Source organism: Planomonospora sp. ID67723, from assembly GCF_015711605.1.
Taxonomy (GTDB): Bacteria; Actinomycetota; Actinomycetes; order Streptosporangiales; family Streptosporangiaceae; genus Planomonospora_A.
In genome coordinates this window covers 1,639,131-1,751,787 of record NZ_JABTEZ010000001.1, presented here as the reverse complement: position 1 = coordinate 1,751,787, position 112,657 = coordinate 1,639,131, and the positions used below count along the sequence as shown (strand labels likewise).

The window sequence follows — 112,657 nt, the reverse complement described above, 5'->3', positions numbered from 1 at the left end:
CTCCAGGAAACCGGTCGCCAGGGCCACCGTCGAGAGCGCCGCCAGCTGGCCGAGCGCGATGGCGAAGCGCACCGGTGCCTGGGCCAGGATGAAGACCGTCCTGTTCAGAGGCGTCGTGCCCAGCATGCGCAGCGTCCCCTTCTGCCGCAGGGAGATCAGCGGGGTCGCCGTACCGAAGAAGGCCAGGGACATGAAGGCCATCAGCAGGACCGCTGGGATGCCCGCCCGCATCGGGTCGAAGTCGCCGGCGCCGTCGGCCGGGTTGAGCGTTCCCATGAAGAGGAACAGGGCCATGAAGATGAGCGGGAAGACCAGGACGAAGAAGAAGTTCTTGGGATCCCTGACGAGCTCGCGGGCGTTGGCCTTGGCCAGCTCGGCGAACGCTCCGGACTCCCGGACACGGGCCGGAGGGCTGGTGAGGGACGTCATCTGCCCGCTCCGTTCCGCTCGGCGGAGGTGCTCTCGTGGTGCTCGGCGGCCAGCCTGAGGAAGACGTCCTCCAACTGGCCGGTGCGGACCTCGATGTGCCGGGCGGCGAGGCCCGCCACCGTACGGACGACCTCGTCGGTGTCGTCGGTGGTGACCGTCACCCTCCGCCCCTCCACCGAGACGCCCGTCACGCAGTCCAGGGACTCGACCGCGGTGAGGTCGGCCTCGGTCTCGAAGGACACCTCGTGGGCGACGCCGAGCCGGTGGACCAGCTCGCGGGGCGTGCCCAGGCAGACCAGCCGGCCGCCCACGACGATGCCCACCCGGTCGCAGAGCTCGGTGGCCTCCGTCATGTCGTGCGTGGTGAGGACCACCGTGGTCCCGTCGGCGCGTTCGGCTCTGATCAGCTCCCAGAGCTGCTGGCGGGCCTGGGGGTCCAGGCCGGCGGCGGGCTCGTCGAGGACGAGCACCCGGGGGTTGGCGATGACCGCGACCCCGAGGAGGAGCCGGCGGCGCTGGCCCCCGGACAGCGCCTTGGCCTTGACCCGGGCCTGCTCCTCCAGGCCGATCCGCCGGATCGTGTCGGCGACGCCGCGGGGCTCGACGTGCAGGGAGGCCCACAGCCGCAGCGTCTCCTCGACCGTAAGAGTGGGGAAGAGCGACGCCTCCTGCGGCTGCACGCTCACGCGCCGGACGAATTCCGCACGGTCGCGCAGGGGGTCGAGGCCGAGGACCTCGATGCCGCCCTCCGTCGGCTCGCGGAGGCCGACGAGGCACTCCACCGTCGTGGTCTTGCCCGCTCCGTTGGGTCCGAGCAGTCCGAAGACCTCTCCCGGAGCGACGGCCAGGCTGAGGCCGTTGACGGCGCGATGTCCGCCGTAGACCTTCACCAGACCGCTGATCTCTATCGCGGGTTTCCGGTCGGGACTCGCGGGCGACTCCGTGCGCTCGGCACGTTTCCCGCTGTCGAGCATTACCATGCCGTTCTCTCTCACTGCCGTGACCTGCTCTTCGATCTATGGCTGTGAGATTAGGAACGATGGATTTCGTCGCGGTTTTCTCGGTGTTTTCTCGGTGCCTTCGCGGTCAGGCCCCGGCGTCCGCCGGCTCCACCAGGGTGGCGTAGACGATCACGTTGTCGTCGTACTCGTTCTCGTCCCAGTCGAACTTCCCGCCGCAGGTGATCAGCCGCAGGCCGTCCTCCAGGTAGACCCTGTCGGCGGGGAACCTGTCCTTGGCGACCTGCTCGATCGCGTCCACCCGGTACTGGGCGACCTTGCCGTCGCTGCGCACGACCTTGATGGCCTGACCCGCCCGCATCTCCTTGAGCCTGTAGAAGACGGCCGGGTCGGTCTTGGTGTCGACGTGCCCGAGGATGACGGCGGAGCCCGGGTCGCCGGGGACCGCGGTGTCCTTCACCCAGCCCGCGACGTCCGGTTTCTCGTACGGCGGCAGCTCGATCTCCCCGTCGGTGACGCCGAGCTTCATCAGCGGCGCCTTGATGCCCAGCGACGGGATGTCGATGCGGCTGGGCACGACCTTCGCCTGGGCGGGCGGAGCGTCCTCGCCGCCGTTGCTGATGGCGACCATGACGGCGCCGGTGATGATTCCGGCCACGACGACCCGTGACCAGCGGGACTCGGCCATCGGAGGTTACGGGCGGCGCCGCCGTACGACCGCGAGACCCACGCCGCCCGCGAGGGCCGCCGCCAGCAGCGCGCCGGTGACCCCCAGGGGCATGCCCGAGTCGCCGGGGCCGCCGGCCGCGGTGCCGCCGCCGCCGGTGCCCGGGCCCCGGGTGCTGATGGGGGTGCGGGTGGTGGTCGGCCGGGCGGTGGGCGTGCTGTCGGGCAGGATCCGCAGGGCGGCCGTGCCGGTGTCGTTGGTCCCCTCGCACCTGGCGTTGATGTCGTACACGCCGACCTCGGCGTCGTCGGCGACCGTCGCCTGGCCCCGGACCCACGGCCGGGGCGTGGGCGTGGCGGTTCCGGAGGGCGCCGGAGTGGGGGTCACCAGGATGGGGTCGAGCGTGACCGCGGTGTCGAAGACCTCAGAGGAGGCGATGCCCCGGTGCTGGGGACCGCCCTGCGGGATCGGGCAGTTGGCCAGCACCCAGACCTTCCCGCCCGCCCTCACGCTGGCGGGCTGCAGCTGGACCTCGATGTCGGCACGTCCGGCTCCCGTCTGGGACACGGTGGGCGAGGGCGTGCCCGTGGGGCTGCCCGAGGCCTCGGCCGTACATCCGGTCGTCACGACCAGGGCGGTGACCCCGAGGGCCCCGAGAACCGCGACACGCTTGACCCTTGGCACCGTCGCACTCCACTTCGCGCTCCGGCCGACGACCCTCGCCCGGCCGGACTTCCCACCTGTCCCCATTAAACATGGGCAAACCCGTAAGAGTCGATCATCAGCCGCAATGATCTAGACCAAGTGGGGCGTAGTGTCAGAGTGCCAGGATTCCGCTCTCTACGGGAGTGAATCCGGCGGCACTCCCGAATCGGACAGGCCCGAATCCGCGGAAAGGCATCGCCGGATCAGACGACGCCCTGCCAGCGAGGGCCGACCCCGCGGAGCCGTACCGTGCGCTCGTCGCTCTCGCCCCGGTCGATGAAGACCTCCAGCCGGTCCTCGGCGAGCCCTTCCACCAGGCCCTCGCCCCACTCGACGAGCGTCACCGACTCCTCCAGCGAGGCGTCCAGGTCCAGGTCGTCGACCTCGAGGTTCCCGCCGAGCCGGTAGGCGTCCACGTGCACCAGGGGCGGGCCGTCCGCCAGCGAGGGGTGCACCCGGGCGATCACGAAGGTCGGCGAGGTGATCGGCCCGCGCACCTTGAGCCCCTCGGCGATCCCCTGGACCAGGGTCGTCTTGCCGGCGCCCAGCGGGCCGGAGAGCACCGCCAGATCCCCCGGGCGCAGCAGCGCGGCCAGCTCCGCGCCCAGTTCCCGCATCTCCTCGGCGGTCGCGACGACTCTCACCATTCACCTGCTCCCGTGGCGGCCCTCACCGGCCGCCTTCCGTTCCCGTTTCGGCCGCGGCCCGCTTCAGCAGGTCGCGCAGCGCGTCGTTCACCGCGGCCGGCCGCTCCAGGTGGACCAGGTGCGAGCTGTCGGGCACCTCGGTGAACCATGCGCGCGGCAGCGCGGCCGCGATGGCCTTGCTGTGCTCGACGGGCGTCAGCCAGTCCTTGTCGCCGACCACGATGGAGGTCGGCACGTCGTCCAGGACGTTCAGCGCGGTCAGCTTGTCGTGCGACATCAGCGCCGGGTAGAAGTCCGCGATCACCTCGAAGGGGGTGGAGCGGATCATCGACTCGACGAAGTCCACCACTGTGGGGCTGACGTTCTTGGAGTCGCCGAAGCCGAGGTTGCGCAGGACCAGGAAGGCGATGTCGCTGGCCGCGTGGCGGCCCCGGTCGACCAGCTCTCCCCGGCGGCCGAGCAGGGACACCGCGCCCGGCGTGACCTTGTGCACCGCCTTGGACAGCAGCGCCGGCAGGCCGAGGGAGACCTCCGCCAGCCTACCGGCGGAGGTGCCGATGAGTGCCACGCCCTTGATCCGGTCGCCGAAGAGCTCGGGGTGCCGGTCGGCGAGCGCCATGATGGTCATGCCGCCCATGGAGTGCCCGACCAGCACGCACGGACCGGGCACCAGCTCCCGGAGCACCTCGAACAGGTCGTCGCCGAGCCGGTCGATCGTGGAGTCGTCGGCCGAGCAGCGCTGGGAGAGACCGTGGCAGCGCTGGTCCCACAGCACCAGGCGGTGGTCGTCGCGCAGGTCGCGCCGCTGGTAGTGCCAGGAGTCGAGGGTGAGCGTGTAGCCGTGGCAGAACACCACGGTCAGCGGCGCCTCCTCGGGACCGTCCACCTCGGCGTGCAGGGACACGCCGTCGGAGGTGGTGATCGTGACCTGGCGCCCGCGCAGCTCTCCCAGCGGCTCGCTCGCCTCCGGGTCGGGACGCAGCCGGATCCGGCCCACGGCGTACCGCTTGGCGAAGGCTGCCGCCGCCACACCGGCGGACGCCGCGCCGACGACCGCGCTCGCGACGCCGACCCTGCGTCGTGTCTTAGTCATTCAGACCCCCTTCACCGGTAAACGCGTGGCACGCGCGAACCGATCCCGGTCACGATCTCATGTGTGATCGTGCCAAGGGAATCCGCCCATTCCTGCGCGGTCGGCTCCCCTTGTGAGCCGTCACCGAACAGAATCACCTCGTCCCCCTCGGCCAGCGGGTCGTCTCCCACGTCGATCACGAACTGGTCCATGCAGACCCGCCCGGCGATCCGCCGCCGCCGGCCGCCCGCCAGCACCTCCGCCCGGTTGGTGGCGTGCCGCGGGATGCCGTCCGCATACCCGAGCGGGACTAGACCAAGCTTTGTTTCGCGATCTGTAACATACAGGTGCCCATAGGACACACCAGAACCTTCCGGAACCCGCTTGACCAGGGCGATCCGCGCCGACAGCGTCATCGCCGGGCGCAGTCCGAAGTCTCCCAGCTCGGGGATGGGGCTCAGCCCGTAGGCCGCGATGCCCGGCCGGACCATGTCGTAGCGGGCCTTCGGAAGGGTCAGGTTCGCCGCCGAGTTGGCGATGTGGCGGATCACGTGGGACCCGCCCGCGCCCGCCTTCTCCGCCACCGCCAGCGCCTCGTCGAACGCGCCGAGCTGGGCGTCGATCGAAGGGTGCCCGGGGATGTCGGCGCAGGCGAAGTGCGACCAGAGACCGGCGATCTCGATCGTCCCCTCCGCCCGCCTGGCCAGCGCCCGGTCCACCAGCCCGGGCCAGTCCGCGAGCGGCGAGCCGCCGCGTCCGCTGCCGGTGTCGGCCTTCAGGTGCACCCGTGCCGTCCGCCCGGTACGGCCCGCCGCCTCGGCGATCGCGTCCACCAGCCACGGGGCGGCGGCCGACAGCTCCACGTCCTGCTCGACGGCCTCCTCCAGCGGCTCGCCCGGCGGGATGATCCACGACAGGAGCGGCGCGGTGACGCCGGCGGCCCGCAGTGCGAGGGCCTCCCGGATGTAGGCGGTGCCGAGCCGCTCGGCGCCGCCCTCCAGGCAGGCCCGCCCGCCGGCGACGAGCCCGTGCCCGTAGGCGTCGGCCTTGACCGCGACCATTGTGAGAGCCCCGGGAGCATGGCTCCGCAGCAGCGCGACGTTCTCCCGGATCGCCGAGAGGTCCACCCGCGCCTCGGCAGGAGTCATCGGGAAGCTCATCTTTCCAGTTTGGCAGCTCCGTCCCGTTGCCGAAGCCGATTCGCGACCGACCTCACAGGCGCCGGATGATCGCCGGGAGCGCCTCGGCGACGTCTCCCGCGGCCAGCGGGCCCGTCCGCCCGGCGAGCCCGTGCAGGTACGCGGCGCAGGAGGCGGCGTCGTAGCAGTCGAGCCCGGCCGCGAGCATCGTGCCCGCGAGCCCGGCCAGCACGTCGCCGGTGCCTCCGGTGGCCAGCCAGGGACTGCCGGCGGGGTTGGCCCTGACCGGCCTGCCCTCCTCGGCGACCAGCGTGGTCGACCCCTTCAGCAGCACGGTCGCGCCCAGTTCCGCGGCCGCCCGCCGTACGTGCTCCAGCCGCCGGGCCTCGATCCGCGCCCGGTCCACGCCCAGCAGCCGGGACAGCTCGCCGGCGTGCGGGGTGAGGAGCACGGGGGCTCCGGTACGGCGGCGCAGCAGCGACCTGTCGGCCGCCAGCAGTGTCAGGCCGTCGGCGTCCACCAGCACGGGGACGTCGCTCGCCAGGACCGAGCGGGCCACGTCGTGCGCCCAGGCGTCGGTGCCCAGGCCGGGGCCCAGCACCCATGCCTGCACCCGGCCCGCCTCCTCGATCCCCTTCCCCGGGCCGGTGCCCGCGGGACCCCGGCCCGCCGAGCCCGCGCCCCCGGCCTGCCCCGCCGGGTTCGTTCCTGCGGTCTCCTCCGCCGGGGCCAGCTCGGTGATCACCGCCTCCGGCCAGCGGGCGCGCACCTGGGCCGCCGGCTCGGCGGCTCCCGCGTAGCGCACCATGCCCGCCCCGGCCCGGATCGCGCCCGCCACGGCCAGCACCGCCGCGCCGGTGTACCGGCGGCTCCCGGCGGCGATCCCGACGACGCCCCGGCGGTACTTGTCGGAGCGGGCGTCGGGCCTGGGCAGCAGCGACGCGACGTCCTGCCCGGTCAGCCCGGCCACGTCGGGATCCGGCAGGTACGGCCCCAGCCCGATGTCGACGAGCTCCACGCGGCCCGCGTGCCCGGCGCCCGGATCGACCAGCAGCCCGGTCTTGAGCGCCCCGAACGTGACGGTGAGGTCCGCCCGGACGGCCTCCCCGTCGACCCGCCCGCTGCTCGCGTCCACTCCGCTCGGCACGTCCACCGCGACGACCGCGCCGGGCGCCTCCCGCGTGATCCCCGCCAGCGTCGCGTACGGCTCCCGCAGCGCCCCGGCCCCGCCGATCCCGACCAGCCCGTCCACGACCAGGTCGGCGGCGGCGATCACCGCTCGGGCCGCACCGACCCCGGCGGTTCCCGGAGCGGGAGCGGCCGTGGTCCCGGCGGAGGGCGCGCCCGTCCCGGGCTGGCCGTCCCCGGAGGCGCCGCCGCGGGCGTCCACGACCCGGCCGCCCGCCCGGCGAAGGGCCGCCAGCCCGGCTCCGTGGACCCGCGACCCGGCGAGAACCGCGTGCACCCGGGCTCCCCGGGCCGCCAGCCTCGCCCCGGCGTAGAGGGCGTCGCCGCCGTTGTCGCCGCTGCCGACCAGGAGTGCGACGCGGGAGCCGTACACCCCGCCGGCCGTACCGGCGAGCGTCCCGGCGCAGGCCGTCGCGAGCCCGGCGGCGGCCCGCTGCATGAGTGTGCCCTCGGGCAGCGTCGCCATCAGCGCCGCCTCGGCCGCCCTGATCTGGTCGGAGGTGTACGCGATCCGCATCCCACCGAATCTAGCCCTCGGCGATCACGTAGGCGACGGCGACGCCCCCGTCATGGGTCAGCGAGACGTGCCACCGGGTCACCCCCAGCGCCGCGGCGACCTCGGCGACCTTGCCCGTCACCCGCAGCTCGGGACGGCCGTGCTCGGCGGTCACCACCTCGGCCTCCGCGTGGAGCAGCCCGGGCGGGGCCCCGAGCGCCTTGGCGACGGCCTCCTTGGCCGCGAACCGCGCGGCCAGCGACTCCGTCCGCAGCTCCCGCTCCCCCTCGGTGAACAGCCGGGCCCGCAGCGCGGGCGTGCGGGCCAGCGTCGCCTCGAACCTGGCCACGTCGACCACGTCCACGCCGATTCCCACGATCATCCGCCCAGGGTAGTGGGAGACGCCGCCGGGCGGCCGGTTCGTTCACCGGAACGCGTCCGCCTGTCCGGCGGCCCACTGCGCGAAGGTCCGCGGAGGCCGTCCGGTGATTTCGTGAACGCCGGGGCGGACGGTGGCCTCGTCGATCGTCCCGTCCCGGTAGAAGCCGAAGAACGCCTCGACATAGGCGGCGGGCATGGTGGCGCTCATCTGCGCCCGCGCGTCCTCGTCCGAGAGGCCCTCGAACCGCAGATCGCGGCCGAGCACCTGGCCCAGGACACGCACCCGGTCGGCGGGCAGGAGCGGGTGCGGCCCGCTCAGCAGGTGAATGCGGCCCTCGTGTCCCGGAGCGAGCAGCGCCCGTACGGCCACGGCCGCGATGTCGTAGGGGTCGATGCTCGCGGTCGGCACGTCGCCGAAGGCGTCGCGCACGATGTCGCCCGCCCTCAGCTGCGCCGTCCAGCGCAGGGTGTTGGACATGAAGGCGCTGGGCCGCAGGAAGGTCCAGGCCAGACCGGACTCCCGGACGGCGGTCTCGGAGCGGATCATGTACTCGGAGACGGCGTTGTCGGTGTCGGTGGCCATGGCGGCCAGGCTCGACAGCAGCACGACGTGTTCCACGCCGGCACGCGTCATCTCCGCTGCGAGCCCCGGCATGTCCCGGTAGCCGGGGAGCAGGAACACCGCGCGCACGCCGGTCAGCGCCGCCTCCAGGGAGGCGGGCTCGTTGAGGTCGCCGGTGACCTGCTCCACCCCGGCGACGTCCTCCCCCTCGGTCCGGAGCAGCGCGCGGGCCGGCGCGCCCGCGCGCACCAGCGCCCGCAGCACCTCGCGGCCGACGTTGCCGGTGGCCCCGGTGACGAGAATCATCGCAGTGTCCTTCCGAAGTGCCCGGCGGCCGCGTCGACGGCGACCGTGACCTGGGGTTCCTGGTCGTAGAAGTCGAACTGGACGCCCTGGGTCCACAGGAAGTCCTTCGGCCCGCCCAGTCCCCGGTGGAAGCGGCGGGCACCCTCGGGAACGGCCGCGTCCTCGCTGTGGACGAGCAGCGTGGGCTGGGTGACGCGGGGCGCGTAGGCGATCGAGTCGAAGGTCAGCCAGTCCTTCCAGGCCATGACCGCGAACCGGTTGGGCCAGGCGGGGATGCCGCCGCGCCGGGGGTTGAGGTAGAAGTCGATCTCGTACGGCATGGCCGCGCGCCGGTCGGTGGCGCTGACCACCGGCACGTAGTCGACCTCGCCGGTCGCCTCGTACCTGGCCCGCGCCTTCTCACCTGCCTCGATCTTCTGTGCCACCGCCCGGTCGCCGCCGTAGGCGGCCCGGCAGATGGCGGCGTCGTGCAGCCAGGGCGCCACCAGCGCGAGCGCCTTGACCCGCGGGTCGTCCGCCGCGTTGGCGGACATGTACATCGCCGCCGCGCACACGCCGAGTGCGCCGATCCGGTCCGCGTCCACAGCCGGGTGGGAGGTGAGGAAGGTCACGGCGTGGTGGATGTCGCGGACCTTCCGCTCGGGCGCCTCCACGTCGCGGGGCTCGCCGCCGGACTCGCCGTATCCGGTGAAGTCGAACGACAGCGCCGCGAACCCGCGCCGGGCGAGCCGTTCGGCGTACCGGTCGGCCATCAGTTCCTTGACGCTGGTCCACGTGCCGGCCACGACGACGGCGGGCGCGGGCGCGTCGGTGCCGGGCAGGAAGAGGTTCCCCCTGAGGGTCACTCCGTCACTGGAGAAATCGATCTTTTCCATGGTCGTGTCCTTGGTCCGTCGTTCACAGAGGGGGCTGTCCCTCTGAGGTGGAGGCACTCGGCGCGGGGGGCTGTCCGTGCCCGCCTCACGCGTACTGGAGGTCGGCCCTGACGATCAGGCCGCCGGTGATGTCGAAGCTGTACGTGGCGCGGAAGCCGCCGGCACCGCCCGGCTGGAAGCGGACCAGGATGGTGGTGCCGCCCTGTCGCGGGGTCTGGTCCAGCACGGTGTACACGCCGCCGACGACCTCGTTCCGCGCCCACCGGCGGATCTCGGCGTGGCCGCGGATCTCCCGGCCGACGTCGACGACGACGGCGTCCGGGGAGAACGCGTCCACCAGGGCGTCCACGTCCTCGTCGGCCACCGCGTCGAAGTAGCGCTGCGCGGCGGGGTCCAGCGGCCCTCGCGGGGCCGTGGGCGACGGGGCCGGCCGGGCGGCGTCGGCGGTCACGGCCTGCCGCTGGTCGCCGGCTGCCAGCGTCACCCCGCCGCCGACGGCGAGGACGGCCACCGCACCTGCGGCGATCATGAACGTTCGGTGCCTCACCGGGCGCTTCCCGCGGCCGCGGCCATCAGGTTCCTGTTGCCGTCGGCCCAGGTCCAGGTCATGACCACGCCGGCGATCTTCCACCCGGCCGCCGTGCGGACCAGGTCGAAGCGGTAGGTGCCGCCCAGTGTCCACAGCGGCGAGCCGTACGGGTCGGCCAGCCGGTGCGTGGCCTGGAAGGAGGCCGTGCACACTGCCGTGTCGCCGTCGGTGGTTACCAGGTGGTTGCCGAGCAGGTGCTGGGTGGCGTCGAAGGCGCCCAGCACCTGCGACCAGGCGCCGACGATCTGGCCGGGGGTGAGCGTGACCGGCTCACCGCCGTCGAGGCTCGTGTAGTCGAGCATCACCTTCTCGGCGAAAACCGAGGCCAGCAGGTCCCACTCGCGCCGGTCGGTGTGCCAGACCAGACGTGTGCAGACATCAATGATCTCGAAACGGTCGTCAAGCGTCCCCACGGTGACTCCTTCGGTCGGTGCGTCGACAAGAAGGATCACCAGGGGGCGGACCGGCAACAAGGTAAATAAGATGCAGAGAATGTGCACGAAGCTGCACGTCTGCGGTGGTGGCGGGGGGTGGGAGTTGAACCTGACGAGCCTTGGGCTGACCGCAGATGAGGAGCGGGTGTACCGGTACTTCCTGCGAGCACCCCGCTCCGGCCTCGGCACCGCCGCCGCCGAGCTCGGCATCCACCACGTGCCCGCGATCGCCGAGAGGCTCAAGACGCTGGGGATCGTCGACGACGGCCTGACCGCGGTCCCTCCCGCGGTCGCGGTCGACCGGCTCATCCGGCGCCGCGTGGAGCAGACCTCACACGAGCTCAACCAGCTCAGCGCCGCCTGGGACATCGTGCGCGACCTGACGGAAGAGCAGCGCAGCGGCCGCCCCGTCGAACTCGTCGAGCGGATCGAGGGCGTGGAGAACGTGAACCGGCGGATCCGAGAGTTCTCCTCCGCCAAGGAGATCATGAACGTCAAGAGCGCGGCGCGGAGCATCCCGCGCGACGACGAGAAGCTGCTGCGCTTCCGCAGGCGGCTGGCGGCGGGACTGGTGAGCCGGACCCTGGTCCCCGAGAAGACACTGACCGACCCGGACTACCTGGCGTTCGCGCGGGAGGGGAACGCCTTGGGCGACCTGTGCCGCCTGAGCACCGAATGCACCAGGCAACTGCTCGTCATCAGCCGGTCGGTCGCGTTCGTGCAGCTGGATCCCGCGGACAGAACGGCGGGGGCCCTGCTGATCCGCCAGCCCGGCACGGTCGCCCTGCTCGTCGACATGTTCGAGGGCATGTGGGCCCGCGCCCGTGAGCTGGACGAACCGCTGCTCGCCCCCATCGAGAGGCGGGTGCTCCAGTCGCTCGCCCTGTACGACAAGGACGAGGTCGCGGCTCGCGCGCTGAACATCTCCCTGCGCAAGTTCCGGGCCCACGTGGCGGATCTGATGGATCGTCTCGGTGCCGGAAACCGGTTCCAGGCCGCCCTGCTCGCCAAGGAGCGGGGCTGGCTGTGACGCCGGGCCCCGCCCTCGGAACGGCGTCACAGCCCCTGCGGAGGACCGGTGCCGCCCTCCCCCTGGTCTCGGAACCCGTGCGGCCGACCGGTGGAGACGTCCGTGGCCCGGCTCCGGGAGGCGTTCGGGGTCGCCGCCCGTTCCCGACCCGTACGGCCCCGCGAGGCCGGAACCCCGGGCCCGATCCGTCGTGACCGTTCGGTCGACCCGTCCCGCCTCACCTCGGCCGTTCGGTCGATCCACCGCACGTCACACCAGTGGATCTTTTCAGGTGCGTCCTCGAACCGAGAAGCCCAAGGAGATCCATGCGCTCTGTGAAACTTGCGGTGATCGCTGCGACGGCGGCGCTGCCCCTGATCCTGGTTCCAGGCGCCCGCGCCGACGGCCGGACCGCCGCGGCCGGCGGCACCGCGCGCGCGACCGGGCCGGACACCATCGCCTGGGGTGTCTGCACCGACGCCGGGCGACCCGCGGCCCGGACCACCCGCCCGCAGTGCGGGAAGCTCACCGTGCCACTCGACTACGCCGACCCCTCCGGTCCGACCGTCGAGATCGCCCTCGTCCGCGTCCAGGCCACCGGTCCCGGCAGGCGGCTCGGTTCCCTGGTGTTCAACTTCGGCGGCCCCGGCGGCTCCGGCGTCGACGCCCTGCCCCAGCTCGCCGGGGACTACGCAGCCCTGGGCGCCCGCTACGACCTGGTCTCCTTCGACCCGCGCGGGGTGGAGCGCAGCTCCGGCGTCCGCTGCGGCACCTCCGCGACGATCGCCCGGCTCACCTCCCTGGACTTCCAGCCCGACGACGCGGCCGAACGCGCGCACATGCACCGGACCGTCGGAGAGTTCGCCGCCGCCTGCCGGAAGACCTCCGGAGCGGTCCTGCCGCACGTGGGCACCGTCGACGCCGCCGCCGACCTGGAACGCCTGCGCCGGGCGCTGGGCGAGGAGCGGCTGAACTACTTCGGCATCTCGTACGGCACGCATCTGGGCGCCGTCTACGCCAGCAGGTTCCCCGAGCGGGTGGGCCGGTTCGTGCTGGACGCCCCCCTGGACCCGCGCCTGTCGTTCCGGCGGCAGACCCTCGACCAGGCGGCCGGGTTCCAGCAGGCGTACGAGGCGTTCCTGAAGGACTGCGTCACGAAGAAGACCGGGGCGTGCGCGCTCGGCTCCGGCCGGACCGCGGCCGATCGCAAGGTCCGCGCCCTGGTGAACCGGCTGGACGCCGCGCCCATGAAGGTCGGCGACCGGAGGCTCACCGACGGGCTGGCGACCACCGGGATCATGGCGGCGCTCTACGCCGAGGAGGCCTGGCCGGTGCTGGAGCAGGCGCTGGACACGGCCGCCAGAGGAGACGGCCGGCTCCTGCTGGCCATGGCCGACGAGTACACCGGCCGCAAGCCCGACGGCTCCTACTCGACCCTCATGGGCGGCTTCTCCGCTGTGAGCTGCGCCGACACCTCCGAGCGGCCCACCCCGGCGCAGCTGGCCGGAATCGTGACCGCGGCCCACAAGGTCTCTCCGCTGTTCGGCGGCGCCCTGGAGGGGACCGTCTGCTCGGCATGGCCGGTCGCCGGCGACGACGAGGCCGCCAAGATCGACGCCACCGGCTCGGACCCGATCCTGGTGATCGCCACGACCGGGGACCCGGCCACGCCGTACAGGTGGGGAACGAGCCTGGCCCGGCAGCTGGGGACCGCCGTGCTGGTGACCTTCGAGGGCGGGGGCCACGGCGCCTACGGGGCCGACGCCTGTGTGACGAGGAGCGCCGACGCCTACCTGCTCGACGGGAAGGTCCCCGCGAAGGACACCGTCTGCCCCGGCTCGTGACGGGGCGCCCGTACCACCGGCCGGACACCGGCGCCGGTCGAGCGTGCCGGGCTTGATCACGGTGCTCATGGGCCCGCCGATCCCGCACGGGGCGCTGCGCCCGGAGAATCTCCGGACGGAATGACCCGCCCGCATCAGCCGGGTGCGGGTGGTTTCCGACGGCGGAATGCCTGCGGGACCGGGTGCCCCGGTCCATAGCTCTGATCTCATCGGCAATTCGGTATGTGGATATTCACCCCGAAACCCGATCTGATGGGTATGCCGTTCCCCTCGCACGGAGGAGCGGAACCCCCACCCTCAGCGGCACCGGCCAGATCGATCACGGCCTCGGAGAGCCCGCCGACCCCCCAGGGAGGACATCATGTCCGGCAGAGCGCTGGTACGGCTCGCGGCACGCACTGCGGTGACCGCGGTGACGGCGGGCTCGCTGGTCGCCCTCGGAGCCATGCCCGCATCGGCGGCCGGCGACAGGCCGCCGAAGACGACGAAGGGCCCGTGCCGCTACACCCAGACCCCGGACGAACCGGCCGCGCGCAAGGTCCCGCTGCCCCGGGATCCGCGCCGCACCCCCACCCGGCCGGTCTCCGTGGTCCTCGAAACCGACCACGGTGACATCGGGCTCACCCTCGACCCGGCCAAGGCGCCGTGCACGGTGCAGAGCTTCGTGCACCTGGTCCGGCACGGGTTCTACGACGCCACCTCCTGCCACCGGCTGACCGCCTACGACCGGCTGAAGGTGCTGCAGTGCGGCGACCCGAGCTTCACCGGCGAGGGCGGACCGGGCTACCGGTACAAGGACGAACTGCCCACCGATCTGCCGCCGTGGCCGGGCGACCCCACCGGGACGCGCAAGACGTACGCGCGTGGGGTGCTGGCCATGGCCAACGCCGGGCCGGACACCAACGGCAGCCAGTTCTTCCTGGTCTACGGCGACTCCGGGCTGTCACCCAACTACACGATCTTCGGGACGGTCGACGCCGCCGGGCTCGCCGCCCTGGACCGCATCGCCGCCGGCGGCATCCAGCCCACCCCGGAAGGTCCGACTCCCCCGGTCGACGGCAGGCCCGTCCTCCCCGCCGACATCAAGGACGCCCGGGTCTGCCCCTGAGCGCCCGTCGAACCGGCCCTCGTCCGCATCCCCGCCGCCGGTCCCGGTAACCGGCTCGGTTCCCTGGTCTTCACCTTCGGCGGGCCCGGCGGCTCCGGACCCGGAGCCGCCCCGCGGCGGGGAACGGGGACGGCGGCGTCAGAAGCCGCCGCGGTGCCAGGGTCCCCAGATGGCGAAGCTCACGCCCTGAGAAGACTGCACGTTGACGTAGAGGGTGTGACCGCCGGGGCCGAAGGTGGAGCCGGCGAACTCGGCTCCGGAGTCACCGGCGACGGGGACCAGACGGGAGAAGTCGAAGATCTCGCCGCGGCGGGTGAGCCCGCGCAGGTAGTTGTCGCCGCCGCCGTCCTCGCACAGCACCAGGGTGCCCCGGGGGCTGGTGGTGACGTTGTCGGGCAGGTCGAGGGTGACCGCGCCCGGCGACTCGTAGACCAGCTTCAGCCGGTTGCTCCACGACTCGTACGCCCACACCTGGCCGCGCCCCTTGCCGAACCCGCTGGGCGGGGTGTCGCCGGGAGCGGTCGCGCCGCCCTGGGTGGAGACGAAGTAGATCGTCCCGTGGTGGTGGATCGCCCCCTCCAGCCGGGAGAACAGCGCCGCACCCTTGGCCCGGCCCTGGTTCCCGACGGCCTGGATCGCGGTGTCGTTGCTCGGCGTCCCGGTGAAGGCGGGGTCCGGGTCGTCGATGTCCACCCAGGTGACCCGGTAGGAGGCCCCGGCGGGCTGGCCGAGCGAGAGGTTCTTGCCCGGCTCGCCCCGTACGGCGAGCATCTGGAGCCGGCCGCCGTCCAGGATCCTCCCCGCGCGCATCGGGTTCTTCGGCGGCAGGTAGCGGTAGAAGCCCGAGGCGAAGCCGAAGTTGTCCTCGGTCAGGTAGATCGCCCCGGTCAGCGGGTCGAAGGCGGCCGACTCGTGGGCGAAGCGGCCCGCGCTCCTGATCGGCCCGCTCGGCGTGCCGTCGAGGGGGACCTCGAAGATGTAGCCGTGCTTCTGGGTGAGCTTGGTGTTGTCCTGACCGGTGAAGTCGTTGCCGACGTCCGGCCCGTTGACGGTCTCCTCGCACGTCACCCACGCGCCCCACGGCATCGGCCCGCCCGAGCAGTTCATCTGGGTGCCGGTCAGGCTGGGCCCGGATCTGAGGACCCGGCCGTCGCGGGTGACCTGGAGCGTCGCCGTGCCGCCGCCCGCCGCCGGGTCGTAGGCTCTGGCCGGGTCGCCGAACGCGCCGACGGGACCGTTGACCTCGTGGTTGCGGACCAGGATCGCGGTGCCGCGCGGGCCCCGGAAGGCGGCCATGCCGTCGTGCCTGCCGGGAGTGGCCGTGCCGTCGGTGAACGCCTCTCCCGCCGGGTTGAACGAGCGGTACCGGAAGCCCTCCGGCAGATGCAGCCGGACCGTCCCGTCCCGCTCGTCGGGGACCGGGACCAGCGGCCCGTACCCGCCGCCGGGCCGGATCTCCCCGCTGCTCCCCGCCCGGGCCACTCCCGCGAACGGCCCTGCCACTCCCACCGCCGCGAGCGTTGCGGTCCCGGCGAGGAAACGACGACGATCCATGAAGCCACTCCTTGAATCAGTGATTCAGGTCACGGTAAACCTCCGTCATCGATGGTTCATATGGCATTTATCGCCAATCGCCCGTCGAGGGCGTCAACAGGAGGGACCCTCCCCGCACACCGTCCCAGCTCGTCATACGGCGTCCGGGCCACCGCGGGGGGCGGGGGCCGGGAAGCACCCCGGAAGGCGGCGGGGAGACACCGGGAATGCTCCGCCCTCGCTGGAACAAACCCGCGGGCAACCCGCACACGACCAATCAGTAGGCTTGCGGGCTGTGACTCCTCCGCTCCCCTCGGGGAGCGGCTTCTCGCCTCCCTCCAGGAGAGGTAGGCGACGGCCAAACCCTGACCGTTTCGGACCACGGAGAACATGACAGGGGAGCGATTCCCCTGCCGGGTGAACCCGGTATTCCCTTCGCGAGGAGAATGATGGCAGTCGGGTGGGACGCGGCGACGCCGTACGTGGAGCTGAGCCGGGAGCAGTGGAGCGAGCTGCGCAAGAACACTCCGCTCACTCTCACCGAGGACGAGCTGGAGGAGCTGCGCGGCGTCGACGACCCGATCGACCTGGCCGAGGTCACCGACGTCTACCTGCCGCTGACCCGCCTGCTCAACCTGCACTTCACCGGGGCCAGGCAGCGCAACGCCGCGGTCAGCACCTTCCTCGGCACCGGCGGGGAACCGGCGCCGTACATCCTGGGCATCGCCGGGAGCGTCGCGGTCGGCAAGTCCACCACGGCCCGCCTCCTGCACACCCTGCTGGCCCGCTGGCCCGAGCACCCCCGGGTGGAGCTGATCACCACCGACAGCTTCCTGTACCCGAACAAGGTCCTCGCCGAGCGGGACATCATGCACCGCAAGGGCTTCCCGGAGAGCTACGACCGGCGGGCCCTGGTCAGGTTCGTGGCCGACGTCAAGGCCGGGCTGCCCGAGGTGACCGCCCCGGTCTACAGCCACCTGGAGTACGACATCGTCCCCGGCGCCGCGCAGACCGTGAGCCGCCCCGACATCCTCATCGTCGAGGGCCTCAACGTCCTGCAGCCCGCCCCGCCCGCCGCGCTGGCCGTCAACGACTACTTCGACTTCTCGATCTACGTGGACGCCAAGGTCGAGCACGTCCGCGAGTGGTACGTGGACCGCTTCCACAAGCTCCGCCGTACCGCCTTCGAGGACCCCAAGTCCTACTTCCGGCACCTGGCCGAGATGTCCGACGAGGAGGCCACCGCCTTCGCCAAGGACGTCTGGCGCGACATCAACGAGCGCAACCTGCTGGAGAACATCGCTCCCACCCGGGGCCGCGCCGGTCTGGTCCTGCACAAGGGCGCCAACCACTCGATCAGGCGCGTACGGCTGCGCCGCATCTGAGCCGGGGAGCGGCCTCCTGCGTGAAGAGGTCCCTGGGCGAGGCGGGGGAACCGGTGGCCCGCCGCGGGTGAGCGGTCGGACCGGGGTCCGACCCCGGCTCGGGCCGGGGGGCTCCCCGAGGCCGGACTGGGGGGCCGGTCATCCCTATGGCCGAGGTGGCGGCCGCTTCCCGCCCGATATGGTCCCGGTCATGACTATCCTCGCCACCGAGGAGCTCAGCAGGAGCTTCCCCCGGGTGACGGCGCTCGACCGGCTCACCGTCACCGTCGGCCCGGGCGTGACCGGCCTGGTCGGCGCCAACGGTGCGGGCAAGTCCACGCTGATCAAGATCCTGCTGGGCCTGCTGCCGCCCTCCGCCGGGACCGCGCAGGTGCTCGGCATGGACGTTGCGGCCCAGGGCGCCGAGATCCGCCGGGTCGTGGGCTACATGCCCGAGCACGACTGCCTCCCACCCGACCTGTCCGCCACCGAGTTCACCGTGCACATGGCCAGGATGTCCGGCCTGCCGCGCACCGCCGCCCGCGAGCGCGCCGCCGACGTGCTGCGCCACGTGGGCCTGTACGAGGAGCGCTACCGCCCGATGGGCGGTTACTCCACCGGCATGAAGCAGCGGGTCAAGCTGGCCCAGGCCCTCGTCCACGACCCCCGGCTGGTCTTCCTGGACGAGCCCACCAACGGCCTCGACCCGCAGGGCCGAGACGAGATGCTGGCGCTGATCCGCCGGATCGGTGCCGAATTCGGGATCAGCGTGCTGGTCACCTCCCACCTCCTCGGCGAGCTGGAACGCATCTGCGACCACGTCATCGTGATCGACGGAGGCCGGCTCCTGCGCTCCTCGGCCATCGGCGAGTTCACCCAGACCACCCAGACGGTGACGGTCGAGGTCGAGGAGGGGCACGACCTGCTGGCCGCCCGCCTCATCGAGCTGGGCGAGACCGTCACCGCCGCCGGCCGGGCGCTCCTGCTGCAGGTGCGCTCCCCGGAGACCTACGACACGCTCCGCGACGCCGTCTGCGACCTCGACCTCTGCCTCGTCCGGGTCGAGCAGGGCCGCCAGCGCATCGAGGACGTCTTCAAGGAGCCCGCCGATGTCTGAGCGTCCTTCCCGCCCGAACACGCCGGCGGGCGGCCCTGCGGCTCCCGGCCACCCCGCAGCGCCGGGCGCCCCCGCCCAGGAGAACCACTCCTCGCCCGTGGGCGTCATCCACGACATCGGCTACCGCCACTACGGCGGGGGCCGCCTCGGCCGGAGCAGCGCGACCGCGGCACTGGCCGTGCACAGCCTGCGCGGCATCTTCGGGATCGGCCGTACGGCCCGCGCGAAGATCATCCCCTTCGCCCTCGGCGCGATCATGATGCTCCCGGCCGTGGTCTCCATCGCGATCATGGCTCTGGCCCAGCAGCGGGGAATGGCCTATCCCGGGTACGCGGCCGGCATGCAGCCCATTCTGGCGATCTTCCTCGCCTCGCAGTCGCCCTACGCCGTGGCGCCGGACCTGCGCTTCCGGGTGCTGCCGCTCTACCTGTCGCGGCCGGTGACGATCCGGGACTACGTGGGAGCCAAGCTCGCGGCGATGGCAGCCGCGATCCTCCTGCTGCTGGCCGTACCGCTGACCGTGCTGTTCGTCGGCGAGCTGCTCATCGACCTGCCGGGGGCGCCGCTCACCTCCGACTACCTGGCGAGCATGGCCGGGGCGGTCGGCTACGCGGTGCTGCTGGCCTCGCTGGGAGTGGCGATCGCCTCCCTCACACCCCGGCGCGGGCTGGGCGTGGCCTCGATCATCGCGCTCTACCTGCTCTGCTCGGGCGTCTCGACCGTCCTGGCCGCCACGATGGAGTCGGTCAACGACTACGCCGCCGCCGGCTGGGCCTGGCTGGTCAACCCGTTCTTCCTGGTGGACGCGGCCGTCCACGTGGGGATCTTCGGCACGGAGCCCGCGGCGCCCGGCGCCTACCCGGGCGGGATCGGCGTGGCGGCCGCGATCGTGGCCGTGCTGGGGCTGATCGCGCTCTCGGTGGCCGTCCTGATCATGCGCTACCGGAAGGCGGCCTCGCGATGAACCTCGAACTGGCCCAGGTCTCCCGCTGGTACGGGAACGTGGTGGCCGTCAACGACGTCACCATGACCGTCGGCCCCGGCGTCACCGGCCTGCTCGGCCCCAACGGCGCGGGCAAGTCCACGCTGCTGCACATGATGGCCGGGTTCCTCGCCCCCTCCGGGGGGACCGTCACCCTCGACGGCACCCGGATCTGGCACAACCACGAGATCTACCGCTCGATCGGCCTGGTCCCCGAGCGCGAGGCCGTCTACGGCTTCCTCACCGGCTGGCAGTTCGTGCTCTCCAGCGCGCGCCTGCACCGGTTGCCCGACCCCGACGACGCCGCCCGCAAGGCACTGGCCATGGTCGAGATGGAGAGCGCGGCCGACCGCAGGATCGAGACCTACTCCAAGGGCATGCGCCAGCGGGTGAAGGTCGCCGCGGCGCTGGTGCACGACCCGCAGGTGCTCCTGCTGGACGAGCCGTTCAACGGCATGGACCCGCGCCAGCGCATGCACCTGATGGACCTGATCCGGTCCATGGGCGCGGCGGGCAAGACGATCCTGTTCAGCTCGCACATCCTGGAGGAGGTCGAGCGCGTCGCCCAGCAGATCGAGGTCGTGGTCGCCGGGCGGCACGCCGCCTCCGGCGACTTCCGCGAGATCCGCCGCCGGATGACCGACCGGCCGCACCTGTTCCGGGTGCGCTCCAGCGACGACCGCCGGCTGGCCTCGGCCCTGATCGCCGACGCCTCCGCCGGGGCGGTCTCCCTCACCGAGGCGGGGCTGGAGGTGCGGGCGGTGGACTTCCGGCGCTTCACCTGGCTGCTGCCCCGCGTGGCCAGGGACGCCGGTGTGCGGGTCTGGCAGATCTCCCCTGCCGACGAAGACCTGGAGAGCGTCTTCTCCTACTTGATCAACAGGAGCCGCTGACCATGAACGGTGTCATCGCCGGAATCTCCTACCGGGCGTTGCTCGGTCGCCGCCGGATCTGGCTCCTCGCGCTGCTCCCGGTGGTCCTGCTCGGCCTGGCCGTGCTGCTGCGCGCCGTGGGCGCGGACGGCGAGCGGGCCACGGTCCAGCTTCTGCAGAACTTCGCCATCGGCGTCATGCTGCCGCTGCTGGGCCTGATCGCCGGGACCGGCGTGATCGCCCCCGAGATCGACGACGGAACGATCATTCACCTGCTGGCCAAGCCGATCTCCCGCCCGGTGATCGCGCAGACCAAGTTCCTCGTCGCCGCCTCGGTCGTCGCCGCCTTCGCCACCGTGCCGACCTTCCTCGCGGCCTACCTGCTGGTCGGCCTGGAGTCCGGCGTCGCCGCCGGCTTCGCGCTGGGCGCGCTCATCGGCGGCGTGGCGTACGCGGCGGTGTTCATGCTCCTGGGCGTGGTCACCCGGCACGCGGTCACCGTCGGCATCGCCTACGCGGTGATCTGGGAGGGGCTGGTCGGCAACCTGGTCCCCGGCGCGCGCCGGTTCTCCATCCAGCAGTGGGCCCAGACGGTCGCCGACCAGATCTCGTCCTCGGCCTTCCTGACGACCGGGATCGGGCTCGGCTTCGCCGCCACCGCGCTGGCGGTCGTGACCGTCGGCGGCGTCGTCTGGGCCGGGCAGCGCCTGCGGAGCTTCTCCCTCACCGGCGACGAGTGATCTCCCGCGGCCACCCGGGAGGAGCGGGAGCGCCTCTGGCCGGATCCCGGCCGATGGCCTACCGTTCAAGCGGTGAAGGGCCCTTACCAGGTCTACTTCGAACGCGCCCGGGTGCCGATCGTCGCCGTTGACGGGCTGGGCCGGATCAGGGAGAGCAATCCGGCCTTCCACGCGGCACTCGGCCGGAGCGCCGCCGAACTGCGCGGCCGCCCGGCCGAGGGGTTGCTCGCCCCCGGCGAGCGGGAGGCGCAGTGGCCTTACTGGCGCCTGCTCGCGACCGGGAGGCTGGACGCCTACCGCACGTGGATACGGCTGGTCCGCGGGGACGGGTCCGTCATCGTCGCCCGGGTGAGCGCCTCGGTCGAGCCCCGCCGCAACGGGCTGCCCTGGCGGGCGGTGGCCGTGCTGGACGAGGTCGCCCCCGAGGCCCCGGCGCTGGGCCGGCTGCAGAGCGAGGTGCTGCGTCTGGTGGCGGCCGGAGCGTCCAACCAGGAGATCGCCCGGCGGCTCTACATCACCCGCCAGGCCGTGGACTACCACCTGGCGCGCCTGCGCGCCAAGTTCGGCGCCGACAGCCGATCGGCCCTGGTGGGCCGGGCTTTCGTGCTCGGGGTGTTCGTCCACGGCATGTGGCCTCCGACGCTCTGCCCGGTCCGGCCCGACGACCGGGCCGGACCGGGCGGGTCCTACTCGACGCCGAGGAACTGAACGGCCGGGTCCGTCTGGGCGGCGGCGCCCCAGACCGCGTCGTACTGACCGGTGTCGTCGGCCAGGTAGTAGAGCAGCCAGGACGTGGTCACCCGCTGGGTGATCGACTGCTGTACGGCGCGGCTGATCGATCCGCTGTCACAGCCGAAGCCGCCGGAGTCGGTGAACCCGCAGTGGAAGCCCCCGGTGATCGTGCGCAGTTGCTTGGACGGGAGCTTGGCACCGTAGATGGGGATCTGGTGCCCGGACGGCCCGGCCACCGTGTCCTGGGACCCCGCGACGAGCTGCATCGGCACCCGCGTGGTGGCCGCGGCGGCCTTGGCCGACGGGTTGGTCTCGGCGGCGGCCAGGTTGGTGACCGCCCGCACGCTCGGATTGCGCGCGGCGGCGAGCACGCTGGCCCCGCCGCCCATGGAATGGCCGGACAGGGCGAGCCGGTCGGTGCGGACGTGGGCGTTGAAGCGGGAGCCGCCCGCGGTGTCCTGCTGGACCATCCAGGTGAGGGCCGCGTTGAGGTCGTCGGCGAAGGCGCCGTGGCTGGGGAAGAGGCCTCCCTGGGAGGCCGGCATGATCGTGATCATGCCCCAGGAGGCCCAGTGCCTGCCGAGCGAGGCGTACTTGCCGATGTTCTGGAAGAAGCCGTGGCCGAACGACACGACGGGGAACCGCCCGGCGGCGACGGCCCTGTTGCTCCCCTCCGACATGGCGGGATAGTAGACGCGGGCGGAGAACGACCGGCCGGACGCCGACACGCTCACGTCGGAGTACCCCACGGCGTGGGAGCCGGGGGCGGCGAGGTCCGCGGCGGTACGGGCGGGGGCGGCGTAGGCCGGGGCTGCGGTGAGCAGGAGCAGGGCCGCGAGCGTGACGCACAACCTGGGTAACCATGCGCGCATGACACTTCACCAGACTTTCGTGCGGGGGGATGTCACGCCGATTTTGGAAATGCCGGTTCCCTCACGGCAACAGACCCGTGCGCAAGATTAGGCGAATGCCAAAAAGCGGACCCGCACCGGGAAAACCGGAAAGCCCCGGTCCGGGTCCTCTCGGAACCGGAACCGGGGCCGACGGGTCAGACGCAGGCCGTACGGACGACGTCCGCCAGGCGGTCGGCCAGCCGCTGGGCCTGCTCCGCCGAGGCGGCCTCGACCATGACGCGGATCATCGGCTCGGTGCCGCTCGGCCGGATCAGCACCCGGCCGGTCTCGCCGAGCTCGCGCTCGGCCGCGGCGACGGCCTCGCCCAGCTCGGGCACCGATGCCTTCGCCCGGTCCACGCCCTTGACGTTGACCAGGACCTGCGGGAGCCGCGTCATCACCGAGGCCAGCTCCGCCAGCGGCCTGCCCTCGCGGACCACGGCCGACAGCAGGTGCAGCGAGGTGAGCAGGCCGTCCCCGGTGGTGGAGTGGTCGAGCATCAGGACGTGCCCGGACTGCTCGCCTCCGAGGTTGTAGCCGCTCTCCCGCATCGCCTCCAGGACGTAGCGGTCGCCGACGGCGGTCTCGATCACGTCGATCCCGGCGTTCCGCAGCGCCAGCTTGAAGCCCAGGTTGGACATGACCGTGGCGACCACGGTGTTCCCGGCGAGCTTCCCCTCGGCGTGCATGTCCATGGCCAGCACGGCCATGATCTGGTCGCCGTCGATCACCTCGCCGGTGTGCGCGACCGCCAGGCAGCGGTCGGCGTCCCCGTCGTAGGCGATCCCGACGTCCGCGCCGCGGGAGATCACGACCTGCTGGAGCTTGTCCAGGTGAGTGGAGCCGACCCCGGCGTTGATGTTCAGGCCGTCGGGGCGGGCCCCGATGGTCTCCACCTTCGCCCCGGCCCGCATCAGCGCCTCGGGCGCCACGATGTGGGCGGCGCCGTGCGCGCAGTCGACGACGACGTTGAGGCCGTCGAGCCGGCCGGACACGGTGGACAGCACGTGGGAGACGTAGCGGTCTGCCTCGCCGTACGCGTCGCGCACACGGCCGACCGCGCCGCCGACCGGCCGGTCCCACTTCTCGCCGAGCCGCTGCTCGATCTCGTTCTCCACCGCGTCGGGCAGCTTGTAGCCGTCCCGGTCGAGGAACTTGATCCCGTTGTCCGGTGCGGGGTTGTGGGAGGCGGAGAGCATCACGCCCATGTCGGCTCCGAGAGCCGTGGTCAGGTAGGCAACCGCCGGGGTGGGCAGCACGCCGAGCCGGAGAACGTCCATGCCGGACGACGCCAGGCCGGCGACCACCGCGGCCTCCAGGAACTCTCCTGAAGCCCGGGGGTCCCGGCCTACGACTGCGATCGGGCGGTTCGGCGAGGAGCCGGACCGCCCGATGCCGGCAGTGAACGCCCCGGCATCGCCGAGGACATGAGCCGCGGCCACGGACAGGTCCATGGCGAGCTCGGCCGTGAGGTCGCGACCAGCGACCCCACGTACCCCGTCGGTGCCGAAGAGGCGCCCCAACTTAACGCTTGCTGTACTGCGGGGCCTTACGGGCCTTCTTGAGGCCGTACTTCTTGCGCTCGGTGGCGCGGGCGTCACGGGTCAGGAAGCCGGCCTTCTTCAGCGGCGGGCGGTTGACCTCGACGTCCAGGACGGCCAGCGCGCGGGACAGGCCCATGCGCAGGGCACCGGCCTGGCCGGTGACGCCGCCGCCGTCGATGCGGGCGATGACGTCGAACTGGTCCTCGGCGCCGAGCGTCACGAAGGGCTCGTTGACGATCTGCTGGTGGACCTTGTTCGGGAAGTAGACGTCCAGCGGGCGGCCGTTGATCGTCCACTTGCCGGTGCCCGGCACGATGCGGACACGGGCGACGGCCTCCTTGCGGCGGCCGGTGCCGTACGAGTTGCCCAGGGTGATGGGCTTGCGGACGGCGGTCTCACCGCCGGCAGCGGACTCGCTGGTGTACTCGGAGGGGAACTCCTCCGCGTTGTATTCGTCCAGCTCGCCCTCGACGGGCGTCTCGACACCGGTGGGCTCAGCCACGGTTCTCCTCAAACTTTCCTACTCGGCGTCGGCCATCGGCCAACGCTGCTGGCGACAGCAGCTTGTGCGACTACTGGGCGATCTGGGTGATCTCGAAGGGCACCGGCTGCTGCGCCTGGTGCGGGTGCTCGGAACCGGAGTAGACCTTGAGCTTCTTGATCATCTTCCGGCCGAGGGCGTTCTTCGGCAGCATGCCCTTCACGGCCTTCTCGACGGCGCGGTCGGGACGCTTGTCCATGAGCTCGGCGTAGGTCACGGAGCGCAGACCGCCGGGGTAACCCGAGTGGCGGTAAGCCTTCTTCTGCTCGAGCTTGTTGCCGGTCAGCGCGATCTTGTCGGCGTTGATGACGATGACGAAGTCACCGGTGTCGACGTGGTTGGCGAAGATCGGCTTGTGCTTACCGCGAAGCAGCGTCGCGACGTGGCTGGCCAGCCGGCCGAGCACGATGTCGGTGGCGTCGATGACATACCACTGACGCTCGACTTCAGCAGGCTTGGGTGTGTACGTGCGCACGGTCGTATGCCTTCTTTGTTCGCGTCTTCGAGGCTGCCGGGAGCGGCAGCGACTGGGTCGGTAGGTGCGGGCACACGACAGCCCGGACCTCCCGTCTCCCAAGTCGAAGGAGATGACGCCGGACGCGCCGCGTATCGGTCTTGCGATGGAAGACCGATTCGCACACAACGAAGTAGCAGGATACAGGCTGCAAAGAGGGAGGGTCAAAAGACGCGGCCCTCACCTGTGCCCCGCGCCAGCTTACCGGTGGGCGGAGAGTGTCCGGTGAACGGGATGCGCGAACCGATGCGGGAGCCGGTGTGGGAGCCGATGCGGGAGCCGATGTGCGGGCTCAGGTATCCGGCACTCCATCGAACGGTTACATCTCGTTCTCCGCATTCCCTTCTTCAACTATCTCAACATCTCTATCTTTGATAGCGGTATGTGGCAGTCCCGTTACCTCCGGCTTACCCAGCGTGCCCGATTGCGCCGTATGGGGGCGTTAGCCTGCCTGATGACGGTACTGGTGGTCGGCTTCGTCCTCGGCAGGGGAAGCCGCGGCGAGGAGCTCCCCGACCGGGTCTACCTGAACGACGCCCCGGCGACGCCCTCGCCCTCCAGAGAGGTGCGGGCGGGCCGGGCCGTCGGCCAGCGGGCGCCGCTGGGCCGGGTCGCCCGGCGGACCCCGGCCCCCGAGACGCCGCAGGACCGGCTCACCCCGCGCGCCCCCAACAGCCCCCGGAACGCGATCGAGGGCTCCCCCGGGGACGAGGACTCCCGCTACGTCATCCGCGGCCAGCAGGGACCGGCCGGCGCACCCGCGCTGAGCCTGATGGAGAGAGAGGTCGTCCGGCTCACCAACGCCGCCCGCGAGCAGGCCGGATGCGCCCCGTTCAAGATCGACGTGCGGCTGGTCCGGTCAGCCCGGGTCCACTCGGCCGAGATGGCGTCGAGCGGTCTGTTCTCGCACGACTCCCCGGACGGCTCCTCTCCCTGGGACCGGATGGAGGGCGCCGGATACTTCGACGGCGGCGCCGAGAACATCGGCAGGGGCTCCACATCCGCGGAGGAGGCGGTGCGGAGCTGGATGGCCAGCAGCGGACACCGGCGCAACATCCTCAATTGCGCCCTGACCGCCACGGGCGTCGGGGTCGTGGACGGCAGCGGCGGGCCCTGGTGGACACAGGATTTCGGATATTCATGAGCGGATCCACCTCGATACGGAGCTAGTCTCAGCGCATGGGTTTTCCTGGGGATTCGCCGCGCCGCCCGCCGTACGGCCGGCCTGACGTGCCGCAGCCACCGTCCGCCCGGGGCGACGGGCAGGGCGAGAACTGGTTCGCCCCGCCGGCCCACGGCCAGGGCCCGCAGCCTTCGCCGCCCGGCCAGGGCCGGCAGACGCCGTCCCGCGACCAGGTCCCACCGTCGCCGTCCCACGGCCAGGTCCCACCGTCGCCGTCCCGCGACTCCGGCACGGAGCCGGCTCACGGCCCGGACACGGAGCCGAAGGCCGGATCCCGATCCGCCGGGCGGTCGCGGCGGGAGACGTGGAGCCCCTACGAGGAGGGCATGCGCTCCTTCCTTCCCACCTTCGTCGCGATCGGGGTGCTCGTGGTGCTGGTCGCCGCGGGCGTCGGCCTGGCCCTGTTCGTCGGCTCCGGGGACGCCTCCCCCGCCACGGCGGGCTCCCCGCCCCCCGCGGCGACGGCTCCCGTGCCCCCCGTGAAACCCGGCGGCGAGTTCGGATTCGCGGAGTCCCGGACCACCGACCCGCACGCCCTGACCGTCGGGGAGCTGTTCGGGAGCAGGAAGGTGCGGGCCGACGGCAAGACCTACCAGCTGACCACGCGCAGGGCCGACAAGAAGTGCAAGAACGCCGTGGTGGGCTCGGGGCTGCAGAAGACGCTCACCGCGGGCAAGTGCACCCAGCTCGTTCGCGCCAGCTTCCGGGACGCCTCCGGAAAGATCATCGGCACCGTGGGGGTGGCCAACCTGAAGACCTCCTCCGCGGCTGCCAAGGTCGTCAAGGCCGTCAGCGGGAAGAAGCTCGAGGAATACCTCAAGGTGCTGCCCGGCAAGGACTCTGCCACCAAGTTCCTCGGCAAGGGGGAGGCGTTCGCCGGCGGATGGCGGCACGGACACTACGCCGTTCTCGTCTGGTTCCAGTTCAAGGACGGCCACCTGCCGACCAAGAACGAGGCCAAGAAGCTCAACGCGGCCGCGTTCGGGGTCGCCGACGCCACCGTCACGCCCGCTCTGGAGTCCCGTTCGCTGACCGGTAAGCGCCCCTGACGAAATTTTTTCATGTATTTTTCGCCGGAAAACCGGCGGGCGATACGGCCAGGAACACCCATACCCGCGTGGCGATCTTCAGCGGTCGCTAGGCTTTCGGGTATGCGTGGCCAGGAATCCGGGTCCGAGTCCGAGCACGAAACCGACGGTTCGGCCGCACCGGCGACGCCGCCGCCGAGCTTCGGCCGACCTTCGCCGCACGTGCCACAGACCGACCCCGCGACCGACGAGCAGACCCACCTCCCTCCGGCGTGGCCGGAGCCGAGACCTCCACTGGCGGACCAGCCGTGGACGCTCCCCGGTGACGACGGGACGCCCTACGACTGGCTGGCCGCCCCCGAGCCCGGCGTCCTCGCTACGGGTTCGGACGTCCTCGAACCGCCCGGCGTCCTCCCCGCCGCGGGCTCGGACGTCCTCGAACCGCCCGGATCCGACGCTCCGACGCCCTTCGGCGGTCTCCCGCCGTCACCCGCTCCCGACATCCCGCCGCCAAGCGGCTCCCCGTCCGGCCCCGGCGTCCCGTCCTCCGGCGGATTCCCCGCCTCGACCGGCGCCGAGGCCACGCCGGAGGGCTCCCTGTCCCCCGCCCCCGGCGTCCCGCCCGCACCGGACGGATGGTCGTGGACGAGCCCCGTACCGGACGGCGGCCTCGCGGCGCCCGTCCCGTCGGACGACCCGCTGCCCGACTCCCCGGAGACGCCTTCGTGGCAGCCTCCCCCGGCCTTCACCGCCGCGGCCGCGGGCATGCACGTGTGGCCCTCACCCGCCTCGGGTGCCCCCGGCACGCCCCCGTGGCCCGCGGCCACGGGCGAACCGGTCGGGGAGACCGCCTGGCCGGACCTCGACGAGGGTCCCCGCCCCGGTGAGCCCGGCGACGTGCCCGTCTGGCCTCCGGACCTGCTCGCGGACGAGCCGGACGGCGACCAGGACACCGTCAGAGTCCGCGTCCCCTCGCCCGCCGCGCCGGATCACCGGGAGCCCTCCCCGGCGACGCCTCTCGGGTCCGATCCCGCCCCGTGGGCCGCCGAGTCCTCATCGGAGGCCGGACCGGCTCCGCAGCCGCCGGATGCGGCGCCGCAGACCGGCGACCCGGTGCGCGCCGAGCCGCCCGCTCCCGATACGGCCGTGCCGGGTGCGCCGTCCGACTCCGGCATGGCGACGCCCGGTGTCCCGCCGCTTCCCGGTACGGCGGCTCCCACGCCTCCTGCCGAGTCGCCGGTTCCCGGTACGGCGACGCCCGATGCGCCGTTCGGCTCCGGTCCGGCGGCTCCCGCACCTCCTGCCGAACCGCCGTCGGCGTTCCCCTTGGAGTCCGCCCCCTCCGTGCCCTCATCGGTGGCGGAGCCCGGCCTGCCCGCGCCGTCCCCCGACCGGGTGATGGCCGACCACCCGACCCCGCCGGGCGGCATCCCGGTGGTCTCCCCCTCAGCCCTGATCCCTCCCGCCGCGCCGGGCAACCCGCCATCCGTTCCGTTCCCGCCGGCCTCCCCCGGAGGGCACCAGCCCTTGCCGGTCCCCCCAGCCGTCGTCGACCGTCCGCCGGTCTCCTTCCCCTCCGCCTCCCCCGGCGGCCCACCGCCGGCCTCCGGGGCGGGGACCCCGGGCGGGGAGCGCGGGCCGTTCCAGCCGGCCTCGGCGCTCGGGCCCGAACCCGCCGCGCCGCCCTCCCGTCCGCCCGCGCCGCCTGCCCGGAGCCGGGGCCGGGGCCGGACCGTGCTGATCGCCGCGGCCGTGGCGATCGTGGTGGGCGGCATCGGCGCCGGGGCCTTCCTCGCCTACCCGTCGTTCGACGCCGGACCGGCGGCCGAGCAGACCACCACGGGCCCGGCCGCCGGCGGTGAGCCCGAGGTGAGCCCGTCGGACGAACCCGGCACCCCCGCTCCGGCCAACACCGCGCTGCTCGACTCCGAGCTGACCGACCCGGGCAGGATGACGGTGGCCGACGCCTTCAGCAAGAAGGTGACCATCGGCGGGACCCGGTTCACCCGGGTCAAGACCCACATCACCCAAGACTGCGACAAGGCGGCGGCGGGCGCGTTCGCCGCCGCGCTGCGCACCGGAGACTGCCGCCGCGTGCTGCGGGCCACCTACGTCGACAGCAAGAAGCGGTACGCCGTCACCACCGGCGTGGCCGTGCTGCCCACCCGCGAGTCGGCCGTCACGGCCGACCAGGCCAAGAACCTCGAGAAGAACCTGTGGTTCCGCGGTCTGCCGGGCACTCCGGGCACCGGGGCCGAGCGGGTGCACATCGCCGGCGGCTACGCGGCGGGACTGGTGTGGGGCCGCTACATCGTGTTCAGCTACGCGACCTTCGTCGACGGGCACACTCCGACCGCCAAGGAGAAGGGCCTCGGCAAGGTGAGCGGCGCGTTCCGCGACCAGACCGCCAAGGCCGTCGAGCGCCGCGTCACCCGCTGACGTCGTCTCCCTCGACGCCGCTGCCCTGGTTGACGTCGCCTTCCCCGACGTCACCGCCGCCGAGCGTGCGCACCCGGCGGGTCTCCGCGGCCCGCCGGGCAAGCTCCGCCGCCTCGGGATAGCGCACCTCCTCCAGGCAGAGCCCGTGCGCCGGTGCGACGTGCACCCCGGAGTCCCGTACGGCTCTGGCCAGCACCTGTCCCGGCCACTCCACCGGCAGGCGGCCCTCGCCCACGGCGAGCAGCGAGCCCACCAGCGCCCGCACCATCGAGTGGCAGAACGCGTCGGCGACCACGGTCGCGACGAGCAGGCCGTCCTCGCGAAGCCAGTCGAGCCGCTGCAACTCGCGGATGGTCGTCGCGCCCTCGCGCTTCTTGCAGAAGGCCGCGAAATCGTGCTCGCCGAGCAGACGGGTCGCGGCCGCGTTGAGCCTGTCGAGGTCGAGCGGGCGGGCGTACCAGACCACCTCTCGGCGGCGGAGCGGGTCCACGCCCCCCGGGGCGTCACAGACCCGGTAGGCGTATCGCCGGGACGTCGCCGAGAATCTCGCGTCAAAGCCCTCAGGAGCTACCGTAACGCGATAAATCCTGACATCTGAGTCGAGGATGCCCGCCAGCCTCCTGCGGAGGACAGAGAGCCGCTCAGCGACGTCGTCCAGCGGCCCCGCCTCCGGTGCGGAGGCCTCCTGCGGTGGCACCGCCGGGCGGGCGCCCCTCCTGCGGTGGCTCTCCAGCACCGCCAGCGCCTCGGGCTCCACGTCCACGTGGGCCACCTGCCCCCGCGCGTGCACCCCGGCGTCGGTGCGTCCGGCCACGGTCAGGGAGGGCGGCTCGGGAAGCCGCAGGACCTTCCCGAGCCCTTCCTCGATCTCGCCCTGCACCGTCCGCCTGCCGGGCTGCCTGGCCCAGCCGGAGAAGTCGGTGCCGTCGTAGGCGAGATCCAGGCGCAGCCGTACCACGATGTTCCTCCCGGAGAACGGGAACGGGCCCGGTGCCCCCGAAGGGGTGCCGGACCCGTTCACCTGGCCTGAGAGATCAGGCGTTGTCCTTCTTGTCCTCGGTCTCCTCCGCGGGAGCCTCGGTGGCCTCGGCGCTCTCCTCGGCCGGAGCCTCGGTGACCTCCTCGGTCGCCTCGTCGGCGACCTCGGCCGCGGCGGGGGTCGCAGCGGGGGTCGGAGCCTCGGCGGCCGGAGCCTGGGCGACGCGGACCTGGTTCAGCGGCTCGGACACCAGCTCGATGACGGCCATGGGGGCGGCGTCGCCCTTGCGGACGCCGACCTTGGTGATCCGGGTGTAGCCACCGGGGCGCTCGGCGAAGGTCGGAGCGATCTCGGTGAAGAGGTGGTGGACGACGCTCTTGTCACGGACGACCGTCAGCACCAGGCGACGGTTGTGCATGTCGCCCTTCTTCGCCTTGGTGATCAGCTTCTCCGCCAGCGGGCGCAGGCGCTTGGCCTTCGCCTCGGTGGTCTTGATCCGGCCGTGCTGGAAAAGCTGGGTGGCGAGGTTCGACAGGATCAGCTTCTCGTGGGCCGGGCTGCCGCCGAGACGGGCACCCTTGGTGGGCCTGGGCATTTCGTTCTCCTTGAGAGTTAACCCGCCCCGGCCGTATCAGGTACCGGGGTCAGGCCGGGGACCTTCCGGTCCCCGTGGGCACATCAGTACTGCTCGGTCTCGACGTACGCGCTGTCGTCGTCGTCGTAGCTGCCGGCCACCGCGGTCGGGTCGAACCCGGGCGGGGAGTCCTTGAGCGCGAGCGTCATCTCGTGCAGCTTCTGCTTGACCTCTTCGATGGACTTCGCACCGAAGTTGCGGATGTCCAGCAGGTCCTGCTCGCTGCGGGCGACGAGCTCACCCACGGTGTGGATGCCCTCGCGCTTGAGGCAGTTGTAGGAGCGGACGGTGAGGTTCAGCTCCTCGATCGGCAGCGCCAGGTCGGCGGCGAGAGCCGCGTCCGTCGGCGACGGGCCGATGTCGATGCCCTCGGCCTCGACGTTCAGCTCGCGGGCGAGACCGAACAGCTCGACCAGGGTCTTGCCGGCGGAGGCCACCGCGTCGCGGGGCTTCATCGACGGCTTGGTCTCGACGTCCAGGATCAGACGGTCGAAGTCGGTGCGCTGCTCGACACGGGTCGCCTCGACCTTGTAGGTGACCTTGAGCACCGGGGAGTAGATGGAGTCGATCGGGATCCGGCCGATCTCCTGGCCCGGCTGCTTGTTCTGCGCGGCGGAGACGTAACCGCGACCGCGCTCGACGGTCAGCTCCATCTCCAGTTTCGCCTTGCCGTTCAGCGTGGCGATGCGCAGCTCGGGGTTGTGCACCTCGACACCGGCCGGGGGCGCGATGTCGGCGGCGGTGACGTCACCGGGACCCTGCTTGCGCAGGTACATGACCACGGGCTCGTCGTGCTCGGAGGAGACGACCAGGTCCTTGAGGTTCAGGATGATGTCGGTGACATCCTCCTTGACACCCGGCACGGTCGAGAACTCGTGCAGCACGCCCTCGATGCGGATGCTGGTCACCGCCGCGCCCGGGATGGACGACAGCAGCGTGCGCCGCAGCGAGTTGCCGATGGTGTAACCGAAGCCCGGCTCCAGCGGCTCGATGATGAACCGGGAGCGGATGTCCCCGAGGTTCTCCTCGAGGAGGGTCGGGCGCTGAGCGATCAGCATGTGGGTTCTCCCCTTGACGTGCGGCGCCCGCTATTTGACGCCGCTCGATAACAACAGCATAGGTGCCGTACGGCTGAGCCGTACGGCACCCGCGAGAGCCGCTACTTGGAGTAGAGCTCGACGATCAGCTGCTCCTGGACCTGCGTGTCGATCTGCTGACGGACCGGCAGCTGGTGGACCAGGATGCGCATGGAGTCCGGAGCGACGCCCAGCCAGGCCGGGAACGTCTTGTCACCGGCGGTCGCGCGCGCCACCTCGTAGGGCAGCAGGTTGCGCGAACGCTCGCGGACCTCGACGATGTCGTGCTCGCGGACGCGGTACGACGGGATGTCGACCTTCTTGCCGTTCACCAGGATGTGGCCGTGACGGACCTGCTGGCGAGCGGCGTCGCGGGACTCGGCGAAACCGGCGCGGTAGACCACGTTGTCGAGACGGCTCTCCAGGATCTGGAGGAGGTTCTCGCCGGTCTTGCCGCCCTTGCGGTTGGCTTCCTCGTAGTAGTTGCGGAACTGCTTCTCGAGGACGCCGTAGATGCGGCGGGTCTTCTGCTTCTCACGAAGCTGGAGCTGGTACTCAGACTCCTTCGGACGGCCGCGGCCGTGCTCACCCGGCGGGTAAGGACGGATCTCGATGGGGCACTTCGCGGACTCGCACTTCTTGCCCTTGAGGAAAAGCTTGACCTTCTCCCGGCGGCAGAGCTTGCAGTCCGCACCCGTGTAACGAGCCATTTCTCTCTATCTCCTGGAGCTCAGACGCGGCGGCGCTTGGGCGGGCGGCAGCCGTTGTGCGGCACGGGGGTGACGTCCTGGATGGAGCCAACCTCGAGGCCGGTCGCCTGCAGCGAACGGATCGCGGTCTCACGGCCGGAGCCGGGTCCCTTGACGAAGACGTCGACCTTGCGCATGCCGTGCTCCATGGCACGGCGGGCGGCGTTCTCGGCGGCCATCTGCGCGGCGAACGGGGTGGACTTACGGGAGCCCTTGAACCCGACGTGGCCGGCGCTGGCCCAGGAGATCACGTTCCCGTTCGGGTCGGTGATCGAAACGATCGTGTTGTTGAACGTGCTCTTGATGTGGGCGTGCCCGTGAGCGACGTTCTTCTTTTCCTTGCGGCGCACCTTCTTCGGGGCACCCTGGCGGCTCTTAGGAGGCATTGTTTGCCTTCACTCCTGAGGTCTTCGGTCCTGCGGCTGCGCGGACTACTACTTCTTGCCGGGCTTCTTCTTGCCGGCCACGGTCTTCTTCTTGCCCTTGCGGGTGCGCGCGTTGGTCTGCGTACGCTGACCGTGCACGGGAAGGCCACGGCGGTGCCGGATGCCCTGGTAGCACTGAATCTCGATCTTGCGACGGATGTCGGCCTGGACCTCGCGGCGGAGGTCACCCTCGATCTTGAAGTTGGCCTCGATGTAGTCACGCAGCGGCACGAGCTCTTCGTCCGTGAGCTGGTGAACCCGGAGGTCGCCGCTGATGCCGGTGGCCTTCAGGGTCTCGAGCGCGCGAGTGCGACCGATTCCGAAAATGTAGGTGAGAGCGATCTCCAGCCGCTTGTCGCGGGGGAGGTCGACGCCAACCAGGCGAGCCATGGTCGGGCATTCTCCTTCTTTGTGGCGGAGGTCCTACGCTTCACTGCCCCTCCCCAATGCCCGGGGTGAGGGCCCCGGCCTCCGACCGGGGGTCTTCTGCGGGGTACGGCCTCCAGGGCCGCCTACGCAGATGTGAAACGCGATTACCGTTCAACCGGTCGGGTCCCGCCGCCTCCGCGCTGGTCGCGGACCGGCTTCGCCTCCCGGTGGCCTCACATGGAACGAGCCCGCCTCATGGAGCGGACTCTTGCAAGACCTTCTCTGTGACTAGCCCTGGCGCTGCTTGTGGCGCAGGTTGTCGCAGATCACCATGACGCGACCGTGCCGGCGGATCACCTTGCACTTGTCGCAGATCTTCTTGACGCTCGGCTTGACCTTCATAGTCCTTATTCGTCCCTCAGACGCTTACTTGTATCGGTAGACGATCCGCCCACGACTGAGGTCGTAGGGGCTCAGTTCCACAACGACCCGGTCGTCGGGAAGAATGCGGATGTAGTGCATGCGCATCCGCCCGCTGATGTGGGCCAGGACCTTATGGCCGTTGTCGAGCTGCACCCGGAACATCGCGTTCGGGAGCGACTCAACCACAGTGCCCTCGATCTCGATGGCGCCGTCTTTCTTGGCCATGTCCCTCGCGTTTCACTGATCGGTCGTCTGAGGCTTCGGAACACTAAGCAGCCGCGACCACGCGCTTCGATGAGAGCGGCGGTAGCGACACCGCCGACGCGCAATGGTCATAGTGAACCGAAAAAGGAGTGTACGGCACCGGGCGATGAAATGCGAAACAGACGGCCGGTGCCTCGACACAACCGGTACCCAGGATACCCCTTCCGCGGGCCTGACGTGCGAAGAGCCCGCCGGTGACACGGTCACCGGCGGGCTCAGCGAAGTCGGCTTCCCCCTGGGTCACTCTCCCGGCCCAGGTTTCCCCCCTGGCCGGGTCGGTCGACTCAGAAAGCGTCGCCCCAGCTGCCGCAGTCGTCGAAGCGGTTGTCGCCCTCGCAGACGCGGATCTTGAAGTCGTCGAAGCCGTTGCTGCCCTTGAAGCCGCCGAACTTGTCGAAGTGCTTGCCACCGAAGGTCTTGTAGTACTTGACGTGGTGGCCGAACCGGTCGTGCCACTTGAACCAGACGTAGCTGTACTCGCGGTCGCGGTCACGGTCGAACAGGTCGCCGAAGAACCAGTAGCGGCCGTCGTCCTTGTACCAGTAGCCCTTGAAGTAGGAGCGCTTGCCGAAGCTCTCGCCGCCGCCGAACTTCGAGTAGTAAGGACCGAAGAAGTGCTTCTTCGGACCCTGAACCTGCTCGGCGGAGGTGGCGGTGCCGGCGGTCGCGGCCTGGGCCGGAGCGGCGGCCAGGCCGGCGGCGAGGGAGCCGGCGAGGGCGGTGCCGACGAGGATGGTACGGAACTTGCTCATTTCTTTCTTCCTCCTGTGAGGGGTCCTGCTGTTCGGACACCGCTTACATTAGGAAGATTCGATCCGCCCTTCTGCGGAGGAATGCACACTCAGTGCCGAGCGTGCACTATTACGACTTGCCGTCCTTGCTCAGCTTCATGATGACGGTGCCGACCAGCAGAATCGCCCCCCATGGGCCCATCACCCACAGAGGCCACGGATAGGGGAAGTCGAAGCCGTCCGTCGCACCGATGATGAACCAGATCATCCAGTTGACGGAGCCGGCCACCGCCCAGGGAGCCCACATCCCGGCCAGTTCCCTGTTCCTCTTCTCGACACGCCGCTCGGGGCGCCGCTCCGCGGTCGCGGGCAGCTTGCGCAGGTCGACGCCGGGCAGGTCGGAGGTGAGAGTGGCGAGCTCGCCGTACGTCTTGCTGGCGTACAGCTGCTCGAGCCGCTCGTCGAACTCCTCGACCGTGAGACGGCCCTGCGCGTAGTGCTCCCTGAGCGCCGAGGCGACCTTGTCCCTGTCGTCGTCCGACGCCCGCATCTTCGGGTCAGCCGCCATCGTCACCCACATCCGCTCACCGGGGCGGACCGCTCACGCCTGGCCCGCGCTCTCTCCCAACAGATCGGCAAGCCGCTCTTTCCCCCCGTCAAGGGCGGTCAGTACCCAAGGTCCATTATGTGTCACGGCGACGCTGTGCTCGAAGTGCGCGGAGGCCTTGCCGTCGGTCGTGACGACCGTCCAGTCGTCGGCCAGCACCTTGGTGCGGTCGGTGCCCAGGTTGACCATCGGCTCGATCGCCAGGCACATGCCCGCCTCGAACTTCGGCCCCTTGCCGGGCCTGCCGTGGTTGGCCACCCACGGGTCCATGTGCATCTCGGTGCCGATCCCGTGCCCGCCGTACTCCTTGGGGATGCCGTAGCGGCCCTGGGAGCGGACGTACCGCTCGACCTCGTACCCGATGTCGGACAGGTGGCGGCCCACGGTCAGCGCGGCGATCCCGCGCCACATGGCCTCCTCGGTGACCCGCATCAGCTCGGTGAGCCTGGGGTCGACCTCGCCGACCGGGACGGTGATCGCGGAGTCGCCGTGCCAGCCGTCCAGGATCGCGCCGCAGTCGATGGAGATGATGTCGCCCTCCTGCAGCGCCCGCCGGCTGCCCGGGATACCGTGGACGACCTCGTCGTTGACGGAGGCGCAGATCGTCGCGGGGAAACCCTGGTAGCCCTTGAAGGAGGGGATCGCCCCCTCGCCCCGGATGGCCTCCTCCGCGATCGCGTCGAGGTCCAGCGGGGTCAGGCCGGGGCGCACGCTCTCCCGGAGCAGTTGCAGCGTCCGGCCGACCACCAGGCCCGCGGCGCGCATCTTCTCCAGCTGCTCGGGCGTCTTGACCTGGATCCCGTGCTTGTTCTTCTTGAACACGTGTACACCCCCGGGGTGATTAAACGGGCAAGTCGGGAGCTCAATTCCCCCGATTGTGCCCTAGGAGCTCTCCTAACGACAGCACGCCACCCATGGGGGACCCCATGGGTGGCGTGCCGGATGAGAACCGCTAGTCCGCGTAAGGCGCCAGGGCATCCATCGCGCGCTGGGTGACCTCTTCCACCGGACCTGCCGCGTCCACGCCGACCAGGAGCTTCTCCTCGGCGTAGTAGGAGACGAGCGGAGCGGTCTGCTCCTGGTAGACCTCCAGCCTGCGCCGGACGGTCTCCTCCTTGTCGTCGTCACGCTGGTAGAGGCTGCCGCCGCAGGCGTCGCAGATGTCGTCCTTCTTGTCGTCGAAGTCGACGTGCCAGATGCGACCGCACTGGCTGCAGGTACGGCGGCCGGCCAGCCGGCGGACGACCTCGTCCTCGTCGACCACGAGTTCCAGCACGATGTCCAGCGCGACGCCGAACTCGGCGAGCATCTTCTTCAGGATCTCGGCCTGGGGCACGTTCCTGGGGAAGCCGTCGAGCAGGAAGCCGTCCTGCGCGTCGTCCTCCGAGAGGCGGTCGCGGACCATCGCGATGGTGACCTCGTCGGGCACGAGGTCACCGCGGTCCATGTATTCCTTGGCAAGCTTGCCGAGCTCCGTACCGCCCGAGACGTTGGCACGGAAAATGTCACCTGTCGAGATCTTCGGGATGGACAGGTTCGATGCGATGAACTGGGCCTGTGTCCCCTTACCCGCTCCGGGGGGCCCCACCAGGACGAGACGCACTACTTCAGGAAGCCTTCGTAATTGCGCTGCTGGAGCTGGCTCTCGATCTGCTTCACGGTGTCAAGACCGACACCCACCATGATCAGAATGCTCGTGCCTCCGAACGGGAAGTTCTGGCTCGCCCCGACGAGCGCCAGTGCGACGATCGGCACCATGGAGATCAGGCCCAGATAGAGCGATCCGGGAGCCGTGAGCCGCGAGAGCACGTAGCTGAGGTACTCGGCCGTGGGGCGTCCCGGGCGGATGCCCGGGATGAAACCACCGTACTTCTTCATGTTGTCGGCGACTTCAACGGGGTTGAAGGTGATGGACACGTAGAAGTAGGTGAAGAAGACGATCAGGAGGAAGAACGTGATCATGTAGGCGGGGGTGTCGCCGGTGACCAGGTTCTGGTTGATCCACTGGATGACCGCGTTCGGCTCTTCCTGAGTGTTGCTGAAGAGGCTCGTGACCAGCTGCGGAAGATAGAGCAGCGAGGAGGCGAAGATGACCGGGATGATGCCGGCCTGGTTCACCTTCAGCGGGATGTAGGTCGAGGTCCCGCCGTACATCCGGCGGCCGACCATGCGCTTGGCGTACTGCACCGGAATCCGGCGCTGAGCCTGCTCGACCATGACGACCAGGGCGATCATCGCGATGCCGACGACCATCACCACGGCGAAGACGAAGGCACCCTTCTGCTGGCCGATGCGCAGCAGCTCGGCCGGGAAGACCGCGATGACCTGGGCGAAGATCAGGATCGACATGCCGTTGCCGACGCCGCGGTCGGTGACGAGCTCGCCCAGCCACATGATGACGCCGGTACCGGCGGTCATCACCAGCACCATCGTGATGATGCCGAAGACGTTGTCCTTGTCCAGCAGGATCTCCTGCTGGCAGCCGGGGAAGAGCTGCCCGCTGCGCGCGAGGGCGATGAAGGCGGTCGACTGGAGGATCGCCAGGCCGATCGTCAGATAACGCGTGTACTGAGTGATCTTGCTCTGTCCGGCCTGGCCCTCCTTCTTGAGGGCTTCCAGGCGGGGAATGACCACGACCAGCAGCTGCAGAATGATGCTCGCGGTGATGTACGGCATGATGCCGAGCGCGAACACCGACAGCTTCAGCAGCGCTCCACCACTGAAGAGCTGCACCATGCCATAAATGTTGTTCGCATCGCCGGCCTGTGCCTCCTTGAGACACAGGGCGATGTTTTCGGTGTGAACACCCGGAGTCGGAAGAACCGAGCCGAGACGGAACAGCGCGATGATGCCCAGTGTGAAGAGCAGCTTCTTACGCAGGTCCGGCGTACGGAACGCTCGGGTAAACGCGGTCAGCACGGTCCCTCCTGCGCGCCTGAAAGGCGAGGTCGGTCAGCGATGGTGCGGGGGTGGTCCATCTTGCTATCTCAAGTCAACGAGCGCGTGTAAATGAGTTGACACTCACTGTCCAGCGAACTCTAACGCACTACGGGCGCGGGGGCCCATTGTGAGCCCCCGCGCCTCGTTTTCATGCCTACAGCTCGGAGACGGAGCCCCCGGCCGCGGCGATCTTCTCCTTGGCGCTGGCGGAGAAGGCGTGCGCCTGCACGTTCAACGCCACGGAGATGTCACCGGTTCCGAGAACCTTCACGAGCTGGTTCTTGCGGACCGCGCCCTTGGCGACCAGCGTCTCGACGGTGACGTCGCCACCCTCGGGGAACAGCTCGCCGAGCTTGTCCAGGTTGACGACCTGGTAGGTCGTCTTGAACAGGGCGTTGCTGAAGCCCTTGTACTTGGGCAGGCGGCGCTGGAGCGGAACCTGGCCACCCTCGAAACCGAGGGGGACGTTGTTCCTGGCGCGCGTGCCCTTGGTGCCACGACCGGCGGTCTTGCCCTTGGACGCCTCGCCGCGGCCCTTGCGGACCTTCGACTTGTTGGCGCCGGGGGCCGGACGCAGGTGGTGGATGCGGAGCGGAGTGTTCTCTGCCATGTCTAGTCGACCTCTTCCACGGTGACGAGGTGCGTCACCACGGAGACCATGCCGCGGATCTCCGGGCGGTCCTCCTTGACGACGACGTCACCGATTCGCTTCAGACCGAGCGAGCGCAGCGAGTCACGCTGGTTCTGCTTGCCACCGATCTTCGAGCGGACCTGCGTGATCTTCAGACGTGCCATCGACTAGCTCACCGCCTTCGCCGCCGCGGCCTCCGCGAGACCCTCGGCGCGAGCCTTGAGCATCGCCTTGGGGGCGACGTCCTCGATCGGCAGGCCCCGGCGGGCGGCGATCTCCTCGGGGCGGCTGAGGCCCTTCAGAGCGGCCACCGTGGCGTGCACGATGTTGATCGGGTTGTCCGAGCCGAGCGACTTGGACAGGACATCGTGGATGCCGGCGCACTCCAGGACGGCGCGCACCGGGCCACCGGCGATGACACCGGTACCGGGCGAGGCCGGACGGAGGAAGACGACACCCGCGGCCTCTTCACCCTGCACGATGTGCGGGATGGTGCCCTGGATGCGGGGCACCTTGAAGAAGTGCTTCTTGGCCTCTTCGACACCCTTGGCGATGGCCGCGGGGACTTCCTTGGCCTTGCCGTAGCCGACGCCGACCAGGCCGTTACCGTCACCGACGATAACCAGGGCGGTGAAGCTGAAGCGACGACCACCCTTCACGACCTTGGCCACTCGGTTGATCTTCACGACGCGCTCGATGTACGAGACGCCCTTGTCAGCGTTGCCACCGCGGCGGTCGTCACGACGACCGTCACGCCGCTCGCCACCGGCGGCGCCACCGCGACGCGGAGCTCCAGCCATCAGTGGTTCCTCTTCTCATTCGTAAGACGGGCCATCAGAACTCCAGCCCACCTTCGCGGGCGCTGTCCGCCAGGGCCGCGATGCGACCCGCGTAGCGGTTGCCACCGCGGTCGAAGACGACAGCGGTGATCCCGGCAGCCTTGGCCCGCTGAGCGAGAAGCTCGCCGACCTGCTTCGCCTTGTCGGTCTTGACGCCCTCGGCCGCGCGCAGGGAGCTCTCCATGGTGGAGGCGCTCACCAGCGTGTGGCCCTGGGTGTCGTCGACGATCTGCACGAAGAGATGCCGAGTGGAGCGGTTGACGACCATGCGCGGACGCGCGGTCGTGCCGACCACCTTCTTGCGGACGCGGCCGTGGCGGCGGGCCCGCGAGACGGCGCGGGCGGCCGTGTGCTTGCCGAACGCAGTCTTGCCAGCCATGCCTACTTACCAGCCTTTCCGACCTTGCGGCGGATAACTTCACCCTGGTAGCGCACGCCCTTGCCCTTGTACGGGTCGGGCTTGCGCAGCTTGCGGATGTTCGCGGCGATCTCGCCGACCTTCTGCTTGTCGATGCCGTCCACGTGGAACAGGGTCGGCTTCTCGACGCGGAAGGTGACGCCCTCGGGGGCGTCCACGATCACCGGGTGACTGAAGCCCAGAGCGAACTCGAGCTGAGTCGGGCTCTTGGCCTGGACCCGGTAACCGACACCCACGATCTCCAGGGTCTTGGTGTAGCCCTGGGTCACGCCCGTCACCATGTTGGCGATCAGCGTGCGGGAGAGCCCGTGCAGCGCACGGACCTTGTTCTCGTCGCTGGGGCGGGTGACGGTGACGGCACCGTCCTCGCCCTTGGCGACCGCGATCGGCTCAGCGACCGTGTGTGAAAGTGTGCCCTTCGGGCCCTTGACCGTGACACCCTGACCGTCGATGGCGACGTCGACGCCGTTCGGTACAGGGATGGGCAGCCGTCCGATTCTCGACATGCTGTGTTTTCTCCCCTCTACCAAACGAAGGCGAGGACTTCCCCGCCCACTCCGCGCTTGCCGGCCTGCTTGTCGGTCATGAGACCGGCGGACGTCGAGATGATCGCGACGCCCAGCCCGCCCAGGACCCGGGGCAGGTTGTCCTTCTTTGCATAGACCCGCAGGCCGGGCTTGGAGACCCGGCGCAGACCCGCGAGCGAGCGCTCACGGGTCGGCCCGAACTTCAGCTCCACCACGAGGTTCTTTCCGACCTTGGCGTCTTCGACGCTCCAGGCCTGGATGTAGCCCTCCTGCTGAAGGATCTCGGCGATGTGCGCCTTGATCTTCGAGTACGGCATGGCCACGGTTTCGTGGTAAGCCGAGTTCGCGTTTCGCAGACGCGTCAGCATGTCTGCGATCGGATCGGTCATCGTCATGGCCGGTGGCCTTCCTCACCGCGGTTTCCACAGGGGACCTACGGTGCGGTCGTGGGCGCTTGAGGCAGCGCCCGGTGAATATGACTTCTGTGCACGGCAGGCGCCGCGCGGACCGGTGATGGCCACCGGTCCGCGCGGACGGCTACCAGCTCGACTTGGTGATGCCGGGCAGCTCGCCCCGATGCGCCATCTCGCGGAAGCAGATGCGGCACAGGCCGAACTTCCGGTAGACGGCGCGGGGACGGCCACAGCGCGAGCACCGGGTGTAGGCCCGGACCTCGAACTTGGCCTTGCGAGCAGCCTTGACCTTGAGCGACGTCTTCGCCATGATCAGGCCTCCTTGAAGGGGAAGCCGAGGTGCTTCAGCAGCGCCCGGCCCTGGTCGTCGGTCTTGGCGGTGGTCACGACCGTGATGTCCATGCCACGCTGCCGGTCGACCTTGTCCTGGTCGATCTCGTGGAACATGACCTGCTCGGTGAGACCGAAGGTGTAGTTGCCGTTGCCGTCGAACTGCTTCGGCGACAGGCCGCGGAAGTCGCGGATACGCGGCAGCGCCAGGGAGAGCAGGCGGTCCAGGAACTCCCACATGCGGTCGCCGCGGAGCGTGACGTGGGCGCCGATCGGCATGCCCTCGCGCAGCTTGAACTGGGCGATGGACTTGCGGGCCCGGACGACGGCCGGCTTCTGGCCGGTGATGACCGTGAGGTCACGGACGGCGCCCTCGATCAGCTTCGAGTCGCGGGCGGCCTCGCCGACACCCATGTTCACCTTGATCTTGGTGATCGTGGGGACCAGCATGATGTTCTCGAACCCGAACTCCTCGTGCAGCTTCGCGATGATCTCTTCGCGGTAACGCTGCTTGAGGCGGGGGAGCGTGCGCTCTTCGGAAGTCGCGGTCATCAGTTGTCCTCACCCGTCTCGTCGGCCTTCTTCTCGGCCTTCTTGGCGGGCTTCTCGTCATCCTTGAGCTTCTTGACGTTGCTCACGTGGATGGGGGCCTCCATCGTCTGCACACCGCCGGTCTTGGCGCCGCGCGGACCCTGGTGGGTCTCCTTGACGTGCTTCTTGATCATGTTGACGCCTTCGACCACCACGCGGTCCTCGCGCGGGAGGGCGGCGATCACACGACCCTTGGCACCCTTGTCCTTGCCGGCGATGACCTGGACCAGGTCACCCTTCTTCACATGCAGCTTCGACATTTACAACACCTCCGGCGCGAGCGAGATGATGCGCATGAACTTCTTGTCACGCAGCTCGCGGCCGACGGGACCGAAGATACGCGTGCCGCGAGGGTCACCGCTGTCCTTGATGATGACGGCGGCGTTCTCGTCGAAGCGGATGTAGGAGCCGTCGGGCCGGCGGCGCTCCTTGACAGTGCGAACGATGACAGCCTTGACGACATCGCCCTTCTTCACGGTGCCGCCGGGGATGGCGTCCTTGACTGTGGCGACGATGATGTCGCCGATGCCGGCGTAGCGCCGACCCGAGCCGCCGAGCACACGGATGCAAAGGACTTCCTTCGCACCCGTGTTGTCGGCGACCTTGAGTCGCGACTCCTGCTGGATCACGTCTACTCCTGTTTGTCTCGCTGGTTCTCACCCTCGGGTGAGCCTTGCGGAACCTACTGTGGTCTTTTTCCCCCGGCGACAGCTCCGGCCGGAGCCGGGCCGCCGCCGCAGGCGGCGCGGGGACTCTCCCGAGGGGGAGCCTCCGCGCCCTTGGACACCGTCATGGGGGGTGGGCCCTTCGGCCACCCCCCACGAGGCGCGTTCGTTACTTCGCCTTCTCGAGGATCTCGACGACCCGCCAGCGCTTGCTCGCCGACAGGGGACGGGTCTCCATCAGGAGGACGCGGTCGCCGACGCCGCAGCTGTTGGCCTCGTCGTGCGCCTTGTACTTGGTCGTCCTACGGATGACCTTGCCGTACAGGGGGTGCTTGACGCGGTCCTCAACAGCGACGACGACGGTCTTGTCCATCTTGTCACTGACGACCAGACCCTCGCGGGTCTTGCGGTGGCTCCGCGTCTCGGTCGTGTTCTCCGTGGTCTCAGCCATCGATCGACTCCTTCTCAACCGTCACAATGCCGAGCTCCCGCTCGCGCATCACGGTGTAGATACGGGCGATCTCGCGGCGGACAGCGCGCAGCCGCCCGTGGCTCTCCAACTGACCGGTCGCGGCCTGGAAGCGGAGGTTGAACAGCTCCTCCTTGGCTTCCTTCAGCTTCTGGACCAGGGTGTCCTGGTCCTCCACCCGCAGCTCACCGGCGGTCAGGCCCTTAGCCATCACGCCTCACCCACTTCACGCTTAACGAACCGGCACTTCATCGGGAGCTTGTGCATCGCACGGCGCATGGCCTCACGGGCCACCGGCTCGGCGACACCCGACAGCTCGAACATGACGCGACCGGGCTTGACGTTGGCGATCCACCACTCAGGCGAACCCTTACCGGAACCCATGCGGGTCTCGGCCGGCTTCTTGGTGAGCGGACGGTCCGGGTAGATGTTGATCCACACCTTGCCGCCACGGCGGATGTGCCGGGTCATGGCGATACGAGCCGACTCGATCTGGCGGTTGGTCACGTAGGAGTGCTCAACTGCCTGAATGCCGAACTCGCCGAACACGACCCTGGTGCCGCCCTTGGCGGCGCCGCTGCGGTCGGGCCGGTGCTGCTTGCGGTGCTTGACCCTGCGAGGGATCAGCATGGTCAGCTCCCTTCAGCACCCGGCTGCGCAGCCGGGCCGGTCTCGGGGGCAGCCTGCGAGGCCGCCTCGGTCCTGGGGGCGCGGTCGCCACGGCCACCGCGACGGGGACGGTCGCCACCGGCGCCGCCGCCACGACGGGGACGGTCGCCGCCGGCGCCGCCGCCACGACGGTCGTCGCGCTCACGACGCTGGCCCGCACGAGCGCCGGCGGCAGCCGCCTCGCGCTCGGCGCGGCTGGTCGGAGCCTCGCCCTTGTAGATCCACACCTTCACGCCGATGCGGCCGAAGGTGGTACGGGCCTCGTAGAGGCCGTAGTCGATGTCCGCGCGGAGCGTGTGCAGGGGCACGCGGCCCTCGCGGTAGAACTCCGAGCGGGACATCTCGGCACCGCCCAGACGGCCGGAGCACTGCACCCGGATGCCCTTGGCGCCGCTCTTCATCGCCGACTGCATCGCCTTGCGCATGGCCCGACGGAACGAGACACGGCTGGAGAGCTGCTCGGCCACGCCCTGGGCGACGAGCTGAGCGTCGATCTCGGGGTTCTTGACCTCGAGGATGTTGAGCTGGACCTGCTTCTTGGTCAGCTTCTCGAGGTCACCGCGGATCCGGTCCGCCTCGGCGCCGCGGCGGCCGATGACGATGCCCGGACGGGCGGTGTGGATGTCGACCTGAACCCGGTCGGTGGTCCGCTCGATCTCGACCTTGGAAATGCCGGCCCGCTCCATGCCCTTCTTCAGCATGCGGCGGATCGCGACGTCTTCGGCGACGTACGACTTGTAGAGCTTGTCGGCATACCACCGGCTCTTGAAGTCGGTCGTGATGCCGAGGCGGAACCCGTGCGGGTTGACCTTCTGACCCACTAGCGGGTCCTCCCCTTCGGCTCGCGGGACTCCACGATCACGGTGATGTGGCTCGTCCGCTTGTTGATCCGATAGGCACGACCCTGGGCACGCGGACGGAACCGCTTCAGCGTCGGGCCCTCGTCGACCCACGCACGGCTCACGAAGAGCGTGTCGCGGTCGAGGTTGAAGTTGTGCTCCGCGTTGGCAATGGCGCTGGACAGCACCTTGTACACGGTCTCGCTCGCCGACTGGGGAGCGAACTGCAGCACGGCCTGCGCCTCCGAAGCGGGCAGCCCGCGAATGAGGTCCACCACGCGGCGGGCCTTCATGGGCGTGTGGCGCGCGAACCGCACCTGAGCCCTGGCTTCCATCGCTTACTCCTCTATACCTTCTTCGACAGGCGCTTACCGCCGGCTGCGGCGGTCTTCCTTGACGTGGCTGCGGAACGTCCGCGTGGGCGCGAACTCGCCGAGCTTGTGACCGATCATCGACTCGGTGACGAACACCGGGACGTGCTTGCGGCCGTCGTGAACGGCGATCGTGTGACCGAGCATGTCGGGCACGATCATGGAGCGCCGCGACCACGTCTTGATGACGTTCTTGGTGCCCTTCTCGTTCTGAGCGTCCACCTTCTTCTGAAGGTGGTCGTCCACGAAGGGACCCTTCTTAAGACTACGTGGCATTTCGGCTACTCCTACCGCTTCTTCCGCTTGGTCCGACGACGGATGATCAGGCGGTCACTGGCCTTGTTCGCCGCGCGGGTACGACCCTCGGGCTTGCCCTTGGGGTTGACCGGGTGGCGACCGCCGGAGGTCTTGCCCTCACCACCACCGTGCGGGTGGTCGACCGGGTTCATCGCGACACCACGAACGGTCGGGCGCTTGCCCTTCCACCGCATACGGCCGGCCTTACCCCAGTTGATGTTGCCCTGCTCGGCGTTGCCCACCTGGCCGATCGAGGCCCGGCAGCGGACGTCGACCTGGCGCATCTCACCGGACGGCATACGCAGCGTGGCGTACTGGCCCTCCTTGGCGAGCAGCTGGATCTGCGCACCGGCGGACCGGCCCAGCTTGGCGCCGCCGCCCGGACGGAGCTCCACCGCGTGGATGAAGGTACCGGTCGGGATGTTGCGCAGCGGGAGGCAGTTACCCGGCTTGATGTCGGCCGCGGGGCCGTTCTCGATCTTGTCGCCCTGCTTGAGGCCGGTCGGGCAGAGGATGTAGCGCTTCTCCCCGTCGGCGTAGTGCAGCAGCGCGATGCGGGAGGTGCGGTTCGGGTCGTACTCGATGTGAGCGACCTTGGCCGGGATCCCGTCCTTGTCGTGGCGCCGGAAGTCGATGATCCGGTACGCGCGCTTGTGGCCGCCGCCCTGGTGGCGGGTGGTGACCCGGCCGTGGACGTTGCGGCCGCCCTTGCTGTGCAGGGGAGCAAGCAGCGACTTCTCGGGCGTGCTGCGGGTGATCTCGGTGAAGTCCGAGACACTCGAGCCGCGGCGACCCGGGGTCGTCGGCTTGTATTTACGGATGCCCATCTTTTTCGTTCATCCTTCGTCGGTTAATCCGGCCGAATGCCCCTCGCCTCCCGGCGAGGGGCGTTCGACGCGTCACTTACTTGGCGAGCGGGTTCAGCCCTGACCGAAGATGTCGATCCGGTCGCCCTCAGCCAGGCTCACGATCGCGCGCTTGGTGCTCGGGCGCTGGCCGTAGCCGAACTTGGTCCGCTTGCGCTTGCCCTGGCGGTTGATGGTGTTGACGCTGGCCACCTTGACGCCGAAGATCTGCTCAATGGCGATCTTCACCTGCGTCTTGTTGGCCGTCTTCCGCACCAGGAACGTGTACTTGTTGTGCTCGTCGATCAGGCCGTAGCTCTTCTCGGAGACGATCGGCTTGATGATGATGTCGCGCGGGTCGGCGATCTTCTGCATCAGGCGTCTTCCTTCCCGCTCTTGCTCAGACGCGCGACGACCTGGTCGTACGCTTCCTGAGTGAAGACGACGTCGTCGTAGCAGAGCACGTCATAGGTGTTCAGCTGCCCGGCGTCCAGCAGGTGGACCTCAGGAGCGTTGCGCAGGCTCATCCAGGTGAGCTCGTCGCCCTCGTCGACGACGACCAGGACGCTGCGCGCCTGCGTGACCTTCCGCAGCGACTCGAGAGCCGCCTTGGTCTTGGGGGTCTCGCCGGAGACCAGAGCGCTGACCACGTGCACGCGGCCGCCGTTCGCCCGGTCGGAGAGGGCCCCGCGCAGGGCGGCGGCCTTCATCTTCTTGGGGGTCTTCTGCGAGTAGTCCCGCGGAACCGGGCCGTGGACGGTGCCACCGCCGGTGAACTGCGGGGCGCGGGTCGAACCCTGACGGGCGCGGCCGGTGCCCTTCTGGCGGTACGGCTTCTTGCCGCCACCGCTGACCTCGCCACGGGTCTTGGCCTTGTGGGTGCCCTGCCGACGAGCGGCGAGCTGGGCCACGACCACCTGGTGGATCAGCGGGATGTTGACCTTGGCGCCGAAGACGTCCTCGGGCAGGTCGACGGAGCCGGTCTTCGCGCCACTCAGGTCGAGGACGTCAATGGTGCTCACTTGGCAGCCCCCTTCTTGGCAGCGGTGCGGATGAGGACCAGGCTGCCGTTGGCGCCGGGAACCGCACCCTTGATGAGGATGAGGTTCTTCTCGACGTCCACGGCGTGGACCTTCAGGCTCTGCACGGTGGTGCGGACGTTGCCCATCCGGCCGGCCATGCGCAGGCCCTTGAAGACGCGGCCCGGGGTGGCGCAGCCGCCGATGGAGCCCGGCGAGCGGTGCTTGCGCTGGGTACCGTGCGAGGCGCCCAGGCCCTTGAAGCCGTGACGCTTCATGACACCGGCGAAGCCCTTGCCCTTGCTCTTGCCCGTCACGTCGACGAACTGGCCGGCCTCGAAGGTGTCGGCCAGGAGCTCCTGACCGAGGGTGTACTCGCTCGCGTCGTCGGTACGGATCTCCGTGAAGTAACGTCGCGGGGTGATCTCGTGCTTGCGCAGGTAGTCGCCGAGCGGCTTGTTGACCTTCCGCGGGTCGATCTGCCCGAAGCCGAGCTGAACGGCGGAGTAGCCGTCCTTTTCCGGGGTGCGGACGCGGGTCACGACGCACGGACCAGCTTCGACGACGGTCACCGGGACCATCCGGTTGTCCGCGTCGAAGACCTGGGTCATGCCGAGCTTCTTGCCCAGGACGCCCTTGATCTGCTTAGCCATGTCAGTGCGTTCCCTCAGAGCTTGATCGAGATGTCAACGCCGGCGGGGAGGTCGAGTCGCATGAGCGAGTCGACCGTCTTCGGCGTCGGGTCGATGATGTCAATCAGCCGCTTGTGCGTGCGCATCTCGAAGTGCTCGCGGCTGTCCTTGTACTTGTGCGGCGAGCGGATGACGCAGTACACGTTCTTCTCGGTCGGCAGCGGAACCGGGCCCGCGACCTTAGCGCCAGTCCGCGTCACCGTCTCGACGATCTTCTTGGCCGAGCTGTCGATGACCTCGTGGTCATAGGCCTTGAGCCGGATGCGGATCTTCTGTCCCGCCATAATGGCCTCGGTGTCCTTCGCTGTCGTCTGAAAAAGTTACGTGCGGCCGGTGGCCGCTATGCCAGGGGTTTCCGCCCCGCCCTGCGCTGGTCCGTCTCCGACGTCCCGTCACGCCCGGCTGGGCCTGTCCCCCTGTGTCCCACGTAGCAGACGCTTGTGGTCTGCGCTTTCTTCCGTGATCTGGCAGTTACTTCGGTCACTTCCGCGACCGGACCAACTGCGAGATCACGGTTCGTGGGTCGTGCGGAGGGGCCGCTGGAGCCCCTCGTGGTGCGGCGGCCGGCCCCGGTGAGAGGGCCGACCGCCACTCCGCGGTCGAACTACTTGAGGATCTTGGTGACGTTACCGGCGCCGACGGTCCGGCCACCCTCACGGATCGCGAACTTGAGGCCTTCCTCCATCGCGATCGGCTGGATGAGCTGGACGGTCATCTCGGTGTTGTCACCGGGCATGACCATCTCGGTGCCCTCGGGCAGGTTGACGACACCGGTCACGTCAGTCGTACGGAAGTAGAACTGCGGACGGTAGTTGTTGAAGAACGGCGTGTGGCGGCCGCCCTCGTCCTTGGCCAGGATGTAGACCTGGGCCTCGAACTCGGTGTGCGGGGTGGTCGTGCCCGGCTTGATGATGCACTGGCCGCGCTCGACGTCCTCGCGCTTGATGCCACGGAGGAGCAGACCGACGTTGTCACCGGCCTGGCCCTCGTCGAGGAGCTTGCGGAACATCTCGACACCGGTGACCGTGGTGGTGGTCTTCTCGGTCTTGATGCCGATGATGTCGACGGTCTCGTTGACCTTGACGATGCCGCGCTCGATACGGCCGGTCACCACGGTGCCGCGACCGGTGATCGAGAAGACGTCCTCGATCGGCATGAGGAACGGCTTGTCGACGTCACGGGTCGGCTCGGGCACGTTCTCGTCGACAGCGGTCATCAGCTCGATGATGCTGTCGCCCCACTTCTGGTCGCCCTCGAGGGCCTTCAGAGCGGAGACGCGCACGACCGGCAGGTCGTCGCCGGGGAACTCCTGAGCCGAGAGCAGCTCGCGGACCTCGAGCTCGACGAGCTCCAGGATCTCCTCGTCGTCCACCATGTCGGCCTTGTTGAGGGCGACGACGATGTAGGGGACGCCGACCTGGCGGGCCAGGAGGACGTGCTCCTTCGTCTGCGGCATCGGACCGTCGGTGGCGGCGACCACGAGGATCGCGCCGTCCATCTGAGCCGCACCCGTGATCATGTTCTTCACGTAGTCGGCGTGACCGGGGCAGTCCACGTGGGCGTAGTGGCGCTTCTCGGTCTGGTACTCGACGTGCGCGATGGAGATCGTGATACCACGAGCCTTCTCCTCGGGCGCCTTGTCGATCTTGTCGAACGGGGTCGCCTCGTTGAGCTCAGGGTAACGCTCGTGGAGCACCTTGGTGATCGCCGCGGTCAGAGTGGTCTTGCCGTGGTCGATGTGCCCAATGGTGCCGATGTTTACGTGCGGCTTGGTCCGCTCGAACTTGGCCTTGGCCACTGGTCTGTCTCCTTAGAGATTCTGACTTGACTTGCGTCTTTTTCACTCGGGCTCGGAAGGCCGGCCCCTTGCGGGGCCGGCGACGGGAAACTACTCGCCCCGAACCTTCGCGACGATCTCCTTGGCGATGTGCTGGGGCACTTCCGCGTAGGAGTCGAACTGCATGCTGAAGCTCGCGCGTCCCTGCGTCTTGCTACGCAGGTCACCCACGTAGCCGAACATCTCAGAGAGCGGGACGGAGGCCTGGATGACACGGGCGCCTGCGCGCTCGTCCATCGCCCGGATCTGCCCACGGCGACCGTTGAGGTCACCGATGACGTCACCCATGTAGTCCTCGGGAGTGGTGACCTCGACGGCCATCACCGGCTCCAGGATTACCGCGTCCGCCTTGCGCGCGGCCTCCTTGAAGGCCATCGATCCAGCGATCTTGAAGGCCATTTCGGACGAGTCCACCTCGTGGTAGGCACCGTCCTGCAGGGTGACCTTCACCCCGACCATGGGGTAACCGGCGAGAACACCGAACTCGGCGGCCTCCTGGGCGCCCGCGTCGACCGACGGGATGTACTCCCGCGGGATGCGGCCACCGGAGACCTTGTTCTCGAACTCGTACCCGTCGTTGCCCTCGCCCAGCGGCTCAATGTCGATGATGACCTTGGCGAACTGGCCGGAACCACCGGTCTGCTTCTTGTGGACGTAGTCGACCTTCTCCACCTTGCGGCGGATGGTCTCCCGGTAGGCCACCTGCGGCCGGCCGACGTTGGCCTCGACCTTGAACTCGCGGCGCATCCGGTCGACCAGGATCTCCAGGTGAAGCTCACCCATGCCCCAGATGACCGTCTGCCCGGTCTCCTCGTCCCGGCGGACCTGGAAGGACGGGTCCTCCTCGGCCAGGCGCTGGATCGCGGTGCTCAGCTTCTCCTGGTCGCTCTTGGTCTTGGGCTCGATGGCCACGTTGATGACCGGAGCCGGGAAGTTCATCGACTCCAGGACGACCGGGTGCGCGATGTCGGCCAGGGTGTCACCGGTGGTGGTGTCCTTCAGACCCATCACGGCGACGATCTGACCGGCGTGCGCGGACGCGCGCTCCTCACGCTTGTTCGCGTGCATCTGGTAGATCTTGCCGATCCGCTCCTTCTTGCCCTTCACCGCGTTGAGAACCGCGGTGCCGGTCTCGAGCGTGCCCGAGTAGATGCGGATGTAGGTCAGACGGCCCAGGTGCGGGTCGCTCATGATCTTGAACGCCAGGGCGGAGAAGGGCTCCTTCACGTCCGCGTGACGCTCGATGATCTCCTCCTCCTTGCCGACCGCGTGGCCCTTGAAGGCCGGGATGTCGGTCGGGGCGGGGAGGTAGGCGACGATCGCGTCGAGCAGGGGCTGCACACCCTTGTTCTTGAACGCGGTGCCGGTCAGGACCGGGTTGATGGCGCTGGACAGCGTGGCGCGGCGGATGGCCGCGACCAGCTGCTCCTCGGTGGGCTCGACACCCTCCAGGAAGAGCTCCATCAGCTCGTCGTCGTTCTCGGCGACGGTCTCGACGAGCTTGTCACGCCACTCGCGGGCGATCTCGGCGTGGTCCGCCGGGATCTCCACGATCTCGTACATCTCGCCCTTGGCCGCCTCGGCGCTCCAGAGCAGGCCCTTCATCTTCACCAGGTCGATGACGCCCTTGAAGCCGGCCTCGACGCCCCAGGGAAGCTGGATGACCGCGGGAGTCGCGTTCAGCCGGCTGACCATCATGTCGACGCAGCGGTGGAACTCCGCGCCGACCCGGTCCATCTTGTTGACGAAGCAGATGCGCGGCACACCGTAGCGGTCGGCCTGGCGCCAGACCGTCTCGGACTGGGGCTCGACACCCGCCACGCCGTCGAACACGGCGACGGCGCCGTCGAGGACGCGCAGCGAGCGCTCCACCTCGATGGTGAAGTCCACGTGACCCGGGGTGTCGATGATGTTGATCGTGTGATCGAGCCACTCGCAGGTGGTGGCAGCGGAGGTGATGGTGATACCACGCTCCTGCTCCTGCTCCATCCAGTCCATCGTGGCTGCGCCCTCGTGGACCTCACCGATCTTGTAGGTGATACCGGTGTAGAACAGGATGCGCTCGGTCGTCGTGGTCTTGCCCGCATCGATGTGGGCCATGATGCCGATGTTTCGGACCTTGGCCAGGTCAAGCGTGGTGGCCACTTCTCTCGCGTCCTCGTCGTCTCGTCGGACCCGCTGTTACCAGCGGTAGTGGGCGAAGGCCTTGTTGGACTCGGCCATCTTGTGGGTGTCCTCGCGCTTCTTGACGGAAGCGCCGAGGCCGTTGCTGGCGTCGAGCAGCTCGTTCATGAGGCGCTCGGTCATGGTCTTCTCGCGGCGGGCGCGGGAGTACTGCACCAGCCAGCGCAGGGCCAGGGTGGTGCTGCGCGAGGCGCGCACCTCGACCGGGACCTGGTAGGTCGCGCCACCGACACGGCGGCTGCGGACCTCGAGGGTGGGCTTGACGTTGTCCAGCGCGCGCTTCAGGGTGACGACCGGGTCGTTGCCGGTCTTCTCCTTGCAGCCTTCAAGGGCGCCGTAGACGATCGACTGCGCGATGGAGCGCTTGCCGTCCAGGAGCACCTTGTTGATGAGCGCGGTGACCAGCGGCGAGTTGTGGACCGGGTCAGCCATGAGCTGACGACGGCCAGGAGAACCCTTGCGAGGCATTCTTACTTCTCCTTCTTCGCGCCGTAACGGCTACGGGCCTGCTTGCGGTTGCGGACACCCTGGGTGTCGAGCGAACCACGGATGATCTTGTAGCGAACACCCGGCAGGTCCTTCACACGACCACCGCGGACGAGCACGATGCTGTGCTCCTGGAGGTTGTGGCCGACACCCGGGATGTAGGCCGTGACCTCGATGCCGTTGGTGAGCCGGACACGCGCGACCTTGCGGAGGGCGGAGTTCGGCTTCTTGGGGGTCGTGGTGTAAACGCGCATGCAGGTGCCGCGTCGCTGGGGGCTGGCCTTGAGCGCCGGGGTCTTGGTCTTGGTGACCTTGTCCTGGCGGCCCTTGCGGACCAGCTGCTGAATCGTAGGCACCGCGTCTCCGTTCGTGCTTGCCGGTGATTCGAATAGGTAGTGCATTTCGCAGGTACTGCCGGTGTCATGACCTGCGGTTTTTCCATCCGCTCCGACCCACGCGGTCGGGCGTGTCGCGCTCTTGTCGCGCCACTTCCCGGGCGAGGCCGGTCCTGCGGAGGAGGCCACGCGGCGCCTCTGCCGACTCCCCAACGGGAAACCTGTCGACGCGCACGCATGAGAGCCCACGAAGCCATGGGCACGAAGGAAGAGACTACGCCAGGCACCGCAACTCGTCAAAACGGTTGCGTCCGCCGGGCGCTGCCACGAGCGTCCGATCCGTGTCACGGCTCCTACGACCGGTTCGGCGACCGGCCGCTACTGGGCCCGGAACAACTTTACCTTGTGCGGCCGGCTTCTCCGGCCGTTCTCTCATAACGTACGGCTTGCGCCGTAAAGACCCCGCCAAGGCGCGCAACGGAAACGGCACCCGGATCCCCGCGAGGATCCGGGTGCCGTCGGGAACCCGTCAAGCGGTGTCAACCGCCCCCCGGAGAACGGAGGACGGAGGCGCCCCGTGAATGGCCGGGACGCCTGCGACAGCGCCGGCTAGCGGTTGTACTGGCCGAAGTCGTACTCCTCCAGCGGCACGGCCTCACCGGAGCCCGAGCCGAAGGTGTAGTCGGCCGCGGAGCCGTCGTAGCCGCCGACCGTGTACATCGCGGCCTTGGCCTCCTCGGTGGGCTCCACCCGGATGTTGCGGTACTGCGGCATGCCGGTACCGGCCGGGATGAGCTTTCCGATGATGACGTTCTCCTTGAGGCCGAGCAGCGAGTCCGACTTGGCGTGGATCGCCGCGTCGGTGAGCACCCTGGTCGTCTCCTGGAAGGACGCCGCCGACAGCCACGACTCGGTCGCGAGCGAGGCCTTGGTGATGCCCATGAGCACCGGACGGCCGGAGGCCGGCGTGCCCTGCTCCGCCACGCACTCGCGGTTCATCCGCTCGAAGCGCGGCCGCTCGACCAGCTCGCCGGGGAGCATGTCGGTGTCACCCGACTCGAGGACGTTCACGCGCTTGAGCATCTGGCGCACGATGATCTCGATGTGCTTGTCGTGGATCGACACACCCTGCGAGCGGTAGACCTGCTGCACCTCGGCCACCAGGTGCAGCTGCACGGCCCGGGGGCCGAGGATGCGCAGCACCTCGTTGGGGTTGACCGCACCGGCGATCAGCTGCTGGCCCACCGAGACGCGCTGCCCGTCGGAGACCAGCAGGCGCGACCGCATCGACACCGGGTACGCGATCTCGTCGGAGCCGTCGTCCGGCGTGATCACGATCTTGCGGGTCTTGTCGGTCTCGTCGATGCGGACCCGGCCCTCGGCCTCGCTGATCGGGGCGACGCCCTTGGGGATGCGCGCCTCGAAGAGCTCCTGGACACGGGGCAGACCGTGGGTGATGTCCGCACCCGCCACACCACCGGTGTGGAAGGTACGCATCGTGAGCTGGGTGCCCGGCTCACCGATCGACTGGGCGGCGATGATGCCGACCGCCTCGCCGACGTCCACGAGCTTTCCGGTCGCCAGCGAACGGCCGTAGCAGGTGGCGCAGACACCGATCTTGGCCTCGCAGACGAGAGCGCTGCGGGTCCTGACGGTCTCCACGCCGGCCTCGACCAGCGCGGTCACGTGGGTGTCGTTGATGTCGACGCCCGCGCTCGCGATGATCTTGCCGTCCACCTCGACGTCCTCGGCCAGGATGCGGCCGTGCACGTTGCTCTCGGCGTTCTCCGCCTTGACCAGGTTGCCCGCCGAGTCGCGCTCGCCGACGTGCAGCGGGACCGCGCGGTCGGTGCCGCAGTCGATCTCGCGGACGATGACGTCCTGCGCGACGTCCACCAGACGACGGGTCAGGTAACCCGAGTCGGCGGTCCGCAGCGCGGTGTCCGCCAGACCCTTCCGCTGACCGTGGGTGGAGATGAAGTACTCCAGCACCGACAGGCCCTCGCGGAACGAGGCCTTGATCGGGCGCGGGATCGTCTCACCCTTGGTGTTGGACACCAGACCGCGGATACCGGAGATCTGGCGCACCTGCATCAGGTTTCCTCGGGCGCCCGACTGGACCATCATCCAGACCGGGTTGGTCTTCGGGAACGCCTTCTGCATGTCCTCGGTCACGTCACTGGTCGCGTGCGTCCAGATCTCGATGAGCTCCTGGCGGCGCTCCTCGTCCGTGATGAGACCCCGCTCGTACTCCCGCTGGACCTTGTCGGCCCGGCGTTCGTACGACTCCATGATCTCGGCCTTGTTCGGCGGCGCGACGACGTCCTCGATCGAGATCGTGACACCGGCGCGGGTGGCCCAGTAGAAGCCGGCGTCCTTGAGCGCGTCCAGCGCGGTCGCGACCTCGACCTTGGGGTACTTCTCCGCCAGCTCGTTCACGATGACCGAGAGCTGCTTCTTGCCGACCTGCGAGTTCACGTACGGGTAGTTCGCCGGCAGCGTCTGGTTGAACAGGCACCGGCCCAGCGTGGTCTCCAGGCGGTAGGAGTCGCCCGGCTCCCAGCCCTCGGGCGCCGTCCAGTCGCGGGGCGGCGGGACGTCTCCCTTCATCCTGAGCTGGATCTTGGCCTGGATGTCCAGCTCGCGCCGGTCGAAGGCCATGAGCGCCTCGGCCACCGAACCGAAGATCCGGCCCGCCCCGGCGCCCTCGCCGTCGTCCTTGATCGTGGTGAGGGAGTAGAGACCGATGATCATGTCCTGGGTGGGCATGGTCACCGGCTTGCCGTCGGCCGGCTTCAGGATGTTGTTGGTCGACAGCATCAGGATGCGGGCCTCGGCCTGCGCCTCGGCCGACAGCGGCAGGTGCACGGCCATCTGGTCACCGTCGAAGTCCGCGTTGAACGCGGTGCAGACGAGCGGGTGGATCTGAATGGCCTTGCCCTCGACCAGCTGCGGCTCGAAGGCCTGGATGCCCAGGCGGTGCAGGGTGGGCGCGCGGTTGAGCAGCACCGGGTGCTCGGTGATGACCTCTTCGAGGACGTCCCACACGACCGGGCGGGCACGCTCCACCATGCGCTTGGCCGACTTGATGTTCTGCGCGTGGTTCAGGTCGACCAGGCGCTTCATCACGAACGGCTTGAACAGCTCCAGCGCCATCTGCTTGGGCAGGCCGCACTGGTGCAGCTTGAGCTGCGGGCCGACGACGATGACCGAACGGCCGGAGTAGTCGACGCGCTTGCCCAGCAGGTTCTGACGGAAACGACCCTGCTTGCCCTTGAGCATGTCGCTGAGGGACTTCAGCGGGCGGTTGCCGGGGCCGGTGACCGGGCGGCCGCGACGGCCGTTGTCGAACAGCGCGTCCACGGCCTCCTGGAGCATCCGCTTCTCGTTGTTCACGATGATCTCGGGGGCGCCGAGGTCGAGCAGACGCTTGAGCCGGTTGTTGCGGTTGATCACCCGGCGGTACAGGTCGTTCAGGTCCGAGGTCGCGAACCGGCCACCGTCGAGCTGCACCATCGGGCGCAGGTCCGGCGGGATGACCGGGATGCAGTCGAGGACCATGCCGTTGGGCGAGTTGCGGGTGTTCAGGAACGCGGAGACGACCTTGAGACGCTTGAGCGCGCGGGCCTTCTTCTGGCCCTTGCCGCTGCGGATCGTCTCGCGGAGGTTCTCGGCCTCGAGGTCGAGGTCGAAGTTGGTCAGCCGCTCCTGGATCGCCTGGGCGCCCATGCCGCCGCGGAAGTAGCGGCCGAAGCGGTCGCGCATCTCGCGGTAGAGCAGCTCGTCGCCCTCGAGGTCCTGGACCTTGAGGTTCTTGAAGCGGCTCCAGACCTCGTCCAGCCGGTCCAGCTCGCGCTGGGCCCGGTCGCGGAGCTGACGCATCTCGCGCTCGGCGCCCTCGCGGACCTTGCGGCGCTGGTCGCCCTTGGCACCGGCGGCCTCGAGCTCCGCCAGGTCCGTCTCCAGCTTCTTCTGCCGGGCCTCGACGTCCGCGTCACGACGCTGCTCGATGTGCTGGCGCTCGACGGAGATCTTCGCCTCGAGCGACGGCAGGTCACGCTCACGCAGGTCCTTGTCGACATGCGTGATCATGTAGGCCGCGAAGTAGATGACCTTCTCCAGGTCCTTCGGGGCCAGGTCGAGCAGGTATCCCAGACGGGACGGGACACCCTTGAAGTACCAGATGTGGGTGACGGGCGCGGCCAGCTCGATGTGGCCCATCCGCTCACGCCGCACCTTGGCGCGGGTCACCTCGACGCCGCAGCGCTCACAGATGATGCCCTTGAAGCGGACGCGCTTGTACTTGCCGCAGTAGCACTCCCAGTCCCGGGTCGGACCGAAGATCTTCTCGCAGAAGAGTCCGTCCTTCTCGGGCTTGAGGGTGCGGTAGTTGATGGTCTCGGGCTTCTTGACCTCGCCGTGCGACCACTGGCGGATATCGTCAGCGGTCGCGAGGCCGATCCGAAGCTCGTCGAAGAAGTTGACGTCCAACATGTGTTTTCCCCTCCTCAGCTTCTAGATCAGACCTCTTCGACACTGCTCGGCTCGCGCCGGGACAGGTCGATGCCGAGCTCTTCCGCAGCGCGGAAGACATCCTCGTCGGTGTCGCGCATCTCGATGGACATGCCGTCGCTGGAGAGCACCTCGACGTTCAGGCACAGCGACTGCATTTCCTTGATGAGGACCTTGAACGACTCGGGAATGCCCGGTTCGGGGATGTTCTCGCCCTTGACGATGGCCTCGTAGACCTTCACGCGGCCGAGGACGTCGTCGGACTTGATCGTCAGCAGCTCCTGGAGGGCGTAGGCGGCGCCGTACGCCTCCAGCGCCCACACCTCCATCTCGCCGAACCGCTGGCCGCCGAACTGGGCCTTACCGCCCAGCGGCTGCTGCGTGATCATGGAGTAGGGGCCGGTCGAGCGAGCGTGGATCTTGTCGTCGACCAGGTGGAGCAGCTTCAGGATGTAGATGTAGCCGACCGAGATCGGGTGCGGGAACGGCTCGCCGGAGCGGCCGTCGAACAGCTGGGCCTTGCCGTTCGGACCGACCATCCGCCCGCCGTCCCGGTTGACCAGGGTGTTGTCCAGGAGGCCGATGATCTCCGCCTCGTGGGCACCGTCGAACACCGGGGTGGCGACGTTGGTACGCGGCTCGACCTCGCCGAAGCCCTTGTCCCGCAGGCGCTCGGCCCACGCCTCCTCGATGCCGGAGATGTCCCAGCCTCGTGCGGCGATCCAGCCGAGATGGGTCTCCAGGACCTGGCCGACGTTCATTCGGCCGGGCACACCGAGCGGGTTGAGGATGATGTCGACCGGAGTCCCGTCCTCGAGGAACGGCATGTCCTCGACCGGCAGGATCTTGGAGATGACGCCCTTGTTGCCGTGACGGCCGGCGAGCTTGTCACCGTCGGTGATCTTACGCTTCTGGGCCACGTAGACGCGGACCAGCTCGTTGACACCGGGCGGAAGCTCGTCGCCCTCCTCGCGGCTGAACACGCGGACGCCGATCACCTTGCCCTGCTCGCCGTGGGGCACCTTCAGGGAGGTGTCACGGACCTCGCGGGCCTTCTCACCGAAGATCGCGCGGAGCAGGCGCTCCTCCGGGGTCAGCTCGGTCTCGCCCTTCGGGGTGACCTTGCCGACCAGGATGTCGCCGGGGACGACCTCGGCGCCGATCCGGATGATGCCGCGCTCGTCGAGGTCGGCGAGGACCTCCTCGGAGACGTTCGGGATGTCCCGGGTGATCTCCTCGGGGCCCAGCTTGGTGTCGCGGGCGTCGACCTCGTGCTCCTCGATGTGGATCGAGGACAGGACGTCGTCCTGGACCAGCCGCTGGGACAGGATGATCGCGTCTTCGTAGTTGTGGCCCTCCCACGGCATGAACGCCACCAGGAGGTTCTTGCCGAGCGCCATCTCACCGTTGTCGGTGCAGGGACCGTCGGCGATGACCTGGTTGACCTCGATCCGGTCGCCCTCGGCCACGATCGGCTTCTGGTTGAAGCAGGTGCCCTGGTTGGAACGCTTGAACTTCGCGACACGGTAAGTGGTACGGGTGCCGTCGTCGTTCATGACGGTGACGTAGTCGGCGGAGACCTCCTCCACCACGCCGGCCTTGTCCGCGGTGATGACGTCGCCGGCGTCGGTGGCGGCACGGTATTCCATGCCGGTGCCGACCAGCGGCGCCTCGCTCTTGAGCAGCGGCACGGACTGGCGCTGCATGTTGGAGCCCATGAGCGCGCGGTTGGCGTCGTCGTGCTCCAGGAACGGGATCATCGCGGTCGCGACGGAGACCATCTGGCGCGCCGAGACGTCCATGTAGTCGACCTCGTTGGCCCGCAGGGACTCGAACTCGCCGCCCTTACGGCGGACGAGCACGCGGTCCTCCAGGAAGGTGCCGTCCGCGCTGATCGGCGTGTTCGCCTGCGCGATGACGTACCGGTCCTCCTCGTCGGCGGTGAGGTAGTCGACCTGGTCGGTGACCCGGCCGTCGACGACCTTCCGGTAGGGGGTCTCCACGAAACCGAAGGAGTTGACCCGGCCGAAGGAGGCCAGCGAGCCGATCAGACCGATGTTCGGGCCTTCCGGCGTCTCGATCGGGCACATGCGGCCGTAGTGCGAGGGGTGCACGTCGCGGACCTCGAAGCCGGCCCGCTCACGGGACAGACCGCCGGGACCCAGCGCGGACAGACGACGCTTGTGCGTCAGGCCGGCCAGGGGGTTGGTCTGGTCCATGAACTGCGAGAGCTGGGAGGTGCCGAAGAACTCCTTGATCGACGCCACGACCGGGCGGATGTTGATCAGGGTCTGCGGCGTGATCGCCTCGACGTCCTGGGTCGTCATCCGCTCGCGGACGACGCGCTCCATACGGGCCAGGCCCAGGCGGACCTGGTTCTGGATGAGCTCGCCGACCGTGCGCAGGCGGCGGTTGCCGAAGTGGTCGATGTCGTCGGTCTCGACGACGACCTCACGGCCCTCGGCGCCCGGCATCGAGACCTCGCCCGCGTGCAGCCTGACGATGTACTCGATGGTGGCGACGACGTCCTCTTCGGTCAGCGTGCCCTGCGTGATCTCGGCGTCGACGCCGAGCTTCTTGTTGATCTTGTAGCGACCGACCTTGGCGAGGTCGTAACGCTTGGGGTTGAAGTACAGGTTCTCGAGCAGGGTCTGCGCCGACTCCCTGGTCGGGGGCTCGCCCGGACGCAGCTTGCGGTAGATGTCGAGCAGGGCGTCGTCCTGGCCGGCCGTGTGGTCCTTCTCCAGGGTCGCGCGCATCGATTCGTACTGACCGAAGCGCTCGAGGATCTGCTCGTTCGTCCAGCCGAGCGCCTTGAGCAGGACCGTGACGGCCTGCTTGCGCTTGCGGTCGATGCGCACGCCCACACTGTCGCGCTTGTCGATCTCGAACTCGAGCCAGGCGCCCCGGGAGGGGATCACCTTGCAGCCGTAGAGGTCCTTGTCGGAGGTCTTGTCGATACTGCGATCGAAGTAGACGCCCGGGGACCGGACCAGCTGGGAGACCACGACACGCTCGGTGCCGTTGATGATGAAGGTACCCTTGCCGGTCATGAGCGGGAAGTCGCCCATGAACACGGTCTGGCTCTTGATCTCACCAGTGGTGTTATTGATGAACTCCGCCGTGACGAACATCGGGGCGGAGTAGGTCATGTCCTTGTCTTTGCACTCATCGACTGAGTACTTTGGCGGCTCGAACCGGTGGTCCCGGAACGACAGGGACATGGTTCCGGAGAAGTCCTCGATGGGACTGATCTCTTCGAAGATCTCTTCGAGACCCGACTGGGCCGGAACGTCCTTGCGCCCGGCCTGGCGAGCCGCCTCGACCCGCCCCTTCCACTTCTCGTTTCCGAGCAGCCAGTCGAAGGACTCGGTCTGCAGGGCGAGAAGATCAGGAACTTCGAGCGGCTCCTGAATTCGTGCAAAAGACACACGACGGGGACCAGCGGGTACGGCGGAGGCGTTGCGCGAGGCTGCCAACAGATGTCCTTCCGAGGGCTCGCGGCGGACTGACTACACGCACGCCAGACGACCATGCATCAGAGCACCAAAAGAAGCGGGTCGTCAAAGGGCAGCGCAAAGGGGCAGTGTAGCCGAACGGCACACGCCTGTCCACCTCAGTCTCGCTGCATGCTCCACGTTGGTCGCAGCATCGCCCGTCGGCGGCGAAACGTCAAGCCCGGAAGCCGACATTTCCGCCGAGAAACAGCCCTGAAGCTGCGAGTTTTCCCGCCGGTTGACCTGCGCGCACCACCGGTTCCAGGACCCTACCCCGACCTGAAACGGCTGACACCAGCCACCCGTCAACTCGACCGCTGGCCGGCAACCGGCCGACGATCGACGCTGCCATGGTCGATCTACCCGCAGCCAAACCTTCTTCAAACACAGACTTTGCTAACAATTAGATAACGCGACCCGCCATACCCCCCGCCACCTGCGCGGAAGCGGGTCACCGGCCTCCGAGCGGAGGCGCGTCCCCGAGAAGCGTGGACAGCTCGGCGACCAGCCAGCGGGCCCCCACCCGGGCCATCACGAACCGGGCCCGGTTCTGGCTCACCTGCCGCCTGGGCTCCTTCTCCCCGGGGACGGTCTTCACCGTGCTCATGTTCACGAACAGCAGGACTTCTACCCGGTCCGGCCGGGCCGACTCCACCGCCGCTCCCGTGACCGTCGCCGACTGCACCGCGCGCTGGTGCCTGGCCGGCGGCCCCAGGGTGGTCAGCAGCCGCCTGTAGTGCCCGGTGAGCGCCCCTGTGGTGTATCCCCCGGCCCTCGCGAAGTCCTGCTCGATCGTGCGGTGGTCGTAGGACAGCATGTCCGGCGCGATCGCCCTGGCGACCGCCAGCGCCTCCTGTCCCGAGGCCTCGCGGGCGCGCAACCGGCTCAGATCCGCGAACATGACGGCGACCGCCCCGGCGAGCACCAGCGCCACCACGACCGGGACCCCGACGACCAGCGGGGAGAACCGCCTCACGGGACCAGTTCCGCCTTCGACACCAGCCAGGCTTGCCCGACCTTGGTGACCTCCATGCTCCACCGGTAGAACCGTTCCTGTGGAGCGTTCTCGCTGCCGTCCCACCTGACCACCGCGTCCCCGACCACCAGCACCCTGGCCTTGGCGCCCTCCAGCGAGACCAGCCCCACCGCGCGCAGGGCTCCGGTCTGCAGGATCCTGCCCGTGGTGGTGGTCTCCTTCAGCACCGCGGCGTTCCGGGCGTACTCGGCCCTCGCCTGCCCCGTGGAGGTGTCCAGGATGCGCCGGAGATCTGCGTCGACGGTCCGGTGGCCGACCGAGAGCAGGTTGACCGCGTGGGCCCCCGCCGCCCGCAGCGCCGCCTCACGGTCGTCGGCCGCCGCCTGGGCATCGCGCAGTTGCCCGCCCACCCAGAAGGCGGTCGCCGCGAGAGCGGCGATCAGCAGGCCCAGCAGCCAGGGCAGGAGTCTCCTCAGCACGGTTCGATCTTCCAGCTCGGCTGTCACCGTCACGGTCGATCGCCATCAACCATAGCGAACGCGGAGCGATCAGCACCGAGGGAACATCGAACTCATCGCACCCCGTCGAGATGTGCCGCGACGAGGCGGGGATACTCCTCCAGCCAGTTCCGGCCCCGCTCGTCCACGAAGGAGTTCGGCGGCGGGATGACCCCGTTGGCGGCCAGCCACTCGCCCGGCGGTCGCTGGGTACGGCGGAGCCGGTTCGAGCTCGGCATGAGCTGGGGCGGGATCGGCGGCAGCCCTCCCGGGTCGTGCCCCAGCTGCGCCTCGGCCTCCAGCTCGGAGATGTCCTTCTCCTCCGACATCCCGATCGGGCCGTGCCTGCGGGCGTTGAGGAACTGCCGCACCACCGGCTCGTCGCTGGAGAGCAGCATCTCGCGCGGCCCGAACATGACCAGCTCGCGCCGGAACAGCAGGCCGATGCTGTCGGGGACCGTCCGGGCCGTGTTGATGTCGTGCGTGACGATCAGGAACGTCGCCTCGATCTCCGCGTTGAGATCCACGATCAGCTGGTTCAGGTAGGCCGTGCGGACCGGGTCCAGCCCGGAGTCCGGCTCGTCGAACAGGATGATCTCGGGATCGAGCACCAGCGCCCTGGCCAGGCCCGCCCGCTTGCGCATGCCCCCGGAGATCTCCCCGGGCAGCTTGCCCTCCGCCCCGACCAGGCCGACGAGGTCCATCTTCTCCATCACGATCCGGCGGATCTCGGTCTCGCTCTTCCTGGTGTGCTCGCGCAGCGGGAAGGCCACGTTGTCGAAGAGGTTGAGCGAGCCGAACAGGGCCCCGTCCTGGAACAGCACCCCGAACAGTCTGCGCAGCTCGTAGAGCTTGTCCTCGCTGCAGTTGGCCAGGTCGTGGCCGTCGATCCAGATGTGGCCGCGCTCGGGCCGCAGCAGGCCCACCAAGGACTTGAGGAAGACCGACTTGCCGGTGCCCGACGGGCCGAGCAGGACCGAGATCTCACCGGCGGGCAGCGTCAGAGTGACGTCCTCCCAGATGACCTGCTTGCCAAACGACTTGGTCAGCCCCTCGACCACGACTTCGACGCCCACGTGCCGCCCTCCAGAAGACCGGTGCCCCCACGGTAGCGACGATCGTCCGGATTGGAAGGGGTTCCAATACGATCCGGCGATCGTTACGACACGGTTATAAGACTTAGCGTCCAACAACAATGGTGACGGGAGCGAGGAGGGCACAGCCCCTCCGGTACGGCTTCACGGCGAGGGCACGGCTTCGCGGAGAGCCGGAGGCGGTCCGCCCGTTCGGCGCGGCGCCGCGGAGAACACCCCGTACGGGACCGGCCCCGGCCTCGCACGGGCCCGGGAACACGAAAAGAGCGGGCCACCGGCACCTGGTGGACCCGCTCTTTCCGGTGAAACGAACTACTTGACGCTGACGGTGGCGCCGGCGGCCTCGAGGGCGGCCTTGGCCTTCTCCGCCTGCTCCTTGTTGACCTTGCCGTCGAAGACCGGCTTCGGAGCACCGTCGACCAGGTCCTTGGCCTCCTTGAGGCCCAGGCTCGTCAGGGCGCGGATCTCCTTGATGACCTGGATCTTCTTGTCGCCGGCGGCCTCGAGCACGACGTCGAACTCGTCCTGCTCCTCGGCCTCCTCAGCGGCGGCGGCGCCACCGGCGGCGGGGGCGGCGGCAACGGCGACCGGAGCGGCAGCCTTGACGTCGAAGGTCTCCTCGAAGAGCTTCACGAAGTCGGACAGCTCGAGGAGGGTCATCTCCTTGAAAGCGTCGAGCAGCTCGTCGGTGCTGAGCTTCGCCATGATTTCCTCCGTATGGATCTAACTAACTAAGAATTGGGACCGCGGTACGTATGCGCTAATCCCCTGCGACCGCTTGCGCGGACCTACTCGCCAGCCTCCGCGCGCTTGGCACGCAGAGCCTCGGCGAGCTGAGCCATGTTGGTGGGCAGCGCGTTGAAGACGGCGGCCGCGTGGCCCTGCTTCGCCTTCAGAGCGCCGGCCAGCTTCGCGAGGAGGACCTCGCGCGACTCGAGGTCGGCAAGCTTGCTGATCTCGGCCGAGGTCATCGCCTTACCGTCGACGACACCGCCCTTGATGACCAGGAGGGGATTGGCCTTGGCGAAGTCACGCAGACTCTTGGCAGCCTCGACCACGTCGCCGTTGACGAACGCGATCGCCGACGGACCCGCGAGCAGGTCGTCGAGCTGGTTGATCCCGGCCTCGTTGGCCGCGATCTTGGTCAGCGTGTTCTTCACCACGGCGAACTTCGCATTCTCACCGAGAGAAACGCGCAGCTGCTTGAGCTGAGCGACGGTGAGACCGCGGTACTCGGTCAGAACGGCAGCGTTGGAGCCTTCGAAGCTGCTCTTCAGCTCGGCTACAGCCGTTGCCTTTTCCGCCTTCGCCATGGGCCTCCTTCCAGATGTGCCGCCGGCAAAGGCCCATAAACGAGAACAAGCCCCGGCGCAGGCGCACGGGGCTCACATGAGGACCGCAGTCCAGATGAAAACTCACATCACACCTACGCGGGCCGTCCACTACGTGGATCCTTGGGTCGTCCAACCATGAGGCAGGACGACGACCGGCGGTCTTCGGCGTTGACAGCATACGGGCTGCCGCCGGACATGCCAAATCACTGTGTCTACGGCGACGCTGCGCGTCGCGGCTCCGGGGCTGGTAACCGGTGCCTTCCCTCGTCACTCATCCGCTGCGCTCCTTCGCTCCTCAGTCCAGCGCACCGGCGCCCCCTCGCAGGTCTACGGCGACGCTGCGCGTCGCGGCTCCGGGGCTGGTAACCGGTGCCTTCCCTCGTCACTCATCCGCTGCGCTCCTTCGCTCCTCAGTCCAGCGCACCGGCGCCCCTCGCGGGCCGCGGGCGTTCCCGGAGTGGTGCAGCGCCCCGGAACAGGCTGCGGCCCGCACCCCGCCGGACAGTCGGGGTGCGGGCCGCAGCCGGGAACTCAGTTGCCGCCGGGGTTCTCCGGCAGGTCGCCCACCTGGTCGGCGGGGGGAGCCGCGATCGTCACGGGCTCGTTGAAGCCCTTGAAGTGCACGGCCATCGTGAACGCGGTCCCCTGCTCGGAACCGCTCATCGTGACCTTGCGGGGCAGGCTCTGCCCGTCGGCCCACAGGTCGAACTTCACGTTCTTGGCGTGCGCGAACTGCTCCTGGAGCCGCTCCCGCTGGGTGGGGTCGAGCACCTGGGCGGCCTCGGCCACCGGGAAGGTGCCGCTGTAGTGGGTGGTGTCCACGCCACCGACCGTCTCGGTGCCGACCGCCTTGACGTCCTTCGACGCGGTCAGCAGCTTCACCGTCCCGGCCAGGTCGAACTGCTGGGCCTGGGCCATCAGCTCCCTGACCTCACCCTGTCCGCCGGTGTCCAGGTCGCCGACCGATACCTTGATCCACGGCTTGCTCACTCCGGCCAGCTGGGTGAGCAGCTCGGACTTCACGTAGGCCGTCTCGCCGACCAGAATCGCCCGCGCGCCACCGGGGACGTTCCGCCCGCCGAAGGAGATCACGTCCAGCGTGATGTCGGTCGCCAGCTCCGGCTTGCCCTGGTAGACCAGGCTGCCCTGGACCTTCCCCGAGTCCTGCGCGCCGCCCGTGACGTCGAGCACCACGTCCGCGGAGTAGGTGGTGACCTCCTCGGCCTTCTGGGCGCTCTCCTGGACCGCCTCGGCCGCCACCAGCTTCACGTTCCCCAGAGGCGCGGCGCTCTGCGCGCCGCATCCCGTGACCGCGACCAGCGCGGCCGCCCCCAGTACGAGTGCGGGAGCCATTCGGCGCATCCGTCTCACCCCTTCATATCCCCGGTCGGCCTTCTCTTCGAGACTATGCGTCGGGGAAACGGACCGCGTCGTCCGCAGGAACGAGAAAGGCCTCGACCGAATGGCCATTCGGTCGAGGCCTTCCTGCAGCGGACGTCTGAGAGATCAGGCGTCGAGCTCCGCGGTCATCGCCCGCGTCACGTTCGGGTCGACCGGGATGCCGGGGCCCATCGAGGTGGAGAAGGTGATCTTCTTCAGGTAACGGCCCTTGGCCGCCGACGGCTTGAGACGCAGCACCTCGTCCAGGGCGGCCGCGTAGTTCTCGACGAGCTGACGGTCGTCGAACGAGACCTTGCCGATGATGAAGTGCAGGTTCGCGTGCCGGTCGACACGGAACTCGATCTTGCCGCCCTTGATGTCGGTGACGGCCTTGCCGACCGCCGGGGTCACGGTGCCGGTCTTCGGGTTCGGCATCAGACCACGCGGGCCGAGCACGCGGCCCAGACGGCCGACCTTGCCCATGAGGTCCGGGGTGGCGACGACGGCGTCGAAGTCGAGGCGGCCCTTGGCGACCTCGTCGATCAGCTCGTCCGCTCCGACGATGTCGGCACCCGCGGCGCGGGCCTCCTCGGCACGGTCACCGGTCGCGAAGACCAGGACCCGGGCGGTCTTACCGGTGCCGTGCGGGAGGTTGACGGTGCCGCGGACCATCTGGTCCGCCTTGCGGGGGTCGACGCCCAGCCGCAGGGCGACCTCGACGGTCGCGTCGAACTTGGCGACGTTGGTCTCCTTGGCCAGCTTGGCGGCCTGGACCGGGCTGTAGAGGCTCTCGCGGTCGATCTTGGCCGCTGCGTTGCGGTGGCCCTTGCTGCGCTTCACTTGCTCACTCCTGTGGATCGAGTGTCCGTGGTACGGGCCGGCGCTGGCCCCTCCACTTACTTTTCGAGTTGTCGTGCCGGACGCCGGGAACGGCTAGTCGGCGATCGTGATGCCCATCGACCGGGCGGTGCCGGCGATGATCTTCTCGGCCGCCTCGATGTCGTTGGCGTTGAGGTCCTGCATCTTGGTCTCGGCGATCTGGCGCAGCTGCTCCTTGGTGAGCTTGCCGACCTTGTCCTTCTGCGGGACGGGCGAGCCCTTCGCCACACCGGCGGCCTTCTTGATCAGCTCAGGCGCCGGGGGCGTCTTCGTGATGAAGGTGAAGCTGCGGTCCTCGAAGATGGTGATCTCGACGGGGATGATGTTGCCGCGCTGGGCCTCGGTGGCAGCGTTGTACTGCTTGACGAAGTCCATGATGTTGACGCCGTGCGGACCGAGGGCGGTACCGACCGGCGGGGCGGGCGTGGCCTGGCCAGCGGGGAGCTGAACCTTGACCAGTGCCGCAACCTTCTTCTTAGGAGGCATGATTCTCTCCGGGTCCTATCGGTTGATGCGGCTCCCACGCAGACACGGGGAGCATGTCGGAAGGCCGCGCTTCGCGAAGCACGGCCACCGAACGTCTTAGTTTAGGCGACGGCGTCAGATCTTCGAGACCTGGTTGAACGACAGCTCGACCGGCGTCTCACGACCGAAGATCGACACCAGCACCTTGAGCTTCTGCGACTCGGCGCTGATCTCGCTGACCGTCGCGGGCAGCGTGGCGAAGGGGCCGTCCATGACCGTGACGGACTCGCCGACCTCGAAGTCGACGGTCGCGGCCGAGGCCTTGGCGGTCGTCTTCTTGGTCTCCTCGCTGGGCTCCGGGGCCAGCAGCTTGGCGACCTCGTCGATGCTCAGCGGGCTCGGCTTGTTCGACAGGCCGACGAAACCGGTCACGCCGGGGGTGTTGCGCACCGCGGACCAGGACTCGTCGGTCAGCTCCATGCGGACCAGCACGTAGCCGGGCAGCACCCGCTCCTTGACGAGCTGCCGCTTGCCGCTCTTCACCTCGGTCACGTGGTGCGTGGGCACCTCGACCTGGAAGATGTAGTCCTCCATGTTGAGGGACTGCGTGCGGGTCTCGATGTTGGCCTTCACGCGGTTCTCGTAACCGGCGTAGGAGTGGATGACGTACCACTCGCCGTACTGACCGCGCAGCTGGCGCTTGAACTCCTCGACCGGGTCGACGTCGGGAAGGACGTCGCCGTCCTCGTCGACGGCGCCGACCGGGGCCTCCTCGGTCTCGTCCTCGGCGTCCGCCTCACCGGACTCGTCGAACGAATCCTCCGCGGCCTCGGAGTCCGTCTCGTCGAACGAATCCTCCGCGGCCTCGGTGTCCTTCTCATCGGACTCGTCGAGCGAATCCCCCGCGGCGTCGATGGCCTCTTCCGGCTCGCCCTCCCACTCGTCGCGGGACTCGCCGGCCGGCTGTGAAGACTCGGACACGGTGGCTCTTTCTCTTTTCGTCGATGGGCTGACTGGTTGTGCGGAGGGAATGGGCCACGCGGCGGAGCGACCCGCCGGACGCCTGCTCAGGACCCGGTTCCGCCGAAGATCCTCAGCACGCCCTCGGTGAACAGCGCGTCGAGCCCAGCCACGATCCCGACCATGATCAGAACGAAGACCAGGACGACGATCGTGTAAGAGATGAGTTCCTTGCGCGTCGGCCAGATGACCTTGTGCAGCTCAGCGACAATCTGCCGATAGAAGAGGGCGGGAGAAGTGCGCTTAGTCTTCTTCTCACCGCTCGGCTTGTCTGCGGTTTCGCCGCGCGTGTCGATCGCCACAGTCCTCACCCGATCTGTCGTATCCAACGCATATCTGCGGCGCGCTAGACGCCCTGATGCGCGGACCGCTCCTCGCAGGGCACGAGGGACTCGAACCCCCAACCGCCGGTTTTGGAGACCGGTGCGCTACCAATTGCGCTAGTGCCCTAAGACATGAACCACCATACCTCGGTTGACCCGAAGTTTGTCCGTGACTCATCAGCCCGACCACCGATCACGCACTCGGCGATGAGGCCACGCCGGAGTCTACGCAGGAATGGCCGCCACGTCGAACCGAAAACCGATCATGCAGGTCACGCCTCTCCGAAGTCCTTGTACGGCGGGGCCCGCAGGCCGTACACGCCCCGTCCGGATGATGGATAAACACCGGAACGGGACGACGGGTCTGTAACCATGGAGGCATGACCCGTCCTCGCATCTCCGCGCGCATCTCCGCGATCTCCGAGTCCGCCACGCTCGCCGTGGACGCCAAGGCCAAGGCGATGAAGGCGGCGGGCCGCCCGGTCATCGGCTTCGGCGCCGGTGAGCCGGACTTCCCGACTCCGGACTACATCGTCGAAGCCGCCGTCGAGGCCTGCCGGAACCCCAGGTTCCACAAGTACACACCCGCCGGCGGGCTCCCCGAGCTCAAGCAGGCCGTCGCCGACAAGACGCTCCGCGACTCCGGCTACCAGGTGGACGCGGCCCAGGTGCTGATCACCAACGGCGGCAAGCAGGCGGTCTACCAGGCGTTCGCCACGCTGCTGGACCCGGGTGACGAGGTCCTGGTCGTCGCCCCCTACTGGACGACCTACCCCGAGGCGATCAAGCTGGCCGGCGGCGTCCAGGTCGACGTCGTGACCGACGAGACCACCGGCTACCTCGCGACCGTCGAGCAGCTCGAGGCCGCCCGCACCGAGCGCACGAAGGTCCTGCTGTTCGTCTCCCCGTCCAACCCGACCGGCGCCGTCTACAGCCCGGAGCAGGTCGAGGCGATCGGCCGCTGGGCCGCCGGGCACGACCTGTGGGTCGTCACCGACGAGATCTACGAGCACCTCACCTACGGCGATGCGAGCTTCGCGAGCATCGCCACCGCGGTCCCCGAGCTGGGCGACCGGGTCGTCATCCTGAACGGCGTCGCCAAGACCTACGCGATGACCGGCTGGCGGGTGGGCTGGCTGATCGGCCCGAAGGACGTCGTCAAGGCCGCGACCAACCTGCAGTCGCACGCCACCTCCAACGTCTCCAACGTCGCGCAGGCCGCCGCGCTGGCCGCCGTCACCGGCGACCTGTCGGCCGTGGCGCGGATGCGCGAGGCCTTCGACCGCCGCCGCCAGACCATGGTCCGCATGCTGAACGAGATCCCGGGCGTGCTCTGCCCCGAGCCGAAGGGCGCGTTCTACGCCTACCCCTCGGTCAAGGAGCTGCTGGGCAAGGACTTCGGCGGGCGGCGCCCGCAGACCTCCGCCGAGCTCGCCGAGATCATCCTTGAGGAGGCCGAGGTCGCGCTCGTCCCCGGCGAGGCCTTCGGCACCCCGGGCTACTTCCGCCTGTCCTACGCCCTCGGCGACGACGACCTCGCCGAGGGCGTCAACCGGGTCGCCAAGTTCCTGACCGGCGCGCGCTAGCCGTACCCGCCCCTGGCGAGGGGCGGGACCCGGCCCGCCCCGTGTGCGGAGCCCGTCGGCGGCGGTTCAGTCTTCGGGCTCCGGCTCGCCGGGGCCCTCGACGACGCCCTGGAGCGCGTACTCCACCGCGCCCCGCAGGCAGGTCGCGTGTCCCAGCTCGATGAGCCGCTCGTACTCCTTCTCGTCGGTACGGCCCCGCAGCCGCGCCTCGGACCGCTCCAGCATGTCCGCCAGCAGGGGTGAGCGGCTGACGAGCGTCCCCGCCCTCCTGCCGGCCGCGGCGGCGGCCAGCAGGACCGTGGCCAGCGCGTCGTCCCCGTCGTTCTCGGCGATCACCGCGAAGGTCTCGATCCCCTCCGTGAGGGAGATGCCGTCGTCGAACAGCCGGGCTCCGCGCAGGGCCTCCCGGGCGGAGGCGGCGGCCGCGGCGACGTTGCCCAGGAGGTGCTCGGCCTGGGCGAGGAGCAGGTCGAGGCGGGCGCGGGTCCAGTAGTCGCCGCAGGAGCCGCACAGCTCGCGTCCCTCGTGCAGGACGGAGACGGCCTCCTCATGCCGTTCGGCGAGCATCAGGACGGTGGCCACGACGATGTAGGTGGGCAGGAAGCCGGGGAAGACGTCGCCGGTCGAGCGGTGGCGGGTCCTGGCCTCCTTGATGAGCCGCATGGCCTCGCCCACGTCGCCCCTGGCCACGGCCATGTGGGCACGGAAGTGGCTGAGGTAGGCGGTGAGGTCCCAGTCTCCGGTGCTGATCTCGCACTCGGCGAGGGTGCGCTCGGCGTGGTCGAGGTCGCCGCGCTGGATCGACATCCAGGCATGCAGCCACAGCGCCTTGAGCCGCTCGGGACCGAGCTCGGTCTCCGCCTCCAGACCTCGCCGGAGCAGGTCGTCCCCGACGGTGTAGCGGCCGCAGCAGACCCACAGGAACCACAGGTGGGCGACGATCTCCAGGCCCTTGCGGCGGTCCGCGGGGGCGGCGTAGCAGTGGTCGACCGCCTGGCACAGGTTGTCGAGGTCGGGGACGAGCCTGCGGTACCAGACCAGGGGCTCGTTCCGCCACCCCTCGGCCGAGCGGACGGACAGGCCCAGGAAGAAGTCACGGTGGCGGTCGCGGGTCGCGCGGCCCTCGCCCAGCTCCTCCAGCCGGGCGGCGCCGAACCGGCGGACGGCACCGAGCAGGCGGTAGCGGATGCCGGGGCCGTCCTTCTCCTGGAAGAGGACGGATCTGTCGGTCAGGGCGAGCAGCGCGTCGAGGACCTGGCCGTCGGTGAGGTCGTCCGCGGCGCAGACGTACTGGGCGGCCTCGGCGTCGAAGCTCCCGGAGAAGACCGACATCCGTGCCCAGACGAGGCGTTCGGCGGCGTCGCACAGCTCGTGGCTGAGGGCGAACGCGTCGTGCAGGCCGACCGGATCCGCGGAGAGGCCGGCTGCGGCGGGGCCGGAGCCGGCCGCCGCGAGCTCGATCGCCAGCGGGAGGTTGTCGAGCCGCCGGCAGAGCTCCGCCGGATCGGCTGCGCCGAGCCTGTCCCCGGCGAGCGCGAGGAGCAGGTCCACGGCGTCGGCCACCGGCAGGGCGCCGACCGGGTAGACCTGCTCCCGCGGGAAGCCCAGCCGCTGTCTGCCGGTGGCCAGGACGCGCAGGCCGCCGACCGACCACAGGAGCCGGTCCACGAGGGTGCCGGCGGTCCCGGCGACCCGGTCGCATCCGTCCAGGACGACCAGCCCCGGGCTGGACATGAGCTCGTTGACCACGGACGCCATCACCGGAACGCCCGGGCGCCCGCGGGCGCCGATCGCGTCGGCGAGCATCCTGGTCAGGACGCGCAGGTCGTCGGGGGCCTCGGACAGGTCGAGGACGTGGACGTATCCCGGCGAGTCGCGCTCCAGGGTCTCGGCCAGGCGCAGCGCGAGGCGGCTCTTGCCCGCGCCGGCGGGGCCGGTCAGGGTGACATGGCGCGCTCTCCCGAGCAGGCTGCAGATGTCGGCCAGCTCCGTCTGCCTGCCGACGAAGACCTCTGCTCCCATAACGGCCCCGGCATCGTCATAACTGCGTCATAACCATTGGTGTACTCACGGTCGCACGGATGCACGTGCGCGCGGAACCCCGTCGGCGGATTTCCCCGAACGTTGACCGCTTTGCGCTTCTCGTCCCGCCCGCGCGGCCGGGGAACCGCGGCCTCCGTGCGCGGTTCCCCGGCCGCGCGGGCGGGTACGGCTCCCGGCTGCTCGGGGTGCGGGAGCCGTACCCGGGTCGCGGGGCGGCGGTCACTCCGTGGGGGCGAGACCTTCGATGATCTTCCTCATCTCCCTCTCCGCGCCGTCCTCGGTCAGCTTGGTGGCGTAGTCGGGGCTCAGCATGACCTCGACCGCCAGTCCCCGGCGCTCGGTCCAGACGGCGGTCGGGGTGCCGCTCTCCTCGATCCGGTCCGCCGCCTCGCCCGCCCGGACGATGTAGACCTGCTTGCCGTCGATCCCGACGGGCCGGGCGCCCTGCTCGCGGTAGCCCTTCATCCGCTTGGCGACCTGGGTCGCGGCGCCTCCGCGGTAGACGACGGCCTGCACGCTGTACATGCCCGGGTCCAGACCGGCCTCGACCCACCAGGTGCTGTAGCTGGTCGCACCGAAGCCGTCCTTGACCGACCCCTCGCCCCACTTCAGGCCCTCGGGCAGGTAGCCGAACTCGACGCCGCCGAACTTCCTGCCGTCGCCGAGGTCACCGAGGTCGTCCGGGATCTTCGGTGCCGCGTCCCCGGTGGACGGACCGTCGGTGGGAGCCGGGTTCAGCGACGGGTCGGGGATCGCGGCCGAGGTCAGCACGACGCCGTGCCCCGCCGGGACCCGCTGTCCCGCGGCGGGGTCCTGCGCCGCCACCCGGCCGCCGGCTCCCCCGTCGCCCTCGACCGTCGCCCCGAGCCCGGCCCGCTCCATCACGGCGACCGCCTCCTTCACCGGCATGCCGACGACCTTCGGGACCGCCACCTCCTGGAGCTGGGTGGCCCTCGCGTCGGCGGTGGGCCCGGCGGCCGGGCCGGGCGCGGCGGCCGGGCCCGCGTTCACCGCCAGGTAGACCGGGACCGCTCCGGCGACGGCGGCGGTGACCAGCGCGGCGCCCGCCGTGCGAAACCGGGTCCGGTGCGCGCGGTGGCGGCGGCGGATCGCCGCGCCCATCGACGGCGTGGCGCGAACGTCCGCGACGTGCGCCTCCATCGCGTCGGCCAGCTCGTCCTCAAGCCTCATCCCAGTGCTCCTTCCCGCGTGCCCATCCGCTCGCGGATCCTGGCCAGCCCCCGTGCGGCCTGGCTCTTCACGGTCCCCGCCGAGCAGCCCATGAGCGCGGCGGTCTCGTTCTCCGACAGGTCCTCCCAGTAGCGCAGCACCAGCACCGCGCGCATCCGCGCGGGCAGCCTCCGCAGCTCCGTCAGGAGCGTGTCGCGCAGCTCCACGTCCGGGGAGCCGGCCGGGGTGTCCGGCGGCCGGGCGAAGGTGATCTCCTGGATCACCCGCCGGCGGCGGGAGGCGCTGATCGCGGCGTTGACCACGACCCTGCGGGCGTAGGACTCGGGATTGTCGTGCCGGATTCGGCTCCAGTGCCGGTAGACCTTCTCCAGCGCGTGCTGCACCAGGTCCTCGGCGTCGTGCTGCGACGCGCCGCAGACCAGGATCGCGGTGCGCAGCAGCGCCGTACTGCGGGCGGCCAGGAACTCGTCGAAGGCCGCCTCATCTTCTTCCGTCATCAGCGGGTCCCCTTTCGCCCTCCCCAACGCACGGGGGCCGCGTCAGGTTGAGACGCGTCAGGTTGAGACCAAGAATCACCCCGGGACGGCGGTGGTACGGCACCATGTTGAAATGCCACGTCCCCTCAGCGAACTGCCCAAGGCCCACCTGCACCTGCACTTCACCGGTTCCATGAGACACACCACCCTCGTGGAGCTGGCCCGCGAGCAGGGTCTGCACCTTCCCGACGCGCTGGAGCAGGACTGGCCGCCCAAGCTGAGGGCCACCGACGAGCGGGGCTGGTTCCGGTTCCAGCGGCTGTACGACATCGCACGCTCGGTGCTGCGCCGTCCGGAGGACATCTACCGGCTGATGCGCGAGACCGCCGAGGACGAGGCGGCCGAGGGGTCGGCCTGGCTGGAGATCCAGGTGGACCCCTCGGGGTACGCCCAGCGGTTCGGCGGGCTCACGGCCACGATGGAGCTGATGCTGGACGCCGTGGACCGGGCGGCCGAGCACGCGGGGATCGGGATCGCCGTGGTGGTGGCCGCCAACCGGACCCGGCATCCGCTGGACGCCAGGACGCTGGCCCGCCTCGCCGTGCAGTACATGGACCGGGGCGTGGTCGGGTTCGGGCTCTCCAACGACGAGCGCCGGGGGCGGGCCCGTGACTTCGACCGTGCCTTCCGGATCGCCAGGGGAGCGGGGCTGCTGGCGGTTCCCCACGGCGGGGAACTGCTGGGTGCGGCGAGCGTGGCCGAGTGCGTGGAGGACCTGGGCGCGGACCGCCTGGGGCACGGGGTGCGGGCGGCGGAGTCGCCCCCGCTGATGGAGCTGCTGGCCGAGCGGCGGATCACGTGCGAGGTCTGCCCGATGTCGAACGTCGGGCTCGGGGTGGCCGAGCGGGCCGAGGACGTGCCGCTGCGGCGGCTGTTCGAGGCGGGGGTGCCGATCGCGCTGGGCGCCGACGACCCGCTGCTGTTCGGCTCGCGGCTGCTGGCCCAGTACGAGCTGGCCAGGCAGGTGTACGGCTTCCGCGACGCGGAGCTGGCCGAGCTGGCGCGGCAGTCGATCCGGGGGTCGGCGGCTCCGGAGACGGTGCGCAAGGACATGCTGCGGGGAGTCGACGACTGGCTGGCGGCGGCGGGCTGACCGGGCCCGCCGCGTGCGCCGTGCCGGGGCGGGCGGGGAGGTCAGCGGACCGAGCGGGCGATCTCCACGGCCCGGGTCGGGTCCGTGACGCCTTCCAGGCGCAGCCCGACCTGTCCCCGCTGCCAGATGAGGGTGGGCCCGGCGATCCGGGCCGCGACCGGCGGCCCGCCCCCGCGGGGCCGGTAGGACAGGCTGTGGTGCGCCGGGATCCACGATCCCGGGAAGCCGTCCACGTTGACCTCCTCGGGCCAGGGTGGGCCCAGCTCCTTGCGGAAGACCACCTGGAGGGCGCCGTCGTACTGGTCGAGCCTGACGCCGGGCCACAGCAGCGAGACGACCCTGCCGCCGTCGCTGACCCTGACCTCGTCGGGCTCGCCCAGCTCCGCGGGGACGGCGATCGGGAACGCGACCCGCTGGCGGGCCTCCTCCAGGCTGCTCCGCCCCTCGCGGGGCAGCGGGTGCGGTGTTCCGGACGGCAGCGGGCCGGGGTTCCCGATGCGCAGCTCGACCCCGGCGAACCTGAGGATCTCGACCACGGCGGTCCGCCCGACGGGGGTGGCGCCGAAGAACAGGGCGACGAGGGCGGCGGTCACCGCGACCGCGACGCGCCGCCGTACCCGGGAGCCGGGCGGCGTCCTGCGCGCCCCCCGCAGCCGCCACGGCGCCGGCAGGAGACTCCACGAGCGGTGGGGGTGCGGCGCGCCAGGCGCGTCCTGCGGAAGGTCCGGGGGGAGGTGACCGGACCCGGCGGGAAGGGCTTCGAGGCGGGCCCGTACGGCTCGCGCCACGTCGGCGGGGGCCGGGCAGGCCACCTCGACGGACTCGCCGAGCGCGAGGAGCCGGGACTCCAGCTCGTCAGGTGAGGTCACGGTCCGCCTCCTCACGCAGACGGGCCAGGCCGCGGGAGGTCCGCGACTTGACGGTGCCGACCGGGAGGTCGAGCACCTGGGCGGTCTCCGCCTCCGACAGCTGAAGGAAGTACCGGCAGACGACGGCGTGGCGTTCCCGTTCGGGAAGCGTACGCACCGCGTCGAGGAGGCGGGTCCGCCGGTCGACGGCGACGGCGACGTGCTCGGGGTCCCCGGCGCCGTCGGTCCCCTGCGGGGTGAGCCCGGTGAGCCGCACCGTGAGCTCGGCGCGGCGGCCCCGGGAGCGGGTGAGGTTGTGGGTCTCGTTGGCGACGATCCGCAGCAGCCAGGGGCGGAAGGGCGAGTCGCGGCGGAAGGTGGCCAGGTGGCGGTAGGCCTTGACGAACGCCTCCTGGACCACGTCCTCGGCCTCGTCGCCGGCGCCGAGCATCGCCGCGGTGCGGTGCGCGAGCGCGCTGTAGCGGGTGACCAGCGCCTCGTAGGCGGACAGGTCACCGGCCAGGGAGCGGGCGATCGCCTCGTCGTCGTCCGTCGGGACTCCTTCGGATGTCCCGACAGATTCCACCGCATCCCGGCGCCCAGCGGAAGCCCCGGAACCCTCCGGTTCCGGGCCGGGGTCGGCCGGAGCCGCGGCGGGGCGCCCCCCGGGAGCGGCGTCACACCGCTCCCGGGACGTCAGGCGAGCGCGTAGGCCACCGCGTCGTCGAGATCCTCGGCGCGTCCCTCGGCGAAGGCCACGTCGTAGGCCATGTCGCCGAGCAACTGCCGGGCGGTGCGCTCGGCCACGGTCCTCGGCTCGGACATGCCCTCCTGGCAGGGGCCGTGCATCCCGGAGGCGGTCCACAGCCGCATGGCCGCGCCCTGGAGCCGTGCCGTACGGCGCCCGTCGCCGCGAAGCGCGGCGATCACCGCGAGCTGGTCGAGGGCCAGCGCCGTCCCGGCGTGTTCGCGCAGGCGCCATTCGGCCTCGAGGGACCGCCTGGCGGCCCGTTCGGCCTCCTCCAGCCTGCCCAGGCCGAGCTGGGCGATGGACAGGACGTAGTCGCTGTAGGCGCGGGCCCAGCGCTCACCCCGGCCGTCGCAGAGGCGTTGTGTCTCCTCCAGCAAGCTGACGGCCCTGGCGAAATCCCCCTGGCAGGTGGCCGCCATGGCCACGGACACCAGGGCAAGCGGCTCGCTGACGGTCATTCAGTTCACGCTCCTTCCCTGATAGACATAACACCTGGCCAGGGTCACGGCCTGAATGGCACGGCGTTTCCGGGTATGGATTCTTCCTCCTCAAGAGGAAATCTGATCTCGTAATGAGGCCGAACTTCCTCCGCGCACGCCGAAGATCATAAGCAATCCTCATTTATCGCCCATAGGACCGAAATAGCGATAGATCCAGAAAAAAGGTGATCCAGTCACCTCGCGACCGGCGCTTCCCCGCACCCGGCCGATCGTCTTCTCCCGGCGTTCCCCGATGAAGATCGGGAAAGGTTCAGGGGACCGCCCGGGGGGAAGGGCTACTAGACTCGCCCTGTCCGTAACCGTGGCCGCCGCGCCACGGTTTTCTGCGAGCTGGACGGAACCGCATGTCTGGGTATGACCGCGTAGTGCAACCCGCGGCCGGTGACGAGGCCCTGGAGAACCACCTCGGTGGCGATGAGGCCAAGAACTACCGGCAGTACGAGTTCGACATGGTCGCCCCGCACGTGGGCCGCTCCCTGCTCGAGATCGGCTCGGGCCTGGGCCACTTCGCCGAGCAGTTCCGGCCCCGTCTGGACCGGCTGGTGGTCAGCGACTTCGACCCCTACTGCGTGGAGCAGCTGAACAAGCGCTTCGCCGGCCACGACGACGTCGACGTGCTGCAGTTCGGCCTGCCGACCGAGATCCCCATCGGGGAGAAGGTCGACACCGTCGTCATGATGAACGTCCTGGAGCACATCGAGGAGGACGTCGAGGCTCTGCGATCGCTCGCCGCGGTCACCCTCCCCGGCGGCCGGATCGTCATCTGGGTCCCCGGCTACATGCAGCTCTACGGGGACTTCGACCGCAAGGTCGGCCACGTGACCCGCTACACCCCCGCCACCCTGCGCAACACGGTCTCGAAGGCCGGGCTCGACATCGAGGTGCTCAAGCCGATCAACTTCCTCGGCGGCATCGCCTGGTGGGCCGCGGTCCGCCGCGGCGGCGTCGGCTACCCCGACCCCCGCCTGGTCAAGATCTACGACCGCACGGTCGTCCCGGCCACCCGCTTCATCGAGCGGTTCATCCGGCCCCCCTTCGGCCAGACCGTCTTCTGCGTGGCCCGCGTCCCGCAGCGGTAGCCGCCCGCGCCGGCAGGCCGCTTTCTCAGGGAATTCCCAGGATTCTCCCCTGATGATCCAAATCGTAGACGGTTATCTGATCTACACCTCTTCCCGAGAGGCACCCGTCTAAGGAGCATCATGAAGAGAAAACTGGCGATCGGCGCCGCGGCCATCACGGCGTCGATCATGCTGACCACCTCCGGCGCCTGGGCCACGGAGGCCACCGAGGCAGCCCCCGTCCCGGCCGGGGTGACCGCGATCGCGGACGAGCTGCTGAAGGCCGACTCCACGCTGCGCGGCCCCGGCCTGCGCAGCCACTACAACCTCTGGGTCGTCGGCCTCCGCGGACAGGCCACCGTCCGCGACAAGAAGACGTTCATCGACTACACCTGGCAGCGCGGCGTCATCACCGCCAAGGCCGACGGCCGGCTGACGGTGAAGAGCAAGGACGGCGTCTTCCGGAACTGGAACCTCGACCCGACGACCCGGATCCGCAGGCTCGGCGCGCCCGCGGACCTCTCGAAGCTGGTCGTCGGAGACGGCGTCTTCGTGATCGGAGTCCCGACCGTCACCGACCCCACGGCCGCCGCGGTGTTCGTGCCGCGTAACCGTGCCGTCCTGGAGCAGCCGGCCCCCACCACGACGCCGGGCAGCTGATCGGGGGGCGGTGGGGGCCCGCGGGATGCGCCGGGCCCCCACCGCTTCGCACGCCCCGGCGGGCGCGGGAGCACCGCCGGATGTGGGACATTCCAGGGGATGGATAAGGCAAGAGTTGAAACCCTGTGAGCTATATGTCCATTCTTGTCGTCGAGGACGACCCCGGTATCCGTGACATCGTCGAGGTCGCTCTGCGCTTCCACGGCTTCCTGGTGCGGAGCGTGACCACCTGCGAAGACGCCCTGGCCGAGGTGGACCGCGATCCGCCCGCCCTCGTCGTGCTCGACGTGATGCTGCCCGACGGCGACGGGTTCGAGGTGTGCCGCAGGATCCGCGCGGCGGGACGGCACACTCCCGTGATCTTCCTGACCGCCCGGGACACCACAGCCGACACCGTACGCGGCCTCGCTCTGGGCGGCGACGACTACATCACCAAGCCGTTCTCGGTCGAGGCACTCGTCGCCCGCATCCGGGCCGTCCTGCGCCGGGCCACCACGCCCTCCGTCGGGGAGCCCGATCGAACCGTCCTCCGGGTGGCGGACCTGGAGCTCGACGAAGGCCGGTGGGAGGTGCGGCGGGCCGGCGTCGCGGTGGACCTGTCCCCCACCGAGTTCCGGCTGCTCGCCTGCCTGATGGAGAACAGGGACCGGGTCCTGACCAAGCGCCAGTTGCTGGAGCTCGTCTGGGGCTACGGCGGTCCCACCCAGGTGGTCGAGACCTACATCTCCTACCTGCGCCGCAAGCTCGACCCGCTCGGTCCTCCGCTGATCCACACCCAGCGCGGGATCGGCTACACGCTGCGCCCGCCTCAGGTTCCCTGATGTCGCTGCGCGCCCGCCTGCTCACCGGCCTGCTGGCGGTGAGCACGACCCTGCTGCTGACCTTCTCCGGTGTGAGCGTGTTCGTCCTGCACGAGCACCTGCTCCAGCGGGTCGACGGGCAGCTCCGCGCGGCCACCGCGACCGCCGTCAGAAAGCTCGCGGCCGCCCCCGGCGGGGCGCTCTCGCAGACGCTGACCGGTTCCACCTACGCGGTCGCGGTGTTCCCCCTCTCGGGCCGGGCCCGGCTGGTCAACGGGGACGCCCCGGAGGCCGCCGTCGTGCCGCACCTGCTGGAGCGGCTGGGCACCGATCGGCTGAGGGGCTACGCGGCGACGCAGGAACGCTTCGATCTCGATCCGACAGGTGAGTACCGCCTGATGGCGCGGGTGGCCGAGGGCCGGCAGCACAAACGGCTGGTGATCGTAGCCGTGTCGATGGAGTCCGTCGACGCGCCGATTCGCCGCCTCGTCGCCGCCGAACTGCTCACCGGCGGCCTTCTCATCCTGCTGCTGGCACTCATCGGCCGCACGCTGATCAACCGGGGTCTGGCCCCGCTGGCGCAGATCGCCGGCACCGCCTACGCCATGGCCAGCGACGGCGACCTGTCCGTCCGCATGCCCGAGGGTCCATCGGAGGTCGGGAGGCTCGGGGCGGCCGTCAACCTGCTGCTCGAACGGATCGCGGGCGCCTTCCGGGACCGGCGGGCGTCGGAGGAGCGGGTCCGCCGCTTCGCCGCGGACGCCTCGCACGAGCTGCGGACCCCGTTGTCGACGATCCGGGGCTACGCCGAGCTCTACCGGACCGGCGCGCTGGGCGCCGGGGACCTGCCCCGGGTCATGGGCAGGATCGAGGACGAGGCGACCCGGATGGGAGAGCTGGTGGGGCAGATGCTGGAGCTGGCCCGCCTGGACCGCAGCGCGGGACTCCAGCCGGCCGAGACCGACCTGGCCGCGGTCGCGCGCGACGTGAGCGCGGACCACGCCGCGATCGAGCCGGACATGCCGGTCGTCGTCGACGTCCCCGACACGTTGACGGCCGTCGTGGACGAGGCGCGGATCCGCCAGGTGCTGGTCAATCTCCTGGCCAACGTGCGGGCGCACACCCCCAAAGGGACCGTCGCCGCCCTGCGGCTCGCGCGGTCCCCCGACGGGGGCGTCCTCATCGAGGTCCGCGACGACGGCCCGGGCATGTCCCGCGAGCAGGTGGTCCGGGCCTTCGACCGTTTCCACCGGGGCGGGGAGCGGGTGGCGGACGGCGCCGGCCTCGGGCTGTCGATCGTCAAGGCCATCACCGACGCGCACGGCGGCCGCTGCTGGATCACCTCGGCTCCCGGCGCGGGCACCGGCGTGCACGTGGCGCTCCCCGCCGTCCCGCGCCTTCTCGGATCTTTCCCGCAGGCGTAACGTCGGAGTCATCCGCGCCCGAGGAGGTCACGATGACCGATTACGCCAAGGCACGCGAGGTCGCCGAGCAGGCCCGTGAGAAGGAGTGGGCCAGGCCCAGCTTCGGCAGGCAACTGTTCCTCGGCGACTTCCGCCTCGACCTGGTCCATCCCGCGCCGGCCCTGGCGGACGCCGAGACCAAGAAGGGCGAGGAGTTCCTCCGCTCCCTTCGCAGGTTCCTGGACACCCGGGTGGACCCGGCGCTGATCGAGCGGACCGCGCAGATCCCGGACGAGGTGGTCAAGGGGCTCGCCGGGCTCGGCGCGTTCGGGATCACCATCGAGGAGGAGTACGGCGGGCTGGGGCTCAGCCACCTCTACTACGGCCGGGCCCTGATGCTCGCCGGCTCCTACTGCCCGGCGGTCAGCACCCTGCTCTCGGCGCACCAGTCGATCGGCGTGCCGCAGCCGCTGAAGCTGTTCGGCACCGAGGAGCAGAAGCGCGCCTTCCTGCCCCGGTGCGCGAAGGGCGAGATCTCCGCCTTCCTGCTGACCGAGCCCGATGTCGGCTCCGACCCCGCCCGGCTCGCCACCACGGCCGTCCGCGACGGCGACGACTACGTGCTCGACGGCGTGAAGCTCTGGACGACCAACGGGGTCGTGGCGGGCCTGCTGGTGGTGATGGCCCGCACGGGCAAGGGCATCTCCGCGTTCGTCGTCGAGGCCGGCAGCCCCGGGATCACCGTCGAGCGGCGCAACGCGTTCATGGGCCTGCGCGGCATCGAGAACGGGGTGACCAGGTTCCACCAGGTGCGCGTCCCGGCCGCCAACATGATCGGCCGCGAGGGCCAGGGGTTGAAGATCGCACTGACGACGCTGAACACCGGGCGGCTCTCGCTGCCCGCCTCGTGCGCGGGGAACGCCAAGTGGGCGGTGAAGATCGCCCGCGAGTGGGCCGTGGAGCGGGTGCAGTGGGGTCGCCCGGTCGGCGAGCACGAGGCGGTGGCCCGGAAGATCGCCTTCATCGCCGGCACGGCCTACGCCCTGGAGGCGGTGATGGACCTGTCCTGCCGCCTGGCCGACGACGAGAGCAACGACATCAGGATCGAGGCCGCCCTCGCCAAGCTGTACGCCTCGGAGATGGCCTGGAAGATCGCCGACGAGCTGGTCCAGATCCGGGGCGGGCGCGGTTACGAGACCGCCGAATCGCTGGCCGCCCGGGGCGAGCGCGGAGTCCCGGCCGAGCAGCTGCTCCGGGACGTGCGGATCAACCGGATCTTCGAGGGCTCCACGGAGATCATGCACCTGCTGATCGCGCGCGAGGCGGTGGACGCGCACCTGGCGGCGGCCGGGGACGTCATCGACCCCTCGGTGAAGGGCCGTGACAAGGCCCGCGCGGCCGCCCGGGCCGGCGGGTTCTACGCCCGCTGGCTGCCCACTCTGGTCACCGGGACGGGCAACCGGCCCGGCGCCTACGGCGAGTTCGGCCCGCTCGCCCGGCATCTGCGCTACGTGGAGCGGACCAGCCGCAAGCTCGCCCGGTCCATGTTCTACGGCATGTCCCGCTGGCAGGGGCGGCTGGAGCACAGGCAGGGCTTCCTGGGCCGGATCGTGGACATCGGCGCCGAGCTGTTCGCGATCACCGCGACGTGCGTGCGCGCCCACGAGGACGCCGCCGAGCTGGGGCACAAACCCGCCGAGCTGGCCGACACCTTCTGCCACCAGGCGCGGCTGCGCGCCGACGCGCTGTTCGACCGGCTCTGGGACAACACCGACGACCGGGACGTGCGGCTGGCGGGTTACCTGCTCCAGGGCCGTTACGGCTTCCTGGAGGAGGGGATCCTCGACGCCTCCGTCGAGGGCCCGTGGATCGCCGCGTCCGAGCCCGGCCCGTCGAGCGCCGAGAACGTGCACCGGCCGATCCGCTGACGTGCGGACGTGCGGGTACGGCGTGCGCCCCGCCGTACCCGCGCCCACGGCGCCGGTCCGGACGGCGCAGGCGGTGTCCGGACCGGATGGAGGAGGCGGGAAATCAAATGGCTTGCACGGCCCGGTGCCGGCGCCGTACCGTCGACCGCATGTGGATCAACTCCTAAGAGCAGGCGTCGATCAGCCCTGTGCTGATCCGCCCGCACTCAGCTTTCCGGCCCCGTTCCGTCTGACGCGGTAGCTGAGTTCTCCGGCACGGCCCTCCGCGGCGCCGCGTCGTCACAGATCTTCGAGGAGTCCCATATGCGAATCCGCTCAGGCAAGAAGCGTTCCGGGAAGAGCACCCCCGGCAAGAACCACGATCTCCCGCTCCCCGAGCGGTCGATGCCGCCAGTGCCCCGGCAGATGCCCAGACCGCACCTGCCGGTGAGGCCGACCCAGCAGCCGCGCCGGATCCCCGGCAAGGGCGGCCGCTGAAGAGGGGACGCCGCGGCCCGCGCCCACTACGCGGGCCGCGGCGTCCACCTTCCCGCACACGGACGGCGACGTCCGCCCTCTCACGGGCGGACCGCGGCGCCCGCCTCCCCGCGTGCAACGGGCGGCGCCGAGAGCCCGCCAGCCCCGGCGCCGCCCGTCGTCCTGGGCGACCCGGATCCGGAGCCGCCGGGCTCCGGAGGTTCTCCTAGAGCCGCTCGATGATGGTGACGTTGGCCTGGCCGCCGCCCTCGCACATCGTCTGCAGGCCGTACCGGCCGCCGGTGCGCTCCAGCTCGTGCAGGAGCTTGGTCATCAGGATCGCGCCGGTGCCGCCGAGCGGGTGTCCCAGGGCGATCGCGCCGCCGTTCGGGTTCACCTTGGCCGGGTCGGCGCCGATCTCCTTCAGCCACGCCAGCGGGACCGGGGCGAACGCCTCGTTGATCTCGGTGACGTCGATGTCGTCGATCGACAGGCCGGCCCTCTTGAGCGCCTTCTGCGTCGCCGGGATCGGCGCGGTCAGCATGTAGACCGGGTCGTCGCCGGTGAGCGCCAGGGTGACGATGCGGGCGCGCGGGGTCAGGCCGTGGTCGCGGACCGCCTGCTCGGAGGCGATCAGCAGCGCGCCGGAGCCGTCGGAGATCTGCGAGGAGGTGGCCGCGGTGATCTGGCCGCCCTCGCGCAGGGTCTTCAGACCGGCCATCTTCTCCAGCGTGGTGTCCGGGCGCGGGCCCTCGTCGTCCTCGACTCCGTTGATCGGGGCGATCTGGTCCTTGAAGTAGCCGTTGGCGATCGCCTTGGCCGCCCGCTGGTGGCTCTCGTAGGCGAAGCGCTCCAGCTCCTCGCGCTTGAGGTCCCACTTCTCGCACATGAGCTCGGCCCCGCGGAACTGGGAGATCTCCTGCTTGCCGTACCGCTCGACCCACTTCTCGCCGAAGGGGAAGGGCATGCCCTTCTCCAGCGCGGCGGTGATGCTCGATCCCATGGGGACGATGCTCATGGACTCCACGCCCGCGGCCACCACGAGGTCCTGGGTGCCGGAGAGCACACCCTGGGCGGCGAAGTGGATCGACTGCTGGGAGGAGCCGCACTGGCGGTCGATGGTCACGCCGGCGACGCTCTCCGGCAGGCCCGCCGAGAGCCAGGCGTTGCGCGCGATGTCCATGCTCTGCGGGCCGAACTGCATGACGCAGCCCATGATGACGTCCTCGACCGCGGCCGGGTCGACTCCGGTGCGGTCGACCAGTGCCTTCAGGGTGTGCGCGGCCAGATCGGTGGGGTGGACGGCGGACAGGCCGCCCTTCTTCTTGCCGACCGGGGTACGGACCGCCCCGACGATGTACGCCTCTGCCACAGTGCCTCCTGGGTTCCGTCCCTGACTCAAACCGAGCAATGTTCGGTCAGTAGGAGGTTACAACAGAACTTTCCTCCGCGCCTTCCCGGAACCGGCCGGAGGCGAGGAGGATCGGGAGCCCTGCACCAGGCGCCGGCATCCCGCCGGGGCGGGGAGATCGCGGATCCGGGCAGGGCGGCCGGTCAGTCCTGACGACGCAGTTCGGCGTTGATGCGCAGGGCCTCCTGGAGCTGGTCCTCCAGGATGATGATGCGGCAGGCGGCTTCCAGGGCGGTGCCCTGGTCGACCAGCTCCCTGACGCGGGCGGCCAGACGCAGTTGATAGCGGGAGTAGCGGCGGTGGCCCCCCTCGGAGCGCTGCGGCTCGATCAGCTTCGCCTTGCCGAGGCTGCGCAGGAAGGCCGGAGTGGTGCCGAGGATCTCCGCGGCACGCCCCATGCTGTAGGCGGGGTAATCCTCGTCGTCGAGTTTTTCGCCGGTGGTGACGGGGGATGCGGAGCCGACCGTCTCGTCGATGCCGGCCGTCTTCTGGGGCCTGCGGCCCGACCCGCCGGCCGACGTCATCTGCGCTTGATCCATACAGCCTTTCCAGACACGGACAGGGGCCCCGGCGCCATGACGCGCCGGGGCCCGAACGAGGTTCAACACCATCTACCGGCCATCTGGCCGGCCTGTCATTTCCGCAGTGACCGCCCGATGGAGCGGTAGTGCGGGGATCGCGTATGCGTGACCGTAGACCACCGTCCTATCCGTGGAACTGCGGTACCCGTGCGACGAAACCCAGTCGGCGACGGGCGATCCCGATGGCGTTCAACACTCCTTTCACTCATCCTGCTTGTTTGAACTCACAACACTGCGGCAGCGCGTCCACGGCCCGAGCCCTTCGACTGCACCGGCCCCGGCACGTCCGACCTTCTGCCGTCTATCTGTGCCATCCACGTTCGTCCGGGCAGTCCGTCGTGTTGCCTACTGCTCTGCCCTCGTGGAACATCCCTTGCGACAGCAGTAAGACTACCCGTAGGCAATCCGAATGTCTACATCGACCACTACAGATTTTCGGTCATGAAGGGGTCATGGCGATCCAGTGGGCTGTTCGGGACGGCGGCGCGTGCGGTTCAGGACGCACGGTGCAGCACGACGTAGCCGTCGCGCTCGAAGACCTTGCGATAACCCTCGCTCAGCGCCTGGTCGACCCGCTGGCGCTGGACGTCGTGGGACGGGAAGGGATAGCTCCACCGGCCCACGTCCGCCACGATCCACGGCGAGCCGTACGGCGTCGCACCCCAGAGCAGCACCGTCGTCCGCGAGGTGAGCGCGGGCCCGACGTGGTTGACCGCCTCGACGACCACCCCGTCCGGGACCGCGGCCGCCGCCTGCCGGGCCGCCGCGACGTGCGGCTCGCCCTCGTAGAAGGACCACTCGGCGAGGTTGCCGAGCGCGAACCTGGGGATCAGCGTGATGCCTATCGCACAGATCGCGACCGCCCAGTGGCGGCCGAGCCTCCGGCCGCCGAACCGCCCGCCGTACCGCCTGCCCAGCAGCTTCCCCAACCGGTCCGTCCCGTCGACCGCGGCGCAGAAGAGGATGGCCACGACGAACGCGTTGTAGTGGTGGTCGGGCCCCCACCACTGCGCCCTGTCGCCCAGGAACCGCTCGGCGACCAGCGGGACCGCGGCCAGGGTGAGCGGCGAGAGCAGCGCGGTCAGCAGGACCGGCCAGAGCAGGAGGGCGAGGGTGTCGACCTTGATCTCCGGGCTGACCACCTGCCAGAGCGCGCCGAGGGGGTCGCGCGCGAGGCCCAGGAACACCTCGCCCAGGGTCGCCCCCCACCTGCCGTAGGCCCAGTGGAAGCCCGCCTCGCCCGAACCCGCCAGCGGCATGAGGACGTTGCGGACCATCATCAGCGCGCCGAGGGAGAACAGCACGAACGCCGTGCCCTCCCAGCGCCGCCGGGTGACGAACAGGTAGACCCCGAAGCCCGCGACGAGCAGGCCCATGTCCTCCTTGACCAGCAGCAGGCCGAACGCGGCCAGGGCGCCGGGCGCCATCCGGCCGGCGTCGAACCGCTCGATCATGATCGCGCTCAGCAGCGGGACGAAGGCCGCCTCGTGGACGTCGAACCCCGCGGCCTGCGCGACCGGCCACGACACCACGTAGGCCACCGCGACCAGGTGCGCGCAGGACGCGCCGAGGCGCCGCTCCGCGTAGCGCCAGATCGGGATCGCGGCCAGCGCCAGCAGCACCGCCTGGGCGACGATCAGCGTCTGGGGCCCGTCGTGGATCCAGTACAGCGGCGCCAGGACGGCGACGATCGGCGAGAAGTGGTCGGCGAGCTGGACGAAATCCATACCCCGGCCGTAGTACATGCCGACCGAGGGCTCCAGCGGCGGCCCGAAGCCCGCGTAACCGCGCACGGCCTGGTCGAAGATGACCAGGTCGAAGGTGCTCGCCCGGAAGGTGTTCAGCTTGACCAGGCCGAGGACGGCGTAGGCGGTCGCGGCCACCGTGACGACCGCGCCCAGCACCAGCGCGTGCAGCCGCCGCCACGGCAGCCCCGCGGCTGCCGGGAGCGCCTCGCCGGCCCCTCCCGCCCCGGTCTGCGCCGGGCGTCCTGCCTTCCCCGTCTCCTCCGCGCCGGGGAGCGTGTCCGCGCTCATGCCCGCCGCGTGCCCGTCATCGTCGCGTAGACGATGACGTTGTCGGTGTAGTGGCCGGTCAGCCGGTCGTAGACCCCGCCGCACGTGATCAGGTGAAGCTGGGGGTCGGGCGACTCGCCGTACACCCGCTGCGTCGGGAACACCGATTTCTCCGCCTGTTCGAGCCCGCCCACGGTGAACACCGCGATCACGCCGTCCTGCCGGTGCACCTCGATGACGTCGCCGTTGCGGATCTCGCCGAGGCGGCTGAACACCGCGCCTCCCGACCGGGTGTCCTTGTGCCCCAGCATGATCGCCGGTCCCGCCTCCCCCGCCGTGGGTCCTTCCCGGAACCAGCCGACGAGGTTGGCGTTGTTCACCGGGGGCACCTGGATCGCCCCCTTCGCGTCCAGCCCGACGGACCTGATCGGCGCGCTGACGCCGAGCCTCGGGATGACCAGGCGCTTCGGCGTCGAGGGCAGCATCGCGGGGGCCGCCGGGACGGTCGGCTGCGGCGGCGGCACGGTCGGAGGGGCCGAGAAGTACGGCTCCCCGGCTCCCGCCGGGTTCTGCGCGCGCGGCGGCAGCGCGACCCGATCGTCGGCCAGGCCGTACTGCTCGGGCGAGGCCAGCAGGTAGAACACCCCGACCAGCACCGTCACCACCCCGGCGATCGCCGCGAGGATCAGCACCGACCGCAGCACCCGCCCGCCGCCGGCCGGGTCGTCGTAGCCGGGATCCGGCGGGCCCGGGTGGCCGGGGAGCGGATAGCCGGGCTGCGGGTGCGCGGGCAGGTAGGCCGGGCCCGGATATCCGGGCAGCCCGGGGACCGCCTGCGGGCGCCCCTGCCGCGGGCGGACGGGCGGCTGCCGGTACGGCTGCGCGGGCCCGGCGGGGGCCCCGCCCGGCGCGGGAGGGCCCGGCCGCCGGCCGTCCGGTGTGGGCGTGGTCATTGCCCTGCCTCGGTCATCCCCTTGCCCCGGTCATCTTCTCTCCCCCGATCGTCTTGTCCGCCGGCCGTCCCGGTCGCCTTCCCCGGTCAGCCCCTGGAGGCCGTACGGCGTCGCAGCACCAGGCCGCCGACCGCCGCTCCCGCGACCATGAGCGCTCCGCTCAGCATGATCACCCGGGCGTCCGGCCCGGCGTCGCCTCCCCCGCCGGTGGACGCCCCGCCGTCGGGGGTTCTGTCGATCTGGCGCGTCCTGGAGGGCTTCGCCGTGACGGTCTCGAACACGGTGATCGTCGGCTTCACCGACGCGGTGGCGGTGTTCGTCGGCGCCGGCGTCGCCGTCCCGGTGCTCGTGTTCGTCGGGGTCCCCGTCGAGGCGGTCGTCGGCTTCACCGTGATCAGCAGCGCGGCCGCCGCTGCCTCCGCCGTGGCGGACACCGTGCAGGTGAGCAGCTCGCCCCCGGCGCCGTTCTCGGTCCCGGTCGCCGGGACCAGGTAGAGGTCGAAGGCGTCCGGCTGGACGGCGATGACGCCGGTCGCCGTCGGGGTCATCGTGATCAGCAGGTTGGGCGGCTGGAGCGCGGCGCCCTGCGTGATCGCGGCGGCGGGGGCCGTGGCCGCGACGGAGCGGAGCTCCGAGGGGACGATCGTGGGGCTGGCGCTGATCACCACGTCGCCGCTGACGACGAGCCTCTCGGTGTTGGGGATCGCCGAGGGCGCGGTAACGATCGGCGCAGCGGTGCCGATCCTCCAGGTCGCGACGACCGTGGAGCTCGGCGTCGGCGCGGCCGGGCCGGTCAGGTCCATCTGGAACTTGTAGGTGGCCGGTGCGCTGCCGGCCCCCGTGCAGGTGTAGGTCACGGGCTTGGGCGCCGTCACCATGGAGGCGAGCGCCGGGACGGCACCGAAGAGGACACCCATGCCCACTGCCGCGATGGTCGCCGTCTTGGCCATGACGCGCCGTCGCGTCTTGGACTTCAGCACGGTCTCTCTCCGTTTCGGTGCGGTTGACCGGCCTGGGCACTACCCACGATTCCAGCCGATGGTCACGGTCCGCCCTAGATCTTATGAAGCCCCGCCAAGAAGCGGGAGCCCGTCGGCAAAACGGGCATAAATTCCCTCCCGCCCCAGGGTGTTCAACCCCAAGGAAGCCGAGCGTCCGAAAAAGCCTCGGCACACCGGCCGACTCACCTCTCATCAGTTATAAGTGTACTAGTAACTAGTACACTTATAACTACTACGATTACATCCGAGGTCGCCAATGATCGAGAAGCCGGAGCGGGTCTTCAACCGGGCCGCCGAATGGTCCGAACTGGTCGCCTTCGCCGGGTCGGCCAGCCCCCACGTCCGCCTGGGCGTTGTGAGCGGCAGACGGCGGCAGGGAAAAACCTACCTTCTCGAAGCCCTCGCCGAGGCGACCGGCGGTTTCCACTTCACCGCCCAGGAGGCCACCTCGGCCGACTCGCTGCGCGAGTTCGGAGCCGCGCTGGCCGACCACACCGGTGGCCGGGCACCGTACGCGCTGGAGAACTGGGACGACGCCCTGCGCGTTCTCTTCGAGACCGTGCCCCGAGGCGTCGTCGTCATCGACGAGTTCCCCTACCTGATCAAGGCCCACGGGTCCATCCCCTCGCTGGTTCAGCGAGCCCTGGACCCGCGGGGCTGGGCGCACCGGGGCAGCGAGGCCCGGTTGCTCCTGTGCGGCTCCGCCATGTCGGTGATGGGACGGCTGCTCTCGGGAAACGCCCCCCTCCGGGGAAGAGCGGCCCTGGAACTGGTGATCAGGCCCTTCGACTACCGTACGGCCGCGCGGTTCTGGGGCATCGACGATCCCCGGCTCGCCGTCCTCGTGCATTCCGTGGTCGGCGGCACACCCGCCTACCGGCACGCGTTCGTGCGGGAGGACGTTCCGGCCTCCGTGGGCGACTTCGACGACTGGGTCACGCGGACCGTGCTCAACCCGAGCGTGCCCCTGTTCCGAGAGGCCCGGTACCTGCTGGCGGAGGAGGCCGACATCAGGGAACCGGCGCTCTACAACTCCGTGCTGGGCTCCATCGCCTCGGGAAACACCACCAGAGGCGGTATCGCCGGTCACATCGGCCGGAAGGCCACCGAGATCGCGCACCCGCTCACCGTGCTGGAGGACGCCGGGCTGATCACGCGTCAGATCGACCCGTTCCACGGCAGGCGCTCCAGTTTCCGCATCTCCGAACCGCTGATCACCTTCTACGAGGCCGTCATGCGCAGGGAGTGGACCCGGCTGGAGCGCGGGAACCACGTCGCCGCGTGGAACAACTCCCAGGCCACCTTCCTCTCCCAGGTGGTGGGCCCTCATTTCGAGTGGCTGTGCCGCGAGTGGGCGCTGGACGCGGGACCGGAGGTGTTCGGCGAGCTGCCGGGAGAGGTCGCCGAGGGGGTGGTGCCCGACCCGGTCAACCGGACGCAGATCCAGATCGACGTCGCGGTGCTGTCGGCCGCCCTCCCCGGAGAGAAACGCAGAGTGCTCTCCCTCGGCGAGTGCAAGTGGGACAGGCCGATGGGGCTGCGCCACCTGGAGCGGCTGCGGCGGGCTCGTGACCTCCTGAGCGTCAAGGGATACGACACCTCCGGCACCGTCCTGACCTGCTACGGCGGTGCCGAGTTCGACGCCGAGCTGAGGGCCGTGGCCGCGGCGGACCCCCGGGTTCTCCTGGTGGACCTGGCCACGCTGTACGGCTGAGGCCGTATCCGGTCCTCCAACAGTGGGCCTGATCATCTCCAACGGATGATCAACCCTGGGTGGCCCGGCGGAGAACGGGGAAAGAGCCTGGTCCCGGTCCCGTCGACCCTGGAGGAACCATGAGGCTCCCGGCCCGCCCGCACCAGCTTCCGGCCCGGCTCGCCGCCGGCGCGCTCATCCTGAACTCGGGCCTGACCAAGGCCTCCGCCGACAAGGAGACCGCGGCCCAGCTCCACGGGATGGCGGCGGGCGCCTACCCGTTCCTGAAGGACATGGACCCGGAGGACTTCGCCAGGCTGCTCTCCAGGGCGGAGATCGCCATCGGCGCGGCGCTGATCATCCCGGTCGTGCCGTCGATGCTGGCGGGCGCCGCGCTCACCGCCTTCGCCGGCGGGCTGCTCGGGCTCTACCTCAAGACACCGGGCATGCGCCAGGAGGGCGGCCTGCGCCCCACCCACCAGGGCATGGCCCTGGCCAAGGACATCTGGCTGCTCGGGATCGGCGCCGGGCTGGTCGCCGAGGAGCTCTGCCGCGACTGACCCAGCCCGCGCCGCCGTTTGGACCGTTCCCGCAGGTATGCGACGAATATGCGCAAGTCGCCCTTTTCTGGGATAAGGTGCTGCGCAATCTGCCCGGAGTCGCGCCATGGGGGACGTCGCGTGTCAGTGGCCCAGCAACCCAACGATCTCACCCCTCGGCTTCTCGGCACGTCGCTCTGGCAGGACGGGATGCTCCACGAGGCGGGCATCCCGGTCCACGACGTCCCGTTCGTCTCGGTGGGCGGCGGGCTCGGCTCCTTCATCATGACCGACGTGCTGCGGATCTGCGGGGTCCCGACGTCGTCGATCAAGGTGCTGTCGAACAGCGACACTCCATGGCAGACGTGGGAGTACCTCACCCGCGCCTCCCAGCTCCCTCCCGGGGAGCGCATCCGCTCCGACGCCGGGGCCCGGCCGGACAACATCTGGGGCTTCCCGTCGTACGCCGTCCACGAGGCGTGGCAGGACAGGTCGCCGAAGCTGCTCTGGCAGGTCCTGGTGGAACCGATCCTCACCGACTTCTTCAGCCCCAGGGCCGCGACGGTCTTCGCCACGGTCAAGCGTGAGGCCGACCGGATCTCCTACTGGGACATGCTCGCCAAGGGCCAGGTGAGGATGGTCCGCCGCCGGGCCGGGGGCGGCTACTTCACGCTCCTCACCCCGCCCGCCGGGACGGCGCCCACCAAGCGGGTGGCGATCCGCTCGCAGTACGTGCACCTGGCGGTCGGCTACCCGGGCCTGAAGTTCCTGGAGGACCTGCAGCGCTTCCGGGAGACCTACGACGACTACCACCGCGTCGTCAACGCCTACGAGCCGCACGAGCACGTCTACGAGTCCCTCAAGAAGCGGCCGGGCACGGTGGTGGTGCGGGGCGCCGGGATCGTCGCCTCGCGCGTGCTCCAGCGCCTGATGGACGACCGGGAGCGGTACGGCCTGCACACCCAGATCGTGCACATGTTCCGCACGTTCGTGACCGGGCCGCACGGCTCGGGTCCGTGGATGCGCCGCCCCGGCGGCGACGGCTGGGCCTACCAGGCGTTCACCTTCCCCAAGTCCGCCTTCGGCGGCCAGCTGAAGGCGCAGTTCCGCCGGCTGGAGGGGGAGAAGCGGGCGGCGCTGGCCAAGGCCGTCGGCGGCACCACCACGCCGAAGCTGCGCCGCTGGCAGGAGCAGATGCGCCAGGGCCGCCAGGGCAACTGGTACCACCCGATCCAGGCCGTGGTCGACAAGGTGGAGCCGGCCCCGGACGGCCGGCTGGTCAGCCACACCAGCAGCAACGACGGCGGGTACGGCCGTTACGTCTCGGACTTCATCATCGACTGCACCGGGCTGGAGGCCGACATGCCCGAGCACCGGGTCCTGGCCGACCTGCTGGAGCACGGCGGCGCGCGGCGCAACGGCGCGGGCCGTCTGGCGGTCGGGGAGAACTTCGAGGTGACCGGTACGGCGAGCGGGGGCGGCGCGCTGTACGCCTCCGGCGCGGCCGTGGCCGGCAACCACTTCCCGGCCGTGGACAGCTTCCTGGGCATGCAGACCGCCGCGCTGGACATCGCCGCCGACCTCGCCCGGCGCGGGTTCTGCGCCGACCTCGGTCCGGCGCGGTCGTTCGGCCAGTGGCTCAAGTGGGTCACCGGCCGCCCCGTCTGACCCCTCTCGCCCGGTCCGTCCTGCCCTCCCGATCCGACCCGCCTGCTCCGAGGAGCGTCAGCCGTGATTCCCACCCTCGCCGGCCGTCTCCAGACCCGGATCTTCCTGCTCGCCACCGTCGGCGTGGTCCTGACGGCGCTGGTCGTCCCGGTGCTGCCGGGCACCACCGGCTCCCCGGCCCGGACGTACGCCACCGCGTACCTCATCCTCCTCGCGGTCGCCGTACTGGGCCTGGGCTGGGAGCTCGTCTACCACCTGCTCATGCAGTTCCGCTGGGACAAGGACTGGCCGACGATCTTCGGGCTGCTCACGATCGTCCCCGAGGGCCTGCTCGTCTGGGTCCTGCTGGACCTCGGCATGATCCCCGGCGTCCCCGGTCCGGTCGCCTTCTCCACGTTCGCGGTCATGTTCGGGTTCGTCTGGATCGGCCAGTGGCTGTTCGTCAACGGCCCGATACGGGTGTTCTTCGTGCAGTGGCGGCTGCGCGGCGGGCGGGTCGTCTGAGGCTCAAGCGAGTCGCAAGTGGCGGATGGTGAGCTGTGTGACGAACCAAAACGGTGCAACACGCATCAAATCCACAGGCATCCCGCAGTAAGGGTCATACTGAGTCCTCATCTGCGGATGTCCGCAACCCCCTGACGACCGCGATCCCGAGGGAACTCATGAGCACACGGCCCGTGGGCGGCATCGACTTCGCCCATCCGCTCGCTTTCTGGACCGGATTCCTCGCCTGTGTGGCGGGAGTGGCCCTGCACCTGCCGATGTACCTGCACGCCGCGGACATGGGATACCACATGGCGGGCATGCCGATGGACATGCCGATGATGGTCGGCATGGGCCTGATCGTCGTCGGGCTGGCGGTGACCGCGTACGGGCTGGTCCCGCGTGACCTGAAGGCCGCCAGGCAGGCGGGTGAGCGGCGCATCCGCGTCAAGGACGACGCCAGGCTGCGCCCCGCGCACCTGGGGCTGATCCTCGTGATGACGGCCGCCGTCACCATCGACGCGATGAAGCCGATCACGCTGGCGTTCGTCGCCCCCGGCATGGGCAAGGAGTACGGCCTCAAGTCGGTCCTCAACCCGGACGGCGACCTGCCCGTCGCCCTCCTGCCGCTGTTCGGGCTCACCGGCACGGTTCTTGGATCGTTCCTGTGGGGGTGGCTGGGCGACCGCATCGGCCGCCGGTCGGCCATCCTCCTGGCCGGAGTGATGTTCGTGACCACCGCGGTCTGCGGCGCGATGCCGTCCTTCGGCTGGAACCTGGCGATGTGCATGATGATGGGGCTCGCCGCCGGCGGCATGCTGCCCATCACCTTCTCGCTGCTGGCCGAGACGATCCCCGGCCGCCACCGGGGCTGGGTCATGGTCCTCATCGGCGGCAACCTGGCCCTGGCGTACGTCCTGACGAGCTGGCTGTCGTCGGAGCTCATCCCGCTCTACTCGTGGCGGGCGCTGTGGCTGCTGGGCATGCCCACCGGCGTGCTCCTCATCCTGCTGAACCGCTGGATCCCCGAGTCGCCCCGCTTCCTGCTGGCCCACGGCCGCGAGGCCGAGGCGCGGGCCATCATGGTCCGGTACGGCTCCGCCGAGGCGGCCGACGCCGAGATCGAGCAGGTGCCCGCCGAGGAGGACGCCCACGCCGGCGCCGGCGACAGCGGCGGTTACGGCCCGCTGTTCCGCAGGCCGTTCGCCGGCCTCAGCCTCGCGGTGGTGATCCTGGGCCTGAGCATCGGCCTGGTCACCTACGGCTTCCAGCTCTGGATCCCGTCCAACCTGCAGAAGCTGGGCCTCGCCCAGCAAGCGGCCGACCGGGCCCTGCGGGACTCGGCCCTGCTGGGCCTGCCGCTGGTCTTCGTCGCCGCCGCGATGTACGGGCTGTGGAGCGCGAAGAAGACCATCATCGTGCTGACCGCCCTGGTGGGAGCGGCTCTGCTCGCCTTCTCCGTGGCCGGTGAGACGCTGGCGCAGGACGGCACCTGGCTGTACGTGCTGCTCGCCGGGCCGATCGTCGGCACCGCCACGATCGCCGCGGTGCTGGCGGCCTACAGCTCGGAGGTCTACCCGACGCGGATCCGCTCCCGGGGCTCGGGCCTGTCGGCGGGCGTCGGCAAGTTCGGCGGCGTCGCGGTCACCGCGGTCCTGGTCGCCGGGCTCACCGTCCCCTCGATCGGCGCCACCGCGCTCCTCGGCGCGGTCCCGCTGGTCCTGGCCGTCGTCGCGGTCGTCTTCTTCGGCGTCGAGACCCGCACCGGCGCCTCGGCGAAGCTCCCGGAGCCCGTACAGGCGTGACCGCCTGGCCCCGGAGACCGCCGGCCGGCGGGAACGGGCGCCGGTGTCAGAAGTTCTTCGAGCGGCGCAGGGCGGGCGGGCGGCCGTCGGGATCCACCGCGATCCGGTACAGCGGCGCGGCCAGCACCCTGCGCAGGCGGCCCAGCCTCGGCGGCGCGTGCGGGCGCAGCCGTCCCGGCGGCCGCGGCCCCCGGCAGCCGTCGCGGTGCCACCTCTCCAGGCGCTCCGCCGACTCGGCGAACGCGTCGAAGGTGACCACGGGGTCGCACAGGTCGTCCACGTCGCCGGGGTCTCGGTCCAGGTGCTCGGCGGCCAGGTCGAGGCGCAGTTCCCGGGCGAACCTGCGGGCTCCGGCCGGCGGGCGCGGGTCGGGCTCCTCGTCGATCACCGCGCAGCTCAGCTCCGAGTCGTAGGTCCACGACCGCAGGTTGACGTTGTCCGAGCCGACCGACGCCCACACGTCGTCGACCACGCACACCTTGGCGTGCACGTACACCGGCGTGCCCGCGTGGTTCTCCAGGTCGTAGACCGCGATCCGGTCCCCGCCCGCCTCCTGCAGCCTGGCCAGCGCGTCGGCCCTGCCGATCAGGCTGGCGGGCCCGGCGAGCCAGCCGTCCTGGTCGGGGTGGCGCGGGACAACGATGATCATGCGGAGCTCCGGCTCCCGCTCCAGCGCCCCGGCGAAGGGCTCGATCACCTCGGTGGACCACAGGTACTGGTCCTCCAGGTAGACCAGCGAGCGCGCCGCCCGCAGCACCTTGTGGTAGGCCCTGGCCACGCTCCGCTCCCCCTGCGGCGCGAACGGGTAGGCGCTGCGCCGGTGCGGGTAGGTCCGCAGGAGCTGTACGGCGTGCGTCCCCACGGGCTCGGGAGGCGGCCCCGGGTCGGGCAGCGGCGGCTCGTCGTCCATCCGCGCGAAGTGGTCGCGGAGCCGTTTGATCGGATGGCGGGTCTCGGGGGCGGGGTCCTGCCAGCGCTCGCAGAAGACCTTCTCCACCTCGCCCACGGCCGGGCCCTGGATCATCACCTGGACGTCGTGCCAGGGCGGCCGGTCGCCGTACGCCCGCGGCATGGCCACGGTCTGCCCATCCCCCCGGTGCTCGGCGTCGTCGCGGCGGCTGTGGCACAGGTCGATGCCCCCGACGAAGGCCACGTCCTCGGCGGAGTCCTCGTCGTGGCGCAGGATGACGAACTTCTGGTGGTGCGACCCGCCCGGCCGTACCCGGGTGTCGAGCAGGCACTGGCCGCCGGCGGCCTCGACGTCCTCGCCGAGGTGCCGGTTCTCCTCGGAGGAGAACCGCAGCCAGTCGAGGTGCGAGCGCCAGATCAGCCCCCTGACCAGGGCCCCTCTGGCCGCCGCCTGCGCCATCACCTGCGCGACCCCCGGACCGTCCTCGGTGAGCAGCTCGTCGGGGTCTCCGCGCCAGTCGGCGAACAGCAGCAGGTCGTTCTTGCCGAGGCGGTCCACGCGGGCCTTCAGCTCGGCGTAGTAGGCGGCGCCGTGGATGAGCGGGCGCACGAGGTTCCCGGTCGTCCAGGCGTGGAGCTTGGTAGCCGGATTGTCCCGCTCCTCGGCGGTGAGGAACCAGTCGTCGAATCTCACCCGTTCCGGCTACCCGCCCGCCGTACGGTCATGCCGGCAAGGACCGCCCGGCACAGGCGTCGGAGAGGAACCCTCACCTCCGGCCGCACGGCGCCGATGGACGTAGCGCCGATGGGCAGACGTCATTCGCTGGATTGGAGCGGCATGGAACCGACACGGAGCGGTTGGAACCCGTACGACGAGCCGGACGCGCTCATCCCGCGTGTGCTCGCCGAGCACGCCGTTTTCCCGCTGTACCAGCCGATCATCGACCTTGCCACGAGAACCGTGGTGGGCGCCGAGGCGCTGGCGCGCGGCCCGGCCGGCTCGCCGGTCGAGTTCCCGGACGCCCTGTTCACGGCGGCCACCCGGGCCGGGCTGCTGCCGCTGCTCGACCAGCTCTGCGCCACACGGGCGATGGAGATCGCCCGTGACGCGCCGGACGGGGCGCCACCGCTGCTCTTCATCAACGCCGAACCGGCCGCGCTGAGCCATCCGTTCACCCCCGAACTGGTGGATGTGATCAATTCGGAGCGGCCGTACCGGACCGTGCTGGAGTTCACCGAGCGGGCGCTGGCGTCGCATCCGGCGGCGTTGCTGGCCATCGCCAGCCAGGTGCACCAGACCGGCGGCGCGCTCGCCCTGGACGACGTCGGGGCCGACCCTCTCTCACTGGCCTTCCTCCCCCTGGTCGAGCCGGAGGTGGTCAAGCTCGACATGCACCTGCTGCGCAACCCGCACGCGCGGCACACCGTCGAGACCGCCGCGATGGTCAGCGCGCACGCCGAACGGTGCGGGGCGGTGGTCCTGGCCGAGGGCATCGAGACCGAGGAGGACCTGCTCACCGCGCAGGCGCTGGGTGCCCGCTGGGGTCAGGGCTGGCTGTTCGGGCGGCCCGCTCCGCTCAGCGCGATCTCCGGCCTGCCGGTGCACCACTCCACCCGGCTGCGCTCACCCCGTCCGGAGCTGCACCTGCCGTCCGGCACCCCGTTCAACGTGGCCTCGGCACGGCACCGCAGCCGCGCCGGCGACCAGCGGACGATCGACGGGCTGATCGAGTACCTGCTGTCTCTGGCATCGAACGCCGGCCCGTACTCCCTGGTGCTGGGCGCGTACCCGGATCCGGTGGTCGGCCGCTCCTGGCTGCCCCGCCTCGCGTCGCTGGCCGGCACGGCCGCCTTCGTCGGTATCTCCGGCCCCGCTCTGGCCGGTGCGGATCCGCATCCGGTACGGGCGGTGCCGGTGACCGGGCCGGCCGATGCCGAGACGGCACTGGCCGTGGTGGGCCCGCAGGGCACGGCCGCGCTCTGCGTACGGCCCGGCCCGGGAGACAGCGTGGACTTCGTGCTGACCCACGACCCGGACCTGGTCCATGCGGTGGCCCGGATGTTGCTGTGGCGGATGGGTTCCGCGGCCGGGCGGACCGGTTCACCGGCCGACCACCGATGGGGCAGCACCGTCGCAGCGGTCCGTTGACGCGCTCCCCGGCGGTTACACCTGAGGGTGCGGGGGTCAGGTGCGGCGGGTGGCCGACAGGGTGGCGTAGACGATGATGTTGTCGGTGTAGTGGCGGGTCTTGGAGTTGTAGACGCCACCGCAGGTGATCAGGCGGAGCGTGGCCTCGCCGGTGTTGCCGTAGACCCGCCGGGACGGGAAGGCGCTCTTGCTGACCTGCTCGACGCCGTCGACGGTGAACTCCACGACGGCCCCGTCCGAGCGCGACACCTTGATCTTGTCGCCGCGCCTCAGCTCCCGCAGGCGGCTGAAGACGGCCGCCCTGCCGTTGGCGTTGACATGGCCGAGCACGACCGAGGGGCCCTGCTGTCCGGGGATGGGGCCGTACCGGTACCAGCCCGCCAGGCCCGGCTTGCTCAGCGGGGGCGTCTGGACCCGCTGCCTGGCGTCCACCCCGAGGGGCGTCAGCGTGGTCATCACGCCGATCTTCGAGATGGCCAGCTTCCGGGGGACGACCCCGGTGCTCTTGAGCGGCTCGGGCGGCATCACGACGGGCAGCGGGGGCGGCGCGGTGGGCGCGGCGGCGGTCAGCGGCGTGTCCAGCCCGCCCGGACCGACCTGGTCGGGCTGCGCGACCGGGTTCTGGGCCGGATCCTGGACCGGGGGCTGCTGCTCCGGGGCCACGGCCTGGGGCTGGCCCGGCGGCGGACTGGCCGCCTGTGCGGTGGCGTTCGCCTGCGGGACCGGCGGGCCGTACATCTCCTCCTCGGAGGGCGGTGCGAAGTAGGTGAGCAGCCCGGCCATGATCGCGCCGACCCCGCCGAGCGATCCGGCGACCAGCAGGGCCGGGAGCAGCGCGCCCCGCTTCGTCTTGGGCGGAGGGGCCTGACCCGGGTGGCCCGGCTGACCGGGATGGCCCGGGTGGCCCGGCTGTCCGTACGGACCCGGGCGGCCCTGGTACGCCGGATGCCCCCGGTAGGGGTCCGGCGCACCGCCGTGCGGAGTCCCTGGATACATCCCCGGACGCTCCCGCTAGCTCCGGCCGCGCGCGTGCGCCGCGCGACGCCGCCTGAGCATCACACCGCCCATCGCGCTGCCGAACACCATCACCGACCCGAGCCCGACCAGGCCCATCCCCGACCGCTCGTCCTCAGGTCCGACACCGGTGTCCGCGCCGCCCCGGGGGACTCTGGTGACCTGGGGGGTGGTGGGCGTCGCCCGCGTGGGGGTGACGGTCGCGGTCACCGTCATGGTCGGCTTGGCCGTGGCGGTCCCGCCGGGGGTGGCGGTCACCGTGACGGTGGGCTTGGGCGTGGGGGTCGTGGTGGTCGGCGACGGGGAAGGGCTGGCCGACGCCTTCTCCACCTTCACGGTGGCCGTTGTGGTCTTGGAAGGCCTGCAGATCGCGTTGTAGTCGCGCACGTGGGTGTAGAGCTCGGGCTTCGGCTCCCGCAGCACGCGGAAAGCGTCAACGATCATGTACTTGTCGGGCGACTTGTTCTTCAGGACGACTTTGTACGTCCCGTACTTCAGCCCGTTCACCGACCAGAGGGTCTGCTTGGTCCGCTTCACTTCCGCGGGAACCGGAGTGACTTCATCCGCCTCCTTGGAGGCGTCCACCACGTTCGGATCGGAGATGGGAGTCGTCTCGCCACCCCGGTAGATGGCCACCTCCACCTTCCCCATATCGTCGTCGCGCTCGGTGATGTACTCGACGCCCGTTCCCGTGAACTGGAAGCTAACCTCGGCATTGCCAGAAGTGCTGTGGTGAACATCTTTTTCGATATCGTCGACCTTACGATCAACGCTATGACCCCAGCCGTCATTCTGGTAATCGATCTGTTGATCCCCAGTCCCCACAACGCTGTCGTTGACCACGGAAACGAGCTCCGGCGGGACGAACTGAACCGTGAGACTCCTGGGTGTTACCTTGATCTCGCCTTCCTTGCCGACGATGTACGAGCCCGGCGTCAGAGCGGGAAGGGCCAGGCTTTTGCCGTTCTGCAGCGCCTTGTCCACGACGAGCTCGCCCATGGAGTCAAGTGTCCCCACGCCGCTCCAGTAGTCGGATATCCCGGCGCTGCCTCTGGCGATGACCTTGGCCTTGGGCTCGAAATCACCTGGGGCTTTGAAAGGGGAATCCCCCAAGGTCCATTTGAGCTCAAGCGGCTGGCCGATCGGGACCGTCTTCGGAATCGAGACCGTGACCGGGACCTTGGCGCCCGCCGGAACCATCTGACTGGTGGGATTATTGCCAGGAGGGTCTTCTGCGGAGCAGAAGAAATCCGAGATGTAGTTGTCGGTCTCCGCCAGGCTCTGGGAGCTGGACAGGACGACCAGGGAGCCGACCGTCACACCCATGACGGAAGCCGCGACCGTCCCACGGAGTCCAGATCTCCACCGAAACACCGCAACACTCCCGTATGCCAGGACCTGGTCAAAATCTGGTCATCTCACCACAACTAGGCCCGGATCGTACTGCCCCGCGACCTCCTCCAGCAGGGAGATGACAAGACCCACAGGCGACCGTCACAGAGTTGTGATCTCGGCACGTTCCAAGCTCCGGCAGCGAAGTCCCCAACCTCCTGTACCTCCAGGTAACAGAATCGTATTCTGGTCGCTGCCGAGACCGGACACCCCTGCTGGAGGCAGTCAATGCAGCGAGACCTCTTCGACGAGGAGCACGACCTCTTCCGCGAGACCGTGCGCGAGTTCATGGCCCGGGAGGTCGCGCCCCACCACGACCAGTGGGAGAAGGACGGCATCGTCCCCCGCGAGCTGTGGAAGAAGGCCGGCGAGATCGGGATGTTCGGCTTCGGGGTGCCGGAGGAGTTCGGCGGGGCGGGGATCACCGACTTCCGGTACAACGCCGTGATCGTCGAGGAGATCATCCGGATCGGGGCCTCGGGTCTCGGCTTCTCGCTGCACAACGACGTCATGGCGCCGTACTTCGTCGACATCACCAACGACGAGCAGAAGGCCCGCTGGCTGCCCGGGTTCGCGAGCGGGGAGCTGATCACGGCGGTCGCGATGACCGAGCCGGGCGCGGGCAGCGACCTGCAGGGCGTGCGGACCACCGCCCGGCGCGAGGGCGACCACTACGTCGTCAACGGCCAGAAGACCTTCATCACCAACGGCATCAACGCCGACCTGGTCGTGGTCGTGGCCAAGACCGATCCCGACGAGGGCGCCCGGGGGACCTCGCTCCTGGTCGTGGAGCGCGGGATGGAGGGCTTCACCCGGGGCCGCAACCTCGAGAAGATCGGCATGCACGCCCAGGACACCGCCGAGCTGTTCTTCGAGGACGTGCGGGTCCCCGCCGCCAACCTGCTCGGCGAGCAGGAGGGTCAGGGCTTCTTCCAGCTCATGGCCAACCTGCCGCAGGAGCGCCTGTCGATCGCCGTGGCCGCCGTGGCCGCCGCCGAGACGGTCCTGGCGACGACCGTCGAGTACTGCAAGAGCCGCAAGGCCTTCGGGCGCAACATCGGCAGCTTCCAGAACACCCGGTTCGTCCTGGCCGAGCTGGACACCGAGGTCGAGATCGCCCGGCACTACCTGGACAAGTGCATCCGCGCCCTCAACGCCAAGCAGCTCAGCGTCGTCGACGCCGCCAAGGCCAAGTGGTGGACCACCGAGCTGCAGACCAAGGTCATCGACCGCTGCCTCCAGCTCCACGGCGGCTACGGCTACATGATGGAGTACCCCGTCGCCAAGGCCTGGATCGACAGCCGCGTGCAGACCATCTACGGCGGCACCACCGAGATCATGAAGGAGATCATCGGCCGCTCCTTCGGCTTCTGACCGCCGCCGCGTCCCGGCCGGCCCGATCCGAGCGGGGTGATCCTCGTCACCACGCCGCATCGGGCCGCACGGCGGCGCATACTGGTCAGCGAAGGCTCCCCCGAGGCGGTGACGATGGACAGCGGACTGATCCTGCTTGTCTTCCTGGCGTTCCTGTTCGCCTGGGGCCTGAACCGCATGCGCCGGGCGCTGCGGTTCGGCCCGGTCGCCTACACGGGCGTGATGATCGTGTTCATCATCGCGATGCTCGCCGTCTGGGGCCAGACCATGCGCTGACCCGCGGGTCTCCGGTCCACAGCCGGGACCCCGCCGTCGGGACGCGGCCCCGCCGATCCGGTCCGGGGAGACGGGTCACCGGGCCGAGGCCTCCAGCAGCACCCGGGCGACCATCTCGGGGTCGTCGCTCATCGGCAGGTGCCCGCAGCCCCGCAGCAGCTTCACCCGCTGCCCCGACCACTTGGCGGCCCGTACGGCCTGCCGCCGCAGCAGCAGGCGGTCGCGCTCGCCCCAGGCGACCGTGATCGGCACCTTCGGCGGGGCCGGGGGCATCAGCCAGGCGAACGAGTCGAGCGTCTCGTCGAAGCCCGGGGAGTTCCGCAGCGCCTCGCCCGCGGCGAGGACCGCCTCGTCGGAGAGCCTGCCCGGGTGGGCCACCATCATCCCCACCGAGATCGCCTTGGCGACCGGGTTGCCGGCCGTCATCGCGGCCCGCTCCGGCGGGACGGCGAGCGCGGCGCCCCGGGTCGCCCGGAGCACGGCCCGCGCGTAGGCGAGCTCCCCCCGGCTCCAGAACCCCGCCGGGGAGAGCGCGCACGCCGTACGGACGACGCCGCGGGAGGCGAGCTCCAGCGCGACGTACCCGCCGAGGGAGTTGCCCGCCACGTGCGGCTCGCGGATCCCGAGCACGGCGCAGAAGGACTCGACCGCGTCGGCGAGCGTCTCGGCCGTGTACGGCGTGCCGGGCGGCAGCGGCGGAGAGACGCCGAAGCCCGGCAGGTCCACCGCGATCACGTCGCGCTCCGCGGCCAGCCGGTCGAGCACCGGCAGCCATGCCTGCCAGTGGTGCCCGATGCCGTGCACCAGGATCAGGGGCGCCCCGGCCCCGCGGCGTTCGAAGGCCAGCTCCATGGGAACCACTCAAGCACCGATCGGGGCCGCGGCCTAGCGGGACTTCGCGGAAATGCCGCCGGACGGCCTGACGGGACCCCTGGCGGGACCTCTAGCGGGACTTGGTGGGGATCTCGAACCAGACGGCCTTGCCCTCCGTGGTGGGGCGCGAGCCCCAGCGCTTGGCGAGCTGGTCGACGAGGTACAGGCCGCGGCCGCCCTCGTCGTTCTCGCCCGCGCTGCGGATGCGGGGAAGGCGCAGGTCCTGGTCGAAGACCTCCACCCAGACCGACTCCCCGCCCCGGCGGAGCCGGAGCGTGAACTCCTTCTCGGCGACGATGTCGTCGTCGAAGCCGGGGACGTCCCAGGAGTCCTCGAAGCTGCTCAGCATCCCGCCGTCCATCACCAGTTCCCTGCGCGGGATGCTGGCGCTGGCCGCGTGCAGCACGACGTTCGTCACCACCTCGGAGACGAGCAGGCAGGCGAGCTCGGCGCGCTCCTCCGGGACGTTCCATCCGGCGAACGCCTCGGCCGCCATCCGCCTGGCCTCGCTGACCATGATCGGCTGAGCCGAGAAGGTGCGCTCCTCGACGTCCAGGTCGGCGGCGGAGGACCTGACCACCAGGATGGCCATGTCGTCGTCGATCTCGCCGGGCACCGCGACCGTGGCGGCGTCGGCGATGCGCTCCACCGAGGCGCCGGACAGCTCGACGAGCTTGTCGCACAGGACCGCGAGCATCTCCTCGTCGCTGGGCGGCAGTTCGCCGGAGTCGCGCACGGGACGGCGGTCCACGAGGCCGTCGGTGTAGAGGAGCAGGGAGGCGCCGGGCGGGAGCGTCCGGGTCTCCTCCTTGTAGACCAGGTCGGCGTGGACCCCCTTGGCCCGGACGCCGAGGGGCTGGCCGACCTCCTTGATGTCGAGCTCGACACAGGTGCCGTCGACGAGCAGCAGCGGCGGGGCGTGCCCGGCGTTGGCGAAGGAGAGCTGGCGCGACCAGGCGTCGTAGACGAGGTACTGGCAGGTGACGATGGGAGGGACGCTGATGTCCGCGCCGCTGTCGTCCTGCTCCGGGGTGGCGATGATCCGCGTCCACTCGTCGAGCCGGGCGAGGATCTCCGCGGGGGGCTTGTCGTCCTGGGCGAAGGCGCGCAGCGCGGCCCTCAGCTGCCCCATGACGGCGGCGGCCTTGGCCCCCCTGCCCTCCACGTCGCCGATGACGATGCCGACCCGGCCCGCCGAGAGCGGGATCACGTCGTACCAGTCGCCGCCGACCTGGGTCTGGATCCCCTGGCCGTGCGAGGCGAGCGGGGCGGCCGGGTAGTAGCGGACCGCGATCTCCAGCCCGTCGAGCTGGGGCAGGGCGCGGGGCAGCAGATGCTTCTGGAAGGACTCGGCGGTATGCCGCTCCTCCTCGAACAGCAGCGCGTTGTCCACGGCCAGCGCGACCCGGGTGGCGATGGCCCCGACGAAGTCGCGGTCGAAGGTGTCGTAGTGCGGGCTGCGCCGGTCGGTCAGGTTGGACAGACCGAGGTACATCAGCCCGAGGGTCTCCCCGCGCACGCACAGCGGCGCGACGATGGCGGAGGTCATGCCGATCTCGGCGGCCAGCCGGGTGCTGCCCTCACCGGGGCTGGGGTAGTTGGTCTGGGCGAAGTCCTCGACCAGGATCGTCTCCTGGCGGCGGAGCGCGGTGTCGGCGTAGTGGCCCGCCGGGTAGCGGATCTCGGCGCCGAGCGGGGCCCAGGTGTTCGGCGGCGGGCTCCAGCCCTGGACGTGGGTGGAGACCCTCCGGGTGAGCCGGTCGCCCTCCATCAGCTCGATGAAGCAGTGGTCGGCGAACTGCGGGACGAGCATCTCGGCGACGCGCTTGAGCGTCTCCTCGACGTAGAGCGAGCCGGCCAGGCGCTCGCCGATCCGCTCCAGCAGGCCGAAGCGGTCCTTCTCCCGCTCGTTGCTCCGCATGGCCTCGCGGGCGGTGACGACGATGCCCGTCACCGATCCCGAGGGGTGCCGCAGCGGCACCGCCTGCGCGCGGACGTAGATCATCGTCCCGTCGTGGCGCTTGACGTCGAAGGTGCCCTCCCACACGCCGCCCTTGAGCACGTGCTTGGCGAGCTCGACGGCGAGCGGGTTGTCCTTCTCCAGGATCCCGAGGGTGAACCCCGGCGGGCCGCCGGGGACGGCCGGGCCGGAGTGGCCGAACAGCCTCTCGGCGAACGGGTTCCAGTAAAGGAGGTTGCTGAACCGGTCGGTGACCACCACCGCCATCTCGGCCTGGTCCAGGACGGAGCCGGCCGAAAGGTGGTCGGCGGCGTCCTCTGATAGATCCCCCCACCGCTTCATCCGGTGACCACCCCTCGGGGACGGCTGTGCGCAAAGCGAACCACGGTTGCTCCTGCTGCAGTCTCGGCGTGGGGGTGGAGGGACCCCCAGGTGGGATTCAACCAAGCAGAAGCGCGCCGGTCAGCGTGTGGCGACGAAAACGTGGGCAGCGACGTCTCGCGGAAGGTCCGCAAGAGAGTTGCCCGCCTCATCGTCACCGATCACCCGCACACCTTCGTCGCTCGCCGCGAGCGTCACCTCGCGTCCGGGTTGTATCCCAACTTGCTTGAGTTTAAGCATCACAGCGGGATCGCTTTGCACTTGTTCGCTAATTCGGCGGACGACAACGGGTATATCCCTCGGTCCGGCCAACTCGGCCATGGACGGCAGCCGCTCCGCCACCGCCGCGGTGACGGCGGTGCCGCCGAGCTCCTCCAGACCCGGGATGGGGTTGCCGTGCGGGTCGCGGGTCGGGTTGTTCAGCAGGCTGACCAGCCGGGCCTCGACGGACTCCGACATCACGTGCTCCCAGCGGCACGCCTCGATGTGCACCTCCTCCCAGGGCAGGCCGATCACCTGGGTGAGCAGGCACTCGGCGAGGCGGTGCTTGCGCATGACCCGGGTGGCGAGCGTGCGGCCCAGGTCGGTCATGGTCAGGTGCCGGTCGCCCTCGACCCGGACCAGGCCGTCGCGTTCCATCCGCGCGACCGTCTGGCTGACGGTCGGGCCGCTCTGCTGAAGCCGCTCGGCGATTCGCGCACGCAGAGGGACGATCCCCTCCTCTTCCAATTCGAAGATCGTACGGAGGTACATCTCCGTGGTGTCGATCAGGCCGTGTGCGGTCAAGGCTCCTCCCGTCCTGTCTCGATGTTGCGTTCGTCTCAGTTCGTCTGGATCCGCCGCGCGCCGCCTCCACGAGACCGCGTGAACGGAAAAGTCCTGCGGACCGACCCTATTGGGAGAACCGGCACCGGGGGCCCTCGACGGCAAAGGACGGCAACACCACGATGCCTTGAATCCTTCCCTATCCCATCAAAGGCCGCATCCCATCAAACACCGCGTGATGCCGCGCGATATTTCCGGAACGCCGGTACGGCGAGCCCGGCCGCGAGCACCGCGACCGCGCACGCGACCCCGCCGCCGACCCACGCGCCGGTGGCGCCGAACCAGGTCGCCGTGGCCCCGGCCCGCAGGTCGCCCAGGCGAGGGCCGCCGGCGACCACGACCGTGAACACGCCCTGCATCCGGCCGCGCATCTCGTCGGGCGCGTAGGTCTGCAGGATCGTCTGCCGCCACACGGCCGAGACCAGGTCGGCGGCGCCGCCCACCGCGAGCAGGGCCACCATCAGCCACAGCTCGCCGACGAGCCCGGCCGCGGCCACGCTGGCCCCCCAGACGGCGATCGTGAACGTGAGCGCCAGTCCCTGGCGCCGCACCCGGCCGACCCAGCCCGAGAGCAGGCCGCCGACGACCGAGCCGATGGCGATGCTCGCCGAGAGCCAGCCGAAGGCGACCATCGAGCCGCCGAACCGCTCCGCCGCGACCTCCGGGAACAGCGCCCTCGGCAGCGCGAACGCCATCGCGATGATGTCCACGACGAACGACATCATCACCACCGGATGCCCGGAGATGTAGCGCAGCCCGTCGACGACCGAGCGCAGGCCGGGCCTGGTCACCTCGCCGAGGGGCGCGAGCCGCGGCAGCCGTACCGCCGCGTAGAAGCCCGCGCCGAACAGCAGCGCGTCGATGAGGTAGGCGGTGGCGAAGGTCCCCCGGGCGAGCACGAAGCCCGCGACCAGCGGGCCGACCGCCATGCCGACGCTGGTGACCAGGAAGTTGAGGGTGTTGGCCGCCGGTACCTCCTCGACCGGGACCAGCCTGGGGATGATCGCGCCCCGGGTCGGGCCGGTGATGGCGAACCCGGTGGCGTGCACCGCCACGGTGGCCAGCAGCAGCCCGACGTCGTCCATCCCCAGCACGGCCTGGAGCAGCAGGGCGAGCGTGGCGGCCCAGGCGATCAGCGCACCGGTGATCAGCAGCCTGCGCCGGTCGACCGCGTCGGCGACCGCACCGCCCCAGAGCCCGAAGACGACCAGCGGGACGAGGTTCGCCGGGCCCAGCATGCCGACCCAGAAGGACGAGCCGGTGATGGCGTAGATCTGGGCGCTGACCGCCACCGAGGTGATCTGGAAGCCGACGAACGACACGCCCTGGCCCGCCCAGAGCCGCCGGTAGGCGGGGATGGCGAGCGGCCGGGTGTCCACCATGTGCCTGCGCACGAACTCCGACAAACCCACAGTGACCCCCTGGATTCCCCCTGGCCGGACAACTCCGGGCGTTCCGGCGGAAAGACCAGGATCTCAGGGAGCCAGCCGCTCGATGACCCAGGAGGCCCCCGAACGGCGGTAGCGGAGCCGGTCGTGCATGCGGTCGAGCTGCCCCTGCCAGAACTCCACCTCCGCGGGTACGACCCGGAACCCGCCCCAGAAGTCGGGCACCGGCGGTTCCTGCGGCCAGCGCTGCTCCAGCTTCGCGTACCGCTCCTCCAGCTCCTCCCGTGAGCTCACGACCGCGGACTGGCGCGAGGCCCAGGCGCCGATCTGCGAGCCGTACGGCCGGGACCTGAAGTAGTCGGCCGACTCCTCCCGCGACAGCCGTACGGCCCTGCCCTCCACCCGCACCTGGCGGCGGATCTCGTGCCAGGGGAACAGCAGGCTCGCCCGGGGGTTCTCGGCGAGGTCGCGGCCCTTGCGCGACTCGTAGTTGGTGTAGAAGACGAACCCGCTCTCGTCGTAGCCCTTGAGCAGCACGGTCCTGGCCGTCGGCCGGCCGCCCGCCGAGCAGGTCGCGACGACCATCGCGTTCGGTTCGGGGAGCCCGGCGTCCACGGCCTCGCCGAACCAGGCGGCGAACTGCGAGACGGGGTCGGATGCGAGGTCGGCCTCCAGCAGGGGTAGGCCCTCATAGGTGCGGCGAAGTCCCGCCAGTGACGGCGGGCGCGAGGTGGAGTCCACGAAACGGTATTGTCGCGTGTCCGGCGGGGAGCCTGCGCACCGCCCCTCACCAGGGGCGATCGCCTTCCGGTGGGTCCGGTGACACAGCGCCGTAACCCAGCGGGTTGAATATGACTCGCCGGTATCTCGACATCAAGGCTTTGACTTCAAGAAAGGGAGGCGGCCGAGAATGTCCGACTTCAAACCCGGGCTCGAAGGCGTCGTAGCTTTCGAGACGGAGATCGCGGAACCGGACAAAGAAGGGGGCGCCCTCCGCTACCGGGGCGTCGACATCGAAGAGCTGGTCGGCCGCGTCTCGTTCGGCAACGTGTGGGGCCTGCTCGTCGACAACAAGTTCCAGCCGGGTCTCCCCCCGGCCGAGCGCTACCCCATTCCTGTCCATTCCGGTGACATCCGCGTCGACGTGCAGAGTGCGCTGGCCATGCTGGCCCCCCACTACGGCTTCAAGCCGCTGCTCGACATCGACGAGGACGAGGCGCGCGACAACCTCGCGCGCGCCAGCGTGACGGCCCTCAGCTTCGTCGCCCAGTCGGCGCGCGGCCAGGGCCAGCCAGTGGTTCCCGAGAAGCGGGTCGACGAGGCCGAGAGCATCGTCGAGCGCTTCATGGTCCGCTGGCGCGGCGAGCCCGACCCCAAGCACGTCAAGGCCATCGACGCCTACTGGGTGTCGGCGGCCGAGCACGGCATGAACGCCTCCACCTTCACCGCCCGCGTCATCGCCTCCACCGGCGCCGACGTCTCCGCGGCGCTGAGCGGCGCGGTCGGCGCGATGTCGGGCCCGCTGCACGGCGGCGCCCCGGCCCGCGTGCTGCACATGATCGAGGGTGTCGAGCAGGTCGGCGACGCCAAGAAGTACGTCCAGAGCGAGCTGGACAAGGGCCAGCGCCTCATGGGCTTCGGCCACCGCGTCTACCGCGCCGAGGACCCCCGCGCCCGCGTGCTCCGCCGTACCGCCAAGGAGCTCGACGCTCCGCGCTACGAGGTCGCCGCCGCGCTGGAGAAGGCCGCGCTGGAGGAACTGCACGCCCGCAAGCCCGACCGGGTGCTCGCCACCAACGTCGAGTACTGGGCCGCGGTCATCCTGGACTTCGCCCAGGTGCCCTCGCACATGTTCACCTCGATGTTCACCTGCGCCCGCACGGCGGGCTGGGCCGCCCACATCCTGGAGCAGAAGCGCACGGGCAGGCTCGTCCGCCCCAGCGCCGACTACGTGGGCCCGGCCCAGCGCGCGGTCACCGAGGTCCCCGGCGCCGCCGAGATCCTCGACAACGCCTGACCCCCGCCCGGTACGGCTCGCGCGGTCCCATCAGGCCCGCGCGGGTCACACGTACCCGGCTTCCGGCCCGGATCCCGTGACGGCGATCCGGGCCGCACGGCTGTCGCACGGACGATCCCGCGCGGCAGCCGTTCCGCATTCCAGTCGCGTCCATCTCAAAGTCCGGACCCCGGTCTAGTCCAATTCGAGGGCTTAGTAGGCTGGTCAGCGTGGCTGACATCGTGATTCCCTCTGACCTCAAGCCCGCCGACGGCCGTTTCGGCTGCGGGCCCTCGAAGGTGCGCCCCGAGCAGCTCTCCGCGCTCGCGGCCTCCGGCTCCTCGGTGCTGGGCACCTCGCACCGCCAGAAGCCGGTGAAGTCCCTCGTCGGGCGCGTGCGCGCGGGCCTGTCAGAGCTGTTCTCCCTTCCCGAGGGGTACGAGGTCGTCCTCGGCAACGGCGGCACCACCGCGTTCTGGGACATCGCCGCCTTCGGGCTCGTCCGCGAGAAGTCGCAGCACCTGCACTTCGGCGAGTTCTCCTCCAAGTTCGCCTCCGTGGTGGCCAAGGCCCCGTGGCTGGGCGACCCGAGCGTCATCAAGTCCGAGGTCGGCAGCCACCCCGAGGCCGTCACCGAGGCCGGCGTGGACGTCTACGCGCTCACCCACAACGAGACCTCGACCGGCGTCGCGATGCCGATCAGGCGCGTCGGCGAGGAGGGCTCGCTCGTCCTCGTGGACGCCACCTCCGGCGCCGGCGGCCTGCCCGTCGACATCAGCGAGACCGACGTCTACTACTTCGCCCCGCAGAAGAGCTTCGCCTCCGACGGCGGCCTGTGGATCGCCCTGATGTCGCCGGCCGCGCTGGCCCGGGTCGAGGAGATCGCCGGCAGCGGGCGCTACATCCCCGAGTTCTTCAGCCTGCCGATCGCGATCGACAACTCCTCCAAGGACCAGACCTACAACACCCCGGCGGTCGCCACCCTGTTCCTGCTCGCCGAGCAGATCGAGTGGATGAACGGCAACGGCGGCCTGGCCTGGACCACCGCCCGCACCGCCGACTCGGCGAGCCGCCTCTACACCTGGGCGGAGAAGACCTCCTACACCACGCCGTTCGCGGGACCGGAGTTCCGCTCCAACGTGGTCGGCACGATCGACTTCTCCGACGGGGTGGACGCCGCCGCGGTCGCCAAGGTGCTGCGCGCCAACGGCATCGTCGACGTCGAGCCCTACCGCAAGCTCGGCCGCAACCAGCTGCGCGTCGCGATGTTCCCGTCGATCGACCCGGCCGACGTCGAGGCGCTGACCCACTGCATCGACCACGTGGTCGAGCGGCTCTAGTTTCCATCGTCAGCCCCGGGGACGGCCGGCCGTCCCCGGGTCCGGCTCCGCGGGCCTTCGCCCCTCTGCACGCCGTACGCCGCCGCCCGGAGCCGCTTCCCCTCACCTCCGCCCCGGGCCGAGGACGCCTTCCCGGTCACGGCTCCGTGCCCCGTGCGGGCGGAGCGGCTGCCTCCCGTCGTCCGGCCGCGGAGGGAACGCAGACCGCGAACCTCCCGTGCCGCCGCGCCGCCCGGCCCGCCGTCACATCTCAGC

Annotated in this window: 118 protein-coding genes and 1 tRNA gene (2 of these 119 only partly in view); 30 read left to right on the top strand and 89 right to left on the bottom strand. The window is 70.1% G+C overall.

The window, feature by feature from the left end; all coding sequences use genetic code 11:
- The 13 genes from HS041_RS08440 to HS041_RS08380 all read right to left on the bottom strand — a co-directional run.
- Positions 1-429, bottom strand: the 5' portion of a protein-coding gene (locus HS041_RS08440) for an ABC transporter permease (protein ID WP_196439911.1). It extends 366 nt beyond the left edge of the window; the window shows 429 of its 795 coding nt (coding positions 1-429); the start codon lies at positions 427-429; its stop codon lies beyond the left edge, outside the window.
- Positions 426-1,409 (bottom strand): ABC transporter ATP-binding protein, encoded by a 984-nt coding sequence (locus HS041_RS08435; RefSeq protein WP_196439910.1) that lies wholly within the window; start codon positions 1,407-1,409, stop codon positions 426-428. Before HS041_RS08435 ends, HS041_RS08440 begins: the two co-directional genes overlap by 4 nt.
- Positions 1,410-1,515: 106 nt before the next feature.
- Positions 1,516-2,076, bottom strand: coding sequence for a class F sortase (locus tag HS041_RS08430; protein WP_196439909.1), 561 nt, complete (start codon positions 2,074-2,076; stop codon positions 1,516-1,518).
- Between the two features lie 6 nt (positions 2,077-2,082).
- Positions 2,083-2,739 carry a hypothetical protein gene (locus tag HS041_RS08425; RefSeq protein WP_196439908.1) on the bottom strand — a complete coding sequence of 219 codons (657 nt, stop codon included), beginning with the start codon at positions 2,737-2,739 and terminating at the stop codon, positions 2,083-2,085.
- Positions 2,740-2,963: 224 nt separating this feature from the next.
- Positions 2,964-3,407, bottom strand: a complete 444-nt coding sequence (gene tsaE, locus HS041_RS08420; protein WP_196439907.1) for a tRNA (adenosine(37)-N6)-threonylcarbamoyltransferase complex ATPase subunit type 1 TsaE — start codon at positions 3,405-3,407, stop codon at positions 2,964-2,966.
- Positions 3,408-3,429: 22 nt separating this feature from the next.
- The gene (locus HS041_RS08415; protein WP_196439906.1) at positions 3,430-4,500 is read right to left on the bottom strand and encodes an alpha/beta fold hydrolase; all 1,071 of its coding nucleotides are present in this window, start codon (positions 4,498-4,500) and stop codon (positions 3,430-3,432) included.
- An 11-nt stretch (positions 4,501-4,511) separates the two neighbouring features.
- On the bottom strand, positions 4,512-5,639 hold the full coding sequence (alr, locus tag HS041_RS08410) for an alanine racemase (RefSeq protein ID WP_230878474.1): 1,128 nt from the start codon (positions 5,637-5,639) through the stop codon (positions 4,512-4,514).
- A gap of 52 nt (positions 5,640-5,691) precedes the next feature.
- The gene (locus HS041_RS08405) at positions 5,692-7,323 is read right to left on the bottom strand and encodes an NAD(P)H-hydrate dehydratase (protein WP_196439905.1); all 1,632 of its coding nucleotides are present in this window, start codon (positions 7,321-7,323) and stop codon (positions 5,692-5,694) included.
- Positions 7,324-7,333: 10 nt separating this feature from the next.
- Positions 7,334-7,684 (bottom strand): holo-ACP synthase, encoded by a 351-nt coding sequence (locus HS041_RS08400; RefSeq protein WP_196439904.1) that lies wholly within the window; start codon positions 7,682-7,684, stop codon positions 7,334-7,336.
- Between the two features lie 42 nt (positions 7,685-7,726).
- Positions 7,727-8,551, bottom strand: a complete 825-nt coding sequence (locus HS041_RS08395; RefSeq protein ID WP_196439903.1) for an NAD(P)H-binding protein — start codon at positions 8,549-8,551, stop codon at positions 7,727-7,729.
- Positions 8,548-9,426 carry an alpha/beta hydrolase gene (locus HS041_RS08390; RefSeq protein ID WP_196439902.1) on the bottom strand — a complete coding sequence of 293 codons (879 nt, stop codon included), beginning with the start codon at positions 9,424-9,426 and terminating at the stop codon, positions 8,548-8,550. Before HS041_RS08390 ends, HS041_RS08395 begins: the two co-directional genes overlap by 4 nt.
- An 85-nt stretch (positions 9,427-9,511) precedes the next feature.
- Positions 9,512-9,955 carry a nuclear transport factor 2 family protein gene (locus HS041_RS08385; protein ID WP_196439901.1) on the bottom strand — a complete coding sequence of 148 codons (444 nt, stop codon included), beginning with the start codon at positions 9,953-9,955 and terminating at the stop codon, positions 9,512-9,514.
- A 14-nt stretch (positions 9,956-9,969) separates the two neighbouring features.
- Complete coding sequence (locus HS041_RS08380; RefSeq protein ID WP_196439900.1) at positions 9,970-10,428, bottom strand: nuclear transport factor 2 family protein; 459 nt, start codon at positions 10,426-10,428, stop codon at positions 9,970-9,972.
- 79 nt (positions 10,429-10,507) lie between these two features.
- On the opposite strand from HS041_RS08380, the gene HS041_RS08375 reads away from it, so the two are divergent.
- The 3 genes from HS041_RS08375 (at position 10,508) to HS041_RS08365 (ending at position 14,410) form a co-directional block, all read left to right on the top strand.
- Positions 10,508-11,479: a hypothetical protein gene (locus HS041_RS08375; protein ID WP_196439899.1), complete on the top strand. Its 972-nt coding sequence runs from the start codon at positions 10,508-10,510 to the stop codon at positions 11,477-11,479.
- 305 nt (positions 11,480-11,784) lie between these two features.
- On the top strand, positions 11,785-13,302 hold the full coding sequence (locus HS041_RS08370) for an alpha/beta hydrolase (RefSeq protein WP_196439898.1): 1,518 nt from the start codon (positions 11,785-11,787) through the stop codon (positions 13,300-13,302).
- Between the two features lie 361 nt (positions 13,303-13,663).
- Positions 13,664-14,410, top strand: coding sequence for a peptidylprolyl isomerase (locus tag HS041_RS08365; protein ID WP_196439897.1), 747 nt, complete (start codon positions 13,664-13,666; stop codon positions 14,408-14,410).
- A 138-nt stretch (positions 14,411-14,548) separates the two neighbouring features.
- Here HS041_RS08365 and HS041_RS08360 read toward each other — a convergent pair whose 3' ends face one another.
- Positions 14,549-15,964 carry a PhoX family protein gene (locus HS041_RS08360; protein WP_196439896.1) on the bottom strand — a complete coding sequence of 472 codons (1,416 nt, stop codon included), beginning with the start codon at positions 15,962-15,964 and terminating at the stop codon, positions 14,549-14,551.
- Between the two features lie 428 nt (positions 15,965-16,392).
- Between HS041_RS08360 and coaA the strand changes: the two genes are divergently transcribed.
- From coaA to HS041_RS39955, 6 genes are all read left to right on the top strand, one after another.
- On the top strand, positions 16,393-17,328 hold the full coding sequence (gene coaA / locus HS041_RS08355; RefSeq protein ID WP_196440830.1) for a type I pantothenate kinase: 936 nt from the start codon (positions 16,393-16,395) through the stop codon (positions 17,326-17,328).
- Between the two features lie 190 nt (positions 17,329-17,518).
- Positions 17,519-18,424, top strand: a complete 906-nt coding sequence (locus tag HS041_RS08350; RefSeq protein WP_196439895.1) for an ABC transporter ATP-binding protein — start codon at positions 17,519-17,521, stop codon at positions 18,422-18,424.
- Positions 18,417-19,388 (top strand): ABC transporter permease, encoded by a 972-nt coding sequence (locus HS041_RS08345; RefSeq protein WP_230878473.1) that lies wholly within the window; start codon positions 18,417-18,419, stop codon positions 19,386-19,388. Before HS041_RS08350 ends, HS041_RS08345 begins: the two co-directional genes overlap by 8 nt.
- Positions 19,385-20,299, top strand: a complete 915-nt coding sequence (locus tag HS041_RS08340) for an ABC transporter ATP-binding protein (protein ID WP_196439894.1) — start codon at positions 19,385-19,387, stop codon at positions 20,297-20,299. The genes HS041_RS08345 and HS041_RS08340 overlap by 4 nt, the downstream gene beginning before the upstream one ends.
- 2 nt (positions 20,300-20,301) lie before the next feature.
- Complete coding sequence (locus HS041_RS08335; protein WP_196439893.1) at positions 20,302-21,018, top strand: ABC transporter permease; 717 nt, start codon at positions 20,302-20,304, stop codon at positions 21,016-21,018.
- A gap of 72 nt (positions 21,019-21,090) precedes the next feature.
- Positions 21,091-21,726: a LuxR C-terminal-related transcriptional regulator gene (locus HS041_RS39955; protein ID WP_196439892.1), complete on the top strand. Its 636-nt coding sequence runs from the start codon at positions 21,091-21,093 to the stop codon at positions 21,724-21,726.
- Here the strand turns inward: HS041_RS39955 and HS041_RS08325 are convergent.
- The 4 genes from HS041_RS08325 to rplM form a co-directional block, all read right to left on the bottom strand.
- Entirely contained in the window at positions 21,705-22,622 is a 918-nt protein-coding gene (locus HS041_RS08325; protein WP_196439891.1) for an alpha/beta hydrolase family protein, read from the bottom strand. The genes HS041_RS39955 and HS041_RS08325 overlap by 22 nt on opposite strands.
- 176 nt (positions 22,623-22,798) lie before the next feature.
- Positions 22,799-24,166: a phosphoglucosamine mutase gene (gene glmM / locus HS041_RS08320; RefSeq protein ID WP_196439890.1), complete on the bottom strand. Its 1,368-nt coding sequence runs from the start codon at positions 24,164-24,166 to the stop codon at positions 22,799-22,801.
- Between the two features lies 1 nt (position 24,167).
- Positions 24,168-24,689: a 30S ribosomal protein S9 gene (gene rpsI / locus HS041_RS08315; protein ID WP_196439889.1), complete on the bottom strand. Its 522-nt coding sequence runs from the start codon at positions 24,687-24,689 to the stop codon at positions 24,168-24,170.
- A 70-nt stretch (positions 24,690-24,759) separates the two neighbouring features.
- A complete protein-coding gene (gene rplM / locus HS041_RS08310; protein WP_196439888.1) occupies positions 24,760-25,203 on the bottom strand; it encodes a 50S ribosomal protein L13 in 444 nt (147 codons plus the stop codon).
- Between the two features lie 493 nt (positions 25,204-25,696).
- Here rplM and HS041_RS08305 point away from each other — a divergent pair, with 493 nt between their 5' ends.
- The 3 genes from HS041_RS08305 to HS041_RS08295 all read left to right on the top strand — a co-directional run bounded on the left by HS041_RS08305 (position 25,697) and on the right by HS041_RS08295 (position 29,892).
- Positions 25,697-26,386: a CAP domain-containing protein gene (locus tag HS041_RS08305; RefSeq protein ID WP_196439887.1), complete on the top strand. Its 690-nt coding sequence runs from the start codon at positions 25,697-25,699 to the stop codon at positions 26,384-26,386.
- Positions 26,387-26,421: 35 nt separating this feature from the next.
- Positions 26,422-27,474, top strand: a complete 1,053-nt coding sequence (locus HS041_RS08300) for a hypothetical protein (RefSeq protein WP_196439886.1) — start codon at positions 26,422-26,424, stop codon at positions 27,472-27,474.
- A 201-nt stretch (positions 27,475-27,675) separates the two neighbouring features.
- Positions 27,676-29,892, top strand: a complete 2,217-nt coding sequence (locus HS041_RS08295) for a hypothetical protein (RefSeq protein WP_196439885.1) — start codon at positions 27,676-27,678, stop codon at positions 29,890-29,892.
- Here the strand turns inward: HS041_RS08295 and truA are convergent.
- The 51 genes from truA to HS041_RS08040 all read right to left on the bottom strand — a co-directional run bounded on the left by truA (position 29,882) and on the right by HS041_RS08040 (position 69,650).
- The gene (gene truA / locus HS041_RS08290; RefSeq protein WP_196439884.1) at positions 29,882-30,850 is read right to left on the bottom strand and encodes a tRNA pseudouridine(38-40) synthase TruA; all 969 of its coding nucleotides are present in this window, start codon (positions 30,848-30,850) and stop codon (positions 29,882-29,884) included. The two genes, HS041_RS08295 and truA, sit on opposite strands and share 11 nt — an antisense overlap.
- 76 nt (positions 30,851-30,926) lie before the next feature.
- Positions 30,927-31,466, bottom strand: a complete 540-nt coding sequence (gene rplQ / locus HS041_RS08285) for a 50S ribosomal protein L17 (protein ID WP_196439883.1) — start codon at positions 31,464-31,466, stop codon at positions 30,927-30,929.
- An 83-nt stretch (positions 31,467-31,549) separates the two neighbouring features.
- Positions 31,550-32,563, bottom strand: a complete 1,014-nt coding sequence (locus tag HS041_RS08280) for a DNA-directed RNA polymerase subunit alpha (protein WP_184942318.1) — start codon at positions 32,561-32,563, stop codon at positions 31,550-31,552.
- A gap of 101 nt (positions 32,564-32,664) precedes the next feature.
- Positions 32,665-33,291 carry a 30S ribosomal protein S4 gene (rpsD, locus tag HS041_RS08275; RefSeq protein WP_196439882.1) on the bottom strand — a complete coding sequence of 209 codons (627 nt, stop codon included), beginning with the start codon at positions 33,289-33,291 and terminating at the stop codon, positions 32,665-32,667.
- Positions 33,292-33,311: 20 nt separating this feature from the next.
- Positions 33,312-33,716, bottom strand: coding sequence for a 30S ribosomal protein S11 (gene rpsK / locus HS041_RS08270; RefSeq protein ID WP_020542285.1), 405 nt, complete (start codon positions 33,714-33,716; stop codon positions 33,312-33,314).
- Positions 33,717-33,764: 48 nt separating this feature from the next.
- Positions 33,765-34,145: a 30S ribosomal protein S13 gene (gene rpsM, locus HS041_RS08265; RefSeq protein ID WP_184942315.1), complete on the bottom strand. Its 381-nt coding sequence runs from the start codon at positions 34,143-34,145 to the stop codon at positions 33,765-33,767.
- A gap of 267 nt (positions 34,146-34,412) precedes the next feature.
- On the bottom strand, positions 34,413-34,526 hold the full coding sequence (gene rpmJ / locus HS041_RS08260) for a 50S ribosomal protein L36 (RefSeq protein ID WP_003956441.1): 114 nt from the start codon (positions 34,524-34,526) through the stop codon (positions 34,413-34,415).
- A 24-nt stretch (positions 34,527-34,550) separates the two neighbouring features.
- Entirely contained in the window at positions 34,551-34,772 is a 222-nt protein-coding gene (infA, locus tag HS041_RS08255) for a translation initiation factor IF-1 (RefSeq protein ID WP_012887858.1), read from the bottom strand.
- Positions 34,773-35,095: 323 nt separating this feature from the next.
- On the bottom strand, positions 35,096-35,563 hold the full coding sequence (locus HS041_RS08250; protein WP_196439881.1) for a hypothetical protein: 468 nt from the start codon (positions 35,561-35,563) through the stop codon (positions 35,096-35,098).
- Between the two features lie 109 nt (positions 35,564-35,672).
- Positions 35,673-36,110, bottom strand: a complete 438-nt coding sequence (locus HS041_RS08245; RefSeq protein ID WP_196439880.1) for a DUF1707 SHOCT-like domain-containing protein — start codon at positions 36,108-36,110, stop codon at positions 35,673-35,675.
- A 33-nt stretch (positions 36,111-36,143) separates the two neighbouring features.
- Entirely contained in the window at positions 36,144-36,971 is an 828-nt protein-coding gene (gene map, locus HS041_RS08240; protein WP_196439879.1) for a type I methionyl aminopeptidase, read from the bottom strand.
- 130 nt (positions 36,972-37,101) lie between these two features.
- The gene (locus HS041_RS08235; RefSeq protein WP_196439878.1) at positions 37,102-37,752 is read right to left on the bottom strand and encodes an adenylate kinase; all 651 of its coding nucleotides are present in this window, start codon (positions 37,750-37,752) and stop codon (positions 37,102-37,104) included.
- A complete protein-coding gene (gene secY, locus HS041_RS08230) occupies positions 37,752-39,068 on the bottom strand; it encodes a preprotein translocase subunit SecY (protein ID WP_196439877.1) in 1,317 nt (438 codons plus the stop codon). Before secY ends, HS041_RS08235 begins: the two co-directional genes overlap by 1 nt.
- Positions 39,069-39,243: 175 nt before the next feature.
- Entirely contained in the window at positions 39,244-39,699 is a 456-nt protein-coding gene (gene rplO, locus HS041_RS08225; protein ID WP_196439876.1) for a 50S ribosomal protein L15, read from the bottom strand.
- A gap of 2 nt (positions 39,700-39,701) precedes the next feature.
- Positions 39,702-39,884, bottom strand: a complete 183-nt coding sequence (rpmD, locus tag HS041_RS08220; RefSeq protein ID WP_068896549.1) for a 50S ribosomal protein L30 — start codon at positions 39,882-39,884, stop codon at positions 39,702-39,704.
- A gap of 3 nt (positions 39,885-39,887) precedes the next feature.
- The gene (rpsE, locus tag HS041_RS08215; protein WP_196439875.1) at positions 39,888-40,520 is read right to left on the bottom strand and encodes a 30S ribosomal protein S5; all 633 of its coding nucleotides are present in this window, start codon (positions 40,518-40,520) and stop codon (positions 39,888-39,890) included.
- A 34-nt stretch (positions 40,521-40,554) separates the two neighbouring features.
- Complete coding sequence (rplR, locus tag HS041_RS08210; RefSeq protein WP_196439874.1) at positions 40,555-40,938, bottom strand: 50S ribosomal protein L18; 384 nt, start codon at positions 40,936-40,938, stop codon at positions 40,555-40,557.
- A gap of 2 nt (positions 40,939-40,940) precedes the next feature.
- A complete protein-coding gene (rplF, locus tag HS041_RS08205; RefSeq protein WP_196439873.1) occupies positions 40,941-41,483 on the bottom strand; it encodes a 50S ribosomal protein L6 in 543 nt (180 codons plus the stop codon).
- A gap of 17 nt (positions 41,484-41,500) precedes the next feature.
- Positions 41,501-41,899, bottom strand: coding sequence for a 30S ribosomal protein S8 (rpsH, locus tag HS041_RS08200; protein WP_196439872.1), 399 nt, complete (start codon positions 41,897-41,899; stop codon positions 41,501-41,503).
- Between the two features lie 142 nt (positions 41,900-42,041).
- Positions 42,042-42,227 carry a type Z 30S ribosomal protein S14 gene (locus tag HS041_RS08195; RefSeq protein ID WP_012887844.1) on the bottom strand — a complete coding sequence of 62 codons (186 nt, stop codon included), beginning with the start codon at positions 42,225-42,227 and terminating at the stop codon, positions 42,042-42,044.
- 2 nt (positions 42,228-42,229) lie between these two features.
- Positions 42,230-42,799 carry a 50S ribosomal protein L5 gene (gene rplE, locus HS041_RS08190; RefSeq protein ID WP_184942295.1) on the bottom strand — a complete coding sequence of 190 codons (570 nt, stop codon included), beginning with the start codon at positions 42,797-42,799 and terminating at the stop codon, positions 42,230-42,232.
- Positions 42,799-43,089: a 50S ribosomal protein L24 gene (gene rplX / locus HS041_RS08185; protein ID WP_196440828.1), complete on the bottom strand. Its 291-nt coding sequence runs from the start codon at positions 43,087-43,089 to the stop codon at positions 42,799-42,801. The genes rplE and rplX overlap by 1 nt, the downstream gene beginning before the upstream one ends.
- A 9-nt stretch (positions 43,090-43,098) precedes the next feature.
- Entirely contained in the window at positions 43,099-43,467 is a 369-nt protein-coding gene (rplN, locus tag HS041_RS08180) for a 50S ribosomal protein L14 (RefSeq protein ID WP_012887841.1), read from the bottom strand.
- Between the two features lie 205 nt (positions 43,468-43,672).
- A complete protein-coding gene (rpsQ, locus tag HS041_RS08175) occupies positions 43,673-43,954 on the bottom strand; it encodes a 30S ribosomal protein S17 (protein ID WP_196439871.1) in 282 nt (93 codons plus the stop codon).
- Positions 43,947-44,183 carry a 50S ribosomal protein L29 gene (gene rpmC / locus HS041_RS08170; protein WP_012887839.1) on the bottom strand — a complete coding sequence of 79 codons (237 nt, stop codon included), beginning with the start codon at positions 44,181-44,183 and terminating at the stop codon, positions 43,947-43,949. Before rpmC ends, rpsQ begins: the two co-directional genes overlap by 8 nt.
- Positions 44,183-44,602 carry a 50S ribosomal protein L16 gene (rplP, locus tag HS041_RS08165; protein WP_196439870.1) on the bottom strand — a complete coding sequence of 140 codons (420 nt, stop codon included), beginning with the start codon at positions 44,600-44,602 and terminating at the stop codon, positions 44,183-44,185. Before rplP ends, rpmC begins: the two co-directional genes overlap by 1 nt.
- A 2-nt stretch (positions 44,603-44,604) precedes the next feature.
- Positions 44,605-45,462 (bottom strand): 30S ribosomal protein S3, encoded by an 858-nt coding sequence (gene rpsC / locus HS041_RS08160; protein WP_196439869.1) that lies wholly within the window; start codon positions 45,460-45,462, stop codon positions 44,605-44,607.
- The gene (gene rplV, locus HS041_RS08155) at positions 45,462-45,815 is read right to left on the bottom strand and encodes a 50S ribosomal protein L22 (RefSeq protein ID WP_184942285.1); all 354 of its coding nucleotides are present in this window, start codon (positions 45,813-45,815) and stop codon (positions 45,462-45,464) included. The genes rpsC and rplV overlap by 1 nt, the downstream gene beginning before the upstream one ends.
- Before the next feature lie 33 nt (positions 45,816-45,848).
- On the bottom strand, positions 45,849-46,127 hold the full coding sequence (gene rpsS / locus HS041_RS08150) for a 30S ribosomal protein S19 (RefSeq protein WP_030451498.1): 279 nt from the start codon (positions 46,125-46,127) through the stop codon (positions 45,849-45,851).
- 11 nt (positions 46,128-46,138) lie between these two features.
- Positions 46,139-46,975: a 50S ribosomal protein L2 gene (rplB, locus tag HS041_RS08145; protein ID WP_196439868.1), complete on the bottom strand. Its 837-nt coding sequence runs from the start codon at positions 46,973-46,975 to the stop codon at positions 46,139-46,141.
- A gap of 93 nt (positions 46,976-47,068) precedes the next feature.
- The gene (rplW, locus tag HS041_RS08140) at positions 47,069-47,368 is read right to left on the bottom strand and encodes a 50S ribosomal protein L23 (protein WP_196439867.1); all 300 of its coding nucleotides are present in this window, start codon (positions 47,366-47,368) and stop codon (positions 47,069-47,071) included.
- Positions 47,368-48,015, bottom strand: coding sequence for a 50S ribosomal protein L4 (gene rplD / locus HS041_RS08135; protein ID WP_196439866.1), 648 nt, complete (start codon positions 48,013-48,015; stop codon positions 47,368-47,370). The genes rplW and rplD overlap by 1 nt, the downstream gene beginning before the upstream one ends.
- The gene (gene rplC, locus HS041_RS08130; RefSeq protein ID WP_196439865.1) at positions 48,012-48,665 is read right to left on the bottom strand and encodes a 50S ribosomal protein L3; all 654 of its coding nucleotides are present in this window, start codon (positions 48,663-48,665) and stop codon (positions 48,012-48,014) included. The genes rplD and rplC overlap by 4 nt, the downstream gene beginning before the upstream one ends.
- Before the next feature lie 14 nt (positions 48,666-48,679).
- The gene (gene rpsJ / locus HS041_RS08125; protein ID WP_012887830.1) at positions 48,680-48,988 is read right to left on the bottom strand and encodes a 30S ribosomal protein S10; all 309 of its coding nucleotides are present in this window, start codon (positions 48,986-48,988) and stop codon (positions 48,680-48,682) included.
- 320 nt (positions 48,989-49,308) lie between these two features.
- Positions 49,309-50,502, bottom strand: coding sequence for an elongation factor Tu (gene tuf, locus HS041_RS08120; protein WP_196439864.1), 1,194 nt, complete (start codon positions 50,500-50,502; stop codon positions 49,309-49,311).
- Positions 50,503-50,592: 90 nt separating this feature from the next.
- Positions 50,593-52,686 carry an elongation factor G gene (gene fusA, locus HS041_RS08115; RefSeq protein ID WP_196439863.1) on the bottom strand — a complete coding sequence of 698 codons (2,094 nt, stop codon included), beginning with the start codon at positions 52,684-52,686 and terminating at the stop codon, positions 50,593-50,595.
- A 36-nt stretch (positions 52,687-52,722) separates the two neighbouring features.
- Positions 52,723-53,193 (bottom strand): 30S ribosomal protein S7, encoded by a 471-nt coding sequence (gene rpsG / locus HS041_RS08110; protein WP_196439862.1) that lies wholly within the window; start codon positions 53,191-53,193, stop codon positions 52,723-52,725.
- Positions 53,194-53,195: 2 nt separating this feature from the next.
- Positions 53,196-53,567: a 30S ribosomal protein S12 gene (gene rpsL / locus HS041_RS08105; RefSeq protein ID WP_012887826.1), complete on the bottom strand. Its 372-nt coding sequence runs from the start codon at positions 53,565-53,567 to the stop codon at positions 53,196-53,198.
- Positions 53,568-54,155: 588 nt separating this feature from the next.
- Positions 54,156-58,040 carry a DNA-directed RNA polymerase subunit beta' gene (locus tag HS041_RS08100; protein WP_196439861.1) on the bottom strand — a complete coding sequence of 1,295 codons (3,885 nt, stop codon included), beginning with the start codon at positions 58,038-58,040 and terminating at the stop codon, positions 54,156-54,158.
- Between the two features lie 26 nt (positions 58,041-58,066).
- Complete coding sequence (gene rpoB / locus HS041_RS08095; protein WP_196439860.1) at positions 58,067-61,537, bottom strand: DNA-directed RNA polymerase subunit beta; 3,471 nt, start codon at positions 61,535-61,537, stop codon at positions 58,067-58,069.
- Between the two features lie 469 nt (positions 61,538-62,006).
- Positions 62,007-62,531: a hypothetical protein gene (locus HS041_RS08090; RefSeq protein ID WP_196439859.1), complete on the bottom strand. Its 525-nt coding sequence runs from the start codon at positions 62,529-62,531 to the stop codon at positions 62,007-62,009.
- On the bottom strand, positions 62,528-63,010 hold the full coding sequence (locus HS041_RS08085) for an Rv1363c family protein (RefSeq protein ID WP_307845204.1): 483 nt from the start codon (positions 63,008-63,010) through the stop codon (positions 62,528-62,530). Before HS041_RS08085 ends, HS041_RS08090 begins: the two co-directional genes overlap by 4 nt.
- A 92-nt stretch (positions 63,011-63,102) precedes the next feature.
- A complete protein-coding gene (locus HS041_RS08080) occupies positions 63,103-64,104 on the bottom strand; it encodes an ABC transporter ATP-binding protein (protein WP_196439858.1) in 1,002 nt (333 codons plus the stop codon).
- Positions 64,105-64,434: 330 nt separating this feature from the next.
- Complete coding sequence (gene rplL, locus HS041_RS08075; protein ID WP_196439857.1) at positions 64,435-64,827, bottom strand: 50S ribosomal protein L7/L12; 393 nt, start codon at positions 64,825-64,827, stop codon at positions 64,435-64,437.
- Positions 64,828-64,910: 83 nt separating this feature from the next.
- Positions 64,911-65,435, bottom strand: coding sequence for a 50S ribosomal protein L10 (rplJ, locus tag HS041_RS08070; protein ID WP_196439856.1), 525 nt, complete (start codon positions 65,433-65,435; stop codon positions 64,911-64,913).
- Between the two features lie 552 nt (positions 65,436-65,987).
- The gene (locus tag HS041_RS08065) at positions 65,988-66,809 is read right to left on the bottom strand and encodes an SCO4651 family lipoprotein (RefSeq protein ID WP_230878470.1); all 822 of its coding nucleotides are present in this window, start codon (positions 66,807-66,809) and stop codon (positions 65,988-65,990) included.
- A 153-nt stretch (positions 66,810-66,962) separates the two neighbouring features.
- Complete coding sequence (gene rplA, locus HS041_RS08060; RefSeq protein ID WP_196439854.1) at positions 66,963-67,676, bottom strand: 50S ribosomal protein L1; 714 nt, start codon at positions 67,674-67,676, stop codon at positions 66,963-66,965.
- 93 nt (positions 67,677-67,769) lie between these two features.
- Entirely contained in the window at positions 67,770-68,201 is a 432-nt protein-coding gene (rplK, locus tag HS041_RS08055; RefSeq protein WP_196439853.1) for a 50S ribosomal protein L11, read from the bottom strand.
- Positions 68,202-68,315: 114 nt separating this feature from the next.
- A complete protein-coding gene (gene nusG / locus HS041_RS08050; RefSeq protein WP_196439852.1) occupies positions 68,316-69,161 on the bottom strand; it encodes a transcription termination/antitermination protein NusG in 846 nt (281 codons plus the stop codon).
- A gap of 86 nt (positions 69,162-69,247) precedes the next feature.
- Positions 69,248-69,502: a preprotein translocase subunit SecE gene (gene secE / locus HS041_RS08045; protein ID WP_196439851.1), complete on the bottom strand. Its 255-nt coding sequence runs from the start codon at positions 69,500-69,502 to the stop codon at positions 69,248-69,250.
- Between the two features lie 75 nt (positions 69,503-69,577).
- A tRNA-Trp gene (locus tag HS041_RS08040) sits at positions 69,578-69,650 on the bottom strand.
- A gap of 253 nt (positions 69,651-69,903) precedes the next feature.
- Between HS041_RS08040 and HS041_RS08035 the strand changes: the two genes are divergently transcribed.
- On the top strand, positions 69,904-71,109 hold the full coding sequence (locus HS041_RS08035) for a pyridoxal phosphate-dependent aminotransferase (protein ID WP_196439850.1): 1,206 nt from the start codon (positions 69,904-69,906) through the stop codon (positions 71,107-71,109).
- A gap of 66 nt (positions 71,110-71,175) precedes the next feature.
- Here the strand turns inward: HS041_RS08035 and HS041_RS08030 are convergent, their stop codons facing one another.
- From HS041_RS08030 to HS041_RS08020, 3 genes are all read right to left on the bottom strand, one after another.
- Entirely contained in the window at positions 71,176-73,131 is a 1,956-nt protein-coding gene (locus HS041_RS08030) for an ATP-binding protein (RefSeq protein WP_196439849.1), read from the bottom strand.
- A 240-nt stretch (positions 73,132-73,371) separates the two neighbouring features.
- Complete coding sequence (locus HS041_RS08025) at positions 73,372-74,343, bottom strand: PASTA domain-containing protein (RefSeq protein ID WP_196439848.1); 972 nt, start codon at positions 74,341-74,343, stop codon at positions 73,372-73,374.
- Positions 74,340-74,840 carry a SigE family RNA polymerase sigma factor gene (locus HS041_RS08020; protein ID WP_196439847.1) on the bottom strand — a complete coding sequence of 167 codons (501 nt, stop codon included), beginning with the start codon at positions 74,838-74,840 and terminating at the stop codon, positions 74,340-74,342. Before HS041_RS08020 ends, HS041_RS08025 begins: the two co-directional genes overlap by 4 nt.
- Before the next feature lie 112 nt (positions 74,841-74,952).
- Between HS041_RS08020 and HS041_RS08015 the strand changes: the two genes are divergently transcribed.
- Positions 74,953-75,972 (top strand): adenosine deaminase, encoded by a 1,020-nt coding sequence (locus tag HS041_RS08015; RefSeq protein ID WP_196439846.1) that lies wholly within the window; start codon positions 74,953-74,955, stop codon positions 75,970-75,972.
- A gap of 41 nt (positions 75,973-76,013) precedes the next feature.
- Here HS041_RS08015 and HS041_RS08010 read toward each other — a convergent pair whose 3' ends face one another.
- The 3 genes from HS041_RS08010 to HS041_RS08000 form a co-directional block, all read right to left on the bottom strand.
- Positions 76,014-76,841: a hypothetical protein gene (locus HS041_RS08010; RefSeq protein ID WP_196439845.1), complete on the bottom strand. Its 828-nt coding sequence runs from the start codon at positions 76,839-76,841 to the stop codon at positions 76,014-76,016.
- On the bottom strand, positions 76,828-77,406 hold the full coding sequence (locus HS041_RS08005) for an RNA polymerase sigma factor (protein WP_196439844.1): 579 nt from the start codon (positions 77,404-77,406) through the stop codon (positions 76,828-76,830). The genes HS041_RS08010 and HS041_RS08005 overlap by 14 nt, the downstream gene beginning before the upstream one ends.
- Positions 77,407-77,516: 110 nt before the next feature.
- Positions 77,517-78,029: a hypothetical protein gene (locus HS041_RS08000; protein WP_196439843.1), complete on the bottom strand. Its 513-nt coding sequence runs from the start codon at positions 78,027-78,029 to the stop codon at positions 77,517-77,519.
- A gap of 386 nt (positions 78,030-78,415) precedes the next feature.
- Here HS041_RS08000 and HS041_RS07995 point away from each other — a divergent pair, with 386 nt between their 5' ends.
- The 6 genes from HS041_RS07995 to HS041_RS07970 all read left to right on the top strand — a co-directional run bounded on the left by HS041_RS07995 (position 78,416) and on the right by HS041_RS07970 (position 84,397).
- Complete coding sequence (locus HS041_RS07995; RefSeq protein ID WP_196439842.1) at positions 78,416-79,150, top strand: class I SAM-dependent methyltransferase; 735 nt, start codon at positions 78,416-78,418, stop codon at positions 79,148-79,150.
- A gap of 120 nt (positions 79,151-79,270) precedes the next feature.
- Complete coding sequence (locus HS041_RS07990) at positions 79,271-79,789, top strand: hypothetical protein (protein WP_196439841.1); 519 nt, start codon at positions 79,271-79,273, stop codon at positions 79,787-79,789.
- Between the two features lie 134 nt (positions 79,790-79,923).
- A complete protein-coding gene (locus tag HS041_RS07985; RefSeq protein WP_196439840.1) occupies positions 79,924-80,610 on the top strand; it encodes a response regulator transcription factor in 687 nt (228 codons plus the stop codon).
- On the top strand, positions 80,610-82,013 hold the full coding sequence (locus tag HS041_RS07980) for a sensor histidine kinase (RefSeq protein ID WP_196439839.1): 1,404 nt from the start codon (positions 80,610-80,612) through the stop codon (positions 82,011-82,013). Before HS041_RS07985 ends, HS041_RS07980 begins: the two co-directional genes overlap by 1 nt.
- A 32-nt stretch (positions 82,014-82,045) precedes the next feature.
- Positions 82,046-83,920: an acyl-CoA dehydrogenase family protein gene (locus HS041_RS07975; protein ID WP_196439838.1), complete on the top strand. Its 1,875-nt coding sequence runs from the start codon at positions 82,046-82,048 to the stop codon at positions 83,918-83,920.
- A gap of 303 nt (positions 83,921-84,223) precedes the next feature.
- Positions 84,224-84,397, top strand: coding sequence for a hypothetical protein (locus tag HS041_RS07970; RefSeq protein WP_196439837.1), 174 nt, complete (start codon positions 84,224-84,226; stop codon positions 84,395-84,397).
- A 205-nt stretch (positions 84,398-84,602) separates the two neighbouring features.
- On the opposite strand, the gene HS041_RS07965 is transcribed toward HS041_RS07970, so the two are convergent.
- The 5 genes from HS041_RS07965 to HS041_RS07945 all read right to left on the bottom strand — a co-directional run bounded on the left by HS041_RS07965 (position 84,603) and on the right by HS041_RS07945 (position 90,316).
- Complete coding sequence (locus tag HS041_RS07965) at positions 84,603-85,748, bottom strand: acetyl-CoA C-acetyltransferase (protein WP_196439836.1); 1,146 nt, start codon at positions 85,746-85,748, stop codon at positions 84,603-84,605.
- 182 nt (positions 85,749-85,930) lie between these two features.
- The gene (locus tag HS041_RS40390) at positions 85,931-86,185 is read right to left on the bottom strand and encodes a helix-turn-helix domain-containing protein (protein WP_374058839.1); all 255 of its coding nucleotides are present in this window, start codon (positions 86,183-86,185) and stop codon (positions 85,931-85,933) included.
- A 677-nt stretch (positions 86,186-86,862) separates the two neighbouring features.
- Positions 86,863-88,404: a DUF2079 domain-containing protein gene (locus tag HS041_RS07955; protein WP_196439835.1), complete on the bottom strand. Its 1,542-nt coding sequence runs from the start codon at positions 88,402-88,404 to the stop codon at positions 86,863-86,865.
- Positions 88,401-89,336 carry a class F sortase gene (locus tag HS041_RS07950; protein ID WP_196439834.1) on the bottom strand — a complete coding sequence of 312 codons (936 nt, stop codon included), beginning with the start codon at positions 89,334-89,336 and terminating at the stop codon, positions 88,401-88,403. Before HS041_RS07950 ends, HS041_RS07955 begins: the two co-directional genes overlap by 4 nt.
- A gap of 86 nt (positions 89,337-89,422) precedes the next feature.
- Entirely contained in the window at positions 89,423-90,316 is an 894-nt protein-coding gene (locus HS041_RS07945) for a hypothetical protein (RefSeq protein WP_196439833.1), read from the bottom strand.
- Between the two features lie 277 nt (positions 90,317-90,593).
- Here HS041_RS07945 and HS041_RS07940 point away from each other — a divergent pair, with 277 nt between their 5' ends.
- The 5 genes from HS041_RS07940 to HS041_RS07920 all read left to right on the top strand — a co-directional run bounded on the left by HS041_RS07940 (position 90,594) and on the right by HS041_RS07920 (position 96,525).
- Entirely contained in the window at positions 90,594-92,051 is a 1,458-nt protein-coding gene (locus tag HS041_RS07940; RefSeq protein WP_230878466.1) for an AAA family ATPase, read from the top strand.
- A gap of 119 nt (positions 92,052-92,170) precedes the next feature.
- Positions 92,171-92,590, top strand: a complete 420-nt coding sequence (locus HS041_RS07935) for a hypothetical protein (protein ID WP_196439832.1) — start codon at positions 92,171-92,173, stop codon at positions 92,588-92,590.
- A gap of 120 nt (positions 92,591-92,710) precedes the next feature.
- Positions 92,711-94,237: a hypothetical protein gene (locus HS041_RS07930; RefSeq protein WP_196439831.1), complete on the top strand. Its 1,527-nt coding sequence runs from the start codon at positions 92,711-92,713 to the stop codon at positions 94,235-94,237.
- Between the two features lie 63 nt (positions 94,238-94,300).
- Entirely contained in the window at positions 94,301-94,741 is a 441-nt protein-coding gene (locus tag HS041_RS07925; RefSeq protein ID WP_196439830.1) for a hypothetical protein, read from the top strand.
- A gap of 158 nt (positions 94,742-94,899) precedes the next feature.
- Positions 94,900-96,525: an MFS transporter gene (locus tag HS041_RS07920; RefSeq protein WP_196439829.1), complete on the top strand. Its 1,626-nt coding sequence runs from the start codon at positions 94,900-94,902 to the stop codon at positions 96,523-96,525.
- Positions 96,526-96,571: 46 nt separating this feature from the next.
- On the opposite strand, the gene HS041_RS07915 is transcribed toward HS041_RS07920, so the two are convergent.
- On the bottom strand, positions 96,572-98,128 hold the full coding sequence (locus tag HS041_RS07915; protein ID WP_196439828.1) for a phospholipase D family protein: 1,557 nt from the start codon (positions 98,126-98,128) through the stop codon (positions 96,572-96,574).
- A gap of 144 nt (positions 98,129-98,272) precedes the next feature.
- Between HS041_RS07915 and HS041_RS07910 the strand changes: the two genes are divergently transcribed.
- Entirely contained in the window at positions 98,273-99,583 is a 1,311-nt protein-coding gene (locus tag HS041_RS07910; protein ID WP_196439827.1) for an EAL domain-containing protein, read from the top strand.
- 36 nt (positions 99,584-99,619) lie between these two features.
- On the opposite strand, the gene HS041_RS07905 is transcribed toward HS041_RS07910, so the two are convergent.
- Entirely contained in the window at positions 99,620-100,579 is a 960-nt protein-coding gene (locus tag HS041_RS07905) for a class F sortase (RefSeq protein WP_196439826.1), read from the bottom strand.
- 15 nt (positions 100,580-100,594) lie between these two features.
- A complete protein-coding gene (locus HS041_RS07900) occupies positions 100,595-101,923 on the bottom strand; it encodes a hypothetical protein (protein ID WP_196439825.1) in 1,329 nt (442 codons plus the stop codon).
- Between the two features lie 294 nt (positions 101,924-102,217).
- Here HS041_RS07900 and HS041_RS07895 point away from each other — a divergent pair, with 294 nt between their 5' ends.
- Together HS041_RS07895 and HS041_RS07890 are read left to right on the top strand one after the other, a co-directional pair.
- Positions 102,218-103,363 (top strand): acyl-CoA dehydrogenase family protein, encoded by a 1,146-nt coding sequence (locus HS041_RS07895; RefSeq protein ID WP_196439824.1) that lies wholly within the window; start codon positions 102,218-102,220, stop codon positions 103,361-103,363.
- A 36-nt stretch (positions 103,364-103,399) separates the two neighbouring features.
- Positions 103,400-103,639 carry a hypothetical protein gene (locus tag HS041_RS07890; RefSeq protein ID WP_196440911.1) on the top strand — a complete coding sequence of 80 codons (240 nt, stop codon included), beginning with the start codon at positions 103,400-103,402 and terminating at the stop codon, positions 103,637-103,639.
- A gap of 75 nt (positions 103,640-103,714) precedes the next feature.
- Here the strand turns inward: HS041_RS07890 and HS041_RS07885 are convergent, their stop codons facing one another.
- From HS041_RS07885 to pdxH, 5 genes are all read right to left on the bottom strand, one after another.
- Positions 103,715-104,491 (bottom strand): alpha/beta fold hydrolase, encoded by a 777-nt coding sequence (locus HS041_RS07885; protein ID WP_196439823.1) that lies wholly within the window; start codon positions 104,489-104,491, stop codon positions 103,715-103,717.
- Between the two features lie 91 nt (positions 104,492-104,582).
- The gene (locus tag HS041_RS07880; protein ID WP_196439822.1) at positions 104,583-106,814 is read right to left on the bottom strand and encodes an ATP-binding SpoIIE family protein phosphatase; all 2,232 of its coding nucleotides are present in this window, start codon (positions 106,812-106,814) and stop codon (positions 104,583-104,585) included.
- A 120-nt stretch (positions 106,815-106,934) separates the two neighbouring features.
- A complete protein-coding gene (locus HS041_RS07875; protein WP_196439821.1) occupies positions 106,935-107,639 on the bottom strand; it encodes an iron-dependent transcriptional repressor DtxR in 705 nt (234 codons plus the stop codon).
- A 203-nt stretch (positions 107,640-107,842) separates the two neighbouring features.
- Positions 107,843-109,090 (bottom strand): MFS transporter, encoded by a 1,248-nt coding sequence (locus HS041_RS07870; protein ID WP_307845203.1) that lies wholly within the window; start codon positions 109,088-109,090, stop codon positions 107,843-107,845.
- Between the two features lie 63 nt (positions 109,091-109,153).
- A complete protein-coding gene (gene pdxH / locus HS041_RS07865; protein WP_196439820.1) occupies positions 109,154-109,807 on the bottom strand; it encodes a pyridoxamine 5'-phosphate oxidase in 654 nt (217 codons plus the stop codon).
- A gap of 169 nt (positions 109,808-109,976) precedes the next feature.
- On the opposite strand from pdxH, the gene HS041_RS07860 reads away from it, so the two are divergent.
- Positions 109,977-111,083, top strand: coding sequence for a citrate synthase 2 (locus HS041_RS07860; protein ID WP_196439819.1), 1,107 nt, complete (start codon positions 109,977-109,979; stop codon positions 111,081-111,083).
- A 209-nt stretch (positions 111,084-111,292) separates the two neighbouring features.
- The gene (gene serC, locus HS041_RS07855) at positions 111,293-112,402 is read left to right on the top strand and encodes a phosphoserine transaminase (RefSeq protein ID WP_196439818.1); all 1,110 of its coding nucleotides are present in this window, start codon (positions 111,293-111,295) and stop codon (positions 112,400-112,402) included.
- A 243-nt stretch (positions 112,403-112,645) separates the two neighbouring features.
- Here serC and HS041_RS07850 read toward each other — a convergent pair whose 3' ends face one another.
- On the bottom strand, positions 112,646-112,657 hold the 3' portion of the coding sequence (locus tag HS041_RS07850) for a hypothetical protein (protein WP_196439817.1). It continues 282 nt past the right edge of the window; 12 of the gene's 294 nt are visible here — the last part of the coding sequence; the start codon falls outside the window, past its right edge; the stop codon is at positions 112,646-112,648.

Bases quoted from the DNA above. Each gene is read 5' to 3' on its own strand.
- HS041_RS08435 (WP_196439910.1), bottom strand. From the start codon at position 1,409: ATGGTAATGCTCGACAGCGGGAAACGTGCCGAGCGCACGGAGTCGCCC.
- HS041_RS08430 (WP_196439909.1), bottom strand. From the start codon at position 2,076: ATGGCCGAGTCCCGCTGGTCACGGGTCGTCGTGGCCGGAATCATCACC.
- tsaE (WP_196439907.1), bottom strand. From the start codon at position 3,407: ATGGTGAGAGTCGTCGCGACCGCCGAGGAGATGCGGGAACTGGGCGCG.
- HS041_RS08415 (WP_196439906.1), bottom strand. From the start codon at position 4,500: ATGACTAAGACACGACGCAGGGTCGGCGTCGCGAGCGCGGTCGTCGGC.
- alr (WP_230878474.1), bottom strand. From the start codon at position 5,639: ATGAGCTTCCCGATGACTCCTGCCGAGGCGCGGGTGGACCTCTCGGCG.
- HS041_RS08405 (WP_196439905.1), bottom strand. From the start codon at position 7,323: ATGCGGATCGCGTACACCTCCGACCAGATCAGGGCGGCCGAGGCGGCG.
- HS041_RS08400 (WP_196439904.1), bottom strand. From the start codon at position 7,684: ATGATCGTGGGAATCGGCGTGGACGTGGTCGACGTGGCCAGGTTCGAG.
- HS041_RS08395 (WP_196439903.1), bottom strand. From the start codon at position 8,551: ATGATTCTCGTCACCGGGGCCACCGGCAACGTCGGCCGCGAGGTGCTG.
- HS041_RS08390 (WP_196439902.1), bottom strand. From the start codon at position 9,426: ATGGAAAAGATCGATTTCTCCAGTGACGGAGTGACCCTCAGGGGGAAC.
- HS041_RS08385 (WP_196439901.1), bottom strand. From the start codon at position 9,955: ATGATCGCCGCAGGTGCGGTGGCCGTCCTCGCCGTCGGCGGCGGGGTG.
- HS041_RS08375 (WP_196439899.1), top strand. From the start codon at position 10,508: ATGTGCACGAAGCTGCACGTCTGCGGTGGTGGCGGGGGGTGGGAGTTG.
- HS041_RS08370 (WP_196439898.1), top strand. From the start codon at position 11,785: ATGCGCTCTGTGAAACTTGCGGTGATCGCTGCGACGGCGGCGCTGCCC.
- HS041_RS08365 (WP_196439897.1), top strand. From the start codon at position 13,664: ATGTCCGGCAGAGCGCTGGTACGGCTCGCGGCACGCACTGCGGTGACC.
- HS041_RS08360 (WP_196439896.1), bottom strand. From the start codon at position 15,964: ATGGATCGTCGTCGTTTCCTCGCCGGGACCGCAACGCTCGCGGCGGTG.
- coaA (WP_196440830.1), top strand. From the start codon at position 16,393: ATGGCAGTCGGGTGGGACGCGGCGACGCCGTACGTGGAGCTGAGCCGG.
- HS041_RS08350 (WP_196439895.1), top strand. From the start codon at position 17,519: ATGACTATCCTCGCCACCGAGGAGCTCAGCAGGAGCTTCCCCCGGGTG.
- HS041_RS08345 (WP_230878473.1), top strand. From the start codon at position 18,417: ATGTCTGAGCGTCCTTCCCGCCCGAACACGCCGGCGGGCGGCCCTGCG.
- HS041_RS08340 (WP_196439894.1), top strand. From the start codon at position 19,385: ATGAACCTCGAACTGGCCCAGGTCTCCCGCTGGTACGGGAACGTGGTG.
- HS041_RS08335 (WP_196439893.1), top strand. From the start codon at position 20,302: ATGAACGGTGTCATCGCCGGAATCTCCTACCGGGCGTTGCTCGGTCGC.
- HS041_RS08325 (WP_196439891.1), bottom strand. From the start codon at position 22,622: ATGCGCGCATGGTTACCCAGGTTGTGCGTCACGCTCGCGGCCCTGCTC.
- HS041_RS08305 (WP_196439887.1), top strand. From the start codon at position 25,697: ATGACGGTACTGGTGGTCGGCTTCGTCCTCGGCAGGGGAAGCCGCGGC.
- HS041_RS08300 (WP_196439886.1), top strand. From the start codon at position 26,422: ATGGGTTTTCCTGGGGATTCGCCGCGCCGCCCGCCGTACGGCCGGCCT.
- rplQ (WP_196439883.1), bottom strand. From the start codon at position 31,466: ATGCCCAGGCCCACCAAGGGTGCCCGTCTCGGCGGCAGCCCGGCCCAC.
- HS041_RS08280 (WP_184942318.1), bottom strand. From the start codon at position 32,563: ATGCTGATCGCTCAGCGCCCGACCCTCCTCGAGGAGAACCTCGGGGAC.
- rpsD (WP_196439882.1), bottom strand. From the start codon at position 33,291: ATGGCTCGTTACACGGGTGCGGACTGCAAGCTCTGCCGCCGGGAGAAG.
- rpsK (WP_020542285.1), bottom strand. From the start codon at position 33,716: ATGCCTCCTAAGAGCCGCCAGGGTGCCCCGAAGAAGGTGCGCCGCAAG.
- rpsM (WP_184942315.1), bottom strand. From the start codon at position 34,145: ATGGCTCGCCTGGTTGGCGTCGACCTCCCCCGCGACAAGCGGCTGGAG.
- rpmJ (WP_003956441.1), bottom strand. From the start codon at position 34,526: ATGAAGGTCAAGCCGAGCGTCAAGAAGATCTGCGACAAGTGCAAGGTG.
- infA (WP_012887858.1), bottom strand. From the start codon at position 34,772: ATGGCCAAGAAAGACGGCGCCATCGAGATCGAGGGCACTGTGGTTGAG.
- HS041_RS08250 (WP_196439881.1), bottom strand. From the start codon at position 35,563: ATGAGCAAGTTCCGTACCATCCTCGTCGGCACCGCCCTCGCCGGCTCC.
- HS041_RS08245 (WP_196439880.1), bottom strand. From the start codon at position 36,110: ATGGCGGCTGACCCGAAGATGCGGGCGTCGGACGACGACAGGGACAAG.
- rplO (WP_196439876.1), bottom strand. From the start codon at position 39,699: ATGGCAGAGAACACTCCGCTCCGCATCCACCACCTGCGTCCGGCCCCC.
- rpmD (WP_068896549.1), bottom strand. From the start codon at position 39,884: ATGGCACGTCTGAAGATCACGCAGGTCCGCTCGAAGATCGGTGGCAAG.
- rpsE (WP_196439875.1), bottom strand. From the start codon at position 40,520: ATGGCTGGAGCTCCGCGTCGCGGTGGCGCCGCCGGTGGCGAGCGGCGT.
- rplR (WP_196439874.1), bottom strand. From the start codon at position 40,938: ATGGCTGGCAAGACTGCGTTCGGCAAGCACACGGCCGCCCGCGCCGTC.
- rplF (WP_196439873.1), bottom strand. From the start codon at position 41,483: ATGTCGAGAATCGGACGGCTGCCCATCCCTGTACCGAACGGCGTCGAC.
- rpsH (WP_196439872.1), bottom strand. From the start codon at position 41,899: ATGACGATGACCGATCCGATCGCAGACATGCTGACGCGTCTGCGAAAC.
- HS041_RS08195 (WP_012887844.1), bottom strand. From the start codon at position 42,227: ATGGCGAAGACGTCGCTCAAGGTCAAGGCTGCTCGCAAGGCCAAGTTC.
- rplE (WP_184942295.1), bottom strand. From the start codon at position 42,799: ATGACCGCGACTTCCGAAGAGCGCACGCTCCCCCGCCTCAAGCAGCGT.
- rpsQ (WP_196439871.1), bottom strand. From the start codon at position 43,954: ATGGCTGAGACCACGGAGAACACGACCGAGACGCGGAGCCACCGCAAG.
- rpmC (WP_012887839.1), bottom strand. From the start codon at position 44,183: ATGGCTAAGGGCCTGACCGCCGGTGAGCTGCGGGTGGAGGACCAGGAC.
- rplP (WP_196439870.1), bottom strand. From the start codon at position 44,602: ATGCTGATCCCTCGCAGGGTCAAGCACCGCAAGCAGCACCGGCCCGAC.
- rplV (WP_184942285.1), bottom strand. From the start codon at position 45,815: ATGGAAGCCAGGGCTCAGGTGCGGTTCGCGCGCCACACGCCCATGAAG.
- rpsS (WP_030451498.1), bottom strand. From the start codon at position 46,127: ATGCCACGTAGTCTTAAGAAGGGTCCCTTCGTGGACGACCACCTTCAG.
- rplB (WP_196439868.1), bottom strand. From the start codon at position 46,975: ATGGGCATCCGTAAATACAAGCCGACGACCCCGGGTCGCCGCGGCTCG.
- rplW (WP_196439867.1), bottom strand. From the start codon at position 47,368: ATGCAGAAGATCGCCGACCCGCGCGACATCATCATCAAGCCGATCGTC.
- rplC (WP_196439865.1), bottom strand. From the start codon at position 48,665: ATGGCTAAGCAGATCAAGGGCGTCCTGGGCAAGAAGCTCGGCATGACC.
- rpsJ (WP_012887830.1), bottom strand. From the start codon at position 48,988: ATGGCGGGACAGAAGATCCGCATCCGGCTCAAGGCCTATGACCACGAG.
- rpsG (WP_196439862.1), bottom strand. From the start codon at position 53,193: ATGCCTCGCAAGGGTTCTCCTGGCCGTCGTCAGCTCATGGCTGACCCG.
- HS041_RS08100 (WP_196439861.1), bottom strand. From the start codon at position 58,040: ATGTTGGACGTCAACTTCTTCGACGAGCTTCGGATCGGCCTCGCGACC.
- rplL (WP_196439857.1), bottom strand. From the start codon at position 64,827: ATGGCGAAGCTCAGCACCGACGAGCTGCTCGACGCTTTCAAGGAGATG.
- rplJ (WP_196439856.1), bottom strand. From the start codon at position 65,435: ATGGCGAAGGCGGAAAAGGCAACGGCTGTAGCCGAGCTGAAGAGCAGC.
- HS041_RS08065 (WP_230878470.1), bottom strand. From the start codon at position 66,809: ATGGCTCCCGCACTCGTACTGGGGGCGGCCGCGCTGGTCGCGGTCACG.
- rplK (WP_196439853.1), bottom strand. From the start codon at position 68,201: ATGCCTCCTAAGAAGAAGGTTGCGGCACTGGTCAAGGTTCAGCTCCCC.
- HS041_RS08035 (WP_196439850.1), top strand. From the start codon at position 69,904: ATGACCCGTCCTCGCATCTCCGCGCGCATCTCCGCGATCTCCGAGTCC.
- HS041_RS08030 (WP_196439849.1), bottom strand. From the start codon at position 73,131: ATGGGAGCAGAGGTCTTCGTCGGCAGGCAGACGGAGCTGGCCGACATC.
- HS041_RS08025 (WP_196439848.1), bottom strand. From the start codon at position 74,343: ATGAGGCTTGAGGACGAGCTGGCCGACGCGATGGAGGCGCACGTCGCG.
- HS041_RS08020 (WP_196439847.1), bottom strand. From the start codon at position 74,840: ATGACGGAAGAAGATGAGGCGGCCTTCGACGAGTTCCTGGCCGCCCGC.
- HS041_RS08015 (WP_196439846.1), top strand. From the start codon at position 74,953: ATGCCACGTCCCCTCAGCGAACTGCCCAAGGCCCACCTGCACCTGCAC.
- HS041_RS08000 (WP_196439843.1), bottom strand. From the start codon at position 78,029: ATGACCGTCAGCGAGCCGCTTGCCCTGGTGTCCGTGGCCATGGCGGCC.
- HS041_RS07995 (WP_196439842.1), top strand. From the start codon at position 78,416: ATGTCTGGGTATGACCGCGTAGTGCAACCCGCGGCCGGTGACGAGGCC.
- HS041_RS07990 (WP_196439841.1), top strand. From the start codon at position 79,271: ATGAAGAGAAAACTGGCGATCGGCGCCGCGGCCATCACGGCGTCGATC.
- HS041_RS07985 (WP_196439840.1), top strand. From the start codon at position 79,924: ATGTCCATTCTTGTCGTCGAGGACGACCCCGGTATCCGTGACATCGTC.
- HS041_RS07980 (WP_196439839.1), top strand. From the start codon at position 80,610: ATGTCGCTGCGCGCCCGCCTGCTCACCGGCCTGCTGGCGGTGAGCACG.
- HS041_RS07975 (WP_196439838.1), top strand. From the start codon at position 82,046: ATGACCGATTACGCCAAGGCACGCGAGGTCGCCGAGCAGGCCCGTGAG.
- HS041_RS07970 (WP_196439837.1), top strand. From the start codon at position 84,224: ATGCGAATCCGCTCAGGCAAGAAGCGTTCCGGGAAGAGCACCCCCGGC.
- HS041_RS40390 (WP_374058839.1), bottom strand. From the start codon at position 86,185: ATGGGGCGTGCCGCGGAGATCCTCGGCACCACTCCGGCCTTCCTGCGC.
- HS041_RS07955 (WP_196439835.1), bottom strand. From the start codon at position 88,404: ATGAGCGCGGACACGCTCCCCGGCGCGGAGGAGACGGGGAAGGCAGGA.
- HS041_RS07950 (WP_196439834.1), bottom strand. From the start codon at position 89,336: ATGACCACGCCCACACCGGACGGCCGGCGGCCGGGCCCTCCCGCGCCG.
- HS041_RS07940 (WP_230878466.1), top strand. From the start codon at position 90,594: ATGATCGAGAAGCCGGAGCGGGTCTTCAACCGGGCCGCCGAATGGTCC.
- HS041_RS07935 (WP_196439832.1), top strand. From the start codon at position 92,171: ATGAGGCTCCCGGCCCGCCCGCACCAGCTTCCGGCCCGGCTCGCCGCC.
- HS041_RS07920 (WP_196439829.1), top strand. From the start codon at position 94,900: ATGAGCACACGGCCCGTGGGCGGCATCGACTTCGCCCATCCGCTCGCT.
- HS041_RS07910 (WP_196439827.1), top strand. From the start codon at position 98,273: ATGGAACCGACACGGAGCGGTTGGAACCCGTACGACGAGCCGGACGCG.
- HS041_RS07905 (WP_196439826.1), bottom strand. From the start codon at position 100,579: ATGTATCCAGGGACTCCGCACGGCGGTGCGCCGGACCCCTACCGGGGG.
- HS041_RS07900 (WP_196439825.1), bottom strand. From the start codon at position 101,923: ATGGGTGTGACGGTCGGCTCCCTGGTCGTCCTGTCCAGCTCCCAGAGC.
- HS041_RS07895 (WP_196439824.1), top strand. From the start codon at position 102,218: ATGCAGCGAGACCTCTTCGACGAGGAGCACGACCTCTTCCGCGAGACC.
- HS041_RS07885 (WP_196439823.1), bottom strand. From the start codon at position 104,491: ATGGAGCTGGCCTTCGAACGCCGCGGGGCCGGGGCGCCCCTGATCCTG.
- HS041_RS07880 (WP_196439822.1), bottom strand. From the start codon at position 106,814: ATGAAGCGGTGGGGGGATCTATCAGAGGACGCCGCCGACCACCTTTCG.
- HS041_RS07860 (WP_196439819.1), top strand. From the start codon at position 109,977: ATGTCCGACTTCAAACCCGGGCTCGAAGGCGTCGTAGCTTTCGAGACG.